Origin of the sequence: Symmachiella dynata, assembly GCF_007747995.1 — a bacterium.
Taxonomy (GTDB): domain Bacteria; phylum Planctomycetota; class Planctomycetia; order Planctomycetales; family Planctomycetaceae; genus Symmachiella; species Symmachiella dynata.
In genome coordinates, this window is sequence record NZ_CP036276.1 from 3,754,752 (window position 1) to 3,870,094 (window position 115,343).

The 115,343-nt window shown below is 53.8% G+C and carries 77 protein-coding genes and 2 pseudogenes (2 of these 79 cut by a window edge); 26 read left to right on the forward strand and 53 right to left on the reverse strand.

Going from position 1 to position 115,343, the window contains the following annotated elements; all coding sequences use genetic code 11:
- Positions 1–1,708 carry the 5' portion of a PA14 domain-containing protein gene (locus Mal52_RS14375; protein WP_197534918.1) on the reverse strand. It extends 344 nt beyond the left edge of the window, so 1,708 of the gene's 2,052 nt are visible here — the first part of the coding sequence; its start codon is at positions 1,706–1,708; its stop codon lies off the left edge, out of view.
- A 774-nt stretch (positions 1,709–2,482) separates the two neighbouring features.
- On the opposite strand from Mal52_RS14375, the gene Mal52_RS14380 reads away from it, so the two are divergent.
- Positions 2,483–4,813, forward strand: coding sequence for a secretin N-terminal domain-containing protein (locus Mal52_RS14380; protein WP_145376893.1), 2,331 nt, complete (start codon positions 2,483–2,485; stop codon positions 4,811–4,813).
- 82 nt (positions 4,814–4,895) lie between these two features.
- Positions 4,896–6,626: a GspE/PulE family protein gene (locus Mal52_RS14385; RefSeq protein ID WP_145376894.1), complete on the forward strand. Its 1,731-nt coding sequence runs from the start codon at positions 4,896–4,898 to the stop codon at positions 6,624–6,626.
- 139 nt (positions 6,627–6,765) lie between these two features.
- On the opposite strand, the gene Mal52_RS14390 is transcribed toward Mal52_RS14385, so the two are convergent.
- The 16 genes and pseudogenes from Mal52_RS14390 to Mal52_RS14465 all read right to left on the reverse strand — a co-directional run bounded on the left by Mal52_RS14390 (position 6,766) and on the right by Mal52_RS14465 (position 22,855).
- Positions 6,766–7,707, reverse strand: coding sequence for a tetratricopeptide repeat protein (locus tag Mal52_RS14390; protein WP_145376895.1), 942 nt, complete (start codon positions 7,705–7,707; stop codon positions 6,766–6,768).
- 183 nt (positions 7,708–7,890) lie between these two features.
- Complete coding sequence (locus Mal52_RS14395) at positions 7,891–8,436, reverse strand: hypothetical protein (RefSeq protein ID WP_145376896.1); 546 nt, start codon at positions 8,434–8,436, stop codon at positions 7,891–7,893.
- Positions 8,433–9,794, reverse strand: coding sequence for a hypothetical protein (locus tag Mal52_RS14400; protein WP_145376897.1), 1,362 nt, complete (start codon positions 9,792–9,794; stop codon positions 8,433–8,435). The genes Mal52_RS14395 and Mal52_RS14400 overlap by 4 nt, the downstream gene beginning before the upstream one ends.
- Before the next feature lie 13 nt (positions 9,795–9,807).
- The gene (locus Mal52_RS14405) at positions 9,808–10,317 is read right to left on the reverse strand and encodes a hypothetical protein (RefSeq protein ID WP_145376898.1); all 510 of its coding nucleotides are present in this window, start codon (positions 10,315–10,317) and stop codon (positions 9,808–9,810) included.
- An 11-nt stretch (positions 10,318–10,328) separates the two neighbouring features.
- On the reverse strand, positions 10,329–11,255 hold the full coding sequence (locus tag Mal52_RS14410; RefSeq protein WP_145376899.1) for a hypothetical protein: 927 nt from the start codon (positions 11,253–11,255) through the stop codon (positions 10,329–10,331).
- A gap of 79 nt (positions 11,256–11,334) precedes the next feature.
- The gene (locus tag Mal52_RS14415; RefSeq protein WP_145376900.1) at positions 11,335–11,943 is read right to left on the reverse strand and encodes a hypothetical protein; all 609 of its coding nucleotides are present in this window, start codon (positions 11,941–11,943) and stop codon (positions 11,335–11,337) included.
- Positions 11,940–12,350: a type IV pilus modification PilV family protein gene (locus Mal52_RS14420; RefSeq protein ID WP_145376901.1), complete on the reverse strand. Its 411-nt coding sequence runs from the start codon at positions 12,348–12,350 to the stop codon at positions 11,940–11,942. The genes Mal52_RS14415 and Mal52_RS14420 overlap by 4 nt, the downstream gene beginning before the upstream one ends.
- Positions 12,298–12,846, reverse strand: a complete 549-nt coding sequence (locus Mal52_RS14425) for a prepilin-type N-terminal cleavage/methylation domain-containing protein (protein WP_197534919.1) — start codon at positions 12,844–12,846, stop codon at positions 12,298–12,300. Before Mal52_RS14425 ends, Mal52_RS14420 begins: the two co-directional genes overlap by 53 nt.
- A gap of 7 nt (positions 12,847–12,853) precedes the next feature.
- A complete protein-coding gene (gene gspG / locus Mal52_RS14430; protein WP_231962667.1) occupies positions 12,854–13,354 on the reverse strand; it encodes a type II secretion system major pseudopilin GspG in 501 nt (166 codons plus the stop codon).
- Positions 13,344–14,549, reverse strand: coding sequence for a type II secretion system F family protein (locus Mal52_RS14435; RefSeq protein ID WP_145376903.1), 1,206 nt, complete (start codon positions 14,547–14,549; stop codon positions 13,344–13,346). Before Mal52_RS14435 ends, gspG begins: the two co-directional genes overlap by 11 nt.
- 709 nt (positions 14,550–15,258) lie before the next feature.
- A complete protein-coding gene (locus tag Mal52_RS14440; RefSeq protein ID WP_145376904.1) occupies positions 15,259–16,917 on the reverse strand; it encodes a hypothetical protein in 1,659 nt (552 codons plus the stop codon).
- Complete coding sequence (locus Mal52_RS14445) at positions 16,907–17,521, reverse strand: helix-turn-helix domain-containing protein (RefSeq protein ID WP_145376905.1); 615 nt, start codon at positions 17,519–17,521, stop codon at positions 16,907–16,909. Before Mal52_RS14445 ends, Mal52_RS14440 begins: the two co-directional genes overlap by 11 nt.
- Before the next feature lie 12 nt (positions 17,522–17,533).
- Complete coding sequence (locus tag Mal52_RS14450; RefSeq protein ID WP_145376906.1) at positions 17,534–18,907, reverse strand: DNA modification methylase; 1,374 nt, start codon at positions 18,905–18,907, stop codon at positions 17,534–17,536.
- A 442-nt stretch (positions 18,908–19,349) separates the two neighbouring features.
- Entirely contained in the window at positions 19,350–19,889 is a 540-nt protein-coding gene (locus Mal52_RS14455; protein ID WP_145376907.1) for a hypothetical protein, read from the reverse strand.
- A gap of 991 nt (positions 19,890–20,880) precedes the next feature.
- Positions 20,881–21,234: pseudogene (locus tag Mal52_RS30525) on the reverse strand (IS256 family transposase); the annotation flags it as partial.
- Positions 21,235–21,499: 265 nt separating this feature from the next.
- Entirely contained in the window at positions 21,500–22,855 is a 1,356-nt protein-coding gene (locus Mal52_RS14465) for a carbohydrate porin (RefSeq protein ID WP_197534920.1), read from the reverse strand.
- Between the two features lie 300 nt (positions 22,856–23,155).
- On the opposite strand from Mal52_RS14465, the gene Mal52_RS14470 reads away from it, so the two are divergent.
- Together Mal52_RS14470 and Mal52_RS14475 are read left to right on the forward strand one after the other, a co-directional pair.
- Positions 23,156–24,277: a hypothetical protein gene (locus Mal52_RS14470; RefSeq protein ID WP_145376910.1), complete on the forward strand. Its 1,122-nt coding sequence runs from the start codon at positions 23,156–23,158 to the stop codon at positions 24,275–24,277.
- A gap of 134 nt (positions 24,278–24,411) precedes the next feature.
- Positions 24,412–24,942, forward strand: a complete 531-nt coding sequence (locus Mal52_RS14475; RefSeq protein WP_145376911.1) for a GlcG/HbpS family heme-binding protein — start codon at positions 24,412–24,414, stop codon at positions 24,940–24,942.
- Between the two features lie 377 nt (positions 24,943–25,319).
- Here the strand turns inward: Mal52_RS14475 and Mal52_RS14480 are convergent, their stop codons facing one another.
- Together Mal52_RS14480 and Mal52_RS14485 are read right to left on the reverse strand one after the other, a co-directional pair.
- Positions 25,320–26,378, reverse strand: a complete 1,059-nt coding sequence (locus Mal52_RS14480; protein WP_145376912.1) for an integrase core domain-containing protein — start codon at positions 26,376–26,378, stop codon at positions 25,320–25,322.
- A gap of 296 nt (positions 26,379–26,674) precedes the next feature.
- Positions 26,675–28,345: a recombinase family protein gene (locus Mal52_RS14485; RefSeq protein WP_145376913.1), complete on the reverse strand. Its 1,671-nt coding sequence runs from the start codon at positions 28,343–28,345 to the stop codon at positions 26,675–26,677.
- 322 nt (positions 28,346–28,667) lie between these two features.
- Between Mal52_RS14485 and Mal52_RS29795 the strand changes: the two genes are divergently transcribed.
- From Mal52_RS29795 to Mal52_RS14520, 7 genes and pseudogenes are all read left to right on the forward strand, one after another.
- On the forward strand, positions 28,668–29,135 hold the full coding sequence (locus Mal52_RS29795; RefSeq protein WP_197534921.1) for a hypothetical protein: 468 nt from the start codon (positions 28,668–28,670) through the stop codon (positions 29,133–29,135).
- Between the two features lie 205 nt (positions 29,136–29,340).
- The gene (locus tag Mal52_RS14495) at positions 29,341–32,418 is read left to right on the forward strand and encodes a BPTD_3080 family restriction endonuclease (protein WP_145376914.1); all 3,078 of its coding nucleotides are present in this window, start codon (positions 29,341–29,343) and stop codon (positions 32,416–32,418) included.
- A gap of 61 nt (positions 32,419–32,479) precedes the next feature.
- Positions 32,480–33,337, forward strand: a complete 858-nt coding sequence (dinD, locus tag Mal52_RS14500) for a DNA damage-inducible protein D (RefSeq protein WP_145376915.1) — start codon at positions 32,480–32,482, stop codon at positions 33,335–33,337.
- A pseudogene (locus Mal52_RS14505) lies at positions 33,338–36,232 on the forward strand (site-specific DNA-methyltransferase).
- Position 36,233: 1 nt separating this feature from the next.
- A complete protein-coding gene (locus Mal52_RS14510; protein WP_145376916.1) occupies positions 36,234–38,054 on the forward strand; it encodes an AAA family ATPase in 1,821 nt (606 codons plus the stop codon).
- 106 nt (positions 38,055–38,160) lie between these two features.
- The gene (locus Mal52_RS14515; RefSeq protein ID WP_145376917.1) at positions 38,161–38,790 is read left to right on the forward strand and encodes an AlbA family DNA-binding domain-containing protein; all 630 of its coding nucleotides are present in this window, start codon (positions 38,161–38,163) and stop codon (positions 38,788–38,790) included.
- Between the two features lie 64 nt (positions 38,791–38,854).
- Positions 38,855–40,927 carry a 3'-5' exonuclease gene (locus Mal52_RS14520; RefSeq protein WP_145376918.1) on the forward strand — a complete coding sequence of 691 codons (2,073 nt, stop codon included), beginning with the start codon at positions 38,855–38,857 and terminating at the stop codon, positions 40,925–40,927.
- A 361-nt stretch (positions 40,928–41,288) separates the two neighbouring features.
- Here the strand turns inward: Mal52_RS14520 and Mal52_RS14525 are convergent, their stop codons facing one another.
- The 7 genes from Mal52_RS14525 to Mal52_RS30535 form a co-directional block, all read right to left on the reverse strand.
- Positions 41,289–42,614, reverse strand: coding sequence for a hypothetical protein (locus Mal52_RS14525; RefSeq protein WP_145376919.1), 1,326 nt, complete (start codon positions 42,612–42,614; stop codon positions 41,289–41,291).
- Positions 42,615–42,848: 234 nt separating this feature from the next.
- Positions 42,849–49,094, reverse strand: a complete 6,246-nt coding sequence (locus tag Mal52_RS14530; RefSeq protein WP_145376920.1) for a tetratricopeptide repeat protein — start codon at positions 49,092–49,094, stop codon at positions 42,849–42,851.
- Positions 49,095–49,751: 657 nt separating this feature from the next.
- Complete coding sequence (locus tag Mal52_RS30530) at positions 49,752–49,913, reverse strand: DUF6525 family protein (RefSeq protein ID WP_420824952.1); 162 nt, start codon at positions 49,911–49,913, stop codon at positions 49,752–49,754.
- Positions 49,914–50,999: 1,086 nt separating this feature from the next.
- Positions 51,000–52,616, reverse strand: a complete 1,617-nt coding sequence (locus tag Mal52_RS14545) for a terminase large subunit (RefSeq protein WP_145376922.1) — start codon at positions 52,614–52,616, stop codon at positions 51,000–51,002.
- Positions 52,616–53,080: a phage terminase small subunit P27 family gene (locus tag Mal52_RS14550; RefSeq protein WP_145376923.1), complete on the reverse strand. Its 465-nt coding sequence runs from the start codon at positions 53,078–53,080 to the stop codon at positions 52,616–52,618. The genes Mal52_RS14545 and Mal52_RS14550 overlap by 1 nt, the downstream gene beginning before the upstream one ends.
- 138 nt (positions 53,081–53,218) lie before the next feature.
- Positions 53,219–53,656, reverse strand: coding sequence for an HNH endonuclease (locus Mal52_RS14555; protein WP_197534925.1), 438 nt, complete (start codon positions 53,654–53,656; stop codon positions 53,219–53,221).
- 112 nt (positions 53,657–53,768) lie between these two features.
- Positions 53,769–53,957 (reverse strand): NrdR family transcriptional regulator, encoded by a 189-nt coding sequence (locus tag Mal52_RS30535; protein ID WP_420824944.1) that lies wholly within the window; start codon positions 53,955–53,957, stop codon positions 53,769–53,771.
- 190 nt (positions 53,958–54,147) lie between these two features.
- On the opposite strand from Mal52_RS30535, the gene Mal52_RS14560 reads away from it, so the two are divergent.
- Positions 54,148–54,519, forward strand: a complete 372-nt coding sequence (locus Mal52_RS14560; RefSeq protein WP_145376925.1) for an HTH domain-containing protein — start codon at positions 54,148–54,150, stop codon at positions 54,517–54,519.
- 170 nt (positions 54,520–54,689) lie between these two features.
- On the opposite strand, the gene Mal52_RS14565 is transcribed toward Mal52_RS14560, so the two are convergent.
- The 13 genes from Mal52_RS14565 to Mal52_RS14625 form a co-directional block, all read right to left on the reverse strand.
- Positions 54,690–56,309 (reverse strand): tetratricopeptide repeat protein, encoded by a 1,620-nt coding sequence (locus Mal52_RS14565; protein WP_145376926.1) that lies wholly within the window; start codon positions 56,307–56,309, stop codon positions 54,690–54,692.
- Between the two features lie 361 nt (positions 56,310–56,670).
- The gene (locus Mal52_RS14570; RefSeq protein ID WP_145376927.1) at positions 56,671–57,789 is read right to left on the reverse strand and encodes a hypothetical protein; all 1,119 of its coding nucleotides are present in this window, start codon (positions 57,787–57,789) and stop codon (positions 56,671–56,673) included.
- 421 nt (positions 57,790–58,210) lie between these two features.
- Positions 58,211–58,402 (reverse strand): NrdR family transcriptional regulator, encoded by a 192-nt coding sequence (locus Mal52_RS14575; RefSeq protein WP_145376928.1) that lies wholly within the window; start codon positions 58,400–58,402, stop codon positions 58,211–58,213.
- On the reverse strand, positions 58,399–58,809 hold the full coding sequence (locus Mal52_RS14580; RefSeq protein WP_145376929.1) for a DUF1937 family protein: 411 nt from the start codon (positions 58,807–58,809) through the stop codon (positions 58,399–58,401). The genes Mal52_RS14575 and Mal52_RS14580 overlap by 4 nt, the downstream gene beginning before the upstream one ends.
- Complete coding sequence (locus Mal52_RS29805; RefSeq protein ID WP_197534926.1) at positions 58,806–59,159, reverse strand: DNA methyltransferase; 354 nt, start codon at positions 59,157–59,159, stop codon at positions 58,806–58,808. The genes Mal52_RS14580 and Mal52_RS29805 overlap by 4 nt, the downstream gene beginning before the upstream one ends.
- Positions 59,160–59,211: 52 nt before the next feature.
- Complete coding sequence (locus tag Mal52_RS14590) at positions 59,212–60,033, reverse strand: ParB N-terminal domain-containing protein (RefSeq protein ID WP_145376931.1); 822 nt, start codon at positions 60,031–60,033, stop codon at positions 59,212–59,214.
- 233 nt (positions 60,034–60,266) lie between these two features.
- Entirely contained in the window at positions 60,267–62,996 is a 2,730-nt protein-coding gene (locus Mal52_RS14595) for a hypothetical protein (protein WP_145376932.1), read from the reverse strand.
- 70 nt (positions 62,997–63,066) lie between these two features.
- Positions 63,067–64,338 carry a toprim domain-containing protein gene (locus Mal52_RS14600; RefSeq protein WP_145376933.1) on the reverse strand — a complete coding sequence of 424 codons (1,272 nt, stop codon included), beginning with the start codon at positions 64,336–64,338 and terminating at the stop codon, positions 63,067–63,069.
- Positions 64,335–65,744: a hypothetical protein gene (locus Mal52_RS14605; RefSeq protein ID WP_145376934.1), complete on the reverse strand. Its 1,410-nt coding sequence runs from the start codon at positions 65,742–65,744 to the stop codon at positions 64,335–64,337. Before Mal52_RS14605 ends, Mal52_RS14600 begins: the two co-directional genes overlap by 4 nt.
- Positions 65,745–65,815: 71 nt before the next feature.
- Positions 65,816–66,040, reverse strand: a complete 225-nt coding sequence (locus Mal52_RS14610; RefSeq protein ID WP_145376935.1) for a hypothetical protein — start codon at positions 66,038–66,040, stop codon at positions 65,816–65,818.
- A gap of 276 nt (positions 66,041–66,316) precedes the next feature.
- Complete coding sequence (locus Mal52_RS14615) at positions 66,317–67,135, reverse strand: hypothetical protein (protein ID WP_145376936.1); 819 nt, start codon at positions 67,133–67,135, stop codon at positions 66,317–66,319.
- Positions 67,136–67,465: 330 nt separating this feature from the next.
- On the reverse strand, positions 67,466–68,395 hold the full coding sequence (locus tag Mal52_RS14620; protein ID WP_231962381.1) for an IS3 family transposase: 930 nt from the start codon (positions 68,393–68,395) through the stop codon (positions 67,466–67,468).
- A gap of 50 nt (positions 68,396–68,445) precedes the next feature.
- Positions 68,446–68,730 (reverse strand): transposase, encoded by a 285-nt coding sequence (locus Mal52_RS14625; RefSeq protein ID WP_197534927.1) that lies wholly within the window; start codon positions 68,728–68,730, stop codon positions 68,446–68,448.
- A gap of 429 nt (positions 68,731–69,159) precedes the next feature.
- On the opposite strand from Mal52_RS14625, the gene Mal52_RS14630 reads away from it, so the two are divergent.
- Complete coding sequence (locus Mal52_RS14630; protein WP_145376938.1) at positions 69,160–71,334, forward strand: S1C family serine protease; 2,175 nt, start codon at positions 69,160–69,162, stop codon at positions 71,332–71,334.
- Positions 71,335–71,530: 196 nt separating this feature from the next.
- Positions 71,531–71,908: a terminase large subunit domain-containing protein gene (locus tag Mal52_RS14635; protein ID WP_145376939.1), complete on the forward strand. Its 378-nt coding sequence runs from the start codon at positions 71,531–71,533 to the stop codon at positions 71,906–71,908.
- Positions 71,909–72,454: 546 nt separating this feature from the next.
- Here Mal52_RS14635 and Mal52_RS14640 read toward each other — a convergent pair.
- A complete protein-coding gene (locus Mal52_RS14640; protein WP_145376940.1) occupies positions 72,455–75,070 on the reverse strand; it encodes a pentapeptide repeat-containing protein in 2,616 nt (871 codons plus the stop codon).
- Between the two features lie 142 nt (positions 75,071–75,212).
- Between Mal52_RS14640 and Mal52_RS14645 the strand changes: the two genes are divergently transcribed.
- The 5 genes from Mal52_RS14645 (at position 75,213) to Mal52_RS14665 (ending at position 81,569) form a co-directional block, all read left to right on the forward strand.
- Positions 75,213–75,563: a hypothetical protein gene (locus Mal52_RS14645; protein WP_145376941.1), complete on the forward strand. Its 351-nt coding sequence runs from the start codon at positions 75,213–75,215 to the stop codon at positions 75,561–75,563.
- Positions 75,560–76,663, forward strand: a complete 1,104-nt coding sequence (locus Mal52_RS14650) for a hypothetical protein (protein ID WP_145376942.1) — start codon at positions 75,560–75,562, stop codon at positions 76,661–76,663. The genes Mal52_RS14645 and Mal52_RS14650 overlap by 4 nt, the downstream gene beginning before the upstream one ends.
- Before the next feature lie 123 nt (positions 76,664–76,786).
- Positions 76,787–77,929, forward strand: a complete 1,143-nt coding sequence (locus Mal52_RS14655) for an ATP-binding protein (RefSeq protein WP_197533960.1) — start codon at positions 76,787–76,789, stop codon at positions 77,927–77,929.
- A 9-nt stretch (positions 77,930–77,938) separates the two neighbouring features.
- Positions 77,939–80,428: a DUF5682 family protein gene (locus Mal52_RS14660; protein ID WP_145376944.1), complete on the forward strand. Its 2,490-nt coding sequence runs from the start codon at positions 77,939–77,941 to the stop codon at positions 80,426–80,428.
- Positions 80,421–81,569, forward strand: coding sequence for a VWA domain-containing protein (locus Mal52_RS14665; RefSeq protein WP_145376945.1), 1,149 nt, complete (start codon positions 80,421–80,423; stop codon positions 81,567–81,569). Before Mal52_RS14660 ends, Mal52_RS14665 begins: the two co-directional genes overlap by 8 nt.
- A gap of 465 nt (positions 81,570–82,034) precedes the next feature.
- Here Mal52_RS14665 and Mal52_RS14670 read toward each other — a convergent pair whose 3' ends face one another.
- The 3 genes from Mal52_RS14670 to Mal52_RS14680 form a co-directional block, all read right to left on the reverse strand.
- Positions 82,035–83,684 (reverse strand): mechanosensitive ion channel family protein, encoded by a 1,650-nt coding sequence (locus Mal52_RS14670; RefSeq protein ID WP_197534928.1) that lies wholly within the window; start codon positions 83,682–83,684, stop codon positions 82,035–82,037.
- A gap of 664 nt (positions 83,685–84,348) precedes the next feature.
- Complete coding sequence (locus Mal52_RS14675; protein ID WP_145376947.1) at positions 84,349–84,726, reverse strand: potassium channel family protein; 378 nt, start codon at positions 84,724–84,726, stop codon at positions 84,349–84,351.
- Positions 84,716–86,308 carry an efflux transporter outer membrane subunit gene (locus Mal52_RS14680; protein ID WP_338054797.1) on the reverse strand — a complete coding sequence of 531 codons (1,593 nt, stop codon included), beginning with the start codon at positions 86,306–86,308 and terminating at the stop codon, positions 84,716–84,718. The genes Mal52_RS14675 and Mal52_RS14680 overlap by 11 nt, the downstream gene beginning before the upstream one ends.
- Before the next feature lie 288 nt (positions 86,309–86,596).
- Here Mal52_RS14680 and Mal52_RS14685 point away from each other — a divergent pair, with 288 nt between their 5' ends.
- The 4 genes from Mal52_RS14685 to Mal52_RS14700 are packed head-to-tail and all read left to right on the forward strand — an operon-like array spanning position 86,597 to position 91,552.
- Positions 86,597–86,809, forward strand: a complete 213-nt coding sequence (locus Mal52_RS14685) for a DUF1656 domain-containing protein (RefSeq protein ID WP_145376949.1) — start codon at positions 86,597–86,599, stop codon at positions 86,807–86,809.
- 9 nt (positions 86,810–86,818) lie between these two features.
- A complete protein-coding gene (locus tag Mal52_RS14690) occupies positions 86,819–88,108 on the forward strand; it encodes an HlyD family secretion protein (RefSeq protein ID WP_145376950.1) in 1,290 nt (429 codons plus the stop codon).
- A 3-nt stretch (positions 88,109–88,111) separates the two neighbouring features.
- Positions 88,112–90,301, forward strand: coding sequence for an FUSC family protein (locus tag Mal52_RS14695; RefSeq protein WP_145376951.1), 2,190 nt, complete (start codon positions 88,112–88,114; stop codon positions 90,299–90,301).
- 39 nt (positions 90,302–90,340) lie between these two features.
- Positions 90,341–91,552, forward strand: coding sequence for a cation:proton antiporter (locus Mal52_RS14700; protein ID WP_145376952.1), 1,212 nt, complete (start codon positions 90,341–90,343; stop codon positions 91,550–91,552).
- A 267-nt stretch (positions 91,553–91,819) separates the two neighbouring features.
- Here Mal52_RS14700 and Mal52_RS14705 read toward each other — a convergent pair whose 3' ends face one another.
- Positions 91,820–92,572, reverse strand: coding sequence for a hypothetical protein (locus tag Mal52_RS14705; protein WP_145376953.1), 753 nt, complete (start codon positions 92,570–92,572; stop codon positions 91,820–91,822).
- Positions 92,573–93,538: 966 nt separating this feature from the next.
- Here Mal52_RS14705 and Mal52_RS14710 point away from each other — a divergent pair.
- The gene (locus tag Mal52_RS14710) at positions 93,539–94,513 is read left to right on the forward strand and encodes a hypothetical protein (RefSeq protein WP_145376954.1); all 975 of its coding nucleotides are present in this window, start codon (positions 93,539–93,541) and stop codon (positions 94,511–94,513) included.
- Between the two features lie 609 nt (positions 94,514–95,122).
- On the forward strand, positions 95,123–95,422 hold the full coding sequence (locus tag Mal52_RS14715; protein WP_420824953.1) for a transposase: 300 nt from the start codon (positions 95,123–95,125) through the stop codon (positions 95,420–95,422).
- Between the two features lie 138 nt (positions 95,423–95,560).
- Here the strand turns inward: Mal52_RS14715 and Mal52_RS14720 are convergent, their stop codons facing one another.
- From Mal52_RS14720 to Mal52_RS14760, 9 genes are all read right to left on the reverse strand, one after another.
- Positions 95,561–98,311, reverse strand: coding sequence for a cation-translocating P-type ATPase (locus tag Mal52_RS14720; protein WP_145376955.1), 2,751 nt, complete (start codon positions 98,309–98,311; stop codon positions 95,561–95,563).
- A 181-nt stretch (positions 98,312–98,492) separates the two neighbouring features.
- Positions 98,493–99,425, reverse strand: a complete 933-nt coding sequence (locus Mal52_RS14725) for a universal stress protein (RefSeq protein WP_145376956.1) — start codon at positions 99,423–99,425, stop codon at positions 98,493–98,495.
- 71 nt (positions 99,426–99,496) lie between these two features.
- A complete protein-coding gene (locus tag Mal52_RS14730; protein ID WP_145376957.1) occupies positions 99,497–100,228 on the reverse strand; it encodes a universal stress protein in 732 nt (243 codons plus the stop codon).
- 1,198 nt (positions 100,229–101,426) lie between these two features.
- Positions 101,427–106,898, reverse strand: a complete 5,472-nt coding sequence (locus Mal52_RS14735) for a protein kinase domain-containing protein (RefSeq protein ID WP_145376958.1) — start codon at positions 106,896–106,898, stop codon at positions 101,427–101,429.
- 668 nt (positions 106,899–107,566) lie between these two features.
- A complete protein-coding gene (locus Mal52_RS14740) occupies positions 107,567–110,158 on the reverse strand; it encodes a DUF4838 domain-containing protein (RefSeq protein WP_197534930.1) in 2,592 nt (863 codons plus the stop codon).
- Positions 110,159–110,280: 122 nt separating this feature from the next.
- The gene (locus Mal52_RS14745) at positions 110,281–110,697 is read right to left on the reverse strand and encodes a peptidase associated/transthyretin-like domain-containing protein (protein ID WP_145376960.1); all 417 of its coding nucleotides are present in this window, start codon (positions 110,695–110,697) and stop codon (positions 110,281–110,283) included.
- Between the two features lie 343 nt (positions 110,698–111,040).
- Positions 111,041–112,060 (reverse strand): DUF1559 domain-containing protein, encoded by a 1,020-nt coding sequence (locus Mal52_RS14750; RefSeq protein WP_145376961.1) that lies wholly within the window; start codon positions 112,058–112,060, stop codon positions 111,041–111,043.
- 401 nt (positions 112,061–112,461) lie between these two features.
- On the reverse strand, positions 112,462–113,181 hold the full coding sequence (locus Mal52_RS14755; RefSeq protein ID WP_197533964.1) for a TetR/AcrR family transcriptional regulator: 720 nt from the start codon (positions 113,179–113,181) through the stop codon (positions 112,462–112,464).
- A 182-nt stretch (positions 113,182–113,363) separates the two neighbouring features.
- The gene (locus Mal52_RS14760; RefSeq protein ID WP_145376963.1) at positions 113,364–113,564 is read right to left on the reverse strand and encodes a hypothetical protein; all 201 of its coding nucleotides are present in this window, start codon (positions 113,562–113,564) and stop codon (positions 113,364–113,366) included.
- Positions 113,565–114,173: 609 nt separating this feature from the next.
- Here Mal52_RS14760 and Mal52_RS14765 point away from each other — a divergent pair.
- Positions 114,174–115,343, forward strand: the 5' portion of a protein-coding gene (locus Mal52_RS14765; protein ID WP_145376964.1) for a glycoside hydrolase 5 family protein. Its footprint extends 63 nt past the window's final position; 1,170 of the gene's 1,233 nt are visible here — the first part of the coding sequence; the start codon lies at positions 114,174–114,176; the stop codon falls past the right edge of the window.

A 115,343-nucleotide genomic window follows, 5' to 3' on the forward strand; every position in this document is an offset into this window, starting at 1 on the left:
TGTCCAACATGTAGCGTGCGTCCATCGGCCTAGTCTTAATGGTGGCGTAGGGATTGCGTGATCCCAGGCGAATCTCTTGTGCATGCGCGCGGGCAATTAACCAATTCACGCGCTTGTCACCGGTCAGCGACTCTTCAGCCAACCTAGTGTCAAGCAATTCGGTCCATTCCTCCAGCTTATCGCGGCCCAAATAACTATAACCGAGCACATACGCCACTGGCAGACTGCAACTTCCGTCGGGCAGCTCCAAAAACTCGTCCCGTAAACGATCCGCGTGCGCGGGCAGCTCCTGCGTCACGGCGACAGCCATGAAGTGATAGGCCTCCCGATTTTCTAAGTCGATTCCGGGCAGCCACGTCTCGTGCGGCATCCGACATTCACAATTCGCGTTGCGGATGGCCCATTGACCGAAAACATCCAAGGCCAACTCGGTCGCACCGATTCGGAAATCGCGATAGAGATCGACTGCCCCTCCAGCACCCAGCGGATCAAGCAGCGCGGGACGCGTCAGCAACATCTCCAAGAACTGCTTACGCTCATCCGACGCCATGCCCTGCGACGAGTCTTTCGCATTACTCATCCGTGGATGCAACATAACCGGCTTACCATCCGGTACCAGCGTGTCAAGAAACTGCGTTGACATCTGTTTTTTCCAAGCGGCCCAAAGATTGACCTCCTCCTGCTCTGAGGCACCACTATTGACGATTACCTTGCCGGATGTCCAAGCGAAGTCGATGGCGTCGTCGATTTTGGCGACAGTGATTGGCAGGCCGCTTTCCGTCCAAGTGTAGGTGGCCCGCAATCCGTTATCATCGCTGCCGGGAAGCTTTAACTGTTCATTCGGCACGATTTTCTTACTGATGCCGGGGCCTTCCCAGGAAAATGTGGCATGCAAGGCATGCAGGGGCAATCGCGGTGAAACGACCGCCATGTTAACCTGAATGGGAACGATTTGCCCAGCCGTCAGTTGCACCGGCTGCGATTCCGAACTCCAGTTCTCCGGTGTGGCGGAGATGATTTGTTGCCCATTGAGCGACACGTTCATGGTCTGCTCAACACTGTAGTTGCCATAGGTAGCATTGACGTTGATAGGGCTAATCGAGAAGGTGTATTGCCCCGTCTGCGGTGCGGTCAACCGCCCTTCCCATTGGACCGTGAAACTGCTCCGACACACCTTTGGATCGGCCGCCGTGAACAATGCAAAGAAATGGAGATCTTCGTCCCTGACCGTCGAGACGTCGCCTCCGGCATTGACCCAACTCCGAGCGTCCTGGGAGTAGATTTCATAAGGCACCCCAATCCACTCCATGACGATCACTTTCGACCGCAATTCTTCGTAAGGTCTCCCGTTCCAATTATCCTGTCGAGCGGCAAGCACGGTACGCACCGCTGCCCTCTGTTTCTGGTCAAGCTTGTGCCACCCCGCACGGAAAAGCTTCAAAATAACAGGGAATTCAGTGGTCGCCGCCTGCTCCAGGTCTATTTCCAAAAACAGCGAAGCCGCATGTTTCATCACGGCATTGCTGTCGAAATTCCCCGCAGGCCGTTTGTCCTGTTCGTCAAAAACCTTGTCCACTTCATTCGCGAAATCCGCAGCCGGCAACTGCTGCCAATTGGCGGGTAAATCCTGAGCCGAGGCATTGCCGGCTATAATTGAAAACATCGCAAACAGGGCCAGGAGCGTGAAGCAGCAGCGAATCGGTTTCATCGATAGTTCCTCCCGTAAGAGCCAAACGTACGAACCTCTATACAAAGAACCGGCGGTTGCGCGCAGCGTCCACGCAGACCGGCGCATGGTGAGCATGCGATAGGAAACAACAAGCAAGCAATCAGAGTTGGCTCGGGGGCGTCTTATCGAGCAAGCCAACCACGACAGGCAGCCCTGTTTAGTACGGAGACATGGGTAACAGCAGAATCTTTCAATCGTTGGAAACGTAGCGAGATGTATGAAACGGTTGTAGAGAACGGCAATCAACAAACGTTCAAGTGTTGGCCACGAAGAAATGCAGAGGCCCGCAATTGAGCGATACGACTCAGCATACAAACTCAACTCATGACGTCAAGAAAATTCTGAAGGTTTTGAGAATCTTTTTTAAATCGGGATTTCTTCCCAGTGCGTGAAGCTTTGGTCATTGGCAACGTCATGATTAATTTCCAAAACGAATTCACACATGCAACTATTAATTCAAGCAAACCGTAACAAGCGAAACTACATCGACAACACGGACAGATAAGTTTTCGTTCAACGATATGGACGCACCTGTCCTCTCGTTCAGTCACAGTCATATACGACTGCATTGATCTTGACGATTTCGAAATACCGAGTTACCGTTCCGCCGCTACCTTTCTCTCACTACCTTATCTCAAAAAACTCAAGCTGGCTCTGCTGCAATCGTGGGCAACTAGTGTCTAGTATATTATTGAAACTGGACGCGTTGATCACGCCCTGTAAGGAGCCGAGCTTCGGGAAAGCGCTCGCCACATGTTCCATTTTCTCTCGCGGCATCTTCCCAGAATCTTGCGGTGGCGCCGCGCATTGGCTGCCTTCACGCTCATCGCCTGCAGCTGCCCCGCCGTCTTAATGGCTCAACAACCTGCAGCCGGGCCTGCGAATCAACCCACCGGTCAAGTCAGGACCGTCGAATTGACTTTGCCGCCGGTGACAGAGCTGAAACTGCTCATCGACTATGTGAGTGAGGAGTTAGGAATCCAATTCTTGTATGAGGATGAAGTCGCCCAAGAGAAGATCTCGGTTAGAGCACCCCAGGAGATCCCGGTCGATACGCTGCTGGATATCCTGCGCAGCGCTTTGAAGATGAAGGGGTTTGCACTCGTCGACGCGGACGTCAAAGGCTGGATGAAGGTCGTGAAGGCGGATGATTTGCCACGAATCGCCATGCCCCGCCAGGACCGCCCAATCCAAGACTTCCGCGGCACTGAAGCGGTTACGCAAACCTTCCTGCTCTCGCACATGTCGCCCGACAAACTGAGTGGAATCATCAAACCCTTTCTGTCCAAGCAGGGGGCCAACGACATTACACTCCCCGACCAAAACTTATTAATCGTGACCGACTACGCCGACAATCTGCGACGGATCGCCAAACTGATTGAGACAATCGACCAAGCGGGACCGGCTCGCGAAATTCAATTCTACACAGCGCGGCACATCGCCGCCGGCGATTTGGTCAAACAATTGACCGCGACGCTCGCAGCCCGTGCCGCGACCGGGCAAGTGGGCCTTCGGCCGGTAACAATATCACAGGATGAGCGGACCAACCAATTGATGATCGTCGGGACCAAGGCGCAAATCGCGGAGGTGGATCGATTGGTCAAGGCCTTCGACGTCTCGCTAGAACAGCGAACCGAGATTTATTCGTTCCAGTACATCGACGCCATGCGGATCGATCGGTTGGTCAAGGATATTCTCGATCCGCTCACCGCCAAACGGCTCTATAGATCGGCGATCGACCGAGACGATAACCTGTTGATTGCGACCGGTACCGAAGCGGTTCACAAACGGATCATTTGGCTCCGTGAACAGATGGACGTGGCGACCAAACGTCCCAGTAGCGGCATGAAGATTTACCGTCTCAAATACGCCAACGCGCAGGATGTGCTCAATACGCTGCGGTCAGTTCCGTCTGCGAACGTAGGAGGCGAGACTTTTGGGCCACGCCGTGGTGTTTCTGCCTTGGGACGCGGCGGTGTCAACTTGTCTCGAAATCTCGGCGGGAACGACTCGCCTATCGAATTTGTCCCTGGTCCCAATACACCAGATCAGCCGGGTGAACCGTCACCAGTGCCGCCTGCCGTGCGCGACGAACCTCGGGACGAACGTCCTCAAGACGAAATCCCCGGAATTGCCCCTCCCGCAGGATCAGTACTACCAGGTAATGCCAATGTCACCGTGGATGAGAATACCAACTCGCTGATTGTCTTTGCTGATCGGACGGTGCAGGAGATGTATGCCGAATTGATCAAGGCACTCGATCGGCGGCGGTTGCAAGTGATGATCGAGGCCAAAGTGGTCATCATTGATACCAGCGATAACTTCTCGCTGGGAGTTGAAGTGTCGGGGTTTAGCTCAAACGGCCTGCGGAGGATGTTTGAATTTACTTCCTACGGGCTGAGTAACGTGAATCCAGCCACCGGAGCGCTCTCGCTAATCCCCGGTACCGGTTTCAACTGGACGCTCGTCGATCCGTCTGTTGCCGACGCGGTGATCCGAGCACTCACAACACATCGCCGGGCACAGGTCATGTCGGCTCCCCGGATATTAGTCAACGACAATGCTGTGGGGACTTTGGCCAGTGTCACAGAGGTTCCCTTTTCTAGTATCAATGCCTCGAATACCGTGGCGACGACCAGCTTTGCTGGGTTCGCTGAAGCGGGGACGACCATTGACGTCAAACCCCGCATCACCGATGAAGACCATTTGCAGTTGGAGTTCAATGTTGCCCTGAACAGTTTTACTCAAACCGGGACGGATGGTGTGCCACCCCGGCAGACAGACCAGTTGAAGAGTGAAGTCATGATCCCCGACGGATATACGATCATCGCCGGCGGGTTGACACGACGCAACATGTCGCAGGGCCACGACGGTGTTCCCTTCTTGGAGAACATTCCCATCCTGCGGGAACTGACCAGTAGTTATGCTGAAGCGCAGAGCCAAACGACCTTATTCATTTTCTTGCGACCGGTGATTCTTCGCGACGACAAATTCCGCGATCTGAAGTATTTGTCCGATCTCGATCTTACCGAGGCATTGGAGCCGGGAAACTATCCCGTAGCCGCGCCCTTGTTGATAAAATAGCCCTGCCGCCACGCGATGTCGCCAGCACCCCATCGTCGGATTGCGGAGCGTGTCGGAATGCTGAACTGGGAGCGGAATCGAAATGGCGCTCGGCGAATTACCAAATCAAGAGTCGCAACTCGGGTCACTCACTCAGCGGTGGCTGGATGCGGTGACCGCCGTCGCAGGAGAACACGACACTCCCCTTCCCACGTCGGCACCTGAGCCGGGCGAATCGGCCACTGCCTGGGCGCGGCGAATCGAATTGCCGGATGTGATTGTGGCGGCTGCAGCCGCTCGTATCCTGGATGCTCCCTATGTGGAGTCATTGGTTGAATACCGACCGTCAGCGGAGTTCGTGGGGCAATTCCCGATTGGCTTCGCCCGCCAGCACGCCGTGTTGGCCTTCATCGAGGGAGAGAATATTACCCTCGCATTGCCCGGTCCCCAAGCCTGGGCGGTTTTGGACCGTGTGGCCCGCATCCTCAAGACCTATCCCACACCTTTTTTTGCACCGCGCGAACAGATCCTCCGCTCCATCAACACTGCCTATGAACGGCAAAGTTCCCAACCGGACAATGTGCTGGACGCGCTCTCGCTCGACGACGCGAAGGCGAAACTTCAGGCGATGGAACAGCGGGACGACTTGTTGGCGACTGCTGGACAGGCGCCTGTGGTGGAATTGGTCAACCTGATTTTGCTCGATGCGGTCAAAGGGGGCGCCAGCGATGTGCATTTCCAACCGTACCGCGAGAAACTGATCGTCCGCTATCGAATCGATGGTGTGCTTTTTGACGCACACGAACTTCCCAAACAAATTCAGGAAGAAGCACTGAGCCGCGTCAAAGTCATGGGCAAAATGAACATCGCCGAAAAACGTTTGCCGCAGGACGGACGGGCCACCGTAGCAGTCGGAGACCGCATGATCGATCTGCGGATCGCTTCACTTCCTGGTAGCGACGGCGAGCGGGTGGTGCTACGACTGTTGGATAAAAGTTCGCAGATCTTCTCGTTGGCCAAGCTGGGCATGAGCGTCGACAATCAGGAACAGTTCCGCAAATTGATCAGCATGGAGCATGGGCTGATTCTGCTCACTGGACCGACTGGCAGCGGCAAGACGACAACGCTATATGCGGGACTCCAGGAAATCAATACCAGTGACCGCAACGTGGTCACACTGGAAGACCCGATCGAATATGACATCGATGGCATTAGTCAAACGCAGATCAATACCAAGAAAGGACTGACCTTTGCCAGCGGGTTGCGAAACGTGTTGCGGCAAGATCCCGACATCATCATGGTGGGGGAAATCCGCGACCAGGAAACGGCCGTGATGGCAATTCAGTCGGCACTCACCGGCCACTTGGTGTTTTCGACGCTGCATACTAATGACGCAGCCAGCGCGGTTACACGATTGTTGGATCTGGGGATTGAACCGTATCTCGTGAGCAGTTCCCTGCTTGCTGTATTGGCGCAGCGGCTGGTTCGCAAAGTCTGTTCAGCGTGCGGCACCCCCCAGTCGTTGACCGGCGAAGAGTGCGAGCAATTGGGCATTGATCCTAACGACGCAAACGGGACCACTTACCAAGCGGGCAAAGGGTGCAACGCCTGTCGGCAGACCGGCTATCGCGGACGGATCGCTATCTCGGAGTTGTTGGTCATCGACGGAGCGCTCCGCAAACGGATTCAAGCACGGGCGGGAGCCAGTGAGATTCGCGAGACGGCCCAACAGTCCGGCCTGCGGCTGCTACGTGAGGACGGAGTTGAGAAGATTCGTATCGGCACAACGACCCCCGAGGAAGTCAATCGGGTGACCGTCCGTTCGCAGACCTAATGTGCGGTCTCTGCCTCCCAATGCCCCTGCGGTTGATGTCGATGACATCTACGCAGAATCGTCGTGCTGGCCCAATAGATCCCATGGACTAGGCGTCTGTGATTTTGCCCACGGCTTAATCGAGACTCACGCATCCGTGCTACGACTCTTCATCAGTCGGCGGAAGCAGCGGAGGCTGAAAGAGAGGCTCAGCTTGTTCAGGGTCGGGAAGTACGACTGTTCCGGTTTCTTGTGGCTGGTCCACACTAGAAGGCGAGTCGGGCTCAGGCAACGGATCAGGCACAGGCGGGATACGCAGCACACCGGGCGGCGATGACTTGTCTTTGTCCAGCGGTTCGGGAGCGGGAGGAACCAGAGGACGTTCCTGGGAGGAATCGCCGCCATTCCAGTCGACCGAACCGTTCTCGTCAGAGATCGATTCGTAGTCGACCAGGCAATGGGGATTGAGCTCGATTTGCCGAGTGGCCCACGTGATCCAACCCGGTCGCGTGTCGTATAACAGCGTGTCTTGCAAGAGCGGCCGCACCATGTCGACCGTTTCTCCGTTGCGCACGCGGGCACGAGCCAAGTTGCCGATGACGTAAGGGTTTTGGGGATCTAATTGATACGCCATCTCATAATACATCAAGGCTTGATCGAGGTTCTTCGCGCTCTCGTACACCATGCCCAAGTTATACAGTGGTTCCAGTTTATCCGGCATCAGCTTGGCCGCGTATTGGTACTCCCAAGCTGCCAAATAGAGTTTCCGTTGCCAATAATAGAGCATCCCCAAAGTGTTGTGTGCGGGACCATAGGTGATATCGGCAACCAAAGCTGCCTGCAGATGCTCTTCGGCCTTGGCTAAGTCGGAATGATGAGGTTTCCCATCCAAATACCGTTGAATGATTTTGAGCGCCTTTTCGTGTTGCTTGATTGCCGTTTCAGTGTCATGCCCGGGGGCAGCGGAAATTGTCTCATAGGTGGCCTCCTCATCGCTCTCCAGCAGTGCACATCCCACCAGCGCGAACCAACAGACAGTCACGATCGTGCACCGCAGCAATCGCGACAAGTCGGCGGCAAGTGGACGTGGCGAGCAATTCACGCGGAAGACCTCGGTGAGCACAGACACAATGAGTAACGGTATAAGGCGGCCATGCAGCGGTTCCTAGAAGGAGGCTGCAACAATCGCCGGGCTAGCATTATTTTGGAGTGTGAAATCAAGATGTGTGGGTGACGCCGATAAATCAGGCGGAACGCACCGCACAAATTCAATGTGGCTATGTCACTAGGGAGAGGCGGGGAGTTTAGGCTCGTAGATGTAAGTGGTCAATGCCAGTTGGACATTCCACATCTCAATTTTCTTTTCCAACTCTTCCTCACCAGGCGGTATCCGCACGGCAATCGAACTCGCGTGCAGTCCTGCATCCAGGCGGTGGATTGCCAACGCGAACTCGATCAATTGACGAAGTGTGACTTGCCGCAATTCCACATCGGTGACCTGTTCCAGATACGGTGAATCATTTATGCGACGCGGTGCGTGGGGAGCGATCTCCACGATGCTTTCTGTTTTGAGACCAATTTCCGTGGCTGCCATCTCACAAAGGTGATTGAACGATGCGCTCGTGCGGACGTCCTCCTCCACAACGACCGGGGCAGTCCGCAAGCCTTTGATCTGTGCGGCGAGCATTGCGCAATCCTCCAACTGTGCCTCGGCCGCGTCCGCATCCGCGATTGCAGTCGCACAAGTCCAGGCCATCCAGAGGTCTCCCAGCGCCACCGTAGCGAATAGCGTGATGACCAGTGTGGGACGTTGGAACCAGGGACGGGTCATGATGGACCTCCTGTCTCGGAATTCACCGGTGCTGGGAGACGCCCCGAAATCCGAAACTCAATCTCGCGTTTGTCCTGCTGATGCGTGGTCGGCTGTGGTACATCCAGTCCTTGTTCGCGCAAGGCGGCTGCAATCCGCTCAGCATCGCTGTGAACTCGGACGTGCCCGACCAAGTGGAGTCGGTCTTGTTCTATTCGTGTCTCCAAGATCTGCAGCCGCATATCCTTCGGTAACGACTTGAGCACGCGCAACAGAATATCTGCCGATTCCACCTTTCGGGGCAGGTCGGTCCCCGTGCCTCGCAAACCCTTCAGCCGCGTCAATTCGCTCTGCAAATGCGCATGAACCCCAACCGGCACCTTGCGGTTGGGAAAGACGCGATGGAACAGATCCATCTGTGCGTCCCCGGCTGCCGTCCGGCGATGATCATGCTGACCGGCCTGCCACCACAGCGCAACGCCCACAGCAACAAACATCACCAGCGCGGCAGTTAATAGCGCTGTCAAATAGCCCCGCAAAGCACGGTATCGGTCGCCAACCCCCAGCGTGTCGCGCCGCAGATTGAGCGGTGGTGTCCGTTTACCCCGCAGGATTTCAGCGGCCTCGCGATAGGCGGCGGCCCGATAATCGGTCGCGTCGGAAATCAGCTCGACTTGGAGGCAGTCGCCGCTTGCCGCGCTCAGTTCGGAAGATTCCTCCTCGGTAAAACCTTGGGCGTGAATCGTCAATGTTTCCTCTTCAGCCATCAGCCGGGCGATCACCGCTCGTGACACACAACGCGAATCGGCCGGCAGGCACTGCCAATCGACGGGTCGGCCTCGGTCGAGTAGCCAAAACTCAACGGTCTCCTCGTGTTGCCACAACAGCGCATAACGCTCCAGTAAGCCAACCGTTTGACGCAGATGTTGCTGAAGTGCCAAGCGAGCCAGTGGCACGATCGCGTCGACGAGTACGCCCCGTGACTCCAGTTGGCCAATCAAGGGTGACCACGGAGCGGTTTCAGCCGCCACCATGAAGGCGGTCGCTCCAGACACTTCAAAATCCAGTGCCACGTCTTCAGCGGCCCACGGCGCATACGGCTCGAATAGATAGGCCATCGCTTGACGTTTTTTTGCATGGCGGGAGGTCGGCAACGGAACGGTGGCTGCTACGCACCAAGCCGAGCCCAGCGCCAACAGCACCGGCTCACTTTGATAGCCGAGACCGACGAGCGCCTCATGCACCGGTTCGGTCAATTCGGCAGTCTGTGCAGGGTCCAGCGGTCGCGGATCGGTTTCCTCGATCGCGCGCGCGGAGACTCGCGCCACGCGCCAGTGCGAATCATCGCAAAGCACCACCCATTGTCGATCACCGGCCATTGGATTCACTTCTTTAAAATTCCACCTTGATTTCTTGTGAGTGCTCTCCGCGGCGAACGTGGATCGATCCCTTCTCGATTTTGATAACCTCCACATCCGCATCCGGATCGCCCGCGTTACCCAACATTTCGCCCACCTTGCGGAAGACCTCATTTCCGCTACTCAGCCGGATGAGGGCCATGGACTTGGATGCGGTGCGCGCGTTGATCATCGTTGCCCGCAATTGCGATCGGATGGGCGGCGGTTTGGGTTTGGGAGGAGGTGCTTTCTTGGGGGGTGGGGGAGGATCGTAGAGTGGTCGCCGCAAGGGACGGTCCCAAACGGCGGCAAAGTCGCTTTTAGTGAGAGCGACCGCTTGCTCGGTTTGTGGCGGGGCGATTGTCGTGGCAACTATTTTGCCCCTCGGCGGCGCAGAATGTGCCCCCGGCGGTGGCGACCAACCCCAGGCCAGTATGGCGGCCGTCGCCAACAGCAATAGCAGCGTGGCCATCACGCAAATTTGTTTCCGGTGTCGCAACGTCATCAAGAGCTTCCTTACCACGTAAACTGCAAAGTCTCGGCACCGCTGCCGTCTCCCGGCCGATCGACGATCAAAGTGTTCCAAGTGCGTTGGTGGCTGCGGCAGGTGATCCAGGCAGCGTGGCATTTGGATTCGTCGATAATCAATCGCCGTAATGCCGAGCGATCCTTGTTGTTGATTGTCATCCGCGACGTGAGCGCACTCAAACCCGTTTGTCCCGGCTCGGCCCGGAGGGCCAGTAATTGACCAACGGCCTCTTGACTGACAGTCGATGTACAAACTGTACGAACCGTAGTGGCGTCCGCCCGACGGATATTCAATTTGCCGCTGCCCCAACAGGTCATCCGCCGGGTCGCTTTGCGGATGGACTGCGGGATGCGGCCGGGTTCCGTCACACCCACCGGTTCAAAGATCTGTCCCCAACTCCCCAGAGGGCTCATCTCGCGACTCAGCAATTTTGCGTTCGGCAAACGCACGTTGGTCATCACAACACCGCTTCCCGCACCACCGGCAAGGAGACCCACCACCCGCCGGACTTCCTCCGGCGAGCGACGATAGATCATATTGAGATTTGCCTTCGCGTCCTCATCTGAGATGTAGAATTCAAATTGCAGCCCCCCCAGTTCGACTGTGCCGGAAAGCGTCGCTGGTAAGGGCCAAGTCAATTCCTCCGGTTTCACGGTGGCGGCTTGCGTTTCCAGTAACTCCTCCGCACGATCCAAGAACATCTGTTGGCAACTGATCGTCCCCCACCGCCGCTGCAAGCGTTCCTGCTCCTCCGCAGCATGCTGTGCCAATCGCAGGCTGCGCCGTGCCAAGCCCGCCAGTGAAATCCCCGCCATCGCGATCAACACCAGCACCATCACCAGCACAAACCCCGACCGTCGCCGTGGGCGACGTGTAAAGGACCGCATCAAATGTGGGGAGAATTGGTTTCGCATGTTTGTTTGCGCACGCGCGAAGGAGTGGACCGTTTTTTGATTGATGATGAGGCTGATGGGTTAAGACACAGGACGCGAATTATCGCAAATAGAATGTTTTCTGAAGGAGCGGAGTGGCGTCACCGTTGCAAACCAGGAATGCCGTCACACGATTAGGCAGCGGACCATTTTCGACACCGTTCTGAAGGTCTGCTGCATAATCCGGATCGAACGAACGCATTTCGTCGGCAGGGAGCAGGACCAAGCGGCCCACATTGATACCCACGACTTCGGTCGCGCGGTTGTCGAGATTCAACGAGTCACCGTGGATTTCATGGCGAAGCAACAATGGCGGGTGCTCCGTCGTCACGGCCACATATTGGATCGTCGTGGCGCGATGCAATGGCCGACCATCGCTAAAATCGCGCCCAGCATAACCAGTCAGTTCGAACCCGCCTGGAATCGGTTTAATGGTGCGGGAGTTTTTTAGGTCCCACTCCAATTGGTCGATCAATCGTGTATGCCACGGCTCAGACGTCACGTCCGCCAGTAATACCTTACGTCCGTGGGTCATCGACTTCAGGACACCCAACATGGCCACCGTCAGCAGCGTAGCCAGTACGATCGCGGCCAACATCTCCACCATCGTCACGCCGGTGTGCCGGCTGAATGGTCTGACGATCGGTCTTTTCGAGTAATTTCTGATCATTGTTGTGTGCCCCGCCGAGGCTGAGGCGTGAGGAATTCGACCGAAGCCAGCACCGTACTCCCCTTCGATCGCGGTGCCGCTTGCACCTCAAGCCGCGCCACTTGCAGACCATATGGCGTTTCCGCAGTCGTTTCTCCGCGCATGATCCGCCACGTGAATTGACCATCTGTAGATTCCCCCCATTTGCCGAGTCCCGGAACGCGGCGTGCCGACATCCAGGCAGCCATCTGTTGATCGGCGAACTCAATCGCCCGCAGCCGCTGCTTGGCAGCGCGGACTTGGCCCGCATGGGCGCGGTAGCTCATCAGGATTGTCACCAACAGCGTGGAAAGCAGGGCAATTCCTGCAACCACCTCAATCAGCGTCAACCCCCGCCGCGCGGAGTGCTTGGAAAATCCGTTCCACATCCTGCTGTTCCTCCATTTGTGTGACTTGCCCCGTCAGGCCCGCAAACATCAGCCACGTCACCTCTCCTCCGGTCGACGTCAATTCGATGGCAAACGTTTCACTGCTCCCTTGGCGTGAATAATCGACCGTGATTCGCCCGCCGTTGGTCTCCCGCATTGCCGTGAGCACGCGACTGATCTGTACCGTGCGGCCTAATTCCACACTCCGCGACATCCGCTCATCTCTGCCGGACAGTCGTTCGATGAGGCCGGTCTCCAGATCCAATCGCAGTGTTGCCGGTTCGGCACGTCGCGCGGCTTGAGTACGCAAGGAGATGTCGAGTGCGGAAATCCGTTCGACTTCCGCCTGCAGTCGTGCTCGATTCGTCACGCCTCCCAGTCTTGTCATCGCCAAGCTTGCCAATAAGCCGATCACCACGATCACCACCAGCAGTTCCACCAACGTGAAACCCCAAGATGTGGGCCGACCGGATTTGCGGGGATGTTGTCGAACCATCCTTGATTTATATGCCATTGTCTTCATCGAGTTGGTTGCTGGAAATGTCAGCATCACCGCCGCTCCCTCCCTCACGGTGATCGGCGCCGTAGCAGATTATGTCAAACGGCCCATTTTGACCCGGAGAGTGATACTCAAAATCGTGCCCCCAAGGGTCTCTGGGGAGTTTATTCAGCAAGCCGTCGGGAAAAGGAGTCGATGGTTCGACCAACACTTGCAGGCCTTCTTCGTTCGTGGGGTAGCGGCCGACCTCCGTATAAAATGTGTCGAGTGCGGTGGAGATTTTCGAGATTTCCAGGCGGGCCACGTTTCGTTTGCTGCGGATCATGTAACTCCGCACGCTGATCGTCGTCACGCCCGCCAAGAGGCCGATAATTACGATCACCACCATCAACTCGACCAACGTAAACCCTTGTCGTGATCGCCGAGTGAAACGAATAGGGCAATGATCTATTCTCTGCTGATCGTGAATTCGGCCGTGCGTTTTTGTCATTGCGCTAGAGTACATTGCCCGCCTCCAATATGGGTAGGATTGTTGCAAATAGGATGAAGCCCACAAAAATTGCCAAACAAACAATCAAAATCGGTTCGAGTGCTGCCGACAATCGCGCTGTGGCGCTGGCGACTTGCCGTTCATAACCGCTGGCCAAACGGTCCAACATCTCTTCCAACTGGCCGGTCTGTTGTCCCACCACAAAAATCTGCACCACCATAGGTGGAAATGCACCGGTAGCTTGCAGGGCTTCTCCAATATCCCGCCCCGATTGCACGCTCGCCCGCATCGTATCCAATGCGTCGCGTAACAGCACGTTTCCAGTGACACGCCCGGCGATTTCCACTGCGTCGACAAACACAATACCGTTGCGCATCAGCGTCGATATCACGATCGCCGCCCGCGCAATCTCTTGCTTGCGAGCCAACGGGCCAAGAATCGGTAATGCAAACAACGCGCGATGCCACAACCTTTTGCCGGGTGCCGTGCGGAGAAGAGCCACAACGACCATCGCCACAACTCCCAATGCGATCACGATCCACCAACCGTGGCTTATCGCCGTTTCGCTCATCCATTTGAGAACTCGTGTCGGCCAGGGGAGCGGACGGCCCGACTCGACGAGGTTTTCGAGCAGCATCGGCAAGACAACGGTCATCAGAAAGATCGACACGCCGATCGCTAGTGAGATCACAATTGCCGGGTACATCAGCGCCGTGGTGATGCGATCTTTGAACAGCAAATAGCGCTCGCGGAAATCCGCCAAACGGTCCAATACGGTATCGAGCGTGCCGGCGTTTTCGCCGACTCGGACCATCTGCACCGTCAACTCGTCGTAGACGCCCGGTTCTTCCGCCATCGCATCGGACAGACTGTTGCCGCTGGCCACGCGTTCGCGGAGGGACAACAACGATGAGTGAAAGCGACCCTTGTACTGGGCGCACAGTGTGTCCAGTGCATCGACCAAGCCAATCCCCGTGGCGAGGAGCGTCGCCAAATCGCGGACGGCCAAGCTCACCTGCGCCGCATGCCGACCAGGTCGATCCCGCATTCGATAGCGCCGCTTTGCGACCTCAACTTGCGGAACAACCGCCTCAACCAATAATCCCTGTGCCCGTAACTGATCGCGCGCTTCGCGCGGAGAGTCTGCGACGATCGTTCCTTGAACATTTGAGGCGGATGAATTCATCGCCTGATAGACAAACACACCCACGGGAGCGCTTCCCTGTTTGGTGAAGGAAGTGATTTCGACGGAATCATGGGCAGATTATAACGTGGAGGTCGTAAAATTGAATAGAGCATTTTAGAGATCTGCGCGGCCTGGACTGCTGTGGGATCGATGCCAAGCGTCGCAGGTTGCTTGAATTTTTAACTCTGCCACGCTTGTTCGGCAATTGGTGTGCTGCGCATTCATTATAGCGCCAGTGGCATGAAAAACGTCCTGTCGAGAGTTTCAGTGACAAAAACCAGTCAGCGAATGAAGTTGAACTTCCCGCCGCGCCAGCAAACTTAATGTTCACTGTCCATATCGCCGCGCCCCCAACGCGACGTGCGCAGCTCGAGGAGACCGCCAACGAGACGCGCAGAACCGAGGCGGAAAGTGGAAATTCACGTTACCCATGGACCAATCTTGGGGTTGGGTTCAAAAAACGTGAATCCCAATCGGGTGGTTCGCTCAACTATGGGGAGTAGTCAATCCCACGTGGTGCTGTTTAGCGAGCAGAAGGCGGCAACAGCCGTCACCAGTTCGTCGGCTATCCAGGTTAGACATTCCCACTCATTCGGTCGGAAGGGGAATTCTTTCAGCGCGGACTGCCGCGCGTTCACATTCCAGGGGGAAAGAACGTGGTCAGCCCGACGATCCCAGCGATTACTAAATGATCATTCCGCATACTGAATCTGACATCCACTTTGCGGCTGGCTTACCAGTACCGCTCCTCCCAACGGTCCCACTCATCATCTTCATGATCGCGATCCTGCTCGTCGTAATAATCGTGGATCTGCTTCATCTCTTCCGGCATGGTGGCGATGTCTTCGGCGGTCATCGGCTCATAATCCCAAGCGTACACATGCTTGCTAAGGTCGTCGTATTCCCGTGAATAATGCAGCACCCAAGCAGCCAGCGCCAGCGAGTCCGCGCGATCGGGACTGCGACCAAGGAGTTGACGGATTGATTTTTCGGTCGAACTGCCAGCGTGGCGATGCTGTTTGGGCGGGAGTGCCAACCGCCCTTCACTGTCGTGCCTGAGCGGCAGAATGTTCAGTTCGGCACGCAGTTCTTGAGCGTCCGGGGGAAGTGCAAAGATCCCCTCTTCGCGGTCGGCGTCAAACAACTCCGACAATTTTCCATACATTTCCGCCCGCCGATTGAGGAACGCCTTCTTCTCCTTCGCACCTTCACTAAAATTGACGGACGATACATAGACCCCCTGTTCTCGAATCCGGTCGGTGATTTGTTGACCGCCACCGCCCGCGTCAAAGAGCACGCGGCTGGCCGCCAAGTTGTGCTTGTGCATCAGGTGTTGCGTCATTCCAGCAACTTCCATGCTGTTCCTCATATCGCGGACGATCTGCTCGATAATGCCAAATCGATCGATGATCGTCCAGCAGGTCTTATCACGTCCCCCCCAGGCCACGTCCACGCCCATTGCTTCCGCCTGGCGATCGCGCTGTTGCAAGTCCAGCCATCGCGTCCGGTCCATGGCGATATCCAATACAGTTGCCGGGTATAAGAATTGATACCCCCCTTCATAAAACTTCCCATCGAGGCGGGTGGTGCGTTTTACTTCATCCCACATCGCTTTTCGCCGAAGATATTCGGCATAGGTCAACAGTCCCGGAATATAGACCGGGGGTTTGGCCGTCAATCCGAGCTTTTTCATCGCCAGCCCCATTTTGACATTGGGGACATCACGACCGTCGATGTGAATTACACGCCGCATCAGTACCTCTTTGTCGGCCGGATCGACCAGATCCCCCTGTTTGCAGCCGTGGTAAAAGAAGTTGTCGGTGCTGAGCGGATTGCCGATCACCAACATCCTCTGCGCCCAGGACTGGGCTGCGTCGTAGAATTCATCCTGGATACCGGATGTCTCATCAAATATAGCCAGGACCCTGGGCTTGTCCGAAGGCAAATGGTGTCCTTGAAAACTCTCCACGGTATGCGTCACGTGTGCCAACATAAAACTTTGGTGGTCCGGGCGTTGACCGGGACCTTCGGGAAGTTTGAGGATTTCTAGATCCTTGATTTCTAACGGCAGTTTGCGCGCAGAGGTGGCGATTAGGTGTTTGATGTCTTTCCAGAGGATGTTACGCAGCTGCCGCTCGCTGGAAGAGGTGAAGATCACCCGCGCCGGGGTGCGGCTGCAAAAGAACCAAATCGCTGTGATTGCTGCGATACGAGACTTTCCGGTCTTGTTGGCGGCGTGCACGAACGTCTCTCCGTTGTCAACGACCGAACGTAGGACGTCCTCCTGCTTGTCGTAGAGCCTCATCTCTGGCCAGCAGAGTGCGATGAACTGCATCGGATCAGTCGCTAATTCGGCAATTCTACGTTCGTCGTCAGGGTTTTTAGCAATCATTGTCATGTTCCTTTGTTTCTGGGGGAGGATTGGTTTCTGACTTTTCCTGGATTTGACTCAATTGTTGTTCGAGGAATTCAGCGTCGATCACCGTGGGACCCACGGGGGTTTCTTCAGCGAGTTTGAATAGTTTTTGTAGAACGTGGACGTCATAGGCCTCGTCACCATCAGGACTGGTGGGTGCGATTCGCGTCGGTGCATCCAAGCCGAGTAAGCTGCGGCGGCTGGAAATCGTCCGCTGTACCAATTCCAGAAACCGGGGATCGCCGTGCTGTTGCCGAGACGATTTCTCAGCCTTTTTGTCGGATCCAGTTTGGGTGACGCGTGTGGTTTCCAACGACAGCTGCGATCGTCTCCAGCCGTCCCAGGCCTCCCGCTCTAGCAACTGCAGCTTGTGCAATTCCTGCCCCACGGCCTCTTCGAAGTCGCGAATCCCCGATTCCTTCCAATCCTGTCGAATCGCTTTGAGATCGTTGGAGACGGTCGCTTGAGAGACTGCGAGTTGTCTGGCGATCGCAGCCTGGGTGCTGCCTTGCAGATACATCTCCGCCACCTCCTGGCGGCGGTGCTGTATTTGCATCTCTTCCTGCGGTGTGCGGCCCATATTGATACCTCTTTAATCACTTACAGAACCGGTCAGGTGGGAGTCAGATCGCGCGGACGACATATCTTGAGATTCGTGGTCCGTATTGCAGACAGGCTGAATGCGACGTGCACTTTGTCCCGTGAATTGCTCCCAGCGATGGACAATCACGTCGCAATACGGCTGATCGAGCTCCATCAGGAACGCGCGGCGTCCCGTTTGCTCTGCGGCGATCAACGTGGAGCCGCTGCCGCCGAATAGATCGAGCACGTTCTCTCCCGGCCGTGAAGAATATTGCAAAGCGCGGACAGCCAATTCGACCGGTTTTTCGGTGAGGTGGATCATGCCGGCCGGATTCACCTTTTTAACTGACCAGACATCCGTGGCATTCGGTGGGCCAAAGAACTTGTGCGCTGCACCTTCCCGCCAGCCGTAGAAACACCACTCGTGATTGCCCATCAGATCTTTGCGAGTCAACACAGGATGTTCCTTGACCCAGATGATCGATTGTGAGAAATACAATTCACACAACTTGAGCACGGGCGGGTAGTTTCCGCAATTGGCGTAGCCACCCCAGATGTAGAAGGATCGTCCTGGCTGCAGCACCCGCGCCGCGTTGCCGAACCACGCCTGCAGCAGTGTGGTAAACGCTTCATCGCTGACAAAGTCGTTCACTATCGGGCGGTCTTTGGCGCGCAGTTTTGCGGTGGTCGACTTCGACTTAGCCGGATCGCGATGCAAGTCAAAGCTTTGGTGATGCGTTTTGGAAAAGGAGCTATGGCCGGCAGCGATCGCGTTATTACTGCGCGGTTCGACGCGGACGTTGTACGGGGGATCCATATTCACGAGATGCACGAGTGCACCGGCCAACAGCCGATCGACATCGTCGGGACTGCCGGCATCGCCGCACAGCAACCGGTGCTCGCCGAGAATCCACAGGTCACCCGGCTGTGTGATGGGATCATCGGGAGGTTCCGGAATCGCATCCGGATCGGTTTCGCCTTCCGCGACCTGTTGGCCAAATAATTCGGCCAGTTCGTCCGCATTGAATCCGAGCAGTTCCAGATCGATATTCATCTCCTGGAGTTGCTGCAATTCGGCTGCGAGAAGCTCCTCGTTCCAACTAGAGAGTTCGCCTAGCTTGTTGTCGGCGATCCGGTAGGCCTGTATTTGCTCGAGCGTCAAGCCTTCAGCGACATGGACCGGTACGGTCTCCAGTCCCAGATGACGGGCCGCTTTGAGCCGGGTGTCGCCGACGACGAGTAAGCGTTCCGGCGTCACAACCAGCGGTTGTCGAAATCCGAACTCAGTAATCGAACGTGCCACGGCCGCCACTGCTTGGTCGTTTTGTCGTGGATTTCGCTCGTAAGGAATAATGTCGTCGACGTTTAAGTATTCAATTTTCATAAGCTTCTAATTTTCACCTCAAAAGGATTTCAATGGACAATAAAAAAACGCCTCGCCAGATAACGCACCGTGTGCATTATTTGGCGAGGCGCTCATCTCTCGCATGTGGCCGACACGGCCAGCAGTGTTCAATTATCCGTGTTACCTACGTTTCTCGTCAGTTCGGTGCCAGATGAAGAGTTGGCCACAATTGCCACAGATGAGTTCAACCCGTTTCGTTTGAATGACAGTGGCACAAACCAGATCGCTCAACTCGTAATCCTTCTGATCGAATTGCCCGAATATTATACCGCGGCTGTTGCTTAGACAACCCAAGTGATGGCCGCATTTCCGACACATCAGCCAATTTGGCTGATCCCGCGACGAGGGCAACACCGCAGTCAGCTGGGCTGTGCGGTGGATGGCGTCGAGGTAATAAATCGTAGAGTCAAAGATCAATTCTTTAGCTTGGCGCATTTCGTCCTCCAGCAGTTGTTCGCCGGGATTTTGGCGAAGATTTCTTCTTCCGGTTGGTTTTCCTCTTCGGTTTTTGTTTCTGAGTTGTTTCGGGCTCCTGCGGCTGCAACGCGTCGCTGACTCGCTCGAGCTTTGACAATGGTAATCCGCATTTGCGCTTTAGCGATGCGATCAAACAGGCGATGAACGCGTCGCGCCGACTAAACAGCATTGCTCGGCCCTTTGTACCGCTGCGGTCGCGGATCGAGGGAGTCAGGATATCTGCCTTGATCCAGGCGTGTACGGTGGGGCCCTTCTGTTGCGCCATGGTGGCGACCTCGGTCAACATAAAAGTCTGCCGTGGAGGAGCTTCGCGCTCAAACTTTTCCAGGAGTTCCTCCAAGTCGATCACGGCCATTTGCATGGGACCTGGCCCCTCTGGGCGGACAAAGACCTCATCCTGTTTCATGAGCGCGGCCGTGCCCTCGAGAAGTTCGATCACGAGGTATTTTTGGCCGTTCGCGATTTGTTGCTGTATGGTGTGCATAGCTGATTTTAAAAGTCATATTCAATGGTATGAAATGGTAAGGGCATTGATGCTCCTGGGCAAGATGATTTCCCGGAATTTTTCAAAAATTTATTTATTCGCGGTTCGGAGCGGTTATTGATTGTGGCATACTGACGACGATGCCCTGAAGGTTCGGCAACCACGTCGTCAGTTGTACATTCGTCCGCAGCAATTGCATCGTTTGTCATGTCGATCCGGGGGCGGCGCTATGTTCACCGCAAACTCCAAAGGATGTCGATTTCACTGAACTAATAAAAAAGCCTCGTCCCACGAGAAGAAGAGAGCGCACCTTTTACGTTGGTGGGGATCGGCTCTTCTTCTCGTGGGACGAGGCTTTTAAGCTGACGCTTGCGGGCTTTGTCCACACGTGATCAACTCAACGTACCATACGCACGAAACCGTGCAACATCAATTTCTGCGATTTATACGATTGCCTAGAAAATTTTCCCGGCCATTTTCAAGGCAACTAATTGCCGTCCGTATTCGGAAAACCATCCGAGAAATGTGAACGCTTCGGCAACCGGCGCTCCACTGCGGGACGACCCATAACATGGCCAGACTGAGTCAGTCTTACCAGCGTTCTAGAGATCGAATCAGATGACCTAGTCGCCTCGTGCGGGTTAACTGCGCCGTACCGCAGGTACGTGCCAGTTCGCGCGCAAGCTGGAATTGGGTGATGCTTTAGTAAAGGGCTCACCAACGCAAGTCGACGATTTTGCGCGACATATAATAAGAGTGTCAGCACGCAAAACAGTCGTCATTGTGGTCTTGAAGCGATGTGAACGGTTTGGGGACAGCTTTGGACATGATGAAAGCCGTAAGCCATTGAAACGCAAGAACTCCCGTCGATCGTGCCGCATGCCAATCCCGCGAAAACACGCAGGCCAATATTAAGACCCATGGGTATCAGGAACCTAGGACTCTCTCCGCGCGGAGAGAGTCCTTCGGAACTGGTGAAATAAAGGGGAGATGCGGGCAGTACGCTGGGTGAGAACTGCACGCGGTCTGCGGCATTCGGCGAATTATCGCGAACGTGCCAATGCTTGACTTCAATGGAGCTTGCACCGGTAAGAAATTTCCGTGCGTGTAAGCTGCCGTTCTTGACGACCAACCGCCGGCCCGCCTCGTCGCGTCAATTCTGGAGCGCTTCGATGAAGGCCTCGACTTCTGCATCGATAGCCGCTAGCAACATGCGCCGGGCTCCTTCGTTGATGATTCCATCGAGTGGGCTGCGGTCATCGAACTGATGCCGAAAGGCAAGCACTTCGGGATCAGAATGAGCGTCCCCTGGTAATCGTCGCGTATTTTCTGTTGTCTTGTGCAAGGCGTGTCTTTGTGTCCACGTCGGGCTGTTGAATTGGTAAAAGATATCAACAGGATGCGCCGTGATGAATGAATCCCTCAAGAACACGATTTTGACAATACCTCCCGAGTCAAGCAAGATACATGCGAATTGGACTTTGTGTTGGCATCTCAGATTTGAAATAACCCTCCAACTCCAAGCCATTTGTTTAGTCGACCTGACCTTTTCATCCACAATCATTGCTCGTCAACACAACCAACTTCCCCTAAGAATCGCTGGACAATCGTTAGAACAACAGAATCACCGACATCGTAAATGCGAAGACGTCTGGGATTCCGGTGCTTTGTGCGGGATCGTCGATATACGTGAGATTGGGCTGCACGAATAAATTCTTAGACACATTGCACTGGTAGTACGTGGTATAAATTAGCTCGTGAGACCCCAGTTCCAGCGCGGGATCATCGTTCATTTTTCCATATGCGGCCATGACTCCCATTGAATCGTGATCACGGCTAGGAAGCGGTCCGAAGTAGGTCAGTCCGCATCCAAAGTAACGATGCGTTTCGATAAATGCCGAGTTTGTGGCAGCATACTGCACGAATGCCGAAATCCCCTGGTCGCTCTGGTCGGGGTGCTCATAATAGAGGCGTTGTGAGAGGAAAAGATACATTCCATCGGCGCCGTTTACACTGCCGCTCGCTGTCGCCAACTCTCCGGTCTGCTTCCAACCGCCGATGCCAAATTTTCCCGGCTTTTTTTGGGCGCCGAGCGTCCAGTCTGCCCCCGCTTCGAGAATATGTAGGTTGAAGCCGTTAAAGTGCGGACCTGATAAACCGGTCTGTCGACCTGCAGCTAAGTTGCCGTCGTACCATCCGTATTGCAGATATGTATCTAGCGGAAGGGTCAAAGCTGTTGTAGCACCGAATGCTGAATTGTAATAACCAGGCATGATGCCGAGTTGTGTTGGGTTGACGAACAGGGGAGTTAAGATCGCGCTTGAGACCGCCGGAATGTTGTAAGCCCCGTCGCTAAAAGGGATAGAGCGAACGACGTTGTTAAAGTCGGCGGTGGGAACCATCTTTCCGAAGCGGACTGTCAGTCGATCGTCGAGCATCTTCTGGCGGTACCATAGCTGATAGATTTCCACGCGAGATCGCGGGGCAGTGACGTCCAGCGAATTATAGCCCATCACGGTACCTGCGTCGTCGTTGGTAGTCCCGCCACTATAGTACAAGAATTGGCCACCCCATCGGCCACCTCGCCAGCCATAGGATTCTTCTGTATCCAACGATAAATCGACCAAGGTGAGGCTATTCGAAGTCCAATGGCCAGGCTTCAGCCCACCACTGATCTGATCATTTAATGATGTGATATTCAACCCGCCCACTCGAAACCCATTGTGGTTCACGCCGAGGAAATCCCCTAGCAACCCCGAACCGGTCATGATTTCAGTGGCGGCAGGGTTTCCGGCAATCGGTCCTGCGTGCGTGTCGGGACTGACAAAGCTGGTCCCTCCCGAGGAGGGACCGTTGCCGGCATTACTGAAGCGTGATCCCAGGTCGGAAAAGGAAGACCTAGCATCCCTCTCCTGACAAGCAGCTGAATTGAGACAGACCAGCCAAGCGCATACTACGATCGTCATCGCGGGGCATCTGAGCTTGAAGTTGAGCGGCATGGCCGCATCCTTTCGGCACATTTTCAGCGGTTGTTGAATCAGGCCGGGCAAAGAGAGTCTGTTAGACTAAATCGCCGGTGTGTTGGCCGCCCGATGATGAAAAATCTCATGACTTGCACAATCCTGATAATCAGTACCTCTTTCTAGGCCCAGGCATTCACAATACATAATTCTCGCTCATTATTTTGACCTGATTTATTTTTTACCTTACGTTCTAGCATATAGTCCCACCTTCAATTTCCCTCCTATTATTGTTAAAGGTTCACCATGCTCACCAACCTTGCATCGAAGACATTGGCCAGCTTGGTCGTTGCGACTCTGGTCATCACCTGTTGCAGCTCAACGCTCTATGGCCAGAAAGTCCCCGATCTGCTTAAGGCTAGACCCAACGACAAGCCAAAATCGACAGAACCCAGCCAGATCGCCGCGGATAACATTTTGGCCCTTGATGTTGCCATGATGGGTATCTACAAGGGCGCTTTGACTCAGTTTCAACAAGAGATTCTCAGTGAAACCCCGATCATCCTGGCCATGTTCACCAGCGATGGCGGGCAAATGGTGCTCTACCGTCCCGCCCACGATCCGATCACGGCACCTTCGGTTCCTATCGCCTATCAATTCGCCAAGTCGTGCGGGCATAGCGCGATGGCCGTTTACCAACTTACCGCCCCGTATCTCAACCGTCCCACAGATAAATCATGGCGAAGTCCAATGATGGCACTTCGAGCTCAGGTTCAGGCGGCACTGGATACACTGCCTGCGCTAAAAATCGACGACAAGAATCGAAAGACGCTGCAGTTAATTTTGGAGCATAATCTCACATTCATGGATAATTGTCTCAAGAAAAATATTTTCACGATCGAAGAGCTTGAGTCATTTGCGAAACAGTTCAAACCTTTGGCTGAGAAGGCAATCGCTATCGCTGCCGGCGCTCAAGTTTCGCACTGGATGAGCGTTCTGGATGAGTGGAAAAAGGACCTCGGCGACGATTGGGGGAAAACCTATGCTGCTACAAACACCATGTACGTCACTCGACAAAATAACATTCTGTACAGCATTCTCGCTCAGTACATGGGTAAAGATGCAATTCACCGCCGGTTGCTGTTATTTGAAACAACGGATTTCTTCACGACGAAAGAACAAATGCTCAGTCTGCTGACGCGGATTATGGCCGACCGAGCGCTGGGTGAGGTCTTTTTCGGCAACAAGTATCTGATGGACTACGAATTACTAGGCAGCCAAGCGCGACGCGACATCGTGTCGGAAAGTGAACGTCGAGGTCTGCCTGTGATTCTGCCGACAATGTCGCCGTTTAATTCCACCGAGTGGCCCTGGAGAACGGATCCCAACAGCGGCTCAGGACCGTCAACGATTGAAGAAACGGACTGACCGTGGACGTAGAGTGTTGATTACGAATTTTGCTGGGTCATTTTTAAAACAGGACACCAGAGTTGCGGGTTCCATTGGTAGCGTGCCTGTCAGTGGAACCTTTTTCCACTAAGCGTTTTAAAAGATAACTAACAATGAAACGTGTACTCTTACTGTTGTTTCTTTATTTGAATCTTCTAAGTGTTTCTGTCGGCGCACATGGTGAAGAAGAGGCCCGTCCAGCGTTGGCGGTGAAATCCTCCATCAGTTATACGGCCGCATTGAAGATTGCCCAGCGCGCGTTGCAGGCGGGCGCAGAGCAGGGAACCGACCTTGCAGTAGCCGTCGTAGATCGCGAAGGGATTCCTCTGGTCGTCTTGAGGGCCGATAATGCCACCGAGCAATTCGTCACCGGCGCCACCCGCAAAGCATGGACTGCGGTGAATCTTCGTAACTCAACGCGAAGCCTCTTAAAAGACATCCAAGAAAATAAGCAAGATGACGGCCAGCTACCGCATGTCGAGAAGGCGTTATTTCTAATGGGCGGAGTGCCCTTGATGGTTGGCAACACTATTGTTGGTGGTGTTGGCGTGGCGGGATCAGTCAACGGTCTGGATGACGATGCCTGCGCCCGCCAAGCGGCGCAGGCGTTTGCGGAATTGTTGAACGATCGCGAAGGCAAGTAAACCCCGCTTTCCCGTGTGCAAATAATCAGTCCTGCTAAAATGCCAAGGCCGCGCGGTTCAAAAACTATGACGGACGAAAGTCGAACGACGAAACGAAGTTCGTGTGAAAATCGCATGGGAAAACTGTCGGCGAAAATGATGTTAACAGCCGATAAAGGCGATTTCAAATCGGATGCTTTCCGGGAACGTGCGCACGGAGAACGCAATCGTCGAGAACGGAAGCGACCAAAACCTCACGCGGCGCGTTCGTACCATTGGATCAATCGCCGTGTCGTTCGCGGCGGACGATCTGATCAGCTTCGATTGTATTATTTTCAGCAATGTCGCTGCGATTGAGGCTGGTAGACGTTCGCACTGCCGAAGATCGCGCCCCTTGCTCAAGCTGCTCTCCTTTCGTAGTGCCGCAACACGCCGCCAAGCCGCGTCCGACAAACCACAGCATCAGGTGTGAACCCGTCTTGCCCATTGGTCTCACCCATCAACGGCACGTTCCCAACCCCCTGATGCGGCCGCTCCGTGTGGTAATACTCGACGTATTCTGAGATCAGATAATCGAAATGTTTGGGATCACAGGCGATGAAGTAATCCAACGCCTCCTGCTGCAAGCTCTGGATAAACCGCTCGATGTGGGCCTGCAGATTGGGAGCCCGCACGCTGTTCTTCTTCACCTTGATGCCAGCACCGCGCAGGACTTTATCAAAGTCTTGCCGGTAAAGGCTGTCGCGATCCCGTAATAGCAGCGTGGCTTCTTGGCCAGTGGATTTCACGTGTTCCACAAATCGCTGGGCCTGCTCGATCATCCATTCCGTCGTCGGCTTCCGCGTGCACTTCGTCACGAACACCTTTCGACTGCCCAGGTGCAGAAACACCAACACGAAGTACTGTCGCGGACCGAACTTCGTCCAGACGCGCTTCGAAAAGAAATCGCACTGATAGAGCGTCTCCGCATGGCGTTTGAGGAACTCGTGCCAGCTATCTGGACCGCGGTTCGGACCTGGATCAAGGTCGTGTGCTTTCATGATTCGCTTGACCGTGTTGCGAGAAGGCGGCTTGAGTCCGAGCTTCTTTAGTTCCCCCATGATGCGGGTGTAACCCCAGCCGGTTTCCGAGCCGATCTTCACGATCACCTTGCGGATCGATTCAGCAGTTCGCGGGCGACCCATTTTCTTAGGCTTATGACCGCCCCGCTCTATTCGCAGCCAGCTCAGAAATGTGTTGTATGACACGATTGTGATTAAGTGTTTGAGGTCGGACCCGATCCCCTGCCCCAGTTTCATCAGCCGCGCCTTCTCTTCGGGTTCAAGGAAGATCCGCTTCTTGTCCACGCGCTTGCGGAGCATTTCGTTCTCCGCTTTGAGCCATTCCACCTGCCGGATCAATTCATTACGGGTGCATCGAGCGAGTAGAAACAGCAGCGGCTGGAAAACCCGTCCCATCTTGGTAGAATCCCTTCAAATTCAGCGGTTTCCTGGGGGTGTTCAAAACTATTGATACACCGCTGGAACGCTCACCGCACCCGGTTGACGGGCCGAAATGAGGCCTCCCGACGCATTGACCAACGCTGGTCCTCAAATCCTGCGCAGATTGCCGCCGGGAATTTGCGCGCGGGCTGTTAACCAACTTCAAAAAAGTTCGAAGAGGGTTGGTTACGTTTCGAGCCACCGTGACGGACTCGAACTTTTGTAAACCCTTGCTACTACTGGGTTTCAAAAAACAGTCCCAAAGAGCATGGTTACGAGGAGAGAAACAAGTTATCGGGCAAGATTTCGCTACGGAGGTGCACGACGCCGCGTTTCAAACGGAATGGTCGTTGCCCGTGATATTTGTCCCGCTCGCTCCAAACCTCGATGCACTGAAACGCCCGCTGGCAGAATTCTCGCACTTTTGTCGCATCGCCTTCTTCTAGCGTCTTGCGTAACGAAGCCAATTGCTGCATCGCGAGGTCGATACTCCGGTCACAATCTGCGTCCCGTTGCCGAGACGGCGTTTCTGCCGCTTGGACGTCGCATTCGAGGCTTGCCAGGGTTTGTTGCAACACGCGTATATGATCTTGAACGACCGGCAGCATGTCCGCATCAACTTCCACCAACCGCCGCTTGGCCTTGGTGAGGCTTGATTCGATCTCTCGCATCTCCGCTCGAGTTTTGGCGACGTCGACGCGGTTGGATTTTTGCGTGAGTTGCCGTCGCATTTCGTCCCGCAACTTGGCTACGTTATCATCGCTCAAGAAATCACCTAAGACGGCCTTGGCGACTGCTTCCAGCAGTTGGTCCTGTCGTGCAGCATTCCGGTCACAGGTTCCTTTGTGGTCTCCATTCGTGCATTGATAACGAGCAATTCCGTTCTCAGATCGCCCGTTCATTCTACCGCCGCATTTGCCGCAACGAATGATCCCGGTGAACGCATAGCCACCGCCATTGCGATGTGGCGTTGTCTTCGTGCGGCGCTCCTGCAATCGCTGTTGAACTATGTCGAAGGTTTCGGCGTTGATAATTGCCGGATGGTGGTCGTCGAAGACAATTCGGTCCGTCTCCACAGTTTTCCCCGGGCGGAAGTCGCTTGTAACTTCGCCTCCCCCGACTGCGTGGTACTTCCCGCAGCGTTTGGAATTCCAGACATAACGCCCGATGTACGTTTCACATGTTAGGATTGCCCGCACAACTTTCGGCGACCACGTCTTGCTATTTGGAGACTTGATGCCGTCAGCGTTCAATGCTACGCAGACCCCACGAATGGAAAGCCCATTGCAATAGCCCTCGAAGATTCGTCGAACGACTTTCACCTGCGATGACGGCCCGAGCTTGAGCGTCTTCTGCTTTACAATGTATCCATATGGGGCGCGGCCCATCCATTCGCCCCGTTTTGCTGCTGCCAGTTTGCCCCGCATTACGTTGCGGCTGAGGTCGCGCAAGAACGCATGCTTGCCCTCTTGTTTGATGGAGTACATCACGCGGCCAGCGAAGTCGGACCAATCAATCGGCCCGCTGTCGAGCGTCACTAACGCGACACCTGCTTGCACCAGCGGGAACACCCAGTGCCCTGCCTCAATGCTGTCGAACCTGCCGAAGCGGTCTTGGTCCCAAACCAGAATTGCCTGGAAAGTGCCCTTGGCCGCGTCGGCAATCATTCGGCGAAATTCATGCCGTTTCTCAGTGGCGTCTCCACTGATTCCGACATCGGAGTATTCCGCAACGATGCGATACCCGTGCTCGGCTGCGTACCTATTGATCGACTTTCGTTGTTCCGGTATCGATTCCGTTTGTTTGTCACTGCTCATTCGCAGATAGGCAACAGCCAGAATCGGTTTGCCTTTGGTAGCTGCTCTGCTAAGCTTGGTTCTAGTCACGTCGATGCCCTCCATGTCAGGGTTTCGTGATAAGAGCCGCCGCGGTGTTGAAGCCATCGTTGCGGCTCGTTTTATATAATGGGGTTATTTTCGCTCTGACGGCGTGAATTTGCAAGTTCAGATAGTCGTATGTCGAGTTATTGGAGGTGCCATTGGTGTCACATTCGTTGTCTTCTTGAGCCGAGTTACTCATAGAGGATCTCGCAGCCCGAAGATCGGCTTACCTACTCGTCCGTAGTGAAAACTTTTCGGATCAATTGCACCATTCTGATTCGTATGCATGCCACAATTATTCGCGTCAGAGAATTGCCGGGAAGGTTTTCGCCTCCAAATAGCGGGTTATTTTCATTTCCCAAATATCGTCAAATAAGGTTGCCAGATGAAATTTGTGATCGCCGGAGTTGATCGTGTTACAGGCGCGGAACGACGAATTGAAGTTGAGGCAGAAAGTGAAAAAGAAGCCCTCGCAATGGCGAGTGCTGAGGGCATCATGCCGACCTCTGCACGGGCGTCGAAGAAACCAAAGCCGCAGCCAAAATCTCCCGCTCCTCCCGTTCCAGACTCAGTTCCCGGGCCGTACACCTACAAGATGGTTCAAATCTATCTCGGACTGCAAGTCGTCAATGAACGTGGGAACGAAGCTGCGCACCATATGCAAACTGCAGTTAATGAGTGGGCAGAACATGGATGGGAGTTTTATCGCGCAGATAGATTTGATGTATTTGAGCCGCCGGGATGCATAGGGATTCTATTGTCTGGACTAGGGATTTGGGGAAGTGGATTAGGGAAAGTGTCGCACTATCACGTGCTGACATTTCGCAGTCCCCATCCGCGACATGAGTTTTAGAAAATCCCGTTTTCTGATTCCTACCGCATTTTGCCACCACAGCGGCATATCAACTCCTTTACATCCCCGCGCATTCCTGGTCTACTGGATTGCTTAATTGCGCTCGGGGACAAACGCGCTTCCCGTCGCTCACTTTGGCATTCGCCGAAAATCTGTGCTGGCCTGTCATTTCCGTTCAGCGATTTTTGGCTAGGTGGGTGGTTCCATGACCGAGGATTTCTTTTCGCAGCCTATTCTTAATTCCCCCTACGAATACCCTGGGCGGCATTGGGGGCTCGACAGTTCCCATCAACCCACGAACCGAATTGTCGAGGCACGGCGGATTTCGGCCTATATGACGCCGATTCCAAAGCCGAAAAAACGCAAGGGCAAGTCCGCTCAAAAGGAAATTGTATTTGAAGATGAAGCAGGCGTCTCGACCGAAGAGCAGCAATATGATCCGACGCCCATCATCAATGAGATTCGAAAGAAGCTGGACTTCTGGCGATCGATTCCCGATCCAACAAAGTGGGACGTGACGCCCGACACGGCGCGCCTGCTGCAGTATTGGCGGCATCACGACTTCCAGGGCATTCGTCCGTTCTTCTGCCAAGTCGAAGCGGTCGAGGCCGCTATATGGCTCACCGAAGTTGCGCCAAAACGCCGCAAGGGCGAAACGCATATCTTGGAACATCTCGAAAACGCCAACGCGCAATCCAACCCCGAACTTATGCGACTTGCGCTGAAGCTGGCGACGGGGGCGGGCAAAACTACCGTCATGGCCATGTTGATCGCTTGGCAGACGATCAACGCGGTGCGGCGGCCGAACAGTAAGCGGTTTACGCGGGGGTTTTTGATCGTGGCGCCTGGAATCACGATCCGTGATCGACTTCGAGTGTTATTACCGAATGACCCCGACAGCTACTACAAAAACCGCGAACTTGTCCCGCACGACATGCTGCAGGACCTGGAGCGGGCGAAGATCGTCATTACGAATTTCCATGCCTTTAAGCTGCGGGAACGCACCGATGTCTCCAAGGGCACGCGGGCGGCGCTGGAAGGGTGGCGCAATGAGTCTATCGACACTCTGGAAACCGAGGGCCAGATGGTCCAGCGGGTGATGCCCGAACTGATGGGCCTCAAGAATATCTTGGTCCTCAACGACGAAGCGCACCACTGTTACCGAGCCAAACCACCTGAACCCGATGACGTTGACCTCAAAGGTGACGAAAAGAAGGAAGCCGAGGAAAATACCAAGGCGGCCCGCATGTGGATTTCGGGGCTGGAGGCGGTCAACCGGAAGTTAGGCATCTCGCGGGTGATTGACCTCTCAGCCACCCCGTTTTTCCTTTCCGGTTCCGGGTATGCCGAAGGCACGTTGTTTCCGTGGACGATGAGCGATTTTTCGTTGATGGACGCGATTGAGTGCGGCATCGTCAAATTGCCCCGCGTACCTGTCGCCGACAACATTTCCGGCGAGGACATGCCCAAGTTTCGCAACTTGTGGGAACACATTGGCAAGCGGATGCCCAAGAAGCGTCGCGTTAAGGGCAAGCCGCTCGATCCGCTCAGCCTGCCTGTTGAACTGCAGACGGCCCTACAGGCCCTGTACGGTCATTATGCGAAGACGTACGAGCTTTGGCAAAAAGAGGGCATCGATGTGCCTCCCTGCTTTATTGTTGTATGTAACAACACCTCGTCCTCAAAATTGGTCTATGATTTCATCTCCGGCTTCGACCGCGAAAATGATGACGGGACCACGTCTCTGGAAAACGGCCGCTTGGAGTTGTTCCGCAATTACGACGAACACGGTACGCGCCTGGCCAAGCCAAGGACTTTGTTGATCGATAGTGAGCAATTGGAATCGGGCGACGCACTCGACAAAAATTTTCGTGAAATGGCTGCCGATGAAATCGAACGATTCCGACGCGAAATCGTTGAGCGCACTGGCAATCCCGAAGCCGGTGAAAAAATCACTGACCAGGACCTGCTCCGCGAGGTCATGAACACCGTCGGCAAAAGGGGGCAGCTCGGTGAATCGATCCGCTGCGTCGTTTCTGTCTCGATGCTCACCGAGGGTTGGGATGCAAATACGGTAACCCACGTTTTGGGCGTGCGGGCATTCGGCACCCAATTGTTGTGCGAACAGGTGATCGGCCGCGCGCTGCGTCGGCAGTCTTATGACCTCAACGAAAATAATTTGTTCAACGTCGAATATGCTGACGTTTTGGGTATCCCGTTTGACTTCACCGCTAAGCCGGTCGTCGCGCCGCCGCAACGTCCGCGCGATACAATTCAGGTCAAGGCAGTCCGTCCTGATCGAGACGAATTGGAAATCAAGTTCCCGCACGTCGATGGTTACCGTGTCGAGTTGCCCGACGAACGACTGACAGCAGAATTTGGCGATGATGCCACGCTTGTGCTCACGCCTGATCTGGTCGGGCCGTCCGTCACCAACAACCAGGGAATCATCGGTGAAGGCGTCGATCTGACACTGGAACACACCAAGGACATGCGGCCGTCCACGGTCCTGTTTCACGTTGCCAAGCGGCTGCTCTACAAAAAATTCCGCGATCCTGGCGAAGCCCCAAAGTTGCACCTTTTCGGGCAATTGAAGCGGATCACCAAGCAGTGGGTCGGCGATCATTTGGTTTGCAAGGGTGGGACCTATCCGGCTCAATTGCTGTATCAAGAATTGGCCGATATGGCGTGCGAGCGGATCTTCAAAGGCATCACCACCACGCTCATTGGCGACAACGCCGTACATATCGTGCCGGATGCCTATAACCCCATCGGCTCCACGAATTTCGTCAACTTCACCACGTCGAAACGCGACCGCTGGCAAACTGCCCATAACAAATGCCACGTCAATTGGGCGATTCTGGACAGCGACTGGGAAGGGGAATTCTGCCGGATCGCCGAAGGCCATCCCCGTGTGCTCTCCTACGTCAAAAACCACAATTTGGGACTCAAGGTACCCTACCTGATGGGTTCGACGCCGCGCACGTATATCCCCGATTACATCGTCCTGGTTGACGATGGGCATGGCAAGGAAGACCCACTGCACCTCATCGTCGAAATCAAGGGCTATCGCGGCGAGGATGCCAAGGAGAAGGCCAGCACGATGAAAACCTACTGGGTACCCGGTGTGAACAATGCGGGTGAATATGGACGTTGGGCGTTCGCGGAGTTCACCGATGTCTATGCGATGCAGTCGGATTTCGCGGAAGTGGTCGAGGCGGAATTTAATAATATGATAGCGGCTATCAGCATGATGAGTGTCGAACACGCGAACGATGCGTAAGTCGTGTTTATGGAGCTGGTACGACAATTTTTTGTCGGCGCTCGCCGACCTGGGGGATTCGATGAAGCACGAAACGGTTATTGAATTGACAGACACATTCGAAGGTCATGCGCAGCAGACGGAGGACGGCGTCGAGTTTTGGCTGGCGCGTGATTTGCAACATCTATTGGGATACAAGGAATGGCGAAACTTTTCGACTGTGATTTCCAGGGCGAAAACGGCATGCGAGGTGTCTGGGAACGCGATTGAAGACCATTTTGTTGATGTCAACAAAATGGTCGACTTGGGGTCAGGGAGTACTCGCGAAATCGATGACATGATGCTCACCCGCTATGCCTGCTACCTTATCGCCCAAAATGGTGACCCCCAGAAAGAACCAATTGCATTCGCGCAGACCTACTTTGCGATGCAGACCCGAAAGGCGGAACTCATCGAGCAACGATTACTCGAATCGGAACGGGTATCTGCTCGACAAATACTGACGGTAACAGAAAAGGAATTGTCGTCAGTCATTTACCAACAGACCGGCAGTGATAAGAACTTTGGGATCATTCGAAGCAAAGGCGACCAGGCGTTGTTTGGCAAATCAACCCAAGCAATGAAGTCGCAATGGAATGTCCCAGCAAAACGTCCGTTGGCAGATTTTGCGCCAACGATCGTCTTAAAAGCTAAGGACTTTGCAACCGAAATCACGATTCACAATGCCAAAGAACATCAACTCGGCACCGAAAAGGCAATTTCAAACGAGCATATTACCAATAACAAGGCCGTCCGCCAGACCTTAATCAATCGAGGCATTCGACCCGAAATGCTCTCCCCTGCAGAAGATGTCAAAAAGGTTGAACGCCGTTTGGCATCAGAAGAAAAGAAGTCGCTAAAGAACCCTGATGCTCTCGGATTGGAAAGCAACGAAGAATAAATGGCGAAGAAAAAAACAACCAAAAAGAAAGCCACCAAAAAAACCGTCGAGGCCCTCACCCACGACGACGCTCGGCGCCCCAACATCCCCACCGCGGAACTGCAGTCGGTGATGGGGGCGGATGAGCAGAATCCGATTCGCGTTGCCTATGAGCGGCGCAATCGTGACCTCGACCCGCAGTTGGTTTGGCGGGGCAAGGATGAGCAGGATTGGTCTGATTTGGTTGTGCATGCGCCGCCGCTGTATATCCAGGAAAAGGTGCATCCCAAGGTGCTCGTCGAGGATCTGTTGCGGGAGAGCGAAGCCCGCGCAGGGGCGGGTCAGGAGCAGCAGTTGGACCTGTTCGCCGACTTCAACGGGCTGCCGGACGCCGGGAAATCGGCCGAGTTTTATCAGCACGAAGGGAACTGGACCAACCGCATGATCCTGGGCGACAGCCTGCAGGTGATGGCGTCGCTGGCCGAGCGCGAAGGGCTGCGGGGCAAGGTGCAGTGCATCTACATCGACCCGCCCTAGGGCATCAAATTCAACTCCAACTTCCAGTGGTCGACGACCAGCCGCGACGTGAAGGACGGCAAGGCCGACCACATCACCCGCGAGCCGGAGCAGGTCAAGGCGTTCCGCGATACTTGGCGGGATGGGATTCACTCGTATTTGACGTATTTGCGTGACCGGTTGACGGTTGCGCGGGATTTGCTCGCGGATACGGGTTCGGTGTTTGTTCAAATCGGCGATGAGAATTTACACCGTGTGCGTTCCGTTATGGACGAGGTGTTCGGCGAACAAAACTTTGCAAAGCTGATATTTTTCAAGAAGACGGCTGGAGACACCAGTCGGCTAATGCCAGCAATGGGTGACTACATTGTTTGGTTTGCAAAGAATATTGACATGGTTAAATTTCGACCGGTCTTTGTCAGCAAGATTCTCGGTCAGGGTTCTGGTGAGTTTTATTCAAACATCTGTTCTCCCGATGGTAGCGAATACCGCTCAATGTCTAAGGAGGAAAAACTAAATCCATCTTTAATCCCGAAAGGATGGCTGCCGTTTACAAGCGCAGACTTGAAGCGGGCAGGCTTTAGTCCTACCGCCACATTCGAGTACGAATATCACGGCAAAGCTTTCCATCCAGGATCAACTAGGCAGTGGAAAACGAATCGTGAAGGTATGCACCGCCTAAATGCAGCGAGTTGGCTTCATCCAATCGGGGAACACCTTCGCTATCGGCGATTCTTCAAAGACTTTTCCGTGAGTCTCATGGGCAACAATTGGACTGACACGGAAACGGGCAGTTTTATTCAGGATAAAGTGTATGTTGTTCAAACTGGTGCGAAAGTCGTCGAACGATGTCTACTAATGGCGTCTGATCCTGGTGACCTCGTGATCGACCCCACCTGCGGGTCAGGCACCACGGCTTACGTCGCCGAACATTGGGGCCGACGCTGGATAACCATCGACACATCCCGCGTCGCACTAGCGCTGGCTCGCGCAAGAATCATGGGGGCACGCTACCCCTACTACCTGTTGGCCGACAGCCCGGAAGGCAAACAAAAGGAAGCCGAGGTCACCCGCACCGAACCGTCCACCGCGCCGACATACGGCAACATTCGCCAGGGGTTTGTTTACGAGCGCGTCCCGCACATCACACTCAAATCGATCGCCAACAACGCTGAAATCGACGTGATCTGGGAGAAATTCCAGGAGACGCTCGAACCGCTTCGGAAAAGTTTGAATGGTGAAGTGGGAAGAGTGAAAGCTAAAATTGAAAAGAAGAATCCACAAGATCCGATTCTTCAAACCTCACCCTTCAAACTTCACCCTTTCGAGGAGTGGGAAATCCCCCGCGAGGCGGCGGATGATTGGTCCAAAGCGGCGAAGAAACTGCACGCCGACTGGTGGCAGGCCCGCATCGCCCGGCAGCAGGAAATCGACGCTTCGATCGCCGCCAAAGCGGACCACGAGTACCTGTACGACAAGCCGTACGAGGACAAGAAAAAAGTCCGCGTCGCCGGGCCGTTCACCGTCGAAAGCATTTCCCCGCACCGCGTACTGGGCGTGGATGAAGACGACGAACTGATCGACGACCGCAGCCCCAAGGCCGACAGCGGCGACGGGAAGGCCGATTTCGTGCAGATGGTTCTGGATAACCTGCAGACCTCCGGCGTGCAACAATCGGCCAAGGCGGACCGCATCACGTTCACGTCGATCAGCGGCTGGCCCGGCCAGTACATCGCCGCCGAGGCCCGCTACGTCGAAGGGGAATCGGAAGACGCGCCGGAAAAGCGGGCGGGCATTTTCATCGGCCCGGAATTCGGCACCGTCGCCCGGCAAGACCTGGTGCGCGCCGCCCGCGAGGCGGGGGATGCGGGCTTCGACGTAGTGATCGCCTGCGCCTTCAACTTCGACGCCCATTCGGCGGAATTCAACAAGCTGGGAGCAATCCCGGTCCTCAAGGCCCGCATGAACGCCGACCTGCACATGGCTGACGATTTGAAAAACACCGGCAAGGGCAACCTGTTCGTGATCTTCGGCGAACCGGACATCGACATCCTCGACGCGGCCGACGGGCAGATTCAGGTCAAGATCAACGGCGTCGATGTGTTCCACCCCCAAACCGGCGAAGTGCACAGCGACGACGCCGACGGCATAGCCTGCTGGTTCGTCGACACGGACTACAACGAAGAGAGTTTCTTCGTCCGCCACGCCTACTTCCTCGGCGCCAACGACCCCTACAAGTCGCTCAAGACGACCCTCAAAGCCGAAATCGACCGCGACGCCTGGGAGTCGTTAAACAGCGACACCTCAAGGCCGTTTGAAAAACCGAAGAGCGGGCGGATTGCGGTGAAGGTGATTAATCATTTGGGTGATGAGGTTATGAAAGTGTTTCGGGTGGAGTGACATGAAAATTTCATACTTCAAGATTGAGAATTTCCGAAACATTCGGTTTGCCGAATGTGAGAATCCACCTGATTTCGTTGTCATCTGCGGTGGGAATGGATGCGGAAAAAGTGCGATTTTGCAGGCGTTGATGACGGCAAAAGAAAGAGCCGGGGCATATGGCGGATTCAATGTTGACCCACGTGCCGTAACGGCAAACGCAAGCAATGCCATTATTGAGGTTCGCATCAGTTTTTCTGAAAGCGAACGTACTTGGTACCAAGAAAACCACGGGAAGGAATGTCCAGAATTTGATAATGTGATTATCAACATTTCTACCGGTGGCCAGGGACGTGCGACCAAACGTTCAGATTTTACTCGGACATTACTAAGCACATTTTCACGAAAATACAAAGGTTCTCCGGGTTTTTTTGACTACATCGATGCACATCGCATTCATGACAAGAAAGAAGTGTCGACGTGGGACGCGTCCTCCTTAAGTGAGGAACGGGTTAAGCAAACCTTGGGGGCAAGTGGTCGCGAGAAATTCCAATTTACTAAGGAGTTTTTGGCATCAAAGGTGCTGCGCGATTTGCAGTTATTGCAGGCAGCTCACCGGCAGAATAAAGGAACCAAGGTGCTGATGGATTCCGTGGCGCCAATTCAAAGGTTTTTCAATCGATTCTTTTCGCCTATGGAGTTTGTTGATGTTCGGATCGATACGTCACCATTTCAATTCATAATCCGTACACCTCACGGTGACATTGACATCGACGACTTGAGCGCGGGTGAGAAAGAAATCCTGAACACGTATATACGATTTCACCAACTTCAACCGCGTGACGCCGTTATATTGTTTGATGAGGCAGACGCGCACTTGCATCCCGATTTGGAACGTCGGTACTTGCAGGAGCTTCGCACGATCGGTGAGGGGAATCAGGTATGGCTGACAACTCATTCTCCAGAGATGATGATTGAAGCGGGTAGCGAGTCGCTTTATACCGTGTTAAAGGAGCCCCCAAGTGAGGGCCAGAATCAGTTTGTCCGCGTCACCTCCAGCGAGGAATTACACACGGCACTGTCAGAACTCATGGGGTCACGTGGGTTAGTTAGTTTTAATCAGCACATCGTGTTCATTGAAGGAACCGATGCCTCAACTGATCGTCGCCTTTACGAACGGTTTTACCCGCCGAATGAGTACAACATTAGTTTTGTGCCGGCCGGTGATTCGCGCGTGATCGGACGGGTAGCCGAGCGAGTCAACCAGCTTCTATCTGAAAGCATCGGTTTTCAACAGTTTCATGCGATCGTCGACGGCGATTTTGAACGTGCTGTGCCTGATCCCCCTGATGGGCGCCTACACCGTTTGCCGGTGTATCATGTCGAAAACTTTCTGTTGGACGAAAACATAATTTTGTCGGTGCTAAGTGAGGTATTATCCGAGCGATGTCCGTATGAGGACGAAGATTCTATGGTGTCGAGTTTGCACCAATTGATGGTGGAAGATGCTCACTTAATGCCGTTCGCTAAAGCGGTGCTTGACTCTGACCGGGCCAGGAAAGCAAGGGAAGTACGCGACGCGATTTTTTCAGGCAACGACGATCAATCCATCGAAAAAGGGTTTGAATCGTATGCGGAGGCTTTGGCGGAAGCACGCTCTATCCTTGAAGGTGCTATTTCAGACGACACGTGGAGGTCTAGGTGTAAAGCACGCGACTTGTTGAGAGCACTTTGTGGCAAACATGGGATCAACTACGAACATTTTCGCAATCTGGTCATTAGCCGAATGGATGGACCGCCGCCTGGATTGCAAGCAATCATCGGCAAAATCCTTGAATCGTAACAGCACAAGTTGTACATCACGCATAAGCGACGCCGATGTATCGAGGGCATGCCGAAGGGCGTCCACGCAACACGGTAATTCAAATTAGAGTCAAGGAGCCACAATCGTGATTTCGAGAATGTTTGAAAACGTCACCGACGACGACATAAGCAACTTGATTCAACAAGGTGAAGGGGCGCAAATAGAATTCAAGCGGGATGTGATCAACATTTTAGATTTAGCGAAGCTGGTTTCTGCTTTTGCAAATACTGATGGTGGCGTGGCAATATTTGGCGTTGAGGAGCCTGATAAGATTGTAGGATGTAGTTTGCGCCGCACACAGGACCTCGTTGGGAAGATCGAGAATAGAATCCGTCCGGTTCCTGAAATGAGATTGCACGTTCAATCTTATCGTGGCGTCGAACTTGCAATCCTTGTCGTAAAGCGATTGCAGAGCGGACTTGCGATTTCTGACGCTGGGGCGTTCGTGCGCGAAGGGGAAGCTACGCGGCTCATTGATGCGTCGACGATTGAGCGGCGAATACCGGTCAATGAGCCGGTGGAAACGACAAATCAACATCTTCGAGAAATGCTTGAATTGATGAATGATCGCATTGCTTCTCTGCAGGTCGAAGTCGCATATCCTCGTACATGGCGTGGAAGGGCGATTGCTCTGGTTGTCGCCTTTACAGCAGGGTTTTTCGCTCGGCTCGCCGCAGGATGGGTGGCTGACCTATTTCAAGGCAAAGACGCGTGACAGGTGAGCATAGGGCGTTCTTTAACAAGGGCCTCGAAAAAATCCATCATTGCACGAGTGATCAATGGAATTTCGCATCTCCGACACCTTCACTGCCAGCTTGGCCAAGTTGAACGCCGCCGAACAAAAGGCGGCCAAGACGACCGTGTTCGATTTGCAGGTCGATCCCAAGAACCCGGGGATGAGTTTCCACCGGATCGACAAATCCAAGGACGACAATTTTTGGTCGGTCCGTGTCAGCCGGGACATTCGGATCATCGTACACCAAACCGCCGCCAGCTTGTTGATGTGCTACGTCGACCACCACGACGACGCGTACCGTTGGGCGGAGCGTCGCAAAGTGGAAGTCCACCCCAAGACCGGAGCAGCGCAACTAGTAGAAGTCCGGGAGCGGGTCCAAGAAATTACAGTGCCGGTCTATGTCGAGGTCGAGCAACCGGTGCCGGAACTTCCGCCGCTGTTTGCCGACGTGCCACCGGATGACTTGTTGAGCTACGGCGTGCCACCCGAGTGGCTCGACGATGTCCGCACGGCCACCGAGGACACGCTGTTTGAATTGTCCGAACACCTACCGCACGAGGCAGCGGAGGCATTGCTGCAATTGGCCACCGGCGCGAAGCCCATACCGCTGCAGGAAGCCACCGCCGGAGCCGACCCATTCGCGCACCCAGATGCGCAGCGACGATTCCGAGTGATGACCAATGTGGAGGAGTTGGAGCGGGCGCTGGAATACCCTTGGGAAAAATGGACCGTCTTCCTGCATCCCGGCCAACAGGAATTAGTCGAACGCCAGTTCAACGGCCCCGCTCGCGTTTCGGGTTCAGCGGGAACCGGCAAAACGATAGTGGCACTCCACCGTGCCGTCCACCTCGCCCGTCAGCACCCGGAAGCGAAAGTATTGTTAGCGACCTTCTCAGCAACGCTGGCGCGGTCCCTGGCGGCCAAGTTGGTGGTGCTGGTAGGCAATGAGCCCAAGATCGCCGACCGCATTCACGTCGAATCTACGGCGGGCATCGCACGCCAACTTTATCATGACTTAATCGGTGAGGTCACGATTGCGCCCCACACAACGATCCAGGAAATTCTCAAAACGGCTGCCACGAAAGTCGACGGGCATAAATTTTCGGATCAGTTTCTGTGGGCGGAATGGACAGAGGTCGTTGACGCTTGGCAATTGACCACCTGGGAAACCTATCGCAAGGTCACGCGACTGGGGCGCAAGACGCGGCTCAGTGAAAAACATCGCGAGATTGCCTGGTCGATCTTCGCCCAGGTTCGCGAGGAATTGGAACAACGAAATCTGACGACCATGCCGACGGTCTTCGGACGCGTGGCGGAGGCCCTGCGGGACAGCGCGAAACTACCTTTTGATTTCGCCGTCGTCGACGAAGCCCAAGATGTCAGCGTCCCCGAATTGCGATTCCTGGCTGCACTGGGGGCCGCTCGGCCCGACGGGCTGTTTTTCACCGGCGACCTCGGCCAACGCATCTTCCAGGCCCCGTTTTCCTGGAAAGAACTCGGCGTCGACATCCGTGGCCGCTCGCGGACTCTGCGGATCAACTACCGGACCTCGCACCAGATACGCGGCATCGCCGACCGTCTGCTGCCACCCGAAGTTTCCGACGTGGATGGCAATACAGAATCGCGCCGCGGCACGGTTTCGGTCTTCAATGGCCCCACGCCGGTCGTGCAAGTCTGCGACGACGAGTCAGCCGAAACAGCGACCGTCAGTCAGTGGCTCCTCGACCGCATCGCTGAGGGCGTCCAGCCGCACGAGGTCGGCCTGTTCGTCCGCTCGGCGGCACAACTACCGCGTGCCCAAAAGGCTGCTCGCACGGCCGCTGTGGCCGCTGTGGAACTCGATGACGAAGTGGAAACCAAAACTGGCCACATATCGATCAGCACGATGCACTTGGCCAAGGGGCTCGAATTCCGCGCGGTCGTTGTAATGGCCTGCGACGACGAGATATTGCCGTTGCAAGATCGCATCGAGACCGTCGCGGACGATTCCGACCTGGAGGAAGTCTACAATACCGAACGGCACCTACTCTACGTGGCCTGCACGCGGGCACGGGATCAATTGCTGGTGACGGGTGTCGAACCGGCGTCGGAGTTTTTGGATGATCTTTGCAAGTAGAGGTGTTGTGTCGTTGATACATTTAACCTTGCAAAACCCATGTTGAGCGGTCCAGAAAAAGCCTGCAGCAAGAGTCGCTCGATTATTTCATTGCGTTTGGTCCGAACCACTTCGACAATCTAATCTCGGAGTACGTCGAGCATTACCACACGGAGCGGCCGCATCAGGGGGGGATGTGCCGTTGGCAGGTGATTTCTGCGAGGGTCAGGGTACTAAATCCGATGCTGTGGTTTGTCGGACACGGCTTGGCGGCGTGTTGCGGTACTATGAAAAGCCAGCAGCGTAAAGTAGACGAGCACTCCATTCTGGAATTGGTGTCCAGCATGGATATGATAATATCCATGCTTCACCAGCTAATTGCTCAAAGTCTAAATTCGGCAACGCTGAGTTGAGGTTTATCCGACCGACCGAAATGCAACGCCCCAAATAACGTACCGTCAGGTAAGATGCTACCAGAGAACCAAGCTGGCCATTCGCTTGACTCTCGCAACATGCTTTTCCTATCCGGCTGAAAGTCGGCATCGGCATCGACAATGATGTCCTCCACGCTTCTCAGAATACTCACGTCAATTCCCATGATTGGTACGTCGACGTTCACCCCAGGGTAAGAACGAATCAATGCCAGAAATACGTTCCACTCAATCAGTGCGAGCCCAAGCGCCTTCATTTCACTTTTTGTAACAATGGCGAATGATTCCTCTCCAAAACTAATCACAACTAGGTGTCGAGCTGATGTGTCGGTTGTTTGGGCAGATCGGAGCGCCATTCCGGCCCCGACAAGGCCCATACCGATCAGCCACGCTCCATAATTGCCTCGTCGAATCCAGTCATTTCGAAATGGCACTGTTTCATCAGCCGTTGCATCTGTTTCCGGATCTACAAACGCGAGAAGTGACGAATCCGGATACGGGTCGGCCTCCTCCCTCAAGTAAAGGCCGACTGCAAATAGTTTTTTCGGTTGCGGAGAAATCAAATTAGCCCAAGCATCTACTTGCTCAAGTCCCTCGGCAAGATTTTGTTTGACCATTTTGGGGCTGGAGTCCGGAGGAACAAACGCACCTTTTGCCTCCGCCAATGCAACCACCCCCTGGCCAGTCTCAAAAGCAAAATCCGGCTCCTTCTCCGGTGTCTTCCTCTTGAAACGTTTCTTGATCAACTGAGCGAACTGAACTTGCTCGTTATGTGAAATGCGGACATCATTCATCGCGCGTTCAAGGAGCGATGGAATATGATCCCAATATATATACCCTTGCTGGAGCATGAAGAGATATGTTGCCGCTTCCCCAAATCGACCTGCCAATGCAGTGCGTGACGAGTCCTTGCGTGAAAATATCCCACTCCGACGAAGTCGCAGAGTCTCACCAGACCATCGCAAAAGAGACGCCGTCTGAAACGCGATTCCCAACGCGCCCATTTTGACTGCATCTTCATCAAATGAGCCGGCCAATTCAGTCTTGGCTGCTGCATGGTAAAACTGCCAAGCTTCAATTGGTAACTCGGTTTTCGCATGTCCAAGACAGGTCGTCGCCAACGCGCTATCATCGTTCGGCCATTTCTGCGGCGATCTGACAATTCGCCTATTAGGGGTTGAGACCGCTGATTTCTCCAGTTCAACAATTGGTACGGTCGACGAACCGCGGGGTAATTGAGGGCCTAGTACCTCAAGCATTCGTAATGTCTCGCACATCTAACATGTCCTCGCAGAAGTGTCATTGCTTCATTACCATTGTCGCGCGATCTCGAATAAGTCGGAGCGTTATCAGACGAGATCACGACCAAAGTCGCGAGATTCAGAGATGCGTACAAAGGACGCATTCTCGAACTGGACCGCCGAGGCTCATCGACTTTCTACGATGGATGCATCGGTTCACTAATAGAACACCACGCCATTTCTTGTAATAGACACATTCGAACCACCAATTTAACGGCGTAGTGAAGCGAGGGTATCACGTATTCTGGCGGAAACAAATGGCGGAGCCCATCTGGCGACTTCCTGGAAATGCGTTCGCCACAACTCAAACTGCTCACGCGTATATTGCGAATGGCTACCACCAAGTGGACGTCGCAACAACGCCGGAGCTTCTCCAGCAGTAGCGGCAACGATGCTAAAAGCTAAGAGTTTCTGTCGACGTTCCTCTGGCATTTCCGCTGTTAGCGCAGTATCCAAATATGCATTAGGAAGTAGCACATCCCATGAATCACGGAATCGAGCCTGCACCTCGCCAAAGAAGTCCGCGACATCAACTAATGCGTCGCTATCCATTTTTGAAAGAGTATCGCGATACCAATCTGCCGACTCGAGTAGTCTAGCAACATCTTGATGCGGAAACACGCCGGTGTACGATATCGAATGTAGCAAACTTGAAACAAATCGTTGGCTCATCGTTTCTAGCTGTGAAATCCCTTCTAGCGACTTGATGGCCCATTCGTCTCCATGCGTGAGTTCCGTTGCGTCAATTGCTGATTCCAGAAGTTTTCTTGCCGAAGCATTCGTTAACTCCTTAGCAACCATTACAGACACGGACACCGCTGACTCATTGTGAGCCCAGATGTTATTTGATTTATTAGCCTGCCCCGAATCGAATCGTAGGCAACCCACCGTCAGAAGATCCGCGAGACATCGTTGTTGCGCGCCGCTTAGATGTCCAACACCAAGACTTGATGCTTGGCAAAGCGACAAGGCAAGAGCATAAGGCCAACTGGCAGGATGATGAAGTGCGATATGTCTTGCCTGAGACGACTCGCGGCTAGGCCGAGCCACTTCCCACGCCAACTGAGTTGCGAAAGCCAACTGTCTTATATCGTCACGAAATGCCGTCAGCGTTTCGTCACTGCTCCCATAATCATCGATAACATCGGACACTTGCGCTCCGGCCCAATAAGAAAGGCACAACAATTGTTCGTTCGGGAGAAATGGCGCATGAAGCTCGAAATGACGCAGAAAATGCTGCGTGAGATTGTTTCGAATCTCCCAAAGGTACGTTGAAACATCGTGATTAGACTCTTTTCTGGCAACATTTAGAACTTTAAAACACTCCGACCAAAACTCATCTTGACGCTGTTTTGGGATCAGGGATGGGTTCTCAGCAAAGGCTCGGCATGCGTGATAGCGACGAAATATAGTTCGCCTCTCTTTGACCCAATTCCATACCGTCTTCCATACCGCCGTGCTATTCGCCGACTCGCACCATTGCTTTAGTAGCCCTCCCATTGAGAATGGAATACCCAATGGCAAGTGTCCAAACCTCACCTCGTAGGCATCCAACGTTTTTGCGAGAGAACTGTGGTCAACGAGGCGACCAAACATTCTAACACATTGTTTGGCTGTGCGACCGTCACCATGGACTGCACAAAGGTGTTGAACGTCGGGCCGAAGTACTTTGCCCCAGTGATAGTCGCAATTTTCATTTAATGAAGCATGCAAGCTTTGACGGAGCGCGCTGATCTGAATTTTAAAATCACCGGCGAGACAGTCCTGAATTCTACACGCGACGGGAAACCAGGTTATAAACTCATCGGAAGTCGAGGACTCGCTACCTACGTTAATCGTCTCCTTGGAGTATGGCGATAGAGGGCATTCGCCCGAATCTTTGATAAACGTGATCGCAGCACTCCTCGCTTCCTTGCTTGGTGCGACCAAGAAATCCGGAACGAATTCAGCATACCGCGCCTTACTTCGAGTCTGATCGCGATGTTGGAAGAACACGTATGGGCCTGGCTCGGAAATCGGACTTCGTTTCGAACTTGATTGGATGGCGGATATCACCGCCTCGTCTGGCGTTGGCAACTCCTGGCCCTGATCAAGGATGCCGAGGTGCTCCGCGAGAAGACATGATCGCACGCCTTGAATACGCCCGTCGCGAATCAGGCTGATTAGAAACATACGTTGCTGGTAAGCAAGCTGAAGTTCCTCTTCGTCCTGGAGACTATTCGTTTCGACCGTAAGAATATGACTGACAACTGATTCGAAATCTCTTTCTGTTATGCCAATTAAGTCTGACACGGCTTTTACGGCGGCCTTTGCCGTTAACAGGTCGTCAATATCACACGCTCGTACCAGAAACGCCGCGAGAAATGTCTCGACCGAGCTTTCTGCCAATTGGAAACGCCCCGATGTTGGCAAATTACGTGGGGGGGTGGGCAGGCACTCCGAAACAATCCACTCTGTGAGCGTAATCCGTTGTTTCTCGTCCAATTCCTTCAGATTCCACACTTGTGCTGCAAACTCGGCCCAACGGCCCAGGGACTGTATGTAATAATGAAGCGCTACGCTCGTGGCCGGCTCGGTTGGCTCTTTGCCCGCCAGCAGACCACAATCTCTCATACAGTCATGCATGTACTGACTGATTTCAACCAATGGATCATTTATGCCATGATAGCGTCGGACAAAATCCAACAAGACCGTCGCATCCGGGAGCAAAAACCGGTATCGCCATCGCACGAGTTGCAGAAATGCGTCAGCAAATTGTTCACTGGAAATCTTGCCTTCCTGATACATCCGTTTGATAACGCAATCAGTGCTGCAAGCGGTAGTTTCAACATTCGATGTGTCATTCATTACGCCCATCAAACAGAACCGATCGTCAGCCACCAGGGGGATTTTCTCCTGGAGTGCTAAAAGCACGCCATCGATCATCCATTTTCGCTGGCGTTCGCTTTCGTCGACTGGGGCTCCGGAATCGTCGTCGGATTCGTTGGACGGAGATGTAATGACAGCCTTAGCCGTAATTCGGTCGTTGTTTAACCACGCCGCTCCAAGGCTTTCGTTGAGCTCGGCCATTTCTTGGTCGAAGCGAAAACGGTCGATTTCGTGCCTAATCTTTTCGTAACAAACGTCGGTGATACAAAGAGCCATCTCTCGAAGAAGTGGTTCCAGACAGCCGGAAGTGTGCAAGAGAAAAATCGCGGTCTCATCAATCATCACCTCACGGGAAGCCATAGCTTCTGCAAATCCCTCACGTGCCGTGTCTTCTGTTCGGCTCTGCTGGATGTTTTCGACAACGCCCAAGTCAATTTTGCCATTTGCGAAGAGCCAACGGGCAATATCCAAGGGGCGAAACACTGATCCTGAGCGAGTCAAGCCATCCTTTTCGGAGACGAGTGTGATACCATCACTCGAATCGGCCGATTTGATCGTTACGCGTGAATTTGGCAATTGGATCTGTTCTATGATTGCTTCGAGTGCCGTCCATTGAGACTGTTGCCCCGATTCCAGCATCGCTTGATCACGCAATCGCTTCTTATCATACTCGTCCGGATATAAGATCGTGCCAAAAAAGGAGGCCGCAACATCCAATAGGTTGAGTTGGTGAAGTGTGATCAAAGCTGACAAATCCATTACGACTCGCTGTTCGGGTGGCGGAGCTTGAATATCGACAAGGGTGCTCACCTGATCGCCGGCCTCACGAACAGCAAACGCATTTGTCGCGTAGATGGAATATTCGGCATATGTTTCAGGAGTTGTAAACAACGCTCCTGGTTGAGTGCGGATCTTCCAGATTTTACAAACTGGCGCATGGGCAACTTCGCTTACGATCGTCCAGGGAGATCGTGCTTCGATTAATAATTTGTTCAATCGCTCGAACGCGTCCCATCGCGCTTCCAAAAGAGCTTTGATGTCATCAGGCGCTACGGCATGGAGGACCCGTTTTTTTGCTGTTCCGTCCTCCTGTAATTCCAATATACGTTGCATCGCGCGTCCAGCAGCGGCATCTTGGCCCACTTCATAGCCCAGCCCCATGTAAACCGCAAGGAATTCGACATCGTCCCAAAACTCTTCTCGAACGCCGTAGAGCGAATCAAATGCGGCCCCTTTCTGACGACTGATTCTCAATAGACGCGCGCGCTGCAGTACCGCGTCGCGATAGTGGGGCTCACGTTCGCAAATGTCCGCACATAATTCAATTGCCGTCGAGACGTCGCCAGCAAGTGCGAATTCGCCGGACGCTTCGACTAAGTATTTGTGTCGCGTCGGGACTAGATTAGCTAATTGGACCAGATTGTCTGCCGCGCTTCGATGACGTCCAAGTCGCACATATCCAAAAGCAAGATTGTGACGTGCGTTGATATTTGTTGGTTCAAGAACCACGACTTTTTCGAGGCACTCAACCATTTCCTCAATACGGTCAGTTTCAGATAGTGCCATGGCGGCCTCATACCAGACGCTACCCCGACGACAGAACTGGGTCGCTTCCAGCAAGTCATTTGCGGCCTTGTTGAGGTCACCAAGCATGCGATGAGTGTCAGCTGAATACCTCAACCATTCCGGCTCAGTTCGATTCTCTTCCTCATCCAGCATTCTCCGTGCTTCTTCCGCTTCACCACGCCGAAGACACGACTGGACTCCAAGTAACCTATGCCTTGGATGTTCGGCTGGAAGATATTTTTTACAAAGTGCTACCACCACATTGAACCGCACGATATCGTCTTCAGCGACGACATCGGACATTAGTCCGATTATCCGATCTTGGCTCTGGTCATCTTTGGCAAATGGCAAAACACGACGAGCGTCGTCAAAAACCCTTATCGGTAGCTTTCCCAAGAAAATGAGATCAATCAGGACCGCAAGAAACTGTGCTTCAAATGACCGTGGGTGATCTTTGCGTAGATCTGCCGGAAGCGATTCTGACGGTGCTATGTCGCGCCGCATAACTGCGTGTGCTACGGCAATCGGAATTGGGCGACATCTTGCCAATATATTGGCAAGATCGCGGCATTCATTCTTCTGGCCAATTATGTGATGAGCGAGACATGCGTAACCAAGTGCATCCACCTCAAGTCCATTTGAGGGTTTTCCAACGGCAAGGGGACGGGCAATGACACGCTGAAGTGAGTCAATTGCTTTTGTAATGTCGGCCCGAATACCGTCCTTCACGTCAAGGGATGTCGTAATACCATCAGGGTGCCCAATCTTGTAGTGCAAGAGAATTGAGTGTGCAAAAGCCACATTGCATTGATCTGCAACGCGATCGTTAGCATTTTCATTCGCCCAATTTAACGCATTGAGGCCGTCATCTAATCGTGCGGCATTAATGAAGGCTACGATTGCCTGCTCAATCCACTTTTCATGATAGGGAGCCGTTGACGCTAAATCTGCCGCTTCCACATTTTTTTGTAGGTCGAGGTTCATTGCCAATCGAGTTGACAGAATTGCGGGCTCAAGCGAGTCTTCCAACATACTGTTAGCTTTATCCGAAAATCCTCGGAGATATTCCAACTTTGCGTCGAGAGCTATGACTCGGGCTTCGCTCTCGCTGTCGGAATGGTCCACCTCGTCTTTTGCCCGGTCCAAATGCTTTTGAGCTTCGGACAAATCGAGATTTCGCTTTTCGTTAGGGTGGATCATCTCTAATAATGAAAGATGAGCCAACAAAACGTGTGCCTTCGATCGAAGATTTGGCGTTAGGCGATCCCCACTGTGATCAAGCCATTGTTTAAGGCCCTTTCCCTTCTGAATTGCCGCTGTCGAATTGCGTAGCGCCAATTCCTCCTGAATCTCATCCCATCGCGTCTCTAATTGGCTATCGACGAACTGGCGTTCGCGATTGGAAAGGCGGATATTTTCGCCGATGAGGTAGTCAAAGTGCTCAATTTCCTGGGGCGCCAACGCTTCCTCATTCGTGACAGTGTCCCGCCGTTCAATCGTCCTCACAGACTCTACAATCTTCCCCTGGCCAGCAAGAAGCTGATATAGAATGCCTTGGATTTCGGTGTGTTCGGCCACATCGCCCTGGCGAGCAATGATTAAAAATTGAGCGAGGAGTTCACTATCCTTGGAAATGACAAATTCAATTGCACCACATACAACCCGACCAATCGTGTTTTGCACTTCTCGGATCTTATCATCGTTCCGTGATACATACGATAGCATGACCAACTGCTGCTCAATCAAAAACCTTCCGACCGCTGAAGGCTCATTTTCCGCGCAGAGTTTAAACAGAGATTTGAGATGTCCGGCCTCTAAGACATCTCGTCGAACTTGCGGAACCCCATCGCAGATTGTCTTGACATCCGTATCAGAACGAAACTTCTGATTGATCACTCTGGCCAGGTTAGCTTGGCGAAGTCGCTTTATTGCCATGTCCCATGCCACACCTATTGTTTTAGTCACAACAGTGCTGCCAAGCAATTTAAATACTGGCCACAAGACTATTCCGTCTGCCATCATCGCCTACCTTTATTGCGATTCCAGTTGTGTTTCTTAGACGCTTTAATGGTACACATCATTCGATTGCAACGCACGTCATCGTGTTACGGGGTATTGGGAATATGTGCCTTTCCCGAGTTCGATACAAAGATGCAGAGTTGGTAATGCGCCAATCGCACTTCTATCCAATGAAAGGGACTATGTGCGATGATAAGCAATGATGGTCGAGCGTCTGAGAAAGTCGTTGTTCGGACAACTCAAATTATTGGGGAAGTCTAAGCAGGATTCTACTCGTCGCGGTTCGCGACTCGATGGTAACCGCTACATTCTCGCTGGCAGCCTTTCAAGCCGCGTCAAAGACAAAATCCCGCGCTTGTCCTTTACGCTCGTACAAGGGGCCTGCGTGCTTGCCCGGTCTAACCCGATGAGCAATGTCACTATCCCATCGATCCGCTCGACGCAGTTTGTTTCGACGGCTTTCAGTTGTCGGCGGCAGCGGTTTCGATAGCATTATTCCTTGAAATCCAACGTTTTTGCGGAGGGTTAAGAGCCCGAGCGAAGAAAACTCGATGCCTGAAATATCTCCGACAGTGAAAGTTGCATTTTCTGCAGAGTGATCTCGTGGCATAATGCAGGGTCGACTTTGGCGGCGTTCGGACGCAGATTGGATTGCTTGTTTCAGCGACGTAACGTCACGGTAAAGTCACGATTCATTTTGACGCAAGTTGCTTCATTGTTTCTATGACCTTGCGTGCTTTGCCCTGTGCTTCTCCGCCAATGTTCAACGCAATTATTTGGCCACCACGGAGATTTTGCTTTCCTGATCCAGTGACGCGGAATGTATTCGCAGAACCTTCTTCAATGTTCAAAGAGCACGACACACCGCTCCACGACCCCCAACTCATTCCAGTTTGAAAAGTCACGAGTCCTAAGGCGTCATTCGCTTGGTCCAACTTCCACCCGAGTTCCTGGATAGCGCGCATCGCCAGCTTGACCATCGACGTCATCGTACCAGAAAATAAACCGGAATTCGGATCATAGCGGACGATGGTGGGTATTTGTTGTTCTGGTGTCGTTGTCTCATTGATCGGACAACCGCAACCTGGACACTGGCCGGCACGTTTGGAGACCGATTTTCCACAATCCGGGCAATTTATCAGATTCGTCCCTGCAGCTGAGGGAGGTAGTTTAGTAGGGGTCGGCGGTGGCATCGGAGAGTCAATTAACGTGAATTGGACCACCCGCTTACACTTTGGGCAATTGTTTGGACGGCCTAAATGTGAAGATTTACCGCGAACCGTCGCGCTACACAACGGGCACCGCATTCGTACTTCATGTTCACTTTGGCTTGCGCTAACTGAGTTTTTGTTTCGATGTTCCTCGGATTCTTGATCACCAGCGACCGTCTGTTTCGGCTCCTTTTTTATTTTGGATCTCTGGCGTTTTTCTTCTTTCTTTCGCTCTTTTTCTTTCAGCAGGGTATTGCGTTGTTTGTCAATTTCCGACAGCGCGGTAGGCGAGATGCGAAAAGGTTGTTTGCATTCTGGACACCAATCTTCCTCTTGGATTTCCGCTTCGCTAGATCGAAGTTCGGAACTGCAATGTGGACAATTGAAACGGACTTGATATTTGCCGAGCAGAGTTTTTGTGATCTCGTATGAATTCACGAATGAGTCGCTCATCGCTATCTCCATGGGGATTTGACCGTCTTGGGAAGTGCATATCTCGACGATACAACGAAACGAGGGAGAATGCCACAACTTCTCACTGTGGATATCGATGTGAATCAAACCGTTCGTGCCAAGCGGACGTATTTTCGGTCGCTCGATATTCGCCAAGACTTTGAACCGAATTTAAGAGGGCATCAACGGCTTGCCCATTGGCACGCACGAATTCCCATTGTTGATGGGGAATGTGCAGGCTGCGTCAAAGCGAAAGAATTCCCCGTTTGTCATACACGCTGGTGCACAAGTCCTGCGTGCTCGCCCGGTCCAATCCCATGACCAGCGCCACAATGCCGTCGATCCGCTCAACACTCTTCTTTTTCGACGGCTTCCAGTTATCTGCCGCGTCAGTTTCGATCGAGACGTTGCCCGCCATCCACCGCAACACCGGGTGCCCAGCGTGGGCGAGTTTGCAGCTCAGTACCACCTCTTCGAGCTTCTTCGTCGGCGCGCTCATGCTGGCGTAGCCTTGGCCGAAGGCGATCATCTCGAAGCCATCGCCTTCCAGTTGTGTCGCCAACTGCGTGGCGTTCCAGCGGTCGATGGCGATTTCGCGGATCTCGAACTGTTCGTTCAGCTCATTGATCCGCCGACGGATCACGTCGTAGTCGACCACTTCACCGGACGTCGCCTCCATGTGGTCGTCCCGTATCCACTGCACGTACGGCACGCGGTCGCGGCGTTCACGTTTGCGGGCGCCTTCTTCGGGAACCCAAAAGTACGGTAGAACATCGAACCGCCCTTCGTCCTCATCCGGAAAGACCAGCACCAGCGCCGAGACGTCGGTCGTGGACGAGAGGTCCAACCCGGCGAAACAGACTCGCCCACGCAAATCCTCCAGCGGTGTCCCGCAAGCATCCCATTTGTCCATGCTCAGCCAACGTACGTCTTGCTCGGTCCATTGGTTGAGGCGGTAACGGCGGAACGAGTTTTCCTTGGCGGGAGATTCTTGAGCTTCCGTGCAATCCTCAGCAAACTGATCCGCGTTGATTGTGATCCCAAAACTGGGGTTGGCTGTTTTCCAGACGTTGGGATCAGTCCAATCCGCCTCATCATTGGCCGCAGCCACGAATGGAAAGAACGACGTATCCTCAATCGTGCCGTCGAGCACCTTGAGTGCGTAGTCGTGTTGTTCCCAGCAGATTGAGTGTCGGTCGTAACCGGCGGTGGTGATCGCCAATTGCAACGGTTGCCGCCGCGATGCCCCCGCATTACGAAGCGTGTCCCACAGATCTCGAGTCCGTTGGGCGTGCAGTTCGTCAATCAGCACCGCATGTGCGTTGAGACCCTCCTTGGCTGGGACGTCGGCGGACAGCGCTTTGTAGAACGACCGCGTGCGGTGATACACGATCCGCTTGGTAGAACGTACCACCTTCAAACGCCGGGAGAGGTCGGGCGATTCGTCGACCATGTGTGCCGCTTCGCCATAGACAATTGAAGCTTGATCCCGGTCGACAGCGGCGGAGTAGATCTCCGCGCCCGGTTCGTTATCGCCCACCAGCAGGTACAGGCTCAGTCCGGAGAAGAGCGTGCTCTTGCCGTTCTTTTTGGGGACCTCGATATATCCTCGACGGAACCGCCGCGTGCCATCGGGACGCTTCCAGCCGAATAGCGGAGCAACGACCTCTTGCCATTGCCATTCCAGCAGGTCGAACGGTTGACCCGCCCATTGCCCTTTGGAATGCCTGAGGAACTTGCGGAAGAACGTGCGAACGCGCTCGGCAGCCTGGAGGTCAAACCAGCAGCCATCAGCAACGGCCCGCTCGTCGGCGGTCGTGCATATCCAATCCGAAGTCAGCGATTCAACCTCACGCGGCATCAGCCCGCCTCCAGGAACAGATCGAACTCATCAACCGTACCGGAACCTTCGGGTAATTTGATCCGACTGCGGCTACTGGGCGTGAGGCCGAACTCGACCATCAGCTTCCGCATCGCCTCCATGGCCTGATCCGCAACGGTCAGATACGGACTCTTCATCGGGAATCCCTTGGCGGGTGATTTTACGATCGTGCCGTATTTTTTGACTTGCTCTTCAGCATGCACCCACCGTGAATAGGCCACGCAGTAAGCTGCCAGCGCCGAGCGATCGGCCAATGTCAGCAGGCCCATGTCTATGAGCACTTTCGCCGTGCGGAACCATTCGGCGCGAGTCACATCGTCAAGATGCTCCGGGCAGTCGGGCACCTCGGGGGGAGCATGCGGTTCGCGAGCATTGAGCGGTCGCTTACCCGGATTCCCCTCTAATGTTTTCAATGCTGTTGGCTTTGGTTTGCGACCTCGCATGACATGCTTTCCAGCATCAAATTGATACGAATTGATGCGAAATGATGCTTTACCCAGCTTCACACCCCCCGGTCTCTAATTTCGCGGAAAAACACGCATCGTTGGCGATGTGGTATGGGGGGTTGAGTCCTTAGGGATCTAAGGTACCCCCCTTAGGGACCCGGTCATCTTTCCACAGGCAGCGACCCGGTCAGCATTCGGCGCGGTGACCCCGGCCGCATACTTCCGTTTGTCCTCATCCGTTTTCAACTTGTGATGCCGACGGCAGCACGTCCGTAGGTTGTCGAGATCGAGCCGCAAGTCGGGACGAACGTCGATGGGAATGATGTGATCGACTTCCAGGTTCCGCGTATTGACCACGCCGTCGTCGAGGCAGTCCTCGCAATAGGGATGCCGCTTGATATGAATGCGCCGCACCTTCCGCCAACGTTCGTCGTACCCGCGCTGCGCCGGGGTGCTACGTCGCTCGTCCGACCAGCGGTGCGATGCCTCGCGGCGGTGCGTATCGCAGAACCGGTCCCGCGTCGTGTTGGGACAACCGGGATGGCAGCAGCGGGTCTTGAGCTTGGCGGGCATGCGAACGTCCTCCGTAGAAACCACTGCAGACATTCTATGCGGCGTGCCACGTGGATAAAGACCGAATCAATGCCAATCACAACCAACGTCGAAAATCATTCCGTATCTAGCGTTAGGCCGCAGAAAAACTTTCGATCTCCACCTCGTACGCGACAATTATCCGCCCACAACTAGGGCAACGCTTGCGGCGACGTATCCGCCCGTTGGGTAGCGGTTCGGAATTGGTCGTAAAGAAATGCCCTCTACCGCACCGGGGGCACGTGAGGCCACGTGGGGCGTTGTCGTTGTTCCCGTTGTCCATTGCTCAAGCCTCCGCGTTTGGTAGCGCCGTGGGGCCCGTGTTCGCCCCGAATTCTTTTCAGCGAAATCCTGTGTAATTCTACCAGATGTGGCTGGATGTCCGTTCTGGATCGAGGTAACTGACTGTCCTGTCGGTGGCCGCGTTGGCTGCCGCATAGACACGAACCCCATAACTCGAAAGGGACGACACGATGGCCACGAAGAAAACCACGGCGAAGAAGGCGACGACAAAGAAGACCGCAACGCGGAAACCGGCTACGGCAAAGAAGGCTCCCGCTAAGGCAGCGACGAAGAAACCCGCCACCAAGAAGGTCGCTGCCAAAACGACCGGCAAGAAAATGAGCGCCCTCGACGCGGCAGCGAAGATCCTCGGCGAAGCGAAGGAACCGCTCAATGCCAAGACGATGATTGAACGGATGGCGGCCAAAGGCTATTGGACGAGCCCTGGCGGTAAAACGCCGCACGCCACGATTTACGCCGCTATCCTCCGCGAGATCCAAACCAAAGGGAAAGAGGCCCGGTTTACGAAGACCGACCGCGGGCATTTCACGCTAAACCAATAGGCCCGCTCCCAGCCCAGGCCCCGACAGACGCCCCACGTTCGCCACGTCGGGGCGTTTTCTTGTAGTCGAATGTAGTTTCGGGACAACGCGTCATCGGGTTTGCCATGCGGGACAACTTTCTCGCCAGCCTGCTGAGTTTGCGAGAAGCATCCAGTGGTCTCGGCGGGGGCCTATTTGTCATCGAGGTAACGGTTATACCATGACATGAGTGGATGGCGCCGGCCGAAATCAGGTCCAGTTAGTGGCTTTTGTTTTTCAGTTTTCAGGTGCTCTGTATATCCTTCTGCGGCCCCAATCAATGCGGCAATACGTCTAGCACGCAGAAGCTTCTCTGACCACGCGAGGGCGCCCTTGACGTCGCCCATGGACGCCTGTGCCTCGGCCGCCTTCCTGACATCCCAATCATGCGTGATTGCCTTATGAGGAACTGATCCTGGTCCGTCCAGCGCTATCCGGCATCGCACAGCCGCGGCCAGCAGGTCTCCGTCCATTTCCATTCCATGAAGCGTGCTGGACATCGTAAATCCTTGTGATCTCTCAAACGGTAAGTCCCACGTTTGGGGATCATCAAACTTGAATTTAGTTTTAGGCAGACGGCCAAACCTACTGGACATCATAGGATAATCCAATCCTTGAGCAATCTTGCGCGCCTCATTCACTTTTCCCTGTTTTGCAATTATTGCCGCGACCTCCAACATTCCCTGTGCACGTCGCAAATCATTCTTAATCGATGTTGCACTGCCCAGCGCGTCCTTATAATCGCCGACCCGTGCATGAGCCTTGGCGATTTCGAACAGAAGGAGAAATTTGGTATCGGACTCGGGACTTTGCAGAATCGTCTTCTCGGCACCTTCAAGATCTCCTTGGTCCCACTGCAATAGAGCAATATTCATGAGTGCCGTGTGGCGGTCACCACCCGCATGTGAGGCCGCGCGGAGTGCGCCCTCCATATCGCCGATTCGCGCATGGGCGACAGCGATGTACCGCCAACAGTTCTCGCCTCCCAAAGTATCCTCATCAATGGCATCGTGAGCCTCCCTTAACATGCGGAGCGGGCCATCACTTGCTTCGCCAAGCATAAAGTGGAATGTCGCCAATCGGGCTAAGAGCAGGCCCCGATCCTGCCCTTTGGTCGGCAATTTCTTCGCCAGCATATCAACTTGCACACCGATGGCTTTTGCACCGACGATATCTCCCATACTGATTAGAACTTTTGCCACGCGGATGCGTCGCAATGCACTGAGATGCACGTCGGAATCAATCTTTAAGAGGGCATCATCGCAAGTTTTTCGCGCACCTTTTGAATCTCCGGTGTTTGCTTGCGCACGGGCGATAATCAAAAGCTCATTGAAGGAAGCACTTCGCTGAGACTTTCGGCGATGATTCTTCAGCACGATATAAGCTGCCTGTACATCTCCGGCCCGCACATGAGCGGCAGCGATGGCCGATAGGAAGTATCGGTACGAATCGCCACAGTTGAGGCAGTCGTCGTCGGCTGGCAGTGCATCGGCTGTTCGTTGAGCACCTTCCAAATCGTTTAGGCCAAGTTGGCAAATCCCGATGTCCGCCAAGATGCGGCCATCCTCCCAAGTGCCCAGTTCGAACTTTTCTTTCTCGTTGAACGGCTTCACCACGATGTCCTGGGTAGCTTCGCGCAGCCGAGTGACCAGGATAGCCCGCTCGTCGGCGACAGCCTTCGACGTATTGTCGACTGACAACAGTATGGCCCAGCATCCAACTGACGCTATGATGAACAATCGCTGTGTCCATATGTCCGTTTCGTTAATCATATTCATTCCAATTGAATAGCAGAAACGCGTCTCGTTTGACGTCTAGCAACGTACTTTTACCAGATACCTTAGCGATTGATAGTCTTTTTACCTTATCGCATCCGAAGTAGCTCGATGCTGATCGTGGTTAAAATACGTTGGGAATTGGACGCAGAGCACGGGCCAGTAGCCCGCTTCCCGCCCCAGGCCGCGACAAACGCTTCGCGTTCGCCACGTTGGGGCGTTTTCTTATGGGTGGTAGGATTCGTCAACGTCCCGCCTTTGGCCAGGTGGGCAAACGTCGTCGCCCTGCGCGAAATACTTTTGATCACGCTGATTGCCACCCAATACAACTGCCCTGCGCCAATATTTTGAAACACCATCAACAATATGAGAAAGGCTGGAGTTTCTCCGCCAATTCGCGGTCACTTAACTCGACCAAACGCTTGAAATGTGCGTGCCCCTTGTCGCTGAAGGCCTCTTCAAGCCCGGTGACGGCAACATCCTCACCCGTTGCGCCGGAGAAAGCATGCTCGGCCGCAAACATACCGGCTTCGAGCGCGCGTAGAACAGTGTCTTGCCGGTCAGGTGTCAATTCCTTGCGAACCAAATCGCATCCTCCCCCGTAGATAAATGAGCGACGAAGGGCAATTGGCGGGTAGGATTCGACGGCGAAATCACTTCCGATGAATCGCATGTCACCAAATAGTCGAAACAGAATGTTGGCAGAAAATGAATAGTCAAAGGCGAGCTGTCCCAGACTTGCAAGCTCTTCGCGCGTAGGCGCACCGGTGTTCTCGCTGCTCTGCGCACAGGCACCCCCAAGTAGGCTATTAAACGAATATTGGTCTGCTTGGGCTTCGATTATCTGACGTTCGATCGGCTCGATTGCACCTGCAGCGGTCGCACCGAATTCGGCCAAGAATTGACTGCCAGTCTTCGCACAAAGATAGTCGACGTGTCCGCACGAAATGTGGGCAATTTCATGTCCAATCAGAAAGATTGCCGCTAGGTTTATGAGTCTGCACGAATACGTCCACCGGGCTTCGTCCTTCGGAATGCAAACCAGGGTATCACCTTCTAAAAGATGCATGGCGTCTGGTGTGAAGCTTTTTATGAACGGGGGGCTAGGCTCCTCCATTGACGGATCGCCAATATCCGGGAACAGTTTCGGATCGGCAAACACTCGGTGCAAGACTAATTGCAGCAGCGTAACAGCGCCGCCTGTAATCCCGATAAAGTATTCATGGTCCCACTTGCACGCAATGCCATTAATCGCATTGGAATTTATGAAATCAAATTGGATTTCGGGTAGTCGTGGATTCAGCCCACGCGCCCTGGAAATCAAGTCGTTCGCAATCTTGTATATCGTGGGAACTGCTTTGGAGCTTGGTGGCAAAAGCTCCCAGGGCAAACGCCCGCCGTGCGACCTCATAGCTTTGTGAAACTTGAGTTGTGCTGGGGTATGCGATGCCATCGCTGATAGACGTTTTAACAACATAGGGGGGACCAATGAGATGTTTTGAGCCGACATGCGAACTAAGCGGAGCTTCGTACTTCGTTGAAGTTTGGATTTTCAAGTTGCAATGTCATTTTACTCGAAGAAACAACGGGCACAAGACATCGCCAATCGCCGGAAGGTCAGTGAATTGGTCACACCATGTCAGCATTGTCTAATATTTGGCTCAGACTTGTTTTCAGTCGGACTTTCTAAATTGTACGAGTTCGCGTGTTTTTTCATTTTCTGCGCCTCATCGTAACGTTGATTAGAAAGATTCGATTGCCCATACGAGCGCAGACGTTAGGACGTATATTGGGGAAGACTAGGTGATGCCACCGAATAGTTCGGTGGCTATCGAAAGTGCTCATGATGACTTTCGATCGGGTACCCCGGTACATATCCGAAGTCGCGCCAAACGGTATCACTCACATCCGGCCGTTCGTTCCCAAGTTGTAATCCGCGCACCACAATTCCGGCACTCTCGCCGCCGCACCAGTTTACTGCCTTTCGCGGCCCGCGTGTAGATCACACGCAAACGCTGATGGCCGCAGGCACTGCACTGCAAGCCACGCTGCTGATCCAGTGCTTTGTTATTCTCGACTCGCTCGGTCATCCGTTTCTTGCTCCTTTGTCATATTGGCAAATCCAACCTCTTTGGGCGATTACTCCAATCCGGCCCTCGCCGACATTGGCAATCGACCCCACATCGAGGTACCGAACCGGCTTATTCAGTTCCTTCGCGATCTCGATTTCCGCCGCAACGCCCACACTCACCCGACAGCCGTCGAGCGTGAGCACAACGACCTCATCGCACTGTTCCAAGAACCGCCGGTCGTGCGCTTCCCAAAACGACCAATCGGTCGGCACACCGTACAACGAAATCGCGTGGCCATGAGCCACCGGCGAAAACACGACCTCACCAGCGCGAATCAATCTCGCCGCCATCCGGCAGGCTGCACGAAACCGGCGCTCGCGAATGATGGCGTCCGGATGCGAATAAGGAGAAGCCAAATAGATCATGCCTTCACCTCCTCAGTGGCAGGAATTCGCTCCGCCTTTTGGCCCGTGAATTGCTCCCAGCGCTCGACGGCAACATCCACGAATGCTGGAGCGATCTCAATGGCGAAACAGCGGCGGCCTAACTGTTCCGCTGCCAAGATTTGTGATCCGGAACCACTAAACGGCTCGAAACAGACATCGCCTGCGCGTGTATGCTTCCGCATTGGGCGTGCGAAAAGCTCGACCGGTTTCTGGGTCGGGTGTTTATTTCCCACAACGCGGGCCTTACCTTCCCAGTCGACATTCCAGACAGAATCCACCTCGTGCCGACCGTCATGCTCCGGTTGGCTACCACGGACCCAACCCAGCATGCAGGGCTCGTGCCGGAAGTGCCAATAGACGCGGCCAAAGACCGGCGTCGGCTTAACCCAAATAATTTGCTGGTGGTCTAGAATGCCTAGTTGATCCCAGGTCCGTTGAATCACACCGCACGCGTTTGTGCGCGTGCCAACAGTAGATCGCCGCCTTGGGTGCGACCACTCCGAGAACGCAAGTGAATAGCTGCGTAAAGAAAGCATCCGCATCGGAGATGTCGATCTCCCGGTAGGTATCTGACCAATCTTTCCCGGACTCATTGGGCCGATCACCGGTGTAATCAACGAGATACGGAGGATCAGTCGCGACAAGCGCGGCTTTCTCACCGTCCATCACGCGCAAAGTATCTTCGATTGATGTGGAGTCACCACAAAAAAGTCTGTGGCTGCCCAAAAGCCAGAGGTCGCCGGGTTGCGTAATTGGCTCATCCAGCGTTTCCGGCACGTCATCCGGATCGGTGAGGCCTTCTTTCATCTCATCACTAGACCACTTCGCCAACTCGTCCTCACTAAAACCGGTTAGTTCCAGGTCAAACCCCATCGCTTGCAGGTCGGCCAATTCCAGGGAAAGGAGATCCGGGTCCCATTCGGCCAGTTCGTTGGTTTTGTTGTCGGCAAGCCTATAGGCCCGCGCCTGCGCCGGCGAAAGTCCCATGGCCACGTGGATGGGCACTTTCTTTAGCCCAAGTTTTTGTGATGCTTTCCAGCGTGTGTGGCCCGCGATGATCACGCCTTCTTCGTCCACAACTACCGGTTGCCTAAATCCAAATTGCTCAATTGACTTCGCTACCGCGTCGACAGCCTGATCGTTGATACGCGGATTTTGCTCGTACGGTTTCACACGGTCAATACGCCATTGTTCAATTTTCATTACTTATTCGCTCTCCAAACGAAATTTTGAAACTTGGTTATTCGTCCGTCTCGATTTCCACAAATGGACGTCCGTAATGCCGAACCTGCCGTACCTGCCGAACCTTTTCCCAAGAGGTGAATTTCCGCGCGTGCGCGTGTGCGCGCGCAATGTAATGCGATGCTAAAAAGGTTCGGCAGGTACGGCACCCACGTTGCAAGTCGTTCTCTTTCAATAAGTTAGACGTGCCGAACCTACATGTTTTCGAGGTTCGGCAGAGGTTCGGCAGACGGGCTAAGGTTCGGCACATTGTTCTCAAATGACACCCGGTAGATGTTTCCTTTGCGATCGGTCGATCTTTGGAACACAACTGCACGGCCGTCATTGTGTAAAAAAGGCTCTGCGACGAACCGGCCGGCAATTGTCCCCATCTTGGTTGCCAAGGAGCGTGGCGAGCCCTCGCCAAGGTCCGCAACCAGTAGGCCGTGCTTCCCGCATAGTTGAGCAAGCTGGGATGCTGTCCAGGTCCCCTGTGAATGGTTAGCGATCAGCGAAATCAGTTCACTGAAATCACGTCGTGTTTCGTCCAATTCAGAGGCGGATTCGTCGGCATTAGACAGAAAGTCCTGGCGATCACAGGTTGCAAGAATGCCACCGATGATGTTGCCCCAACCTCGTTTATTGAAGCGCGTGTGTACATTAGCCTGGGGCATGCCGTCATACTTCCAGCGCTCCACCATGCCAAGCAATTCGCCAAGCAATTCCGTCCGGTATTGTTGGGCGTATCCTTCCGGATCGGCTATCGAAAAGCCTCGCCGTTTCGGATCGCCTTCGTGATACAGATTGATGACAATACTGCGTGTGACGAGGTCGCGGCTCACGTCTGGCGAGTTGGCCGTGATACAAAATATGTGGGAATTCTCGGCACGGATCGTTGCTGATTGTCCGAGTAATCGGAATGAGAGTATGGGATCAGTGACCGATCGTTCTAAGCACGCCGATTCGATCCGGGGGTTGCGACCACGACCTTTGGCATTGTCGATGATGATCGTCGTCGTCCCCCGCCGCACAATCGCGCCCAACCGTTTCTCAAATTCCTCGTCGTTGGGGTTGTAGGTCGCAGTTTCCGCCGGTTGTCCGTCCCTCAACGTGGCAATGATTTGCGCTAAGATTGATTTGCCCAATCCGGGTTGATTACCGTTCAGCAACACGGCCGGCTTTGAGCCAATAAAACGCGGAACCAAGAGTGTCGTCAGCAGCACGCCGAGAAAGTTCGTTCGATCACCGATACTTTTGAAACAAAAATCCGACAACAGGTGGTCCAGATGCTTGGTTCCTTGGCGGATGTCAATCGGCGGACCGGCGTAATAGATGCCAGTCGGGGCATCGAAGCCCGGAGCAACGCGACGCCAATCTTCGGTGAAGACAGGATTGCGAGTGAACAGTGAAATTACCGGTAAACGCGTTTTTTCTCGGTGATTGTTGAGCCAAGTATTGGCATAGGCGGAGGGAAACGGTTTGAATTCCGCGGCTTCGTCTTTTACGAATAGGAACTCCACATGTTGATTGAGCAGTCCTGCCAACTCTGCCGCAGAAAGAATCGATGATGTCTGTGTGCCATTGATAACGATCAACTGCTCGGTGCGATTGAAACAATTTCCCGCCTGAATGAGGCAGTCCGTGACTTCGTGCAACGTGTCGCCAACCTGCACCGTCGTGGGGTCAACGTAGATTGTTGGACGCATTTCACTTTGATTGGGATCGCTTTCCTCTAAATCGCCTTCCACGTCCGCACACGCTGTTTGGGGGACGGCGTCGGCTTTAAGCGTTTTCGTCACATCACGTTTCTGAAGTTCGTCGTACTTTGTTACTTGGGAATCATAGGCAGCGTTGTCCCAAGTGAGATCGAAATACCGACGACCTTGTTCGGCGAATTTGCCAACCGATTCGACTTGTGCCCAGACATCCTCTTTGGCGATGCCATTACGGATGGCATAACAACAAACCGCGAAATCGGCCTCGGAGCGCCTTCCTGCCTCGGCAATCGAGCTGCCGGCGATGAGTTCAGCAAGTCTGTCGACCTTCGATGGTGAGGGCTTGCGGACGTGCGGCAGCGGCATCGCGACAATTTGCTTCGCACGTTTAGCTATTGGCGACTCGACTATAAATGGCTCAAAGTCTGAAAGTGAACATTTACGGGTGGCATCGCACTTCACAAGTTCTGTTGGTATTGGCTCCTGCCCGTTGCGTTGATCTTTACGATTCAACGAACCTGGTAGCCGCAACAAACGAGACAGGTCCGTCGTGTGGTCGGCATCCAACGCTGAGGCGATTCCCGCCAGGACGTTTTGAAGGTGCTCGGCCTTAACACTGAGCCGTGAAATGTGTTGCCGCTGATCCAGGAAGACCTTGTCGCCATCCTCTAGGATGTATTTACGAGGGCGATTCCGGCCATCACGCGTTTTCGTCCATTCCGTTTCCACCGCCGGAGGATCATCTACGTCGTCAATGAGGTACGGTTCATCCAGCAACCAATACAGATGTACGCCATTCCCAGAATTTACGATGATAGTTGGTATTGGTAGCCCAGACTTAGCAATTCGTTCGTGGGCTTCATCAACAGTGACGTGATCGATGTCAGACCATAGAACACGGACGGTTCGTATTTGCCAAGCCAAATCGAAGCGACCATCATCGCCAAGGCGAGGACACACACCGAAGAAAAGATTTAGATTGCTCTCTGCTGCACGGCGAAGAAGGTATAGCAGGTTGAGCCGCAATAACTCTGGCTCCGCTTTACGGTACCTCGTGTTGTGATAGTCGACCCGACTACGTTTTCGCCCCGAATCCACCCAGGTCTCGATGGGACGGAACAGGATTGTGTCCGATTCTGAGAATAGGGTCTGCAAGAAAGTCACACCGACTTCGACGGCGGGACCATGCTCACCATAATCCGGTGTTTGGTATTGAATGAGGGGCTCCATTTGAGTCTTCTCCACGGCCTACAGTCATCCGCCGCAAAATGTAAAAAACGCCCAATTCTGACAGGTGGATTTAGCTTGCTGAATCGTCGGCATCATCCAGGTTGTTCACCGCGATGTCCGCCAGCACCCGGTCCCAGGCCAGGGTCGGGTCCTTTTTCAGTCGCGACTCGATTTTCTGCCGTAGCCCAGGCGGCAACTGAGCATTCGCGGCAATTTCTTCGGCGCGATCCAGGTTTTCCCTGATCTGCTCATTCACGTGGGCAATCTTCATCGCCCGCCGATAAGCGACCTCGAGGTCATCCTTGTCGGGGATCACCTTTTCGATTCCGTGCTCTTTGAGCTTGCCTTCGATCCAGGTGATGAAGTCCTCGGAGTTGAAAGCGTTCAATTCCACCCGCTGCCCTGCGTGCAGGAATTCTTGCTCCTCTTGGGTAGCGATTGAGTCGCTGTCAAAACCGCCTTTGAACTCACACTCTTCCGGCTCGAGGCCCCATTCTTCGATGTCGGACAGCCGCAATCCCAGATCGATGGCGTTGATCTTGTTGCGAAAGCGATAACGCTCGGTATTGGTTTCCTGAGCGCGGAATGACGTCTGTACAAGCCGCTCAGAGATCAGGAATCCCGCCTTATCGAAATCGTGCAGAATCAGCAGCGGCACGTCACCATGGCACAGTTCGTCCACCAACCTTCGTCCGGCGACGACCGACTGTCCTTTGCAACTCATAATGGCAATGTCATACCGCTCGGCCAGTCGTACTTCTTCGAACAGCGGCGCGAAGCCTTCCTTCTCGATGTAGAGCACGGCCCGATAGCGATTGCGGGGACCGGCGGTGGGAAAGTCGGACGGGTATTGCGGAAAAGCCAACTCGACGTCCGCGCCAACGTGGCAGTCACGCAAGTAGCGGTCGACCTCGATTGTGCCCAACGCCAACGGTTCGGACCTTCGCCACTGATAGTGCGGTTCCACCAAATGCCCCCGCGCGTCGTAAACCACCTTCCAGTTCTTAGTTTCCTCGGGGTGATCCGCAATGTACTTCGGTAGTAATGTTTGCGTGAAGTAGTCGTCGCGGAGCGTCTTACCCGTCCGCTGCTGTATCTGGGGCCGGGCTTTGTAAAAGATCTGGCGGGCGTTAGCGTGCAGGTTTCTGGTCCCCGAAACCTGGGCATACGCCTGCGGGGTGACGACCTCAGAGGCCTCAGTCATATATTCCGCACGATCGTAGGAGAACGTTTCCCGGCGTTGGGAGCGGCTCCGCGAATTACGGATTTCGGATTTGCGCTGGCGTTCCCATTTCTTCGTCACCTTCTTGGTACTTTTGATCAAGTCGTCGGCAATGCTCATGCTTGCACCTCCTTGTTACCCGACTTCAAGACGATGGCTGATTTACCGCGATCCGCATATTCCACGCGTGGATGCGCCAGGTGCACCAGAAACAGAACCGGCTGTTCAGCATCGGCGAATTGGTCGGAGAGCAACCCTTCCAGTCCCTGGCCGGCACGACCGAATGAACGAAATGGATTGTTAATCGCCGCGGACCAGTTGGCACCGGCGAAGACCTGACGCTGGTCCGGCGCGTCGTCTCCCAACCAAGCGAATGCGACTTCCAGCACGTATGGCAGTCCCTCTTCCTCGCGGGCTGTTTTGTCATATGTGATTTGCTCGGGATCGCCCCCTAGCTCTTTGAGTCGTTCAGAGATGTGATCCTTGCCAATCACCCCCAACCGCGATGGCTTGACCGGTTTGGTATGTGCTTGCATGGCTTGCAGAAGCTTGGCAATGGCCTCTTGGTTGAACGTACCTCCCTCCGTTAGAAACGACAGGCAGGTGCGCTGCAGTCCCGCTTCATCCAGGACGGACTTCCGTTTGCGAGACCCGCTCAGGCCATCGAACTCAGAAACGAATTCGGCGATCGTGCGGTCCGTGCCGTGGTCGCGGTCGTGCGTCACATAGGCAGCGATCAATCGTTCCAAGTGGGACTGGCCATACCAATGCGGCGACGTTGGCTGATTCGGCTTCCACTTTTTCCACGCGGTATTAGTAGCGTCAAAGTGCGTCTGCTCGCCAAACCAATCCAGTGAAATCGTGAGGTGTGGATTGAAGAGTGCATAACCGCGAACCATCGCCAGCACTCGCAACTTGATCTCCCTGGCCCACCAGAGTGTCTTTGGTCCGGGCACGACCGTCATGTCGTCAAATGGCCAGACAATTTCGTGCTTGTCATTGTGATTCTCCGACCACTGCACGCGTATCACGGTGCCCGGAACTTCGGGAATCGACTCGGTTTCATCCTCCACAATCGCACGTTGGGTAATCGGGTCGGCACGGCAAATGATCCGGTGCCGCACTCCACCCGTTTCGACGACCAGGCAGCCATCGCCGGGATCGACGACAAATGGCATCGATAGGATCGTCATCAGCGCGTTGCCTTGTGCCCCCCGGTCGGGCGCCACATACGCTTCCCGGTTCGAAGCCCGAACCGTGAAATCCAAGGCGCCCGCCAAAGTAGCCTCCGGCAGACCCGGTCCGTTATCCTGAACGGTTATCCCGCCCGCGTCACAAGCTATATGGATCACTGGCGTAACATCGGCTTGTTCACAAGCGTCGAGTGCGTTGTCTGTCAATTCCTTGATGACGACCAGTGGCCACTCCTGAATGCCGTGCCCGGTCTGCGTAGTCAGTTCTTTCTCGGAGAAGAAATCCATTTCACGCGACGTCTGAAATGTCGTACGCTCCAGCACTTGAGCCATCGTTCAGCCTTTCGATTTGTAAAAAACGGGGATTTGGGAATGTGGATTCAGCTTGCTAAATCGGTCGTTACTCAATGCGCGTTTTCAATGGGGATCGTCGCCGGGGAGTGGGCCGTGACCGAATCCGGGGTGCAATCAGGCGGATCGGCGGCGGCGTTCTGGTCCTGCTCGCGTTCGACAAAGTCCAGCAGAAGTGTCGCCAAGGCCGAGATGGCCGCATCAGAGATTGTGCCCTCGACAGTGAAATCCGGTTTCGCGGGCGCAGGGTCAGCGGCGTTGGGCGACGACTTGATCACTGCGCTGCCCCTCCCCGATCGCAGCTACCTACGACGACTGCGGGCACTCGGACCAACAATGCCTCGATTTCCGTTGGATCGAATCGGATCGAACCGTCCGGAAGGATGACGTGCGGCAGTCGCCGTTGACGAGCGAGTCGCTCAGCCCGTCCCTGTTTCCAATTCAGTTTTCGGTCAATATCGTCGCTATAAACAAGCATGGCGTGTTGCCCTCCCTATAAACTCATGGGAAGCAACACGCCACGGATACCTTTTGGTATGTTTTCGTATGTTTTGCTATGTTTTGTGGTCGCGTCTGCGTTTTTTGACTCCTCCTTTGATTTCTGGCGCGGCAGTTCCGTCGCGACCAGAGTCATGCTGGGATTCCGCCGAAAGTTTTTTACCACTTTGCTGGTTTGCCAATTCCTGTTGCTTGACCGCCAGCGAATTCCACCATGCAATCAATATGGTTTTTTCAACGATTGGCTGACCGCCTTTAGGCGGCTTGGGAATGGGGCCATCCATGCGATCGTTGAGGCTCTTAACTTTCGACTGCTCGTCCGACTTTAGTTCTAATGCCGAAGTGATTTCCCGCCACCCAGTCAAGAGCACGACGGGCTTTAGCTCAGTCGTAGTCTGGGGAATATTGTCACCCCCATGGGACATGCTGTCGTCGTAATTTGCTATTCCTGATGGTGGAGATTCGATGGCCAGCCGTTCGCATGCGGATACGGAAACTTGCTCCACTTGCCGAATGTAACCGCGCAGCAACCATTGAGTCGTCTGGATACCGTCGTTAGACAATTCCAGCTGTATTGGCTGCTCCATTCGAAATCTGGCTGGAAACTCAGATTGCAAAAACCGACACCATCGTGCGAAGTCGTCCGGTTCTTGTTCGATTTCATTTAGTAAGGTCACATTGCTAGCGATTAAATACTGGCCGGCAGTGACCGCAAGTTCGGTAAATCTTGCCTGCCCAGTAATGAAATTATGCGTTTCCCATCGTTCACGAGAATCGCCATATTGGCTCCACACCACCGCTCCGCCGTTGCCAACAAAGGAATCTCGCGAATGCTGGGCTTGGCCAAACTGTTGGGACAAATAACTCCAATCCACGCCGCCACCTCATCCAAAAGTGACCACCCAAGAAGAAACGCGGCGAGCCGGTGGATGGAACTGGTTTTCGGGCCGTCGCCCTAGCCGCGTAAATCGATTTTACCCGGTCACGCAGTACGTTCCAGTTCGAAAGGAATTTGGATAACTTGTTTCCCTCTATACGAAGAGGGTTTGGCACGGGGAGGTATCTGGCTTATTTTGCAGCCGCAATAGGAAAGCGACTTGCGTAATTCCTTCCGTGGAGAGTTGGGGGAAATGATCGCTCCGATGCCAAGTCTTTCCCGGAAATGTATTCTTCTTGTGACCTGCATCAAATTCCTGTACCACCGCTTATGAAGATCGGGTTAGGTAAAGCACGTCCTGTTTTTCATCGGAAGCTTCGTGAGCCCCGTTCGCCTTCGCTGTCGCCTCGGCCTGCGTAGCGGGAGGGGCCGAGGGGGCGGCGATGGTGGGCGGGGCGGACCCCGTTTGTCGAGTTCGAGCTGAGGTCAACCTCTGCCCAAACTCCGCCGGCGTCAAATATCCCAGTGAACTGTGTGGCCGATGCTCGTTGTAATCTTCACGCCAAACTGTTGTCAGCTGTCGTGCCGCTCGCAAACTTTCAAACTCCTCGGTCGCTAAAAACTCATCACGAAACCGGCTGTGAAAGCTTTCCGCAAAACCATTCTCCCACGGACTGCCCGGCGCGATGTACAACGCCTCCACGCCCAACTGTCCTAACCAACTCCGAAGCGCCTGCGCCACAAACTCCGGACCATTGTCGCTGCGAACATGACGCGGCACGCCCCGCATGGCGAACAATTCCGCCAGCGTGTCGATCACATCTTCACTTGTAATGCTGCGATCCACTTTCAAAGCCAAACACTCCCGGGTGTGTTCGTCGACGATCGACAACCACTTCAGCGGACTGCCGCTCGCCGTGCGATCGAACACAAAATCCCACGCCCACACATCGTTCTGGGACGCCGCTTTTCGCCGGTGACAGCCATTGGCAGTCGTTCCCAGACGGCGTTTCTTACGCTTCTTCTGCGGCACTTTCAGCCCTTCTCGACGCCACAGCCGATAGACCCGCGTGTCGCTCGCCCGCCAACCTTCGCGACGCAGCAAATGGGCGATGCGGCGATAACCGAACCGCGAACGACGGCCTACCAACTGCAGCATCCGCTTGAGCAAACCATGCTCATCGTCGCGCGGTTGCGCCACATAGCGTTGGCTGCTACGAGGCTGCTTCACCACGTGGCACGCTCGCCGCTCCGACACCGCAAACGTGTGTTGCAGTTCACGGACGGCACTACGCTTTCGAGAAGGGCTTACCAGTTTCCCTCCGCAAGGTGTTTCAACATCTTGATGTCCAACGTCTGGTCCGCCACGATTTCCTTCAGCCGCCGGTTCTCATCTTCCAAGGCCTTGAGTCGCATCGCCTCCTCCGACTTCATCCCGCCGTACTGTTTCCGCCAACGGTCCAATGTCGCTTGGCTGACTTCCAGCGACTGCAGCACGACCGCTTCGTCTTGCCCGGCATTGAGCATCGCATCGGCGTCACGCAACTTCTTCACAATCTGCTGCGGCGAATGCCGCCTGCGTCGTTTCGTCATTAAAAGATCTCCTTGCAAAAATCGCTCAGAAACCTTCATAACCAATGGCACAGTTTTTTAAAGGCAGGCCACTTGCATCCAAGCCGATGCCCCATACAATTAATGGCAGCGAGAAAGCGTCCACATTTACGGGAAGGTTGCGGTGAGCGTCGGCGGAGAATCTGACTGTCCAACAAGTTGGTGTCCTTGGCTGACTGCTTCGTTCACGAATTGCATTTCTTTGCATTGGCCAGATTGTTGAAGTTTTAGCGGATTGCGAGATGTACTTCGGCGAGTGTCAGCATTTTCTACTCGGATCACATTCGGTGGAACGATGCCGTCACTGTCCTCACCCCCTAATATCGACTCACACGCTATATACCGCTTTTAAGTTTGGCACGACGGCCGATTACAACTTCTGCGAGACCGAGTAAAGGTGAGGAGTGGGCAATGTCATTCAATCGATCGAATTTGCTGTCTATTCTCCTGGCAATCTTGGCCCTCTCATTGCAAACACGTATTACGTGTGGTGCGCAGGACAATTTTGTACGCGCTGGAAAATCGTCGACCGCGCTAGCGGATCTGGGCCCTTTGGGAAGCGGCACGGCGTTCTGTATCGATTCCAGCGGCCTATTTGTTACCAACTATCACGTCGTCGCGGCTCTGGATTCAAACCAGCACGTCGATTTAGTCTTGAATGCAGGTGATACAGGCCAACGAGTTTTGAAGGCGCAAGTTGTCCACACGAATCGCGAATATGATTTGGCTCTATTGCGTGTCGACCGTGCCACCGGCCTCTCGCCTCTGCAGTTGGGAATCGATACGAATCTCAGTGAGACTGATGACATCACCGCATTTGGCTATCCATTTGGAAAGATGCTTTCTTTAGAAGAAGGGTATCCATCTATCAGCGTTAGCACCGGAAAGATCACTTCGCTGCGTAAGGTTAAAGAAGAGTTAGCCTTGGTGCAAATTGATGCAAGTTTGAATCCCGGTAATTCAGGCGGTCCGATCCTTGCTCAGGACGGTTCAGTAATTGGAGTTGTTGTTTCCGGGATACCAGGGTCCGCCGTCAGTTTCGCGATTCCTGTCAGCCTTGTCAAAAAGTTCTTAAGCGAACCACGGCTTACGCTAAACGTAGGGAAGATTACCCGAGCTAATTTGTTGCGTCCCTGCAGTTTTCGTGTCCAAGTGCGAAACCCACAAGACGCTCCTTTACATCTCACGGGAGTGGAAATCACATTGACTTCCGAGGCGGGCAATTCGAAAACAGTCTCAATGGTCGAAGGCCAATCCGGCGAATACGTAGCAAACACAACTCCGGTTTCTAAAACTGTTGATTCGGCTGTCGTCCATACTCGAGTAAAACTCGGACAGTTGTCTTTGGATGGAGTCACGCAAAATCAATGGATCAGGCTTGACGACAAGACCTTCCGCCTGACCGACATTCAGAAAATCGAGTTCGGCGATAAGCGCCGCGTGACCATGAGAGACGGCAAAACATTTACTGGTGGATTATTTTCGTGCAGTGCAGTACGCGTAGATCTTGGAATGGATGTTGTTGAATTGTTTCCGCCTAGGGGAGAATCGCTTGAAGTCACAAAAGTTAATCCGATCGTGAACTCAATACTTTATGAGGTTGCGGCCATGAATGGAGAAAAGGTTATCTCCACGATTAGCGGGAGAATCCCTGTGGAAGGAGACGACAATTCTGCCCCCGCGCCAGTGAAACAATTATTGCTCGATCCCGAAGCCGGTGGTGAACAGGAAATCGTCGTGAACGTGTTTCTCGATGACGCATCCGACTTGCATATCACTCCTTTTGGCTTGTATTGGAAGCACTATTCAGGAACTAAGCCCGGCACCCAGCATGACATCGAAGTCAATGGTAAACCGTGGCATACCGTTTTTAAGAAATTTGCCCCTCACCTCCCCTTTGAATCTGGTCTTTTTCCTGTCGATTTGCGTACGTTTGATCTGGACTTTCAACTTTTGGGAATTGGGGAGAATCCAAATCCTTCTTCAATCGCCGGTGGCCGAAGCAGCATCACTTCGCTACGTCGCAGCCACGACATGGTAGTGGTTTTGCGAGACGTAGAGCCGGGCGGCGCCTGGTATCGTTTCAAATTGCTGCGCAAGCAAAGAACGGCGCAAGCCTCGTCCAACGTTGCTTTAAACGCTGAGACAAGTGCCAATTCCCAGGCGGAAAAAAATGGGGCCCCAGGAAAAGCAGTCGATGGAAGCTACGATTTAAGTCATGGTGAGTATTGGTTCCCTGGCAGCCGTCCACCGACTCCGGATCACTTGGTGATCACTTTCCCAGAGCGCAGCAGCGTCAAGACGATTCGAATGTTGATTCCGATGGGAACAAAACTGTATGTCCACGGCCACGAGCCTTTGGACTACAAGATCATTCTCGAACATGGCGAAGATCAGACAGTTGTCGCGGATGTCAAGGATGGCCAACACCCGAAGATCGAGCGCAATGGGGAATCCTTCACGCAATTCGTTACCTTTGACTTGCCAGAGGCTGTGCCGGCCGAACGCGTCAAATTCATTTGTTCAAGAACCTCAGGGCTGAACTACGGCCCTGTCATTTTTGAATTTGAAGTGCGCAAACCGTAAATCGTTCACAGGTGATCCTGTCCTGATTTCCATGGGTATGGCCGACACTGAAGGGACATCGGATAACAGGACAAACCGTCGGCACCCCCGCACTTAGCGCATATCCCCTCGTGCCAGTTGATGCTGGCGCTGCAAACGCGAGTTTGAATTGCCGATGAAATTCAACAGACGGCGTGAATAGGTCAGCGACTTCGGGTTGGCTGGGTGGTCTAGCGCGGCCAAGGAAGGACTCAACGCGCATGCGGTGCTGATTGATGAACTTCACGCCCAGCGGACTCGGGATCTGTGGGACACGCTCCGCTACGCCGGTGCATCACGATGGCAACCGATGCAATTGGCAATCACGACCGCCGGTTACGACCGGCATTCGATTTGCTGGGAACAGCACGACTATATGCTGAAAGTGCTGGACGGCTCGATCGAGACCGACGCCGCCGACAACTGGAAGCCGTCCAAGAAAAAGAGCGTCGAGCGGATCGACGGGATCGTGGCGTTGATCATGGGACTGGACCGGGCGAGCACGCAGGACGTGTGCACGAGCGTGTATGAGAAGCATGGGCTGCGATCGCTTTAACGCGGGCATCTGCGTGCAACCGTCGATGCGGGGGATTTAGACCAGACGCTTTTGCAGCGACAGGCGGGCGTTGCCACCACTGTCAATCCAAGTCGTATCCACCCACCATCGTACGTTTTCCACTGGGGCTCGACGCGATCCTATCACGGCCAGGGGTTAATGCATGGACCGAAGGACGAAGAATGGAATGATTGGCTTTCTGTTGATGGGCTCAACGGCGGGATGGCCATGATTGTGCCGGTGTTCGATACGGAAACGGGCCCGCATTCTCGACATTGTAGAGCATCAGGAGTTCGCGATAATCAATTGAAATATGCACACCTGAATGTCGACGGAGATTTCTATAAGGATCTTGAACGGGGATCTCGTGATGAATGAGCCCCTCGCGTTGTGGCTTCGGGCGAGATAGGTGAAGTGAGAAATGACCTTGTCAATGCGCAGTAACTGGCCAAGTTGCGCGTAGGTGCTAGTTGAATAACTCCTCTAACGTTATCACAATCCTATTGAAGGATGGTCAGTCTCAGCTCGACGCGCATCTTACTGAGATTAAAACGCAAAGTAGTCCTCCGGAACCGTCTCGGTTGGTCGCCAGTCGATTTCGCCGGCTTGGGCGCCTTTGTATTTGAGCAAAATTTCGCTCATCTTGTCCTTATCGAGTTCTGGCTGTTTCAATTTGCTGTGATTGACCCATTCGTCAACGGCCGTGGCATCGAGTTCGCCGCTTTTGGTCAGGCCGATCACCAACACCAGAATGTGTTTGCAAATCGAACCGCGGAGTCCCCCGCAAGGATTGAGGTTTTGCGTACAACAGGCGAATTGACCGTCGTGATTGAGCGAACAGGAATAGACGAGATCACTGTCGGTTTGGCTCTTGACGACGCCGGCGACGCTGCCAGTGGCAATTTCAGAAAAGAGTTGAAACGAGTCCGCCTTGAGCATCTTGGTCGCCTTTTTGAGCCGCGATGAATCGGTGATTTCGTTGAGCCGCTCCATAAAGCTATCAAAGTCGAGCGGACCTTGGGCCGGTTTATTCTGCGAGCGCTCATGTGGTGGCAGTCCGCCACCGACCCAGTTCAATGATTTCAAGTGGTCCGTTGTGACCGATGTAGGAAATCTTGTCTTTTCGTTGTAGTAACAATTAGCGAGCTTCGCACTGCCAAGTTCCGCGGTCGACAGGTCAACGCCGCATAGGTCGACCTGTTTGATCGTTGCGCCATTAAAGATTGCCTTCTTGGTATTGGCACCGGTCAATACGGTTTCCACCAGCTTCGCCTTGGTGAAATCAGCAGCTGTCAAGTCGGCGCCGCGGAGGTTCGCTGCTTTGAGATTTGCTGATTTCAACGTGGCTTCGGTTAGATTGACCTTGCGCAGTTGGGCATTTTCTAAATTGCCACCACTTAGATCAGCAGCGGACAAATCGCTGTCGGAAAAATCCAAATTTACCAGTTTGATTTTTTTGAGTTTGGCGCCCGCCAATTTGGACTTCTTAAACGCTGGTACATTCTTGCTGCCGTTTAACTCGCGACGATTGAATTGCGCCACGCGGCCCGCTTCCAAGTCAGCGAGAATTTCCTTCCGCAAGTTTGCCGCTTCGGTTTTCGTTTTTTTTTGCGATTGGGCGATCTCCTCCTTGGTTTGCGGCGGTTTGCCCAGCACTTCGCAGTTCGCGACATAAATTAGTTGTTTGAGCTCCGCTGGTTTGAGGGGACACTTGGATGATTTCGTCCTGATCGAACCGGGATCGATGTCAGTCATGCCAGATTCGATAATAGCGCCGAGTAAATTCCGTCGGATGTCATCCTTCGTAGCCTTGGTGCCATAAAGATAGGTCCGCTGATTCGCGTCCATTCCACTCTTCGCACTTTTATATAGGATGTCGATGCCAGCATTCATGATGAAATGCAATTCCGTAGCATCCTTGTCGTCAATAGAATAATTCAGCGTGAATTCGAGGCGACCGGATTGAAACGCGATGTCTACAAACTGCTCGATGTTTTGATACGAGGCAGGGTTCCACAAGGTTTCCGCCGGAACCGGTTTCATTTGCGCCAGTTGTGCGTCGTTGGCCCGTGCAAATAGTATCTGGCACTTATCGAGCGTGCATTCGGTCTGGTGCGAGTTGCCGAAATCGATCAGACGCCCTTGACAATTGATGAATTGGCAATCGACCAACTCGCAGTCGTCGAAAATAAAGTCGCCAAATTCGAGCTTTTGGAATTTGACGTTTTGCAAGCGGCATTTTGAAAACCGGGCAATATGCAACTCGCTATTGCGAAACACAACGTCCGTTAGGGTACATGATTCAAAAACAAATTTTCCCGGATCATCAACGCTCTCGACTGGACTGCCGCAGGTGATGTGATCGAACGTCGTGTGGGAAAAATTCGAGGCGATGATATGGGTGCCGCGGTCATCACTCCGCAATCGCAGGTTAGTGACGATTGAATTGTGGAACTCGCAACCGTTCATAACATACATTGATACGCTGGAAAAACGTGCTTTCTCAAATCGGCATTGCCTCACGCTGTCAAAACTAATGTTTTTGCCTCGCAGCTGTGAAAAACTGCAATCGTATGTATTGCCAAACTCAACACTGTCGAATTGACCGCCGTCAAACATACACTCCTTGATCGGCTGCCACCCCCATTCACTCAAAGATACGCTCCGCATTTTGCAATTCGAGAAAGAGCAACCTTCAAAACACAGTTTTTGCAGATTGATCTCTTGCGACTCGCTTCCCTCCCACTTTGTGCCTTGGAAAGTTGCCGACTGGATTTTGATCGAATCTTGAAACAACCAGGATGGAGTGGTCAATCGGACGAGTTGAGGCAATCTCGCCGGAATGGCCAGAAGTTTCAACCACTCGTCGGGGGACACTGTGACCAATGTTTTCAAATCCTCAACAAGGTGAATCGTCGCTTTGCCAGCCGTATTGAGTTTCTCAGCCTTCGCTTGTTTAGCGCTCCGTCGCCCCGAGCCGACAATGAGCAAGTCGAGTTCCGGCTTAACGTCGTCGACGAGCGTCGCTCCCTCGGCTTCCAGCAACTGCACCAATTCGTCTTTGTTGGGGGAGTAGTCAAAACGGCCGGCCAGACAGACTTTTTGATTGTGAAACAACTGCTTCGGAATCGCGGGCGGCTGAGCGGCTTTTTTCTTTGGCATGATCGCTCCTTGTGTGGCGCTGCGGGAGATTTGTTGTGCCTCATTCTAACGTATTGCTTTGACGAAATCACGTGGATAAGATACCTACCGATGATTCCACTGAAATTGGATTGATGGTGATTCACGATCGGATGAACATACGATGTCGAACAACGCAATACTGTCGACCGTATTGCAGGTGCACCGCGAAGTCGAAGCGGCGGGATTCCGCGGAATCGCCGTCATTTCCGCCGAACAGTTGAATTGGCTCCGCAACACGCTCACCGCAATCGAGGAGATGGGGGCGGAGTTCCTCGCGCAGCGTTTGCGGCGTTTCATAGAATCTGCCGAACAGCAGGACAAACATGCCGGAGCGCGGCTGTTGGAATTGCTTACTACGCTCCGCCTGTTTGAACGGGCGCTCACTCTAGAAGCCGCGCAGTTCCAACTCGGCGGGCTTTGCGCGGTTCACGACAGCTTTGCTGTCGACAATGAACACGGGGAGGAGGCATGAAGCCGCTCTCGCACTCAGAGAGAAAGTCGTTGATTCCCCATCTGCACCGGACCGCCGCTGCCATCGAACAGATCCTGGAAGCGGGGCTGACGACCGCCAGCGATGCCACGCACCAGAGCTTTGCCGTGACATTCCAAGAAGCAGCGCGGCTAAAACTGCTTCGCTTGGGAAGTACGCTGAGAAACACACAAGAGGAGATTGCGCGGTTCGTCAAAGACGATCCGCGATTCTCACAGCCGCGGTTGATGTTCTTCCTCAATCGCAGTTGGCTGTTATGCAAAGGGATCGAACAATCGCTGGATGACGGCGACGACGCTCGGCTGGAACAACTTTTCGGAACACCGGCGGCGAAAAAAATCGACACGCTCCGCGTCGTCTGTCTCGGCGTCATAAAAAAAATCGCAGCGGGCACTTTCTGCTCGTTCGAATTCCGGTTGCGTTCACTCGACGACGGCGAATATTGGACGTGGTCTACCGTCTTCCCCTTACGGCCGGGATTGGAAATTCCGCCCGAAGGATTCTTACATATTCCCCAAAAACAGAAATTTTCCGCCAATCTGTTTTTGGAAAGGCAGCCGATCGAGATCACGTCTGCGATGGCCGGTGAGACACCGCTGGGACATCGCAAGCTGCAGTTGACCAACGAAAGTACCGTCAGCGCTGTCGAAGGCTCGATCGATTGGACGCGTTACTTGCATTGGAAGCCCGCTGGGGCGCGACAGCGGATCACCCAGCATGAGATCAGTCCCTTCGAAGTCGACGTCGAGTTGCAGGAGGAGGTGATGTTCGACGACTATATGCTGCGATCCGCGGAACTACGTGAATCCGACAATCAGCACGTCTTTCCGCTGAATTATTTGGGGACGGAGTTTGACGTCGTCGTTGCCGATTCGGTGGAAGGGGAGTCTGCAAAAGCGGCGCTGGAAGCGCAGGTAGAAAAGGATGATCCGCCCCCACTTTACGGCGTGTTGCATTACGCCAAAGCACGACTGGTCGTGCAGCCGTTGACGCTGTTTGACGATGGACAGCCCAATTACATCACGATATCGGAAAAGGCCGTCGACCGCAAAGCGTTATTGTCGGTACTGAACTTCAGGTAATTGTTCCAAGAGCCCGTTTCTCATTTTTATTTGTTACATTCCATCTACTTCTGTTCATCTTACGGCGGATCAATGGCCAAAAAGAAAACCAGGACTCGAAGAGCGACCTCATCGGCAACTCAGTTGCCGAAAAATAAATCGACGAATTCCGACCATACTGTACTCCGTAAGCCGGCCGAAGTTCAATTCGCCGACCAAATAGAAGCATTGCGGCAAAATGATACGGGCATCGCTCCGGCATCGTGGATTCTCTCACCGCGTGCGGTGCTTGATTACCTGATCGGCGGCAAAGTCCTTTCGGTAACGATCGACGGCACAAAGACCAAGATCGAAATCACCAAAAAGTTCTTCGGCGATGAGCGAATCATCGAACGAGCGATCGTGACGCTCGCGTCAGAGCGGGCACTGCTGCTCGTGGGCGAACCGGGAACCGGCAAGAGTTGGGTCAGCGAGCATCTCGCCGCGGCGATTTCGGGAAATTCGACATTGACCGTTCAAGGCACCGCCGGGACGACGGAAGAGAACATCAAATATTCGTGGAACATCGCCCGTGTCATCGCCGATGGCCCCTGCCCCGACAATCTGATCCCCTCCCCCACGATGGTTGCCATGCGGCAGGGCGGATTATTGCGGTTTGAGGAAATCACCCGTTGCGTCCCCGACGTACAGGATTCGTTGGTTTCGATTCTCTCGGACAAAGTCATCGTCATTCCGGAACTGCCGGACGCCAATACCATGTGGGCCAAACCGGGCTTTAATGTGATTGCCACGGCGAACACACGCGACCAAGGCGTGAATGATCTCTCGGCCGCACTCAAGCGACGTTTCAACTACGTTCACATTCCGATCGTGGCCGACCAGAACACGGAAATTGAAATCGTCGAGCAGCGAACCGCAGAGTTAATGCAGCACTACGACGTTCAATTGCAGATCCCGCGACCGATTATTGAACTGTTGGCAACCGCGTTTCGTGAATTGCGACAGGGAAAAACGAATGATGGCATCAAAGTCAAACAACCCTCGACAACGCTTTCGACCGCCGAAGCGATAGGTGTGGCGTTGGACGCGGCCCTGTATGCGCAATACTTTGGTGCCGGCAAAGTCTCTGCTGCCGACGTCGCCCGCAATATCCTCGGTAGCATAGTCAAGGAAGATCCCGCTGATGCGAAGATTCTCAAGGAATACGCCATGTTGATCGCCAAACGTCGGGGCAAGGACAAGCGGTGGAACGAATTTCATAACACCATGAGTCAGATCATCCCCTAGGACAGACCATTGGCAAAAGCAAGTCCAACAAAGACGCCGCGGGATCAGGTTGCGGAGGAGGTCGCGAGTATTGCCGAACGTGCTCAGGCGATTCTCGACGAACCGTGGTACTGGTTCCCAGTGCGGCACCACTCCGCCGCGGTCGCCAAGCTATTGGAAACGGCGATTCGCACGCGGCGCCCGCGGCGGATTTTCGTCGAAGGCCCCAGCGATGCCAACCACCTGATTCCCTTTTTGGCATCCCGGCAAACGCGCCCGCCGGTCGCGATCTACTCCTGTTTTTCGGACGACGATAACTCTTTTCAGTTGGCGGGTATCGCCTCACCGTCCGAAGACATCCCGCCGCGCTGGGCCTGTTGGTATCCATTCATTGACTACTCACCCGAACTGGTGGCGATCCGCACAGCCCAGGAAATTGGGACGGACGTGCGGTTTTTTGATCTTCCGCACTACGGCCGCCTTGATCGGGAGGTACAGCAGTTATTGCACGAATCGGACGAGCGTGGCGAAGAGGATGACACGTCGGACTCCAATGCGATCGACGAATCCGGTAGTCGCAATTGGCATACCGAGAAATTGATTGCGGAAAGCGACTTCTATCAATCTCTGGCAGCGGCGGGGGGCTACAAATCTTGGGACGAGGGTTGGGATACGCTCTTTGAATTCCGCGCGTTCGCCGACCCGGAAGAATACCGGCGAGAGATGCTGGCATTTTGCTGCGCCGCCCGACTTTCCTGTGCGGCTCAACGAATTGCCGAAGACGGTACACTGGATCGCGAACGCTTCATGCTGAATTTCATTCGCCAAGAAATTGCCGAAAGCGGAATACGGGACGACGAGGTTATGATCGTCTGCGGTGGGTTTCACGCGTTTTTAAACCGTGATGATCCGGAGCCGCCTCCTACAATTCCCAGCGGAACCCGCTACACGACGGTCGTGCCTTATTCGACGTTTCGCATCGCTGACCTATCGGGATATGGTGCCGGCAATCGCGCGCCGCAGTTTTACCAGTTGCACTGGGAATCACTATCTGGCAACGAGCCGCATCCCCGCAATCGCTATGTCGTTTCGGTTTTGCAGGAAGCTCGCAATATGGGCGAACCGCTCTCCGCGGCTGATGCAATCTCCGTCGCGCAGCACGCGCGCATGCTGGCCGCCTTGCGGGGGCGGGACGTTCCGATCTTGGATGATCTACACGACGCCCTGTTTACCTGCTGCTGCAAAGGGGATCCGCACGAGCAGGGTGCCCGACTCGGTCGTGCCATCGATGCGGTGAATATCGGCAATCGCGTTGGCAAGGTCATGTCGGGGGTTCCGCGGTTGCCAATCGTCGACGACTTTTATAATCAAATCGAACGGCTGGAACTGGGAAGACTCGTCGCCCGCGAAAAACGAGAACGGCTCGAACTCGACAAGCGGCAAATAGCGGATTTCCAAACAGCGGCATTCTTTCATCGGCTGCGGTTCATCGAAATCCCATTTTGCCAAATGGAAGCGACGCCTCAGTCCGACTTTGATACCGGACTGATTTTTCGGGAACGGTGGCAGACGAAATGGAGTCCCGACGTCGAAGCCAAGTTGATCGAAAAGAATCTGTTGGGGGATTCGATCGACGCGGCAGCGGTCAATCAAATGCGCGAAATCATCGCCGAGAACCATGGGCAATCCGGCGTGATATGCGGCATTCTCGTTGACGGGACGAAAATGGATCTTCCCCATCTGGTCGACCAAGTCGTTGAATTAGCGGTTAATGCCATCGACGAGGACCCCCGTTTCGAGTCGCTTTGCCGAGCGGTCGCGGAGCTTTCTGTGCTCGATCGTTATGCGGTGCACCAAGCGATAAAACGAGAGCAAATCGCTCGCATGTTGAATCGTGCTTTTACCCGTGCATGTTTTGCAATGATCGACATCATTGCCGCTCCGGATGATCACTTCCCGCACATCGTCAACGGCCTGACTACGCTGGCAGAAATTGTGGTGAAAGGGGATGATCCGGCGCAACGGCAATTGTTCGCACATTATGTAGCCAGCGCGTCGCGAGAATCGACGGTTCCCTTTCTGAAGGGAGCACTGTTGGGATTGGCCGTCGAAATACAGATCGAATCGCAACAGACGATTACTGACGAAATCTTGGCCTATGCCCGTTCGTCGCAGGATAAAATGGCCCTTGCCGGAGACTTTGTGCACGGCGTGATTTCGGTGTCGCGGGTCTCGATCATGGGCGGGAGCAGTAGTCTGGTTGATGCCCTGGACGTATTAGTTCGTGCCGCGGAATGGGATGCGTTCATTGTCATGCTCCCGCGGCTGCGGGCGGCGATGGAACTGCTGCACGCCCATCACCGTGACTCACTTGCGACTCGCGTCGCTGAACTTTACGGTCTGGCCGAGGCACGCACTTTGCAAAAACTGAGCATCTCCGTCGGCGAAGCGGCAGATATTGTGCGGATTGACCGCGAAGTTGCCGAGATCATGCAACGTTGGAGCATTATCGATGAGTAATCCCGTTCATCCTGAATCTCACCAATTGGCCCGTTGGCGTCTGGTGTTGGGCAAAGATGCCGAAGCACACAACATCGGTTGCCAGGAGGATGCCGCCTGCCAGCGTATCGAATCATTGGTGGGTTTCTTGTTCGATGACAGTGCATCAGGCGGCGGCGGGAGTCAGGGGGGGGAACGCAGCGGCGGAGGACCGGCGGGCCATCCGCTCACCGTGCCGGAATGGGTGGAAGCGGTCAATGAGTTGTTCCCCCACCAAGCCAAGGAGGTCATGCAGCGCGAACTGATTCGTCGCCGCGGCATTGATCAATTGCTCGAGTCGCCGGAGCTCTTGGAAAAAGTCGAGCCTAACGTCGATCTGGCCAAGACGATTATGACGCACCGGGACCTGCTGACGCCCAAGACCCGCGTGCTGGCCCGCAAGTTGATTGAACGAGTGGTACAGCAACTTAAGGAGCGGATGCAGATTCAGATCGCACAAGCGATCACCGGTGCGATTCGCCGCGATAAGCATTCGCCGCGGGCGGTGTACCGCAATCTCGATCTGAGTACGACGATTCGCCGCAATCTAAAAAACTACGACCGCGATCTCCAGCGGCTGTTGGTGGACCGCCTTTATTTCTACGCCGCGGAGCGCAAAAAACGTCCCTGGCACATCATCGTTGCTGTGGACCAATCGGGTTCGATGCTCGATTCGGCCATTTTCTCGACGATCATGGCGTCGATTTTCTACGAGTTGCCTTCGGTGCGGACGAGCCTGTTTCTGTTCGACACTGAAATTGCCGACCTGAGCGAGATGGTTGGACAACCTGTAGACATACTGCTCTCGGTCCAATTGGGGGGCGGCACAAACATCGCCAAGGCCGTCACCTATGCCGAGCAGATCACACGCGAACCGGCGCGGACGATCGTGGTGTTGATCACGGACTTTTACGAGGGAGGCTCTGAGAGCGACCTTGTCAACAAAATCGGCGAAATGGCGCAAGCGGGAATTCGCCTGATCGGCTTGGGGGCATTGGGTTACGACGCGCGACCGGACTACAACAAAGCCACGGCCAAAAAGTGCCGCAAAGCTGGCATGGACATTTTGGTTTGCACACCGGAGAATCTGGCGGAGTGTATGGCACAGATAATATTGGGATAAACCTGCCGGCGCAGTCCACCAACATTTACGAACAGAATTCGAACATCAACAGGAGGTTCGCAAGAAAAACACATGGAAGAACTTTTGCCGGAACTGATCGTAACCAGCGGCTAATTGGAGTTTAAATCAGAAGGTTTTCAGGAGTGCGCGCACGGAGAGCGGGACCTTATTATAAAACGGTGGATTAAGAATTCACGCACCCCGTTCGTACCATTGAATCAGCCCGCCGAGTCGTTCGCAGCGGATGATGTTATCGAGTACGGTAGTGTTGTTTTGCGGTTGTGGATCGATACAAGACGGGGGTCGCGTGCCGACCGCAACGAGTCCAGCTGTTAACTCCTTGCCGTCCCATTTCGAAGAGGGTTCCTTTCGGGGAGGGGTCGCGCAGTCCAGTCGCATCGTCTAATGATGAGTGATGCCCAGCATCAACGCGGGGAGTCCGACTGCTGACGCCCCTTGCTAACGCTAACTGCCACGACTGTTGTCGACCATTCGCACGTCAAGGGGGGCCTGTTCGCTGTTGAGAGAAGTGTGCGTGATCCGATTTGGCAATGAAAAACTGATTCCTTGGTCTTCGAAAGCATGGAATACCGCTAGATTGAACGTTTCACCAAAAGCGAGGTAATCCCAGTAATTCGGCGGGTGATACCAATAGATCGCACGAATTGTGAATGCGGTCGGCAGAAAATCCACAAAGTAGACGCGTGGCGGATAGTCGGGATTCATCCCTTCATGGTTGTCGAGCTGCTCCCGCAGAATTGCCACGGCAGCTTCGACCTTTTCCGAAGGGGTATCCAAGGGAATGTGAATGTCGATCACGCGCTTGATGCATTGGCGTCGTCCGACATTTTCAATATCACTTCGAGCCAATTCGTCGTTAGGGATTGTGACTTGATGACTTGAGAGCAATCGAATTCTAGTTGAGCGTAGCCCAATGTCTTCGACCACTCCGTCATAGCCCTTGAATACGATTCGCTCACCCACCCGAAACGGCTTGTCGGCCATCAGCATCAAGGTGCCAAACAATGTTTTTAGCGTGTCCTGTGCTCCCAGCGCCAGCGCTAGGCCACCAATTCCAGCACTCGCTAAAAGAGTTCCCACGGGGATGCCTAAGTACTGTCCACCGACCATCATCACGATGACCGCTAGGACAAGACTCGTTAACTTCGACCCAATGCGTATCAATTGTGCGTTGAGGCCCTGCCGATTGACTCGAGGAGATGCAATGACCGTCTCGGCAACACGGTTGGAGGCTGCAAAGACGACAACAATACCCGCCAGCGTGGCTGTCGCATTTGCAAAGAAGCTAACAATGTAGAGAGGAGTTCCTCGGATCGTTAAATAATCACGCGCGTACCACTCGAAGAGTAAAGGCACAATCATGGCGGCGACTGGAAAGACAATTGTCATGCAATAAGCCAGATTTCGGCGTCCGCGCGTGCGTTGCGTGATCGCAAGATGCCATCGGTAAACCAATGTCATAAAAGCGACCGTAATTAGCAAAGCGACAAGGAGGGCTGGCCATTTCCAATTCGTTAAGTTGAGAGTGCGGCCAAATCGCATGCTGTCCGGCAACCGCCGCACTACCGCAGCAACGAATGGGTTGTGCGGCGTAGACATGTACCATTTGTACAAGTTCGGTGAGGTGAGTGGCCCATCGGTGCGATAAGGGCTTGCCTGGACGTCGCCGAAATAATCGGCTGCGCGATCAACAGTTCCAGTCGAGAACAAATATTCATGTTTTTGCGGACCTTCCTCGACACGCGCAATCGTGATCCGTGTGCCGGGGATCCTCCAGAATGAGAATTTTTCGAGGCCACCGGCGGACTCGATTTCGGCTGTGTCGGGTATTTCGTCCCAGGAGGGCAACTGATGGCGATCGAGAATCTCCTTTAAGCAGATTGCCGCCTCAGCGGCTCGCTCTTTGCGCTCAAATGCTGGAAGCTCGCTCGCATCGATGCAATCCAGAATCCGCGTTTGAACTGCTATATGTTGCGGATTATTCGAATCAAGGTAATGTTCGTTCTGAATTTGCTGGTGCAATTCATTGCAGGCATCAATGAAGCTCTTGAGCATCGAGCGCGGGCTTGACGTATCTGCAGCAGTGGGATTCATGCTTGGCTGTGCGTTTAAGGGTGCAGAATGCAGAGAAAAACACACGATTGACAGCAACACTATCCCGCTATTTCGCCACTTCATGATTGATGCCATAGTTGAATCGCTTGCGCTCATTCTGCAACTAGAGGTTTTTCGACATTGCTGCTTCTCTCATCGTCGGAGCGAGATCGCGTCACCACGGAAAGGGAACATGGGACTCTGACGCTTCGCTCAGCGGACCTATCTTCAAACTACGTGATTGGTCTTGGCGGTAGCAATATCCTTTGGGGCTTCTTTGAGCGATTACGTACAAGCCCCCGTGAATTGTCTGATTGTGCAGCCACGGAGAGGCGAATAAAAAATGCCGGACAACACCTTTGGTTGAATCCCGCATGATTTAAGGTTTGTAAGCTAAGCAGTTTTGCCTTGGTCACCTTTCAAGCTGACTTTTGACCAGCGCAACCTCCAGTGGATTTAGTGGAGTCGCCGGAGGTTGCGCCTTGGCGAACGATGCCAATCGGGGCGATGTTCAGCTTCGCGGTTGCGTGGAACCCAACACCGAAGGATCGTTGGGAAGAACTTGCCGAGTTTTGACGCACGGAAAGGCACAAAATGACGCCTGGCATCGCTGTGGCTCAAACCTGAAAACCGCTCTCTCGGCGACGCCTTCCCTAGCATGCGTCTACGCGTTGAATTCAGCTTTGCCTTGAGCGTGCAAGTATTCCTTAATTGTTTCCGTGAACGCTCGCGTTGCTACGGAAACAATGAGGCCAAAATATAATGTGCCGATAAATGCGAGGAAGACGCTGATGCACTGCCCGATTCCGGTTTTGGGTGTGATGTCGCCAAATCCAACAGTTGTCGATGTGATCAGTGAAAAATAGATCCCTTGCGAAAAGGGGATGCCTTCGCATTGAGCGAATGCTAAACCTCCTGAAAAAACCAGGAAAAATAGCGCGTTCAGTATGCCGCGGAGAATATGACAGTAGTGGACAAGATGAAACACGAAGGTCAAAAAACTCTTATACGACGTGACACCCTTGGGATTTTTATTGGCCATCTTCTGAATCCTCTTTCGGAACCACACCAGGGGCGGGCATTAGAAATTCTTCCAGTTGTGCGTTGCGCTGCTCGACTTTTTCTGGTGCTAGAAACGGATCAGTTGCAGCATCCGTCGGTTGATCGTCCACAGGCATGACTTGTGTTTCAAATCCGGGGTAACGAATTTGCCATCCTCCACCGAGTGCGCGGTAGACTGCAACCATATTGAGAAGTACTTGGCCCTCAGCTGCTGCCATCTGGTCCTGCGCACTACGGAGAGATCCTTGCAAGACGAAAATCGGTGAAAAGTCGATGGAACCTTCCTCAAACTGGATCAAAAGTAGTTTTAGCGATTCGTTCAAGTTATCAACGCCATTACGGAGTGATACGACTTCACGTTTTGACTTCAGAAACGCGATCAATGCGTCCTCGACTTCTTGGCTAGCGACCAGAACGGTATTCTGGTAACTCGCGATCAATTCCAAGAGTCGGGCATCCTGCAGCCGAACATTATTTGTGATCCGGCCGTAATTCAAAATGTTCCAGCGAAAAGAAGGGCCGATTGAACCCGCTGCACTAGCTGAATTAAATAGGTCGCCGAAATCTTCCGACGACTGGAAGACTTCGCCATTAAGCGAAATACTTGGAAAAAGGTCTGACACGGCGACACCAATTTGTGCGGACTGTGCCGCCACCTGTCGCTCTGCTTGACGGACATCGGGCCGTCTCCGCAGTAGATCGGCAGGAATTCCTACCGCGATATCCGCTGGGACCTCGGGGATGCCATCACCTTTTCCTAACCACGTCGAGAGGTCGGTCGGAGGGATCCCCAGTAATGTGCATAGGCGATTGCTCGCTTGGCGAAGTCCTGTCTCTAGAGCGGGTAGCGTAGCCTCTGTCCCGTTTAGATTCGCTTCGGCGAGATACACGCCGACTTTGCTCGTCTTGCCTTCGTCAAAACGTGTCGTTGAAAGCTGCAGCGATGACTCCTGTACCATGACGTTCTGCTTAGCATATTGGATTCGTTGCTCGAAGGTACGAATGTCAATGTACGCCGACACGACCTCGGCTAAGAGAGACACGAGGACCGCATCGTAGTCATAGATGGAGGCCTCAAGTCGTGCATCGGCAGTTTCCAGCGCACGGCGAAATTTTCCCCAAACATCGATTTCCCATGAGGCATTGAAACCCACATCCCATTCATCAAACGCTCGAATTGGTGGCGGAAGGGCAACCGATTGGCTTTCTTGGATTCGAGTAGCGTCGCCAAATGATTGCTGCACTTGCGGGAACAGGTTGCCTGCCGTGATGGCGCGGCTGGCACGGGCCTGCATGATTCGACTTCCAGCTTGGCGAAGCGTCAGGTTTTGAGCGAGCGCTGTCTGCACCAGGTTATTGAGGATGGGATCCTCAAAAACGGACCACCAATACGGATCATCAGGTGGCAGAGGAAGGACATGTTCGTTGCCGATGTCGATCCAATGCTCGGAGACTGACGCGGCGGGGGGGTGATAATCCGGTCCCACTTGGAATCCATTTTGAACCCATTGAGATAGTCCGCACCCGCTGGCGAGCATACAACTCACCCCGATGAAGAGCATCCGATAAAACAAAAGTACCGACAACTTTGAATTCCCCGAGGCTCAGAGTATTGAGATAATCGACTGCTGGACGTAGGGCGCTCTGCGGACTTTTTGCAATATCGCTATAATCGGCAAAACTCACCCAGGCTTTCACTCCAAGCAAGCGTGAGCTCCAACATAAATCAACCTATTGGAAAAAGATCCTTCGCAAAGCCTACAGATCTCCTGGACTCTCCATAGGCCGTGGTTATAAGATGATCGCCTGCTAGGTTCCCGTCTTTTTCAGGTCTTGTCGAAAAGCGAGCCATGATTCAGATACCGTCGGAATTACAATTCTTGGGAATTTATTTGCCCCCGTTTTTCCTGGTGTGTCTGTTCGGATTGTTTGCCACCGTAGCGATTACCCAGATACTGAATTGGACGGGACTGAGCCGATTCTTTTGGCATCCTCCTTTGGCGTTTGCCGCCATGTGGGTAGCGACGTCATCGCTGATTGGTTTAGTGATGATTTCCCCATAGGAGTTTACGATGCCCAAGGTTTTTCAATTCGCTAAGGTATTGATCCCCAAGCTGATCACTTGGTCGCTGGTGTCGATTGCGGCGTTTGGTGCATATTTCCTTTATATGCAGTGGACAGAACAGCCCTGGACAAGAGACGGACAGATTCGGGCCGACATCGTTAAAATCGCGCCTCAAGTGAGCGGCAATCTCGTGAAAGTCGCAGTTCGTGACAATCAGTTTGTGCACAAAGGTGACTTGCTGCTGGAGATTGATCAAAGCTCGTATCAGTTGGCAGTGAACAAAGCCAGAGTTGCTGTCGACCAGGCCAAAGAAGAAGTCGCCTCGCTGGAAGCATCCGTACGAGTCTCAGCCGCGAATTACGAAGAGGCTAAGGTAAGCGTCACGACTGCGAGCAGACAAATTTCTTCTGCGGAAGCCAGTGTGCAATCGGCAAAAGCGTCCGTCGATCAAATGAAAGCCGGTGTCACGTCCGCGCAGCAATTCATCAAGCAACGTAAAGCCGAGTTGTCAAATGCGCACTCGGAAGCGGCGCGAGCCAAGCGACTCGTCGAAAAAAAGGCAGGTTCTGTTGAAGATGCTGAGAGCACTGCCGCAACAGCGATTGCCAAGGAAGCACAACTTGCCAGTGCCGAGGCCGGTTTGATCCAGGCCCAGGCCTCCCAGACGCAATCCGAAGCAGCGCTCAATGAAGCGCACGTCAACCTTTTGCTCGCAAAAGATGGATTGTCGGAGTCCAAGGCTGCAGAGACTTCTGCCAAAGCATCGCTCGACCAAGCCAAAGCCAATCTGGGAATGTCCGGCGACGAGAACGTGCGTGTGCGAACGGCAATGGTCAGCCTCGCTCAGGCGGAACTCGATTTGAGCCGTACCAAGATTCTCGCTCCCTGCAACGGTTACATCAGCAATCTTTCGGTTGACGAGGGGACGTACGCAGTCGTTGGCCAACCGTTGATTATCATCGTCGACAGCGATACCTTTCGCGTACACGCCTACTTCCAGGAGACCAAGCTAAGGCATATTGAAGATGGCGATTCGGCAGTGATCACCTTGATGAGCCATCCAGACCGCCCGCTCAAAGGCTTTGTCGAAAACATCGGCAACGCGGTGAATCCTCCAAACATTGCTAACACGGAAGGGCAGCCCGGGGAGGTGCCTCAGATTCAGCCAACATTCGATTGGGTGCGACTGCCGCAGCGTGTTCCAGTTCGTATCCGTCTGTCAGAAGTTCCCGATGACATTCAGCTCATTTCTGGTACGACCGCATCAGTTGCAGTGCTGTTGCCCGACAAGGAGTAACGTGTGTGGCACCGCATCCTTGGCTTGGAACCATCGCGCACGTTGATCGCCGCCAAATCGACCTTGGCGATCGTCATCGGTTATGGATTAGGGCTGGGATTTGATTGGAAAGCTTCGTCAATTGCCACCACAATTATCGTATTGCAGACGGCGTCGCTGGGCACCACGCTGAAAAAAGCCTCCTTGCGGATGATCGGAACGCTTTCGGGGGCACTCGTGGGCGTGGTCATAGTCGCGACTTGCGCGCACGATCGAGAGCTATTCATTTTGGCGATGGCTGTGGTCGCCGCTGTTTGCGTTTGGGGGATGCAATCGAGCTCCCACCAGTATGCGTGGATGCTCGTGATGCTCACTTGCGCAATTGTGGGTTGGCCGACGGCGATGAATCCCGCGGATACATTCCATACGTGCGTTGACCGTGTGACCGCCGTGACCGTGGGAGTCGTTTTAAGCAGCCTGGTCCACGGCGTGTTTTGGCCAGTGACAGCCGGCCAAAACTTCGAGCGGAGCATGCAGGAGGTTGTTGAGGGCTGTCGCGACCTGGTATTGCTCATCCGTCGCGGTTTGCTGAATCAGGACATCGATGTGCAAGCCATTGATAAGATGGAGATCAAGCTGATCTCGCTATCAACATCAATCTCCGCCACTCTCAATGCGGCTCGTGTCGATTCCAAGCACATTCGTCGGCATTATCGCCAATACGAGCAGCTGGGCGACGCGTTAGAAGAACTCGTTCTGGCCACAACCGCCATCGGCGGGACAGCCACTCTTTATCGCGAAGTGTTGATGGTCCCCGCGGTTTCTCATTCAGCTTCTTTGCAACAAATGCTCGACACGTTGGACGACGTCTGTTCGGCAACTGTCCAACAGCTGGCAATGCCCCGTGACGGTTCCCATTACCAAGACGAAACCAAGGCCGCTTCCATTCTCGAGTTGCAGGACCAGACTCTAGCGGGATCCCAAGGAACCGTCGCCTTTCGTTTGTTACTCAATTCAATGCTCACCTTCCAGGAGGCAGCTTTACGTGTGCGATCGGCAATCGCCGAAGCCGAAGTTTCTAGTGCCGAAGCGAATGCGGCATCGACGATTCCGCAAACAGGTCCGGACACGAAAACCCCTTTCGCCAAGTCAGCGTTGGCCGGCCTACAGGTAGTCGCCAGTGCATGGTTCTTCGTATTGCTCAATTGGCCGCCGGGACTGCAATCCGCAATGATTTTGACAATGATCTTTGTCTATCTAAACGCGCAATTGCCAGTAGCGCTTACTGCAAGCACGATTCTTAAAGCTGTGTTGATGGCCTTGCCAATTGCGGCTGTCTTTCATTTTATCGTGATGCCGACCCTGGATAGTTTTATCGAGCTTTCTCCTTGGCTCGCATTCCTTTTCTTTCCATTGATGTATGGCCTATCCAGTCAAAACCCACTGAAAAGCATGTCGGCAATGCTCACTGTCAATTTAACAAATTCGCTGATCTCCGTTTCGACCACTCCGCCCCAGTACGATTTTTCTTCCTTTGCAAATACCTATCTTGGAATGAGTGGCGGTGTCGCCATAGTGCTATTACTGGCCTACCTCTTTGAAACTCGGAGTCCTCGTCGTGGTTTGCACGGAGCCTTAACGGCTTTACTCAAACAGTCCGCCGACTACCTCAAGGCGCTGGAAGACGATTCCCCAGGGCCGACCGCAGAGCCCACGCTGGCAAAAAAACATCGTATGCAATGGATGCAGCGTTTGGGGCAATTGAAGAAGTTGTCCGCAGCCGTGGATTACCGACAAGATCCCCAAGCCAATCGCGACCAAGTCAGTACCATGCTGCAATCCTGCGATGTGTTAGTCGCGAGACTTTTCTGGTCCTCGGTGCTCAGCGTCCCACCTCGTCGGGAGGCTAGGATTGAAAAACGGCCTTTGAATCGCGAGCATGACTGGTGCGCCGCGACAATTGCCGCGACCGCGCAGTCGCTCGGTGCGCTCCAACCGATCGACATTCAGCAGCCTGACAAGACATTGTTTCGTGACGGGGAATTTATGATGAATGCGGGACAATCAGCGGACGTCTACGAACCCTCACTCGAAACAGAAGATATGACAAGGGCAAAGTCCACCTACTACCGCGCGCTTGCCGAAGCCATAATGGATTGCCAGCGCGAGATAAATAGGGTCGACTGGAAGCGGTGGACTCAAAGTTACTTCTAGCAACGTCAGCCGGAACATCGAGGACCACAAAGGTGTTGCATGTCCGAATATCAAGTCCTGACCATCATCGCCGCATTCGTATTCGTTTACAGTCTGATGGCGTCGCGGCTAGAGAAAACACCGGTTAACGGGGCGCTCGTATATGTGGGCCTGGGAATACTCTTTGGCCCCAATGTGCTTGGCTTGGTTGGCTTCAACGTCGAAGGTGAAATGATCAGCCGGCTGGCCGAAATTGCACTCGCGATCTGTCTATTTACAGATTCGTCAAATGCAAAATTGCGCGTACTTCGACGCATCGAAGCAATTCCTTCAAGACTGTTGCTGATTGGCTTGCCACTAACCATCGTACTCGGCTTCGGCCTGGCTTGGTTGATGTTTGGAGACCTTGGCTTTTATGAAGTCGCCCTCATCGCCACAATGCTGGCACCAACGGACGCAGCTTTGGGAAAGGCGGTTGTTACGAATCCCGCTGTGCCCGCACAAGTGCGGGAGAGCCTAAACGTCGAGAGCGGTTTGAATGACGGCATCTGTGTGCCGGTGATCTTGTTTTTTATTGCGATGGCAGCCGGTTCGGTCGAGGTATCGGAATCTACCAAGCTTGTTTTTAAACTGCCGTTGGAAGTCATCGGAATTGGAATTGCGGTTGGCGTTGGACTTGCTTCAGTCGGTGGATTCGCTTTAAGGACTTGCGCGAGTCGCGGCTGGATTGCCGGTACATGGCTGCAGATGCCGATCATTGCGCTGGCCCTTACATGTTTCGGTTTGGCGCAGTGGCTGGGGGGCAGCGGCTTCATCGCATCGTTCGTAGGTGGTTTAACTTTCGGTGCCTTAACCAAACACCACAAAGAGGAATTCCTGAATGAAGCAGAAGGAATGGCAGACGCTGTCGCGATGGTGACTTGGTTTGCCTTCGGGACTGTCGTTCTTGGTTTTCTTCTCAGTGGTTTTGATTGGCAAGTATGGGTGTATGCAATTCTCAGTCTGACCGTTGTTCGTATGTTACCGGTCTTCGTATGCCTGATTGGAAAAGGCCTTCGGAGTGACACGCTGCTGTTCATGGGCTGGTTCGGACCGCGAGGATTGGCCAGCATCGTGTTCGTGGTAATGGTCATTGGTGAACAGTTACCAGGAAACGATAGAATCGTCGCGGCCGTGACCTGGACGATCACGCTTAGTGTCATATTGCATGGATTGTCGGCAAATCCGTTGGCTACGGCGTACGGTGCCCGGGTGGGCGACTCCCCCATTTGAAAAAGGCTCGCTGGATTCAAGCGGATGGACCGAAGGTGTATGGCGAGAAAGGTTCGTTTGATTCGTCGCCAAATCAGGCTGATCGCGTGGTCCAAAAACAATGGTGGACGGAAGTCGAACACCAAGAGGAGGTTCGCGAGAAAAACACGTGGAGGAACTGTTGTCGGAACTGATCGAAACCAGCGGCTAATTGGATTTCAAATCGGAAATTATTCAGGAGTGCGCGCACGGAGAGCGCGGCTCGTATAAAAACGGTGGGCCAAGAATTCACGCTGCGCGTTCGTACCACCTGGTCAGTCCACCGAGTCGTTCGCGGCGAACAATCTCATCGAGTACGATCGTATCGTTCTCCACTGGCGGGTCGGCGCATGACGGCGGCAGGAAATCTCGCGAAAAATGCGCTCGACCATCGTTGTAATAACGGACGTATTCAAGGACGAGGTCGTTCAGATGCTGCTCGCCGAAGACCAGGAAAATTGTCCAAGCATTCCTGCTTGATGCTTTGGATGACTCGTTCGCAGCGAGAATCAGGTTCGGGCTTTGGATCGGCAGGACCTTGAACTTTACTCCCTCGGCTTTGAGCACATCGTCGAACTGTGCGGTGAACTTTGTATCGCGGTCACGCATCAGATAGGTCGGCTGTTCGTCGCGATCGGCGGTGTACATCAAAAAGTTCCGTGCCTGCTGCGTGACCCACGCCGAATCCGGATGCGCCGTGGAGTTGCTGATAAAAATCTCGCGGGTCTCGACATTGATGAAGACCAGCAGGAAATAGTCCACGACTCCCCGCGGCGTGATGACACGCTGTGTGAAAAAATCACAAGCCCACAAGGTCTTGGCGTGCATCCTGACGAACTGTTCCCACGAGCCGCGAGACCGCTTGGGCGAGGTGTCGATCCCCTCCTCTTTGAGAATGTTTCGGACGGTTTGCCGGCAGATGCGGTTGATGCCCAGCCGCCGCAACTCGCCCAGGAATCGAGTGTAGCCGACGCCGGTTTCGCGAGCGATCTTACGGACCAATTCGCGGAGGACTTGCCGCTTCCGCGGTCGCCCTGGCTAGGCCGACTTGTAGCCGCGTCGCTCTTCCCGGACCCAGCGATGGAACATGCTGGGGGTGACGATGCTGATCAGGCGGTCGATGTCCTTGCCCAGCGGTTTCCCAAATTTGAGCAACCGGGTGCGTTCCTCCGGCTTGGTGTGAATTTCGCCAGGGATGCGAGCGCGGAGGATCGGCAGTTCTCGCGCGGTTCAAAAACAATGACGGACGCAAGCCAAACGCCAAAACAAGGTTCGCCTGAAAATCATTTGGAAAAACTGTCGTCGGAAGTGATGGTATCCAGCCGCAGTTGCGATTGCAATTTTCGAGTCTTTCGCCGTAGGCGCGCAACGAGAGCGCAACTCGAATTAGAGTCGCGTGTCAAAACATCACGCAGCGCGTTCGTACCATTGGAGCAATCCGCTGAGTCGTTCGCGGCGGACGATGTCATTCAGTACGATGGTGTTGTTTTCAGCTGGTGGGTTGGTACATCGCGCGATGCGGAATTTCTCTTCGTCGCGTTTTCTGGTGAAGCAAGCCTCTCCGCGGCAGTGCGAAGCGTTTATTTCATTTCTTGACGGACAGGGACCACCTTTCAGCACCGGCCAGTGAATCGGGAACAATGTCTCGGTGCAACCTCACCTGAAAGCTGCCCGGTGAATCTAGGCAAGCGTACTGTCATTCGCTCGACTTCCGTCGAGCTTGGGGGGTTTACCTTAACTCGAAGGTCGATTACCCTACCGATTCAGCCAAAACAGCAGGTACAAGATTTTATGGTCAATTAAAAAAACGATGAAAGGAAGCAGGCAATGGTTGAGCTGACAAAATTCGCCGGAACTCGAAGATTCCATCCGATTTTGAATGCAAAGCGACTCCCTTGTTTCCTATTCGTAATCATAATTCTCTCTTCGCAAGACGCATCTGCTCAAGATCCCGCGAGGCTGCAGATAATGAATGCAGGAATCAATCTCGGATGGACTAGTGGTATTATCGAGACGGAAGGAGTCACGGCAGAAAACATTGATCAAATCGGTGCAAACCTTGCCAACGCAACCGCCGCAATTACAGCCCTTGTTCCTCTCATCGCCTCTCCGCCTTACGACACCGATTCCTTCGTGAAGGTGAATGAAGAGATCAATCGCCTCTCTGGAAAGATCGGGGGCATGCCTCGTGACAAAGCAGCACACGAAATCTCGGCAATTTACCGGCGTCTCCAATCGGCATTACGAGTCTATCTCAGTGCCAGAACAAGAAAGCTGACGCAAGGAGGGACCTGTGATGCAAGCACGCTCGATGTGGGATACTATTTTGGGCGGGGGCATACTGCATTGCAGCGAGGAAATCTCACCCTGGAACGAAAATCTCGCGAAACGATGATGCATTCCATTCACACTGGAGCTGAAATCGCCAAATCACGTCCTTGTGTCTTTCCCTCTGATCAATATCTGAGCGCACCTGTCCTGGATACCCCCACCGTCGCTACATATGCATCATCGCTGACGGTGATTCAAAATGTCGCCGCCGTCGGAACGCTGCCCGCTGGCGTTGCTCTGGATCCAGCGGTAAAAATCCCCACCGCGGTTGCACCGAGTTCCGTCCCCACGACGACCTTGACAACGAGTCCTCCCCCCGACAACGGGAAAACTCCCCGTCCCGTAGTTCGCCCCGATCTATCCAAACCCTGGAGTTCAACCTGGGGGAACATTCACTGGAGCGAGAATTACTACGGTACAAAGTCCAAAACTCTGACCGGAAAACTTGTTAAGATCAATAACCGATGGGTTTTCTTCGGACGTTGGGGCCGAACAAGCAGCGATCGATCCGGGCAGGTCATGTTCACGTTCACCAGCCCCACATCTTTCGAAGGCTATTACACGGAGAATTCCAAGAAGGGAGGTTCCTGGAGGGGGGCAGCTCCGGATTAGAACCACGTTCAGCAATAGTTACTCCTCGATTGAACGCTGCTTATTGCTTCGACATTCTGGAGCCTTCGGCGCGAGTTCTTCGCACGACGCACGCACAAAAGCCCAGGTCGAGAACGCTGGCGAATCAGGCAGCCCGTTCGTACCACTGAATCGGAACGACGAGTCGTACGCAATGGACAATGTCTTCGAGTACGGTCGTGTATTCTCGGCTGATGGCACGGTGAACAGGGGGGCCGATGGCCGCAGGCCGAATGAGCCCGCTGGTCGTTGTTGTAATGGCGGACGAATTGCCGGATGAGGTAGTTTAGATGCTGCTCGGCGAAGACCAGAGAATTTTCCAGGCTTTCGCGCTTTCTATTAACCAACGGCCAAAAAGTTTTGGCACTTCCCTCTGTTTACACAAAGAGAGACTTTTCTGTTAACCCAAAATAGTGCGCGAGACGCTCGATCTTGTCGCGCAAACCCGAATTCGCGTCGCCTCCCCTGCCCCGCTCTCGCAATAACGTGCGCTCATTTCATGTCTTAGGGCGGTTGACAGCCCCAATATCTCTTTGCACAAAGAGACATTTGGTTCGAAGAGGGTTTTGAACGGGGAGATCGGAGCAGATCATTGCCAAGTTGCGTGAAGCCAAAGTTCATCTTTCCCAAGGGATGACCATTCCCCTGATGTGCAAGAGGCTGGGGATTCATCAACAGACCTACTACAAGTGGCGACGCGAGTCTGGTGGTCTGCGGAGGGATCAGGCGATACGTTTGAAAGAGCTGGAGAAAGAGAACAATCTCCTCAAGAGGTTGCTCGCTGAATCGGAACTAGACAAAGCCATTCTGAAAGAAGCCGCGTCGGGGACTCTCGCGCAGAAGTTCAGTAAACGGTTGCCTCCGCTTTCGACCGACCGAAACGTACGCTGAACCCGTGAACCCTTGCCAATTCAATGGTTCTCGAAATCGGCCCAAAGAGAATGGTTATGAAGAGGGATTGGCACGGGGAGAGGTTGGAATCAAACGGTGGGCTTACCCCAACGCATCTTTGAAACGGGCCGTACGCAATCAAGGCACTGGCTGACTGCGCAACGCAAGTCTCCTTCCAATCGCCTTCTCAATTTCGACCAGCAACATAAACAACAGAGAAACTCCCAGTATGCGCAACCACATCCAGGCGTCGAGAGGTGCGACACGAAAGAGGGAGTTCATGACCGGCCAATATGTGAACACGACCTGGAAGACCACAACGGCGGCAATCCCCCACCAAACAATCCGGTTTCCCAAGATTCCACGACGATTAAGGACCGAATCATTCAAGTTCCGGCTGTTAAAAACGTAGGCCACCTCGAAGAAGACAATTGCATTGACAGCCACCGCGCGGGCCGCCTCCAGACTGCTGCCGATCTCCAACTCGTAGAAGAACAGGCCGAAGGTCCCCAGCGAAATCAGCAACGACACGTAAACAATGCGCCACACCAGACTGCGGTCGATCAAAGGCGATTGTGGATCACGAGGAGGTTGTCGCATGATGTCCTGGTCCACCGGATCGAATGCCAGTGTGATAGCCAGCGCGACGGTAGTCACCAGATTGATCCACAGGATGTGCAGTGGCAGGATCGGCAGCAGCGCACCGAACAGCAATGAGGCCACGAGGGTCAAGCACTCGCCGCCGTTCGTGGGAAGGATAAACACAATTGTCTTCATCAGGTTGTTGAAGACGGTGCGACCCTCTTCAATGGCCCGCTCGATGCTGGCAAAATTGTCGTCCAACAATACCATTTCGGCGGATTCTTTCGACACGTCAGTGCCCGTGATGCCCATCGCTACGCCGATGTCGGCTTGCTTGAGTGCCGGGGCATCATTCACACCGTCTCCCGTCATGGCCACAACGTGCCCGCAACGCTGCAACGATTGAACGATTTTGAGTTTCTGTGCCGGCGCAACCCGAGCGAAGATGTCCACATTTTCCGCTGCCTGATCCAGATCCGCATCGTCAAGCTTTTCCAACTCGGCACCGGTCATCGCCCCTTCGGTAGCTCGGAGGCCGATCTGCCGCCCTACGGCCTGGGCGGTCGCAATGTGATCGCCCGTAATCATTTTTACGCGGATGCCGGCGGCATGGCATTTTTCGACCGCGACGATCACTTCCTGGCGGGGCGGATCAGTCATGCCAACCAGTCCTAAGAGCGCAAAGCCTTGCTCGGTATCCTCAAATTCGAGCACCGTCTCTTGCGGGTGTTTTCGCTTTTCCGCCACTGCTAGGACACGTAAGCCATCGGCTGCCATGCTGTCTGCGGTTTCCCGCCAAGTGACAATATCCAGCGGACTGTCCGACGACCATTCGTGAGCACAACGCGAGAGGACCGTTTCGGGCGAACCCTTCAGGTAAATCAAAGCGTGGCCCGAGTGGTTGTGGTGCAATGTCGCCATGTATTGCAATTCGGACGCAAACGGAATCTCATCGGTACGAGGCCATTCGCGTGTCGCGGCCTCCTGACGGAGGCCCAACTTACCGGCCAACACAAGCAACGCCCCTTCCGTCGGGTCACCGTCGATGCGCCACTTCCCGTCCTTCTGTCGCCATAGCGAATCGTTGCAGAGTGCACTGGCCTTAACCAATTCACTTATCGCTGGCGAAGCATCTAGTTCTACCGCCTTTTCGCTCTCATCCAACACAGCACCGGTCGGTTCATATCCCGACCCCGTGACGAAATAGCTGCCGTCCGGGGAAACGATACGAGTGACCGTCATTTCGTTTCGCGTTAAGGTGCCAGTTTTGTCGCTGCAGATGACAGTAGCACTGCCAAGGGTTTCGACCGCGGGCAGATTTCGAACTACGGCGTTTCGCGAGGCCATCCGTTTGACGCCGATGGCCAACGCAATAGTCATAATGGCGGGCAGGCCCTCCGGGATTGCTGACACGGCCAGGGCCACCGCCGCCATAAGCATTTCCACGGTCTCTTTGCCAGTGAATATTCCCACCAGAAAAACGAATACGCAAAACAGGATGATAACAACGGTGATCACCATGCTGAAACTCGCCAATCGTCGAATTAGCGGCGTGTCGATCCCTTCGACTTCGTGCAGCATTCCGGCAATCTGGCCGATTTGGGTATTGTCGCCGGTGGCAACTACAATGCCGGCCGCCGTTCCGTTGGTTGCCAGCGTGCCGGCAAACGCGAGATTGACCCGGTCACACAGCGGCACGTCCCCTTGCAACTCTTCGGCAGATTTCGCGACCGGCATCGATTCGCCGGTCAAAGGTGCCTCGTCAATCTGCAAGTTCTTGACGCGGGTCAGACGGATGTCCGCAGGCACCTTATCACCGCCCTCGAGCAGCACAAGATCGCCGGGCACCAATTCCGTCGCTGGCAACTGGGTCTTCGTTCCGTCGCGGATTACAACGGCTAACGGGGCTAGCATATCCTTAAGCGATTCGATGGCCTTTTCCGCCTTGGACTCTTGGACGAAGCCGATGATCGCGTTAATGAATACAACGCCGAGGATGACGCCGGTATCGACCCATTGCTGAAGCAAAGCCGTAGCGCCAGCCGTAGCGAGCAGAACGTAAATCAGTGGAGTGTGAAACTGTAGCAACAGACGCATCCAGGTGCTCGTCTTTTTTTGCTCCTGTAACTGATTTGGCCCGTAACAGTCGAGGCGCGATTTCGCTTCGTCCGAAGTAATGCCATCTTTCGACGAACCGAACACCTCGAACGCCTCGTCGCCCCGTATCAAATGCGCGTCCAGCGACGGTCGGCTCTTATGCGAAGCCTCGTCCACGGCCAAATCTGCGGTTTCACGCTTTATGTTCATTTCTTAAAACTCCATGCCGCCCTCCCCGCTCAAATTCCTTGGCAAGGTCACGGTCGCATGACAGGGTGGCTATCTAGCGTGAAAATTCATGGTGACGGCTGTGATTGAACAAAACATCTGCTGTGACTCGTTTTGCCTGTATCGCTTGGCTTCCGTTCCTTGCCCTGTGCGAAATCTAACCTCAGCGCACCGGTGAGACGAAACCGGCCGGTTTCACGGCCAGGACTGAGCATTCGAGCCGACCCAGAATGCGCTCCGCCGTATCTCCGATAAACATCCCGTGCTGTCCGAGACGACCGAGAGTTCCCGTCACGAGCAGATCTACGTTGTGGTCTTTGGCGAATTTCGGAATAACCTCGCCAGGTTCGCCCTGAACGAGATGAATTGAGGTCGGTTTGAATTCGCGTCCGAAAGAAGAGACGAAGTTCCACACCCGCTTCGAAGCTTCCTGCCCCCACTTGTGCAAGTATTCTTCAAATTGCTTTGACTCCATATACTTTTTGAGTTTCCCTTCCTCGTAAGCTCGCCAGGCATGGACGATCATCAATTCCGCGCTGTCCATTTCGACCAGCGATGTCGCGAGTGTGAGCAGGTCTATCCCCAAGTCGTGCTTGACGGCATCTTCCATGTTTGGATCGAGCGGAACGAGAATCTGACGAAATGCTTCTGGCTCTCCTGGTTTGATAAGCCACAACGGAGTCGGGCATTTTCGCAACAGATGCATGTCTATACTGCCGAAGAATGTTCGATGCAAGACTCCCTCAGAGCTTACGGTCTTGATCACTAGGTCGTGCTGGCGTTGGAGCGCGGCACGAATTACTTCGATGAAGGTGCTGCCGTGTGCGACGACCGTTTCGACGGCGAGACCGGCGTCTCGAATTGGCTGCACGATCCGTTCCAACTGTTCGCGATTCTCGCGTTCGATCGTTTCTAGCGCGTCCTCCAGGTGAATCGAGCGCAGTAGCGCGTGCGCCTGCGCCGGATACTCCTCAATCACTGTCATCGCTGTGAGGTTTGCGTTGTTATGCCGAGCAAGGCGAACACCACGTTCCAGGGCCGGGTGCTCGTCCAACGACAGATTGACGTATGTCAGAATGTTCTTGAATCGTCGCATCGTATTTCTCTAATCATGTTCTGGTCGACGTGTGACCGGCCCTAGCCGTCACGAGGATGCTTTTAATCGTTTCATCTTCCACTCCTCTCAAGAACGACTGGCGATTTGAAGCCCGGCGGCTTCACGGCCAGCAAAGAACACGGGATTCGAGGCAAGAGATGCTCGACCGTGTTTCCCGTGATGTATCCCGAAATCCCCGTGGAACCCACAGTGCCCATCACGAGCAAGTCGATTGCGTGTTGCTCTATGCAATTCATGATGGTCAAGTCGGGTGGCTCGATCACGAAATGCACCTTGGCAGGCAGCCGCAAGTCAACTCCGGTAATTTGCGTATCAATGTGCCTTACCACCTCGTTGCGATAGGTTCGCTTTCGCTCCGATGAAACGCGCGCAGGAAACATGTAGTCGAATTCGGGATACTCGGCGGCAAGAAGCACGTGGAGTTGAGCGTTCTGGAGCTTGGCCATTGAGCAGCCCAAGTCCATTGCCTGATCACCGACCGGCCGCAAGTCGTGGGGAACGAGAATAGAATCCAATTCCTGAGCCGCCAGCGGTTGAGTGACCCACACGGCACACGGGCATTTTCGCATAAGCTTGATTCCCGTGCTGCTTTCAGCAATCAACTCCTGAGCTATTGCCGATAAATCCAAGGCGAAAAGAAAGTCAATGGACGCGGAATTCAACCGGGCCAGCCACAACGCCGGACGAACGGCTTCGGCATTCGGCTCCGATAGCTTATCGGAAACGAAACAGTCACCCCACGACAAGCCGACTCCGACCAGGGGCTTCTTGAACCGTTTCATGGCATTCTCCTCTGGCAAGTCTTCGCAGACTCTTCGACGAAAGACCACCCTTGAAGCGTTGGCGTTTTTCGAGTGTTGGCGTGGCTATTTCAGATACGGCATGACCGAAATCCTACTAAAGAACTGCTTTACGCATCAACTCGGGCTTCAATGGTATCGAGCCAATTGCGAGCGCACAACGATCTATCTGAGTCACCAAAAGAGAGATCGCAAAATACCTGAGGTGACGACATCGCTCGCATTCGGCCGCCCATCAAACCTGCTGAGGTTGCATCGACCGAACGGTGTTCGTCTCAACCGAAACTCGCTTCGGTGAGTTGGGCTTCTGTATTTGAGAACTGCTAAGTCGGGGCGACCCAGTTGCGTCGTCGCACAACCCCTGCGGAATTCAGCACAGCAAGGCCGCCGAGAGGATCAGTGCCCACATCGGCAGTCACGAGCCTGCATTCAGCCATCTTCGAATTTAAATTGCCATCAGTCCGTCGCGGTCGTGGTAGATGATGTTACTCGTGCCCATATTGTTTAGTATTGATCGACAAGCCGCAGACCGGCGTCAAATGCCAATTCCAACGTGAGTCGGCGAGGAGGATGATCGGAGGGTCAGCACCTGAACGGCCTCTTGCCGTTATTTCTTGGTCTTCGGTTGAATCAGCACATCTGCGTTATCTTGAAAGGGCGGTAGCTCGGTAGTTGATTCCACGTCCTTGGAGCCGACCTTTTGGTAGTAACGGAGCAGTGCTTCCAGCTTCTGGCGATTGATCGCCGGTTCCTACGCAGCGCGTTTCGAGGCCGCAGAAGCGGCTGTTGCTGCATTGATGGATTGATCGTTTTCGAGCGACCCCACGCGGGTTAATGACCGCGCGGTCCAAAAACCATGACGGACCAAAGTTGAACGACGAAACAAAGTTCCACTGAAAATCGCTTGTCAGAACTGTCGGCGGAAATCATGGTAGCGAGCGAAAAATGCGATTTCAAACCGGAAAGTGTTCAGACTCGCTCAAGACATTCGAAGTTGTCGCGCGGCGCCGATTTCGCGTCGCCTGCCCTGCCCCGCTCTCACCGCATCGTGCGCTCGTTTCATGCCTTAGGGCGGTTAACAGGTCCAATGTCTCTTTGTGCAAAGAGACATTTGGTTCGAGGAGGGTTTTAAACGGGGAGGGCTTGTTGCATTTTAGATTTGATCCTGCCCCTGCCGTCTTTATTTTAGTGATTGTCTGAAACCGTAATAGATTCTACATTGCGGCAATTTGGCCTTTAAAGCCTTCGCTCCTTGCTCGGTCACGCTGGTATGTCGTAGGCCGAGGTATGTCAGTTTCTTAAGTCTTTGTAGATGGACGAGGCCGGCGTCGGTCACGTTCAAATTGTCATCGAGAACGAGCGTCGATAAGTTTCGCATCCTTCCGAGTTGTTTCAGGCCGGCATCGGTTATGTTTGGATTGCTACCGACCTCTAAGGACGTAAGGTTTTTTAGCTTTGCTAGCTGAATGAGACCGATGTCGGTGACACCAAAATTTCCACCAATATGTAACCGGTTGAGTTTCGGAATGTGTCGAAGATGCTTCAGGCCTTTATTGGTGATCATATGATTCGAAATATATAAACGCTCGAGTTGCGGGAACTTGGCGATCAGCTCCAATCCCGCATCGGATATTGTGCCACCACTAATAGCCAAATGCTGGAGATTGATCATCCTTCCCAAATACAGCACGCCTTGATCTGAAAAGTTCCCCGTCTCCGTGGATAACTCGAGGGTCTGCATATTTCGCATGTTTTGCAGTGCTTGCATGCCTTCGTCGGAGATATTTGTTCCCCGCAACAGCAGGCTTTGTAGAAGAGTCAGCCTGGCAAGCTTTGAAAGTCCACGGTCGGTGACCTCGGTCCCCACCAACCCCAACGTACATAGCTTTCGATACGATCCTACGACAGCCATACCATCATCGGTGACTCCAGTACTACCGACATCGAGCGTCTTAAAAAGTGGCAGATTTGCGAATCTGGTGAGGTCGCTGTCGGTGATTTGCGATTTCCCTATTAAGCTCGCCAAAATCACCGTATATGCTCCACGTGGAAGCTGACTTGCAGAGGTCAGAGGTTTGAAGATCCGTTCGTTTTGCATTGCGGATACTGAGCCGCCTTGGCTGAAGACCCAGTGAGCGACTGCGGCTGCGGGCATTGGATTCGCAAATGATATCTTCTTGGCAGGGGCAGCCGCTGCAGGGTTTCCAAGGTCCTTGATCCGAATGTTGCAGAATTCGGCGCGTCCGCTCGATCCTAAAAGGGCAATTGTTCCCCACGGATGTTTCAAATGAGCCGGCGTGTCTTTACCGGGATCGATTGTGGTATCAAGAATATTAGTGCCATTGAGATTCACCACAATGTGATTTCCGCGGCAAATGATTTCTTGCGAGTTCCATTCCCCCAGCGGCTTCAAATGTCCTTGCTGTGCTGCGGCGTAATCGAAAATCGATCCATGGTGTTGGCTCGCTTCGTTGATGCTCTTGTGCTTGGGAAATTCTTCATCCAGGATCTGAATCTCGATCCCTTTAGGAGCAAAGGGGGCATCGAATGACTGACGGATACCGATGCCGTTGTCGGCTCCCGATTCGAGTCGGAAATCAAATCGCAATATAAAATCTTGAAACTTCCGCTTCGTGGTTAACCTCCCTTGCAGCCGCCCGGAATAGACAAGCTTTCCGTTTTCCGCCGTAAAATCGGCCACGTTCCCGATCCAACCTGTTAGGTCCTTTCCATTGAATAAGTTCAAGAACTCCGGGTCATGGGCGACTTTTGGAGGCGGCGGTGGCGAATCGTGATCCTCATCGTCCTTGGGCGGCCGGCCCGTTTGAATAGGTTTAGCCGGGGTTGGGAGGGTGGGTTCCGGCTCAATCGGACGTGTGATCGTGCTAACGCGGTCTGTTTGTACTTCGTCTGGTCGAAACGGGCCGCGGGTGAGGTCCATAATTTGAAGGTTGCGGATTGTTGAGGTTCTGATGTGAATTGCTGGAAATCCTACGGTGTGCGTCACATCGTGGATATCCAAAACCTTTTTGCCATCAGCATATGTGGTCAGATGATCGCCAATCATCGCGCAAGTCCACTCAAACCCATCTCGCAGATTGTCGACGTGCTGCACCGAGTCGTGGAGTTTTACCCATTGTGGTTTGTGAGTTCCTGCCCCAAAAGCACGTCCATTAACCATCCATAAACCATAATAACCAATTTGATCCGAACGCAGTTTGATTCCTGCGTGCCAGCCATCTTTTTTCCAAATGTTTGCACGCAAAATAAGGTCGCGGTAAGGACGTGATCCAATCTCGTAGCCGTTATTATTATTCGTTGGCGATTCAATCTCCCCATCTCTGATTGTCACGCCTTCCCAATCAGGAACGTCTTCTTGATCTCGAATGACATCTTGCCAGTAACCCGTGAGCAGGTGGTCGTAATCCGTAGCTTGCCGCAGTGCCGTTGGACCTCCCAGCGCGGAGAGTGAACCGAACGTGACTGAATTGGTTTCGGTGACCGACTCGGACGCATTGCTCCCATCACCGAATTTAGCCCACAGGCGCGGTAATGTTTTTTGACCGTCGGGCAGGAGATTTGTCACGTCGGACGTTGTGGGGTAAGCAGGAATGCGGTCCGATAGCTTCTCCTGGCCGTCTATGTATAGCCAATACTGATCCCCTTTGACCTCTGCTCGATAGGTGTGAAAATCGTCGGACGTGTCCCAGTCGAGTTCTGCACCATTGAGCAGGTTATCATCACCATCAATCAGAAATATCCGGTTTTCCCATAACAAAACTGAAATGCCGCGAGCTGTTGTCGGTGTGATTTCCGCGAATTCCATCAAATTGTAACCGCGCTGATTCGTCGTGTGATTTTCCGAATTCACTTTCATGGTGGCTTCCATGAACATTCCGGCAGCTTGGGGGGCACGGTTCACGGGGAGTGTGGCGGTCCAAAAACTGTAGGAACTCATCCCTGCGTCATGAACCAATCGTTGCGAGGAGATTTCTGCCGAACTTCCCTGAGCCTGTTGTCCCTGATAAGTCCAGCCGGCAGCGCTGGGAAGTTTGCCCTCCGCTGCATCGTAGGTGAGAACCAGGGGATTCAAGTTGGCCGGATATCGCGGGTTTTCGAAGTTGTTGCGATCTCGCAAAACGGTTGGCCCCCCGTCGGCCGACAAGTCGCCGAACGAAACGTGCCGATATTCAGAGCGCGACTTGGATTCCTTGCCAAACGTGTCACCGAATATTGCGACCAAATCAGACGCCGAATTACCATTCCCCTGGGCTGGACGCAATTGTGCTGCTGTCTCATGGAGTTTCAATTCTCCATCGACGAACAGCCAAAATGTTTCATCGGCCATTTCCAACCGATAGGTATGGAAGCCATCTGTGGTGTCCATTTTCAGTCTATCGATGGCACTTCCCGCTGTATCGCGGATGATAATCTCGTTATCCTGTGCGACCAACGCGGCGGCCAAGTTGTGGGAACGAATGTCCAGCAGCGTCAAACCGGCGATGGTTGACGTGTGATTTTCTTCCAGGATTTTTGCGGTCGTCTCCATGAAAACGCCTGGATCGTCGACCGCAGCATCGATGGGGGTAGTCGCCGTCCAAAAACCTTGTCCGCCACTTTGGGCATCAAGGAGCAAGGTTCCCGACTGCATTGTCGCCATTTCATTACCTTGAAAAGTCCAGCCTCCCTGCTGTGGCATTTGTCCGGAGGATGCGTCGTATACGGGGATTAGATGTCGGGGATTGGTATTTCCGATTGCATCCTCCGGAGGATCTGCATTCGCCTGATCGATGGCAGCCACGTTATTCGCGGCGGGCGTTTTCGCTGTGACTGGGCTACGACTCATTTTGATGATCATCACTGCGGCCAACAAAATCACCAAGCTCGCTCCGCCAATCGCTGGGAGCAGTTGACGAGGATTTTCCCACCAAGGCGACTTTTCCACAGCTGCCGTACGTAGACTCGATCGCGGTTGGAGATCATCAAACTCTGTGTCATCGTATGGGAGATCATCATCAGTATCGTGCTCGTCCGCCTTTGCTGCGAGTTCGATTTTCAACTTCTTGTCGTAGACTGTTTTCTGTTTCGAGTTGAGCAAGCATAATTTCGCGGCAGCCAGTTCGTTCAATAGTTGTTGAGCCAATTCAAGATGTGGACCGGTGGCGATTTGATGCAGATAGCTCATCTGCCGTTCCGCGGCCGCCTCAATCACATCGGGGTCACTTTCAAAAAGTTTCAACGACAGCAAGCGATAGTGATTCGCAGGCTGTTCCTCGGGGGGAATTCCCAGCCACTTGTGATATGGGTTAAAACCGGTCAAAGACGAGTCGGAGGCGGTTGTCTTTTTTCTTTGCCGAACCGGAATGATGGAGGAAGATTGGTCATTGGATCGTGATGGTGAGACGCCTGACTTTGAGTTCGGATCTTCTTCGCGTTTGACTCGTAAGTATTCTGTCAGCGTCTCAGCCAAAGCAGCCATCGAGGCATAACGGTCATTCGGTTGTTTGGCGATGGATTTGAGGCAGATTGCTTCTAGTTGCGGATCGACGTGACTTCGGTGAGTCGAAGGTGGAGATGGCTCCCGGTGTAAAATGCTTGCGAAGACTTCAGCGACGCTGCCGCTAAATGGCCGTTGCCCGCAAAGCAATTCATACAGGATAACCCCCAAACTGTAGACGTCCGACTGCGGCCCCACGGCATTGGAATTCCCTTTGGCTTGTTCGGGGGGCATATAAGCCGGGGTGCCCAGAATGGCCCCGCTATGCGTGAGTTGAGCCTCGTCGCCCGTCATGCGCCGAGCCAGTCCGAAATCCATCACGACCGGATCACCTTGCTTGTCGATCATGATGTTCGCTGGCTTTAGGTCACGATGTACAACTCCAAGTTTGTGGGCCGCTTCTAACGCTAAAGAGATTTTCCGAATCACTGCGGCAATCTTGTGGTCAGCAATTTTTCTCCCGCCAACGAGAATTGACGACAGCGGCTTACCCGCGATGTAAGCCATGACGATGAAGTATTCGTCGTCGATTTTCCCAAAATCAAAAATGGGACAAACGTGCGCGTGGCGCAAATCGGCAACCGCACGCGCCTCTTGTAGAAACCGATCGATATCTTCTTGTGTTTCCAAAACCCCCGCCCGAGGGACTTTCAATGCGACCTCTCGATCCAATTGCGGGTCGTGTGCATGATAGACAGTTCCAAAAGCGCCTTCGCCAAGCACTTTGAGGATCTTGAATCTCCCGAGTTGTTTGGGAGCTTGTTTCAGTTTCTTAGACGAGACAGGGATTTCAATGAACGACGTATCAATCGATGCGTCTCGCAAACTGAAGGTGCGAACCTCGCGCGTCTTGGTCGCCCGATTCCCCGATTTGGCTGCGTGACTGCGAAGTACCTCGGCAACGATCTCGCCGTATTCTTCAAATCGCTCCGCAAAGGATTCAGCAGTGACGTGCTGCCCCTCCTTTTCCAATAATTCCACCTCAACCTTCAGCAGCGAGCGCAAAAACTGCGGAACATCGGCTGCATCGGCTTTCGGTAGGAACTCTTCAAGTTTTGGTTTTGTGCCCGATAACCATGCCGCTTCAAATCGATCGCACGCAGCGTCAACCTGTTGCGCGAGAGAGAGGGAAACAGGATCGGGAGTTTTAGCCATATGGTTTGAATGGGTTTGCGGAGATTGAAATCGAGAAGCGTGTGAATGAAAATTCGTACGTCGATGTGGCAGAGAAAATCTCAGCGTATTAAGTCTATTCCGAATAACGCTCAGTTACCGACATCAAATAGCAGGAAATTTCTTGACTTCGCACGGACCCAAAAAAAGTGATGAACGGAAGTTGAACAATCACAAGAGGTTCGACCGAAAAAAAATTTGTGGAACTGCCTGAGGAATTGATAGTAGCCTGCAGCAACGAGGATTTCAAATTGGAAGGTTTTCACGCTGCGTGCGCTAAGTGAGCCTCAGCATCGAAGACCAAGGCAATACGTGAATTCAAGCAGCGCGTTCGTACCACTAAATCAGCCCACCGAGTCGTTCGCGACGGATGATCTGATCGAGCTCTCTGCATGAGCTTTCGGTCATCCTCGATTGCACTGTTGGCGCTGCCGGTGCGCGCTCGCCCTGAAGATGTGTCGAATTCTATTATCGATTGATCATCGGAAGGCTATTTTCGCCATCAGTTGTGAGCGGCAAACTTGACTCGTTCGTCTTTTGCAAGAATCAACTTACGTTCGTCATTGTTTTTGAACCGCGCGGCGAGATCGAAGCACATCGAGGCGCAAAGACTCGCCCGCTCCATGACTCTATCACCCGATGTGCGGGCCTCAGCGGGAGTCGACGGTGATGTTATGCTCCAAGATCATGCTCTCCCCCGGTTTTAGAGTGCGTTCTCGGGTCCACAGCTCGACGTCCAGTGAGTTGTGATCCTCAGGGAAGGCCGCGAGACGCGTGAAATCAAGGTTCTCATCGTCGAACCGTTGCGTCACTCGCAGTCCCTTAGTGCCACTGAAGCTCCAGTCGCCGCGAGGCCGGCGTTCTTGAGCGTACCGCACGCCATCACGTAAACCTTGCACGACATCCGCCAGATCTTTGTCGACGGTGCGACCCGCGAGATCTTCGAACTGGACCCGTGTCGCCTTGAGTTCGCCCAAATCGAGGCTAAGCATTGATCGGACTCGTGCCAGTCGCGGTTTCTTACTGGGATTGATGAGCTCGGTGCGAACTTGCATAACGGGCTCTTGCGGCATCACCGAGATCGTGCGGACCATCCGAAATCCGTTGGCCGTTTCGCTAGCCATCGTGATTGAACTGGCGTCGTGTTTGGTGACGGTTGCCGGGTCCATGGGGCCGCCAAGAAACCATGTGAGCAGAGTACCAGCTCCGCCTTCTTCGCCGCCATGGAACGGGAATAACATGTCCCGCGTGGGATTGAGCTCCGTGATACTCTGACCCGACTTTTTGTCGGTAATCCGCAGCGCCCGCGCGCCGAGCAGAGGGACGACGTCGACGCTGATCACGTCGTTGTCAATTGTGAACACGGGAAGTGGCTGACTGGTCAGCCGGGCGATGTCGAGCAGCGTGTTACGATCGTTCCCTCGCTCACGAATGCTTCTAAATCCATGAGCACTCATCCGTGCCAGAAATCGCTCTGGATCTCCCGGCTTCGCCAACGGCTGCCGAAATACCAGTTTGCCCTCTTTCAGATCATAGCCTTTGCGGGGAAATACACGCGCGTAGACCAGCGGCATGCGTGCTACGCGAACCCGTTCCAGCAGTTCGGCATCATCCTCGACGGCGGACTCAGCTTCGTCAAACAATCGCTCAGCATCATCCAGGATGTCGTCCGGCAAATATCCCTGACCTGGATTGGTGTAAAGATGCATGTGGACATTGTCACGGTCGACCTTGTTCTGCAGCAGGTTGATGTAACGTTCCATCGCATCAGCTGCGGCACCGTAATATCCGTCCAGAAACTCGCGAATAATCTCTTGACCATCTCGATCAGGGTCTTTGAGCAACTCGGTAATATAGTAAGCTCGTAAAAGGCTGAATTCGCCTCCTCCTCCACCGGCCCCCATTGCCTGTGCAAACACTCCCTCGACACCAATGTCGCGGTAGAACCTCATGTCCGCGGACATGGCGCGGAGGTTCGGGAATGGCACGTAGTAGTGCGCGAAGTTGACGATGTAATGCCAGACGTAGAGGTGCGATGAGATTTTTGACCAAGCGATCGCGCGCTCCTTGAAGCGGGCGTTCAGTGGGCAGGTTGCAATCGGATGGCTATCACAACACGGAAACATATGGCATAGCCACACAGCCACGTTCGGGTGCATTTGCAGGTTCGCGGGTGGTTGCTCGGTGTACGTATAGGCCAGCGTGCCAATCAGCTTCTCGGGATAAACCTTTGCCGTCCTTTCAGCAAGCCGGTTGACGAACCAGAATTGGGTGCCGCCGGAAGTTCCGTAGAGTTCGTTGATCTCACGGCAGTTGTCACATTCACAAACGTTGTGCCAATCCATCTGTGAAAAGTTATGTTGGTCAAAATGCGGATACGCCTTCATCCGTGCAAGCATACGGCTGGTCACGATCTCGAGTACTTCGGGGTTCGTGAGGCAAAGTTGTGTCTCTGACCGGATGCGCTGGCCGCCAACCTCCGAAAAGTACTCCGGATGGTTGTCGAAGAATTCTTTAGGAGGGACGTAGCGGTAGTACGTATGGGCTCGACCGTCAAATGCGTATTGATTGCCCAAGGAATGAGTCTTGTCCCCGCTGCCCGAGTTCTCTCCTCGGCGATTGCGAAACTCAGCAGTCGAGCCGGGCCATGCGTAACTCGTGTCTCTCCAACGAAACGCTGGTCGCATGATAGTTTCAGTCGGCGGAATCGTCAGGTCGACAATGCGTGGTGTCTTCGTAACACCGGGGGCCAGCCACCGCACGCCCAGGTATTTTTCGAGCAAGAACCGGGTGCCATGCAGGGTCCCCGCCTCAGCAGTTCCCGCGATGATCACATGGGGTCCGACTGTTTTCAGGTGCCAGCCCTGCTCGCGTAATTCGTCCGCTGTCGGGTGAACGCCAAGCCTTGTTGCCACCGGACCACATCCCAGCACAATCATGGGAGTCTCCTGCCCCGGCTCGACCGCCGTGATCGGAAGCTTGACTCCAGTGCACTTCAGAAAGTGGGCCTGCAATTCTGTCGCCGCATATCGTTCAGACGGACTCGCCGATGGGTTGAGCACGATTTGATACTTTGAACTCCCCTTTTCTAGGAGAACTACCGAAGCGGAGTCTGCTGAGGCGGCCGGGGTCGGCAATGGGTCGTCGGCCTTCGCGCTCGAAGTGCAAACTGTATTCAACACGATCAAGGCAACCATAATACAAACATGTTTCATGCTGGTGGAACTCTGTGTTGGTGCCATGAGTCGCCTCTTGAATTTGAGCAGGAGCATAAAGCAAAGACGGTGGATTGGAATGCTGATGCGTGAGCAGAATAGAACTAGTTGGATTCTCAGCGGCTGTTCCGCTGGGTTTGTGAATCGGGTCAGCGGGATTCCATCGCAATATCAAACGGGTTGTCACCGGGGAGCACTTCAAGTTTCAGTTCGCTTTGGGCCCCATACTTTTCTGGGATCTTGCCTCGCGTCGCGTAACCCAGCATATGGTTCACTTTGACGGTGCATGGACCGACCGATACGCCTTCGACGCCTTCTGCGGCTCCTTCTGCAACAGGGTAATAGATGGCCGTGTAACTACCATCGTCATTCACTTTGGCAATCGACTGGGGACCACCACCATCAGGCTGAAAGAAAACTAAAACTCCGGAAACCGGCTGGCCATCCATAGTGACCATACCATGCACGGTCCCCAGTTTCGGAGTATCGGACCCACTGCCGCAGCCGGTCATGGTGACCAACATTGCCATGAAAGTTGCCACGAACAGTAAGGTGACACGTGTCATTTTCTTAATTCCTTAATGAATCGCCATCTATCGGTATGAGCAAGTCTAGATTTCCGTCAGGTCACTTCGGAGTGCATCGTCGCAGACCTTGAAGTGCATGTTTAGGGATCGATGCGTCTGCGGATGGATTACACCGCTGAGAGGTTTTTCGGTCAGAATGTTATGCACGCGAATCGAATCGTTGCCGTCTAATCGCTGATAGTCACAACGGGACTGAGCATGGAGCAGTTCTGTGAAAGATGGGAGGTGGCCGCTCAAGTCGGCAGCAGTGAACTCGAGCACCACCCGGCAGGGTGATCCTGCCGGGTGGTGGTGAGCGTTGCTGATATCCAAGTTATGCTGCTTAGAATTCGCCGACGATCTCACCTTGAGCGACCGTCGAAAGGGCTCGGTACTTGCCCATATCGATACTATCGTTGATGAATTGCACTGAGCCGTCAGCCAACAGGAAAAACCCGCCGCCCGAGTGGGCACTGCGGAAGTTGCTGGTCATGTCCTCTGTGGATGAACAATCAAGTCGATCAGCAAACACAAGAAACGTCTCGGCGACAGGATTCATATTCAAGGGGTAAGCTGTGCTGCCCCACAAACTCGAGGCCGCCTGGATGAGAACATCCTGCACTTCCAGGTCGTTTGGCTGGGCGATCAACCATGCCTGCGAGGCGTTTTTGCCGGACGTAGAAGGGGTCCCCGCATCACAGTCCGCCTGTCCTTCACAAAGTGGAAACTGCTGGCCAGTAGCCCCCTCACCCATGGCGATGGTGTTGGTCGTTCCGTCCCTGATGTCCCGAATTCGCATTGTCGAATTGTAGTCGAACATTCCACGCCCCGACGGCAGGTCTGTGGGATCACACCAGACATTCGTGGCCCCCTTACTCAATATGTAGTGCGTCTGGCCGTAGGTGTTCCCTGAACTCCCCGGAGGCGAAAGAAAAGAAAGCAGCAGCGACACCTCGTTGTTAACAACCGTTGAATTATCAGACACGGAAGGACAGAGAAACGTGGGGATCACAGTTCGTGCGACCTGTGGTGTCTGGTAAAAGAAGGCCACGTCGTCGTCGTAAAGATTTTTCAGGTTAGCTTGCTCGAAGTAAGGCAACATCTGAGTGATTGCACTGGAGTACACATACCCCCGGGCTTCTTCGAAGCAGGCTCCCACCGGAAACATGAGAAAAACATCGTGGTAATTGTGCATGGCCAACCCATGCTGTTTGAGGTTGTTTCGGCATTGAGTCCGGCGCGCCGCCTCGCGTGCCTGTTGCACCGCCGGCAACAACAGTGCGATCAATATGGCAATAATTGCAATTACTACCAACAGTTCGATCAATGTAAAACCCCGACGGGGGCTTCGATTCACTGCCATGATATTCTCCAATCAAGAAAGAAAATAATAAAAAGCCGTAACCAACTAAGGGTCCCGACATCGGTACCGTTAGCACGATTCAATCGATGGAATCAGGTCGCGCATCGGCGCATTGCTAGACAGTTAAGAGTTGATAGAAATGATATTCTCGTCGATGTCACTGCGAGAGGACGCCCGCGGTGCGCTGTGCGCCGGTCCTCTCCATCACCGCTCGTAAGGGTTCAACTGTGGCCCAATCGTCGTCTTCATCGCGCAACGCTAACGCACGGCCGAGAACAAGACATCTCGCCCAGTCTTTCGTGCCTCCCGCGAGGCGTAACGGATCCGCGTGTTTTCGCAGATCCCCTCCAAATGGACTCGATAAACACAAGCTTATTCAGTGGGACTTGTGTCCGTCGCGGCTACCAGCTTTGTTTCAATCGCGAATACTCTTCTGGAAAGACGTCTTTAACAATTCGCTCCATGGCTGCATCAAAATCGTAATCCGCTGACAACGGCGTCCAGCCAAATCCATCGAGCACGTTTTGAATGGTGCGACGAATAGCAAGGAACGGCTCTGCGATGCCCATATCGATCATTGCGTCACTGGTGGCGATGATTGAATAGGCTCCATCAGTCATTGCCCAGAGTCCAAATACTAGCGATTCCGGCGTCATGTCTGCGGGCAGAGTGATGTGATTCTGAGCGACTCCATCGCGAACAACACCCGCCACAACCTCGACGCATCGCAGCTGAGATGACTTCACCAATGCACGACGTTCTTCTGTAGTCTTGCCCCAGATTGAATCGGATTGCACGACTCGCTCAACACAAAAATGGTCGGGATACAACTTCACAAACAGTTCCCCCGCCACGCCAAGCGCAGTCATGCGGACGCGAGGGGTCCCCTGGTAGGCGGCTGCGCGTCGGTACATACCCAGCCGGATTTCCATCGTATCCTGAAGCAATGCCAGGATGATTTCTTCCTTGCATTTGAAGTGGTTGTAGATCGTTCCCCGCGAAACACCCAACTCGGCCGCTAAGGAGTTCAGCCCCAAACCCAGGTATCCACCCCTGACAAACCTGGCGCGCGCCAATTCAAGGATCCGCACTCCGCGATCGAATATTTCCTGTTTTTTCAACGAGATATCCTCCATTCGGTAAAATATACTGACACCGTGTCAGGTTTTCAATACTTTTCTGACAGTTTGTCAATTATTTCAAGATTTCTGGATGCGCACGACAAAGCGGAAGACTTGCCGCAGAGCACTAGAAACCTTCCGAGCAAGTGCGCAAAACCCTTTACGAGCAAGGTCTCACGCTTCTACCCATCGAGAGACACCACCGCCGTAACTTTTTCCACAAAACGCCAAGCAACGCACATCAGTACAAGTTGTTTCGACAGCGCGCTGTAAATGGCAAGGGCGAGAGGCTCTTCGAGCTTTTTCAAAAAGACAACCTGGGGGTTGTATTCGGTAGAGAAATCAGGTGATTGCAAAGTCTTGTTGCTTGAGTTTTGACGCATTCGCCCCGCGACCATCTCCCGCCTTGCTCAAGTTCCCTGCCGTCGGTGAACAACACGATAGTCCTCGATCAGATTCTCCGCCGTGAACAACTCGACGGGTTGATTCCGTAGTACGAACGCGCTGCGTGAATCATAGATCAGCTTTGGTTTGACGTGTGCTCTCTCATCGTGCGTACGCACCCGAAAACCAAACAAATTGAAATCATTGTCGCCACTAAGTCACGATCCATTCCGACAAAAGTGCTTCCATGCGTTTTTTCGGGAACACCTATTTGCTGTTCAACTTTCGTCCACCCTGGATTTGGACCGCACGGACTTTTAGATTCGTTTAGGTCATAAATTGTGGCGGAAAATAATGGCATTCGACTCGACGGCTCATTAGAATCGGACGACCTGTCGCTGGGCGGCGTAGCCGAGTCGAGGAGTCAAGGTCCCAATGGGAAACCCCATTGGGGATGACCGCTGCCAGTTGTCTAACTCGTACTCTTGGGATACTGCTTCGCCATGCCTCACCGCCTTCTGATTGCTTTTGCCTTGGCCACGATCGTCAGTTGCGACTCTTCGCGTTCGGAGTCGGCAGAGCCGCGGAGACCAACGTTTGCTGAGTCCGTGGGATTCAACACGCACTACCGGTCTCCGGTAGATCGCAAAGCACTTGAGTTGTTGGCTGGCATCGGTGTGACGCAGGTGCGGAACGATCTCGCGTGGAACCAGATCGAGAAAGAGCGTGGAGTCTATGACTTCGAGGGTGCAGGGTATGATACTTTCGTTGAGGCTTGTGAGAAGCTCGGGCTAAGGATCTTGTTCGTTCTCGACTACGGAAATTCGCTTTACGGTGAGAATCGCGCGGTTGTGGATGGCGAAGGGCGCCGAGCGTTTGCTGCGTTTGCTGCTGCTGTGGCAAAGCGCTATGGCGGCCGCGGGCACGATTGGGAGATCTGGAACGAACCGAACGTCGCAAAGTTTTGGGCGAGCAAGGATGGCGGCCCGGACCCCGTTGCCTATTCGGAGCTCGTGAAGGCGGTTGCGCCGGCGTTACGCAAGGCGGATCCGGAAGCGCGGATCGCAGCAGGCGCGTTGTTCTTCACTTTCGCTGATTCGATCGAGACGGGGGGATACGGGATTGCCGGACCTCGGTTTCTCAAAGAGGTCGCGGCGACGGATGCGCTTTCACTTGTGGATGAGGTGACGCTTCATTTGTATCGGCCCGATCAGCCGGAAGGGGCTCTGGAGGACATCGAGCTTGCGCAGCAGATCTTGAAAGACGCAGGACACGACGTTCCCGTGACTAGCGGTGAATGGGGGTACAGCACCTACGACCCGAACGTGCCGCCGGAAGGCTTGGCGTTTCTCCCACCGGTGAGCCTGGAGCGACAAGCCAGCTATTACGCGCGAATGTTGTTGTTAAATTTCGCGAATGGGCTCACGCGGAGCATCATTTACAAGAACGTCGACAAACGGAATCCGAGCCCCGGGCATATTGAACATCATTGGGGCATCACAACGGCGAAACTCGACAAGAAGCCGTCTTACGACGCGCTGAAGACCGCGCTCAAGATGGTGGGAGATGCACCGGTCCCCGAGAGGCTCGATCTTGCATCGAAGGAATATCAGCTTCGCTTCAAGAAGCCCGATGGGTCGCACGTGATTGCGCTCTGGGCGGAGCAGAAGGCGACTTGGACTCTGAAGGCGGAAGCACCGACCGGGGATGAGCGGGTCGTAAGCCGTGACGGCGATGATATAACACCGGAAGGACTGGAAGACGGGGTTGAATTCACG

Excerpts from the sequence above, each read along its gene's own strand:
- Mal52_RS14380 (WP_145376893.1), top strand. The coding sequence starts at position 2,483 with ATGTTCCATTTTCTCTCGCGGCATCTTCCCAGAATCTTGCGGTGGCGC.
- Mal52_RS14385 (WP_145376894.1), top strand. The coding sequence starts at position 4,896 with ATGGCGCTCGGCGAATTACCAAATCAAGAGTCGCAACTCGGGTCACTC.
- Mal52_RS14395 (WP_145376896.1), bottom strand. The coding sequence starts at position 8,436 with ATGACCCGTCCCTGGTTCCAACGTCCCACACTGGTCATCACGCTATTC.
- Mal52_RS14400 (WP_145376897.1), bottom strand. The coding sequence starts at position 9,794 with ATGGCCGGTGATCGACAATGGGTGGTGCTTTGCGATGATTCGCACTGG.
- Mal52_RS14405 (WP_145376898.1), bottom strand. The coding sequence starts at position 10,317 with ATGACGTTGCGACACCGGAAACAAATTTGCGTGATGGCCACGCTGCTA.
- Mal52_RS14410 (WP_145376899.1), bottom strand. The coding sequence starts at position 11,255 with ATGCGAAACCAATTCTCCCCACATTTGATGCGGTCCTTTACACGTCGC.
- Mal52_RS14415 (WP_145376900.1), bottom strand. The coding sequence starts at position 11,943 with ATGATCAGAAATTACTCGAAAAGACCGATCGTCAGACCATTCAGCCGG.
- Mal52_RS14420 (WP_145376901.1), bottom strand. The coding sequence starts at position 12,350 with ATGTGGAACGGATTTTCCAAGCACTCCGCGCGGCGGGGGTTGACGCTG.
- Mal52_RS14425 (WP_197534919.1), bottom strand. The coding sequence starts at position 12,846 with ATGGTTCGACAACATCCCCGCAAATCCGGTCGGCCCACATCTTGGGGT.
- gspG (WP_231962667.1), bottom strand. The coding sequence starts at position 13,354 with ATGTACTCTAGCGCAATGACAAAAACGCACGGCCGAATTCACGATCAG.
- Mal52_RS14440 (WP_145376904.1), bottom strand. The coding sequence starts at position 16,917 with ATGATTGCTAAAAACCCTGACGACGAACGTAGAATTGCCGAATTAGCG.
- Mal52_RS14445 (WP_145376905.1), bottom strand. The coding sequence starts at position 17,521 with ATGGGCCGCACACCGCAGGAAGAGATGCAAATACAGCACCGCCGCCAG.
- Mal52_RS14450 (WP_145376906.1), bottom strand. The coding sequence starts at position 18,907 with ATGAAAATTGAATACTTAAACGTCGACGACATTATTCCTTACGAGCGA.
- Mal52_RS14455 (WP_145376907.1), bottom strand. The coding sequence starts at position 19,889 with ATGCACACCATACAGCAACAAATCGCGAACGGCCAAAAATACCTCGTG.
- Mal52_RS14465 (WP_197534920.1), bottom strand. The coding sequence starts at position 22,855 with ATGACGATCGTAGTATGCGCTTGGCTGGTCTGTCTCAATTCAGCTGCT.
- Mal52_RS14470 (WP_145376910.1), top strand. The coding sequence starts at position 23,156 with ATGCTCACCAACCTTGCATCGAAGACATTGGCCAGCTTGGTCGTTGCG.
- Mal52_RS14475 (WP_145376911.1), top strand. The coding sequence starts at position 24,412 with ATGAAACGTGTACTCTTACTGTTGTTTCTTTATTTGAATCTTCTAAGT.
- Mal52_RS14480 (WP_145376912.1), bottom strand. The coding sequence starts at position 26,378 with ATGGGACGGGTTTTCCAGCCGCTGCTGTTTCTACTCGCTCGATGCACC.
- Mal52_RS14485 (WP_145376913.1), bottom strand. The coding sequence starts at position 28,345 with ATGGCTTCAACACCGCGGCGGCTCTTATCACGAAACCCTGACATGGAG.
- Mal52_RS29795 (WP_197534921.1), top strand. The coding sequence starts at position 28,668 with ATGAAATTTGTGATCGCCGGAGTTGATCGTGTTACAGGCGCGGAACGA.
- Mal52_RS14495 (WP_145376914.1), top strand. The coding sequence starts at position 29,341 with ATGACCGAGGATTTCTTTTCGCAGCCTATTCTTAATTCCCCCTACGAA.
- dinD (WP_145376915.1), top strand. The coding sequence starts at position 32,480 with ATGAAGCACGAAACGGTTATTGAATTGACAGACACATTCGAAGGTCAT.
- Mal52_RS14510 (WP_145376916.1), top strand. The coding sequence starts at position 36,234 with ATGAAAATTTCATACTTCAAGATTGAGAATTTCCGAAACATTCGGTTT.
- Mal52_RS14520 (WP_145376918.1), top strand. The coding sequence starts at position 38,855 with ATGGAATTTCGCATCTCCGACACCTTCACTGCCAGCTTGGCCAAGTTG.
- Mal52_RS14525 (WP_145376919.1), bottom strand. The coding sequence starts at position 42,614 with ATGTGCGAGACATTACGAATGCTTGAGGTACTAGGCCCTCAATTACCC.
- Mal52_RS14530 (WP_145376920.1), bottom strand. The coding sequence starts at position 49,094 with ATGATGGCAGACGGAATAGTCTTGTGGCCAGTATTTAAATTGCTTGGC.
- Mal52_RS14545 (WP_145376922.1), bottom strand. The coding sequence starts at position 52,616 with ATGCCGCGTGAGGTTGAATCGCTGACTTCGGATTGGATATGCACGACC.
- Mal52_RS14550 (WP_145376923.1), bottom strand. The coding sequence starts at position 53,080 with ATGCGAGGTCGCAAACCAAAGCCAACAGCATTGAAAACATTAGAGGGG.
- Mal52_RS14555 (WP_197534925.1), bottom strand. The coding sequence starts at position 53,656 with ATGCCCGCCAAGCTCAAGACCCGCTGCTGCCATCCCGGTTGTCCCAAC.
- Mal52_RS30535 (WP_420824944.1), bottom strand. The coding sequence starts at position 53,957 with ATGGACAACGGGAACAACGACAACGCCCCACGTGGCCTCACGTGCCCC.
- Mal52_RS14560 (WP_145376925.1), top strand. The coding sequence starts at position 54,148 with ATGGCCACGAAGAAAACCACGGCGAAGAAGGCGACGACAAAGAAGACC.
- Mal52_RS14565 (WP_145376926.1), bottom strand. The coding sequence starts at position 56,309 with ATGATTAACGAAACGGACATATGGACACAGCGATTGTTCATCATAGCG.
- Mal52_RS14570 (WP_145376927.1), bottom strand. The coding sequence starts at position 57,789 with ATGTTGTTAAAACGTCTATCAGCGATGGCATCGCATACCCCAGCACAA.
- Mal52_RS14575 (WP_145376928.1), bottom strand. The coding sequence starts at position 58,402 with ATGACCGAGCGAGTCGAGAATAACAAAGCACTGGATCAGCAGCGTGGC.
- Mal52_RS14580 (WP_145376929.1), bottom strand. The coding sequence starts at position 58,809 with ATGATCTATTTGGCTTCTCCTTATTCGCATCCGGACGCCATCATTCGC.
- Mal52_RS29805 (WP_197534926.1), bottom strand. The coding sequence starts at position 59,159 with ATGCTGGGTTGGGTCCGTGGTAGCCAACCGGAGCATGACGGTCGGCAC.
- Mal52_RS14590 (WP_145376931.1), bottom strand. The coding sequence starts at position 60,033 with ATGAAAATTGAACAATGGCGTATTGACCGTGTGAAACCGTACGAGCAA.
- Mal52_RS14595 (WP_145376932.1), bottom strand. The coding sequence starts at position 62,996 with ATGGAGCCCCTCATTCAATACCAAACACCGGATTATGGTGAGCATGGT.
- Mal52_RS14600 (WP_145376933.1), bottom strand. The coding sequence starts at position 64,338 with ATGAGCATTGCCGACGACTTGATCAAAAGTACCAAGAAGGTGACGAAG.
- Mal52_RS14605 (WP_145376934.1), bottom strand. The coding sequence starts at position 65,744 with ATGGCTCAAGTGCTGGAGCGTACGACATTTCAGACGTCGCGTGAAATG.
- Mal52_RS14625 (WP_197534927.1), bottom strand. The coding sequence starts at position 68,730 with ATGACGAAACGACGCAGGCGGCATTCGCCGCAGCAGATTGTGAAGAAG.
- Mal52_RS14630 (WP_145376938.1), top strand. The coding sequence starts at position 69,160 with ATGTCATTCAATCGATCGAATTTGCTGTCTATTCTCCTGGCAATCTTG.
- Mal52_RS14640 (WP_145376940.1), bottom strand. The coding sequence starts at position 75,070 with ATGCCAAAGAAAAAAGCCGCTCAGCCGCCCGCGATTCCGAAGCAGTTG.
- Mal52_RS14645 (WP_145376941.1), top strand. The coding sequence starts at position 75,213 with ATGTCGAACAACGCAATACTGTCGACCGTATTGCAGGTGCACCGCGAA.
- Mal52_RS14650 (WP_145376942.1), top strand. The coding sequence starts at position 75,560 with ATGAAGCCGCTCTCGCACTCAGAGAGAAAGTCGTTGATTCCCCATCTG.
- Mal52_RS14665 (WP_145376945.1), top strand. The coding sequence starts at position 80,421 with ATGAGTAATCCCGTTCATCCTGAATCTCACCAATTGGCCCGTTGGCGT.
- Mal52_RS14670 (WP_197534928.1), bottom strand. The coding sequence starts at position 83,684 with ATGAATCCCACTGCTGCAGATACGTCAAGCCCGCGCTCGATGCTCAAG.
- Mal52_RS14675 (WP_145376947.1), bottom strand. The coding sequence starts at position 84,726 with ATGGCCAATAAAAATCCCAAGGGTGTCACGTCGTATAAGAGTTTTTTG.
- Mal52_RS14680 (WP_338054797.1), bottom strand. The coding sequence starts at position 86,308 with ATGCTCTTCATCGGGGTGAGTTGTATGCTCGCCAGCGGGTGCGGACTA.
- Mal52_RS14685 (WP_145376949.1), top strand. The coding sequence starts at position 86,597 with ATGATTCAGATACCGTCGGAATTACAATTCTTGGGAATTTATTTGCCC.
- Mal52_RS14690 (WP_145376950.1), top strand. The coding sequence starts at position 86,819 with ATGCCCAAGGTTTTTCAATTCGCTAAGGTATTGATCCCCAAGCTGATC.
- Mal52_RS14700 (WP_145376952.1), top strand. The coding sequence starts at position 90,341 with ATGTCCGAATATCAAGTCCTGACCATCATCGCCGCATTCGTATTCGTT.
- Mal52_RS14710 (WP_145376954.1), top strand. The coding sequence starts at position 93,539 with ATGAATGCAGGAATCAATCTCGGATGGACTAGTGGTATTATCGAGACG.
- Mal52_RS14720 (WP_145376955.1), bottom strand. The coding sequence starts at position 98,311 with ATGAACATAAAGCGTGAAACCGCAGATTTGGCCGTGGACGAGGCTTCG.
- Mal52_RS14725 (WP_145376956.1), bottom strand. The coding sequence starts at position 99,425 with ATGCGACGATTCAAGAACATTCTGACATACGTCAATCTGTCGTTGGAC.
- Mal52_RS14730 (WP_145376957.1), bottom strand. The coding sequence starts at position 100,228 with ATGAAACGGTTCAAGAAGCCCCTGGTCGGAGTCGGCTTGTCGTGGGGT.
- Mal52_RS14735 (WP_145376958.1), bottom strand. The coding sequence starts at position 106,898 with ATGGCTAAAACTCCCGATCCTGTTTCCCTCTCTCTCGCGCAACAGGTT.
- Mal52_RS14740 (WP_197534930.1), bottom strand. The coding sequence starts at position 110,158 with ATGGCACCAACACAGAGTTCCACCAGCATGAAACATGTTTGTATTATG.
- Mal52_RS14745 (WP_145376960.1), bottom strand. The coding sequence starts at position 110,697 with ATGACACGTGTCACCTTACTGTTCGTGGCAACTTTCATGGCAATGTTG.
- Mal52_RS14750 (WP_145376961.1), bottom strand. The coding sequence starts at position 112,060 with ATGGCAGTGAATCGAAGCCCCCGTCGGGGTTTTACATTGATCGAACTG.
- Mal52_RS14760 (WP_145376963.1), bottom strand. The coding sequence starts at position 113,564 with ATGCGTCAAAACTCAAGCAACAAGACTTTGCAATCACCTGATTTCTCT.